The sequence below is a fragment of the Thalassoglobus sp. JC818 genome (assembly GCF_040717535.1).
GTDB lineage: Bacteria > Planctomycetota > Planctomycetia > Planctomycetales > Planctomycetaceae > Thalassoglobus.
On sequence record NZ_JBFEFI010000007.1, the window covers coordinates 230,687 to 346,029 of the forward strand.

The window sequence follows — 115,343 nt, forward strand, 5'->3', positions numbered from 1 at the left end:
TCGCTCACAGACTTCGACAAACTGAGCCACTGAATGCGGAGGACGCGGAATCTGAATGCGCGCAGGCAGTCGCCCGAGAGGATCTGGGCCGAGTCGGCAAGCAACAAGTTTCGGCCAGTCAATCATTGGTGAGAGTTCTTGTGGTGAGGGCGTCGACGCAAGAAGACGAAAGCAGTCGGCAGGCACTTTAGAAAAGCTTACCTCGGCAGGAATCGACTGTCCGGAGTTCCTGACGAGCATCTTTTCGATTCGCAAAGCTTGCTCACAGTTTCAACTTTGAGGAGAGCTTTGACTGGAATCATCAACACGATGGAAAGAGCGACTGAGGCAGTCAGGACACGTTGCTTTCACGCAGCTACGAAGACAACCATTGCTCTTGTTCAATTGGTGTTCGTCGCTTCTCAGGCTCTCGGCGATCAGTCATGCAATTTCAGCGAAAGGCGATTGAAACATTTCTTCGCGGCACACTCTTGAACACTGAGGAGTAGTCCTTCATTTTGTTTGCTGTTGTTTCTTAGAAAGCCCAAAAGCGAAACATTCTCTCACTCGGAGAAAACATGACACGAATCCGAAAATACAGCCCGCCGAATTCCCTGTCTCAGTTAGCGAGTGCGATCACTCTCAGTTTGATCCTGGCAGCGACGCCGTCAGCTTTCGGAGCCGATTCCGCCAAGCTGGATCTTCCTGGAGATGGTCAGGCCGACGTGACCGAACAAATTCAGGAATCGATCAATTCTGGGGGCGGAAATCTTCAACTGCCGCGTGGAGTTCACCGAGTCACAAAAACTCTGACCATCAATCTCGACGAAGTTGGTCCGACGGCAATTTCGGGAAATGGAGCGGCAACGATCCTGATGGAAGGAGAAGGGCCGGCAATTCGATTTGTCGGGACACACGATGGAACCGCAGCTCCGGATTCATTCAAAAGAAATGTCTGGGAGAACCAGCGTGCGCCAATGGTCGATGGCATTGAGATTGTGGGAAAGAACCCAAAAGGCAACGGAATTGAAGCTACCGGCACGATGCAATTGACTGTAACTCGCTGCGTCCTCAGAGAGCTTCATCACGGAATTCATCTGACGAATCGGAATCGCAATATCATCATCTCTGACTGTCACATCTACGATAACTCCGGGATCGGAATCTACTACGACGACGTCAATCTGCATCAGTCGAACATCGTCGGATGTCACATCAGCTATAACGACGGCGGCGGAATTGTCAGCCGGGGAGGGGACGTTCGTAACGTCCATATCGGGACTTGTGATATCGAAGGCAACATGGGAGGCCCCGGAAAGCCTGCGAGTGCGAATGTCGATCTCGACTCAAGAAACGGCTCGATCGCCGAAGTTGCGATCGTGGGATGCACGATTCAACACGACCACGTGTCAGAAAACTCTGCGAACATTCGTTTCAACGGAAACAGCACCGCTCGTCCATTCACTGATGAAACGCGCCATGGAAATCTGACGATCGCCGACAACGTTCTGTCTGATGTGAAAGTGAACATCGAAGTGACCGATGCCCGAGGAGTTTCGATCACCGGCAATACGGTCTGGAAGGGATTCGAAGCAAACCTCGTCGTCGATAGCTCGACAAACGTCGTGGTTGCCAACAATGTTTTCGACCGAAATCCTCGATACCATTACGGAGATGGATCAACGTCAAAGAACGGGCTGCAATTCACCGATTGCTCCGGAGTGGTGTTCAACGGCAACCTCATCGACTCCGTGACTCACAATGATGCAGCCATTCAGCTTCTTCGCTGCAAACACTTCAACTTCACGAGTTGTTTGATACTCAACTGCAAGCCGGTTGCGATCGACATTCGAGAGTGCGAACGAACCCGCATCTTTGGTTGTTTGATCGAACGTCCCGACGATGCAACCGACGATTGGAAAGCCATTCAGATCGTCGACAGTCAGGGGATCTTAACGGATCACAATGAATAGACACACAGTTCTCGACGACCTCAGGTTTTGCGAAATGTGAGGTCGTCGTACACGGCTTGGTCATCGCTGTCGTGAGAGTCCTCAGATTCTCAAACTTTGACAGGGACGCGATGCCAAGCGTTGAAGAGATAACCTTTAAGGTTCCAATCGACGCTGCGCGGTTGGCGATCGCCAGTCGAGTCGATCGCGCGGACGATGATTTCATCGGTTCCAGATTTGACGTCGATTTTCGTCGACCACAGCACCCAGCAGTATTGATTGACCGGGGACGAGACTCTTGCCCGCTTCCATGTTTTTCCGCCGTCTGCTGAAACTTGGACTGCTCGGATGGTGACTCCCGGGTATCCCGGCGGCAGGGCGTAACCTGCAACAGTGACCTGCCCGGCATTTAATGATTCGCTGGGGCTGGGATTACAGATTACGGAATTGATCGGGTAGCGGTAGATGGGGCCTTTCTCGTCCCATTCAAGATCGTTCCCTTCTTCGACGACTTTATATGCTGTCGCGACGTAATGATTCGGCGAAGTGCGGTCGCTCAATGTGATCTTTCCGAGCCACTTCACGCTCCTTGCACCGATATAACCTGGGACAACCGTTCTCAGTGGCCATCCGTGATCCGGGGTCAGTGCTTCTCCGTTCATTTTTGTGCAGAGCAAAGAGCCCGGCATTTCCGCTGTGTCATCCATCGCTTTTCGAAGCGGAATCGAAGCACCGAACGGGATTGTGGAATCGTTGTGTGGCACGACATCGAGTCCGTCGAACCAGACGTGAGATGCTTCCGGGCGAACTCCGGCTTTCTTCAGAATCGACGACAGGATTGCTCCTGACCATTTCGCATTTCCAATGGCTCCTTCTTGCCACGGAACTCCTTTAATTGGAGAGACGCGACTATGTTCATAGCGTCGATTGCCTGCGCAAGTCATCGTGGCGACGACTTCTTGTTGCGGAAGATTGGCGATTTCTTCCAATGACAACTCGAGTGGTTTCTCGACCATTCCCTCGACTTTCAATCGGAACGATTTCGTGTCGATCTCTGGAACCGGGGCATGGCTGCGGATGTAAAACAGGTCGGTAGGCGTCATCCATGATTGAATGAGATCGTTGAGAGCGGGTTCCGCGTTCATCGGAATCGTTGTGTGAGCCTTCAACTTACCGACGACTTTCGGGGCTTCCTGACCGAAGCTCATCGGCGATTTGAACAGTCCAAGTCCGGCTGCTGTTCCAGCTGCCAGTGATGATCCCAGAAAGGAACGGCGTGAATGAGCGGGCAAAGTCATCTCATGTCTCCTCGAAGTCGGATTGTCCGCAGCGACGGTCTTTTTATTGAGTATTCATTCAGGTGATCTTCGCTCGTATGCGCGTTGAAAAGAGCGAATTCGATATCGAACAGTTCCAGCTTGTGCACTCAAGAGTGCGACAGGCTTTCGCCGCTGATGTTAGTGACTCCAGAGAAAATGAAAAAGATGCCTCTGCGGAAATCGAACGCCAGCTGGTCAATTCTGCACGTTCTGTTCGATATCGCACACTTTCAAAACAACTGCGGCCGAATTGGCACTCTCGCATGCCTGACTGCGAAGTTAGGTTGATCTGCAGAGGGGCATTGCGATCTGTTTACTTTGCGAACAGTGCAAACGCGGTGATGACCACAGCCAGCGCTGAAAGCACGGCAGCTGAAATCTTGACCCAGCTGTAGGGACGCTCCCCGCGAACGGTTCCGGAAGCACCGTTGACAAAAACGCGAAAGCTTTTGCCTTTGTAGCGGTAAGCCAGCATGTAGATCGGAAGCAGGCAGTGCTTGTAGGTCACAGCGTCGTAGCGAGTTTTCACCGAATGCACACGCTGTCGATCTCCCCCGATTCGTCCGCGGCACTCGTTATGAATCGCGGAGTCGATGATCTGTTTGGCCATGGGCAGAGCGTCTTCGAGTTCGACGTCATACGTTCGAGCAAAATGCCCGGCGATTACTTCCTGTGTGAAGGGAAGCAGTGAGTCAAGCGGCCACGGTCCAAGTTCCTCGAGGTCAGTCTTGGAGAACTTGCCTGTGGCATTGATGAGGACGTCGTCGAAGAATCGCTGGAACTTACCGGTCGCGGTGTACCAACGGGTTCGAGTCACCGTTCGTTTCTTATCCCCTGTTCCGACAGTTGTGGTGTAGTCCTCTCCTCGCTCTCCGTGGTAAACGGTGAACGTGAGGGTGTCGAAGGTCCAGAAGGGGAGGTAGACGCCGTTGCATTTCCCTTTTGCGCCCATTTTCTTGAAGTCGTTTGGGGCAAACCACAGAGATTGGACCCAGGCGGCGATTTTGCCTTGCGCTTGCCGGAGATCAATCTGAAATGGCATGACTGCGTCGACATTCACACGAAAGCCACCGGTGTGAATTTTCTCGCGTTGAAGAGGAGATCCGCAGTACGGACAGTCGATGCTGGTCAACGTCCCATCAAAAATGACATCGGTGCCGCACGATTCACAGCGGACTTCCTGATGTTCGGGATCTTGATGTTCCTGCTCGGACTTTCGTCGCTTGAGCTCGGCAATCATCTCCTCGAAATTCTGTTCGCGAATCTCGGCGTTTTCAGAGAAAGAGAGTTCTCGTGTGGCTCCGCAGAACGGGCACTTCAGCGATTGCTCGCCGATATGAAATTTCAAGTCGGCGCCACATTGCTCGCACGGAAAAATCCGTCCTTTGCCATCGTTGATCTTTTGCCCTGGAACGGGAGGTGGCTCGCTCATTGTGGTGGGATCAGCCTTGAAAACTTCTTGTTTCGTACGTCTCATTTGCCGTCAGTCCGCGAACAGATGAGTGCAACACTTCCTGTTTGTCATCGTCGCATTGTTGTCTGTAACGCATCCAAACCCTGACCGGTTCAAGATTTTCGGATTATTGCGCAGTCAAAACGGTCGATGCAAGTAGGAGAAATTCCGGTCTCGTGGATTTACTCTCACACGCACTTTCGATCCACTGCGGCGTATTTCAGAATACTCACAGCGAATTCGCGGACTCAGATTCAGGATTTCCCGCGACAAGTGGTTCTGAGAGAGTGCAGGGGAGCCATCAATCGGTTCTGCTGACACGACACTTATTCCCACCCTCAAGTGCGTTTGCGCTGGGTTCGAAGCAATCGGTCAACGATGGAAACACTTAGTCAACAACTTCAAACTCCACTCCCGTACTTCACAAAGGAGGTCGAAGGAATTCAAGGAGTCCTCAAAGCGACGCCAACGGACTTTCGCGTCGAGGAGATTCCACTTTATTTGCCGTGCGGCGAAGGAAGTCACGTCTACTTGAAGATTGAAAAGACTGGAGTTTCATCGGAACAACTCCTCATGCATTTGTCGAAGGTCCTCGAAACCTCGCGACGAGAAATCGGAGTCGCTGGCCTGAAAGATCGTCAGGCAGTTACGAGACAATGGGTTTCGGTCCCGGAAAGCTGTGAATCGAGAATTCCAAATCTCGACACAGACGCCATTCGAGTCCTCGAAGTTTCACGGCACGGAAACAAACTGAAAACCGGCCATCTCATCGGCAATCGATTTGAGATCGTAGTACGAGAGTTGGCGTCGGATGCGTACGCACAAGCGAAGCAGATTCGAGAGACGCTTTTGCAGTCAGGTGTTCCCAATTTCTTTGGAACTCAACGTTTCGGCATCGATGCGGAAACTCTCGAAACGGGTGAGAAGCTGTTGCGGGGAACGATCTCTCCACAGAGTATTCCTCCTCAGCGACGGAAGTTTCTGGTTCGACTGGCTCTCTCTTCCGTTCAGTCAGCTTTGTTCAACCTCGTGCTTGCACATCGCTTGAACAATAACTCTGTTCATCAGATCCGGAAGGGAGATGTGCTGCAAGTCGTTCGGTCGGGCGGACCGTTCGTCTCAGACGATCCGGCGACTGATCAGAAACGATTCGAGAATCGAGAAGTCGTGACGACAGGACCGCTGTTCGGTCCGAAAATGAAGCAGCCGGTCGAATTGCCCGGCCGCGAAGAAGCAGAAGTCCTCGAGCGATCAAACCTGAACGAAGAACACTTTAAGCAGTTCAAAAAACTGACCCCGGGAGCACGTCGACCACTCATCATCTGGTTAGAGGAACTGGAAGTCGATCAAGTTGATGACGGGCTCCGATTTCAGTTTGAACTTCCGTCGGGAGTTTACGCGACCATGGTGTTGCGAGAATTCATGAAGAACGATGAAAGCTGACCGCAACGGACTCTTGGCCATCCAACGTTGGGGATTGTTATCGAAGACGCTCAGGAAGAAGGTCATTGACGGCCATTCCTTCACTCATCATAAACGGTCGACCAATCGGAGACTGAATTTCCTCGTACGGGTCGAGTCCCATCGTTGTGAGGATCGTCGCATAAAGATCGGGAATGCTGACCGGAGACTTTGGTGGCGTTGTCTTGGTGAGTTGTTCTTCGTTGGACCGGGCTGCGTTTGGGTCGGTCTCGCCAATCACTCGACCTGCAGCTAAGCCTCCGCCACCCAGGACGCACGAGAAGCCGATCGGCCAGTGATCGCGTCCTTCGAGTGGATTGATTTTTGGCGTCCGGCCAAATTCTCCCAGGCAAAGCACGATTGTGGAATCGAGAAGATCACGTTCCTTCAGGTCAGCGATGAGTGTGGCGAATGCTGGATCGAGGATTGCAAACTGATTGCGTTGTCCGTCGAGATTGTTGACGTGAGTGTCAAACCCGGACAGAACAACTTGAATGGCTCGCACTCCCTGTTCGACGAGGCGGCGCGCAACCAGGCATCCGCGTCCAAATCGGTTGTCGCCATAGCGGTCGATCGTCGATTGAGCTTCCCCTTCGAGGGTTAAGGCTTCCAGCTGACTGGACGACATCATCGTCAGTGCTTTTTCAATCACGGACTGATGATTTGTCTTGGCGACTGGCTTCTGTCGAAGCGATGCAAACGAGTTCGAAACGACGTCCAGGCCTTCGAGTCGTCGCTGCTGGCGAGCTTCATCGACTCCGGGTCGCATGTTGCGGATGTTTCTTCCGGGATCGAAGATACGAAACGCGTCGTAGTCCGCTCCGAGAAATCCTCCACGCGGGACAACGAAACCATCTCCGCTGGCGAGAGAGATGTGTTGCGGAATCTCAATGTCGTCGCGTTTGAGTTGTTTGGAAATGACCGCGGTGATCGAAGGATGAATGACACTCGGGTCAGGACGATAGCCGGTCTGAGCGTAGTACGTTCCGCGTTCGTGATCGCCTTCTTTCGAAACCATCGAGCGAATCACGGACAGGTGGTGAATCTGCTCAGCCATTTGAGGGAGTGTGTCACCAATTTCCAGCCCCGGGATCGTTGTCGAAATCTTCGAAACTGTCTCACCCACGGAACTTTCAGGATGCGGGTCCCACGACTCCAGTTGGCTCGGACCGCCTCCCATCCACAACACGATGATCGACTTGGGACGTTCTTTCCCTCGTTTTTCGGTCGCGCGCGCTTCTAGAGTTGGGAGCAGGAAGGAAAGCCCGGTCCCTAGACCAATCTGCAAAGCCTGCCGACGAGTCAGTGACGAGAACAGCGACTGAAAACCGGTGTGATGGATCATTGTCAGTTCGGAGCGATTAATGGTTCCAGGAGAACTCAGGAGAATTGAACATGATCCAGAACAGGTCTTCGATCGCTGTTCCGGTTCCGGATTCTTCGAACATTGTCTGAAAATGTTGCAGCTCTTCAGGTGTTGGTTTGCGCGTCAAGCTGCAGAGGTACACAGTCTCGATTTGGGACTCTGGAGTTGGAGCGATGGCAGCGATGCGTCCGGGAGCAAAGAATGGATTCATGGACGTCAGCTCGCGCGAGAGTTCACCATTCATCCGCAGCAATGCCTGTGGAATTGTCCCTGCGCGGTCTTGAAGCTCCTCAGCTCCCGGGTCTCCGAATTCGTCGACAAAGTCATTGGCGCGGAAGAATTTCAGTGCCCGAATGAACAGATGCGAGTTCTGATCGACGGTCCGAATGTTGTTCGCCTGAATCATCGATCCAATCACCTGTTCCGGTCGCAATCGCACTAACGGGAATACGCTCCAGTTGTCCGGAGTTTCTTCGTCTCCGTTAGTTTCGGGCGGGACGGAACTCATGCGAAAGGCATCCGTCGCGACAATCACTCGAATCAGGTGCTTGAGGTCGTAACCGTTCTCGCGGAAGTTCTCACCCAGCAAGTCGAGCATCGCGAGACGACTATCGGTACCTGGATCGGGAAGGTCATCAACTGGTCGATCGGTTGCGTATGGGCGTCCGAACAGGAGTCCCCATACATGGTTGGCGGTGGCTCGCTCGAATCGAACGTTTGAGGGGTGAGTGACCCACGCTGCCAGCCGTTCGCGTCGGGCTTCGCTTTCGGAGAGCCACTCGGGATTGAAGGGGACCGATGGTGCGACCATGCGACCGTCTTCAGTTGTTCCGTCATCGACGATGAACTCCTTCGATTTGTCGTCGGTCAATCCGAAGGGGCTGATTCGAACTTGTGAGAAATGGGCAGCGATGCCTTCGAAGTCGTTTTGTGTCCAATGATCGAACGGATGGTCGTGGCATTGTGCACAATCCATTCGCTGTCCGAGAAATGCGCGGACAGTTCGAGCGGTGATCTTGTTGGGATTGAATTCATCATCGTCGAAAGCGTTGGTCAGAAAGTTCACTTCTCCCTGACCGGTCCAGACACCTGTGCCGGAAATCATCGCGGAAACAATTTCGTTGTACGGACGATTGGCTCTGAGTTGGTGTGTCAGCCAGTTGATGAAGCGGTCTCTGCGGTAAACGAGAAACCGTCCTCCCTCGGTTCCGACATAGCTGCGGGCCAATCGCTCAGCGAAGTAGTCATCGAACCGGTTGTCCTGAAGAAGGCGCACGCACCAGCGGTTGATTCTGTCGGGGGAAGTATCCAGTTCGAAGAGCCGGAGTTCTTCGAGAGACGGAATCGTGCCGTGTAGAGCCAAAGAAAGTCTTCGGAGAATGACAAGATCACTCGCCTCACCCGCCCGTACGGAACCATCTGCTTCCCACAATCGTGCGAGTTCTGCATTCGCCTCCGTAACAATGGGGGCGTTAGCGATGGATGCTTCCGTCGAGTTCGAGGGCAAGTTGCCCGTCTGAGCCAGTGCTGAGGTCTTACTAAAATCGGTGACATTCCGTTCCAGAGCATGCGGGACAGCCGAGGAGCGAACCGCAAGAGTCGTGACACCCACCACAGCGAGTGCAATCAACATTGGTCGAACAAAACTCATTATCGAGACCGCAAGAGATTGTGGCGAATTGTGAGGAATCAGGGACTTGTGTTTCGTCTGAACGCGAGATGTTCTTGAATCTCTACCTAGTAGGATACCTTCGGAACACTTCACGAGTTTCGGAGTTTGACGAAATCATTGAAACAAAGTGGACGGAAGAAAGGTAAATTCCTGTGCTGACTGGGGACTCGTAGTTTTCAGTGAAACTTCCGAATCAAAATTCGGGGGCAGCGAGGCAGTCGTCAGAATAAGTCAAAACCCAACCGACATCCCTGTTTGTTCATGAGTCTATGACTGCATACGAGACAACTCGAAATAGCATTGACGCAGGGTTGCCGGCGGACACGCCGAGTCCTCAAGGTGGTCAACTCGATCTACTCACTCCAAATGGTGAAGCGGAAGGTGAACGAGAACATTCTCTATCCCAACAGTCGGAAGAGGATTCTTCGTCAGTATTAGATGAAGCGAAGCCGCGTCGCGGATGGATAAAGCGGTCTTTCGCTTTCTGCTGGTGGGGAGTCAGTCGTGTTTTCGCGTTGGCGAGTCTCGTTCTCATTCTCGCTATTCTGGCAGCCATTCCGATCGTCAATTTCTTTGTGCTCGGCTACTTTCTGCGAGTCGAAGGCGCAGTGGCGCGTACGGGAAAAATTCGGAACGGTTTTCCGCTTTTGGAGCAAGCTCCTCGGATTGCCACGATCGCTTTGGGAGTCTGGGCATTTTTGCTTCCACTCCGGTTCTTAGGGAGTTTTGCAGCGGACGCGGCCTTGATCGCTCCGGAATCGTCTGCTGCAGCTGGCTGGAAACTTGCTCTGACAATCAGTTGGATTGTCATCACTGGACACTTGATCTTTGCAATCGCGCGGGGCGGTTCACTCGGCTGTTTTTTGCGTCCGTTAAAGAATGTGCTTTGGTTCCGTCGACAGGTCCGGGAAGGCAATTACTTTCAACACGCTGACCACGCTATTCAAGAATTCTTCGCCAGTATTGAGATTGGTAAGACGTTCATGCTCGGAGTCAAAGGCTTCGTCGTTGCATTCATTTGGCTGGTCTTGCCAACTGCACTCTTGGGGATTGCCAAAGAACCGGAAGGAGGACAGATTCTGTTCACAGTTCTCGGTGGAGTAATTCTGGCGGTCGTGTTGTCCTGGGCTCCATTCTTGCAGGCGAGATTTGCCTGTGAACAACGTTTCGCTGCTGGCCTGCAACTGCGAGAAATCCGGTCGCTCTGGCAGCATGCACCTGTTGCCTGGACGCTCGCACTGATCGTGCTGTATCTCCTTTCGCTCCCACTCTATCTATTCAAAGCATTTTTGCTCCCACCAGAGGCGATGTGGCCGGTGACGTTGATCTTTGTCGTGACCATTCTCCCGACAAGGTTTCTGCTGGGATCAGTGTATGCTCGGGCTGTTCGCAAACGTGAAAAGCAACTGCGTTCGCATTTCTCTATCAGGTGGACTTGCGGACTGCTTCTGATCGCATTGCTTTGCATCTACGTTTTCATTCTGTTCTTCACGCAATTCCTCGGTGAACAGGGAAAACTGGTCCTCTTCCATCACCATTCACTGCTGCTTCCCGCACCATTTCAAGGTGCGATCGATCCGTGATTTCGCGAGTGTATTGAGTCGCCGCTCGCAGTGATCCCGCTTCAATGACGCCAACGGATGCACATTCTCGATGTATCAAGCGGTAAGTGATTTTCTCTCTTTCAAACTCTCGTGTCGGTCGAGCACTGTTTCGCGTTCGCTGTTCAGACTCTACGATCATGCTGTTCGTGAGTTTCATCTCTTCCGGGTGAAGGGATGGGTGCCTCGCGTTGCCAGCGATTGGTTGTATTCTGCTCGCATGTGAGCCTCGTTGCGTGTGAAGCATTCGAAACGGATTCAGACAGGAGTGCGGTTGTGAAGGAGCAGAAGTTTCTGATTGCGGCCATGTTGATTGCGGCGGTATTTGGCTTCGTCTGGCAGGGGCAAGTTGGGCTGGCTGAGTCCATTGACCCGGCCACGGACTGGCCTTGGTGGCGAGGTCCGAATTTCAACAGCCACGCGACTTCTGGGCAGAATCCACCAACGACGTTCAATGAACGAAAGAACGTGAAGTGGCTGGTCGAGGTTCCTGGGAGTGGGCATTCTTCTCCGACAATCGTTGGCGATCGAGTTTTTCTTGCGACGGCAGACACTCAGAATCAAATTCAGGGGGCGATTTGCTTTGACCGACGAAATGGTAAGCAGCTTTGGATCACACCAATTCATAGCGGAAACTTTCCTGCCGAAATTCATCCCAAAAACACGCATGCTTCGAGCACGATCGCGAGCAATGGAGAATTGCTGTTCACGACGTTCTTCAATGAACGGCAAGTGAAAGTCAGTTGTCTGAAGGTGACCGGCGACATCGTCTGGACGAAGTCTGCAGGGGCTTTTGATCCGAAGAAATACAAGTTCGGCTATGGGGCTTCGCCTTTGCTGTACAAAGACCTGGTGATCGTGGCGGCTGAGTCCGATCAGGGAAGCTATCTCGTCGCTTTCAATCAGCAGAATGGGGATGAAGTCTGGCGTATCGAGCGGACTCAGGATGTCAGCTTTTCATCACCTGTTGTGGCCAAGGTGGCTGGCCGCGAACAGCTATTGATCAGCGGGCTGTTCGAAGTGTCCAGCTATGACCCAGCGACCGGTGACAAGCTGTGGAGCGTTCCAGGAACCACGCAAGCGACTTGCGGAACGATCGTTTGGAATGAAGACACTGTATTTGCCAGCGGAGGGTATCCAAAAGCTGAAACGATCGCGGTTAAAGCGGACGGATCAAATCAAATCGTGTGGACAAACAAGACTAAGTGTTATGAGCAGTCGATGGTGATTCACGACGGCTACATTTATGCCTTCGCGGATGGAGGCATCCTGTACTGCTGGCGTGCCACCGATGGCGAAGAGATGTGGAAGAAGCGGCTGGGCGGCGATGTCAGTTCTTCGCCTGTGCTTGTGAACGACAACATCTATCTAGCGAATGAAGATGGTGAGGTATTTGTGATTCAGGCGAACCCGGAGCGGTACGAAGAAGTCTCTCGAACACGTCTCGGAACAGACTTGTTTCCAACCCCAGCAGTCGTGGGAAATCGGATCTATTATCGATTCGGAAAAGGAATTGGACCGCGACGTCAGGAGTACCTGATCTGTATCGGGGAGTAAGCCGTTTCGATTCCGGGCATTCGTTCGCAGCTCGTCGCAAATCTTCAGCGCTGGGCATCCAGTCGAGACGTGAAGCGACGATTTCAGGATCACGGGATTAAGAAAGTTGAGTGCTATGAAAACTGAGTTACAACTCATCGTTGAAGATATTAAGAAGATCAGTTCTTACACGAACGATTTACTCGATCACGTCGACGATGGGGACTGGTTTCGGCAGCCTGCTGATGGAATCAATCACATTGCCTGGCAAGTTGGTCACATCGCAATTGCACAATATGGTTTGTGTCTCAAGCGAGTGAGAGGCTTCAAACCCTCCGACGAACAACTCTTTCCCGTTAATGAATACGCCACGCTGTTCGGAAAGGGATCGCAACCGAATCCCGATCCGGAGGTATATCCCGAACCGGCAGCGATCCGAGAGAGTCTGGTGGCGATTCAACAGCAGGTGGTTGAAGAGACATTGCAGCTCACTCAGGAGACGCTGGATGAGCCAATCGATCCCGTGCATCCGATGTTCTCGACAAAAGGTGAAGCTCTTCGATTCGCTCCAAAGCATGAGATGCTGCACGTCGGGCAGATCGCAATGCTCAGACGTTTATTTGGTCAGGCATCGTTGCGATAGATTTGCGTGGCTCTAAACGCCCGGACACTGAGTTCACGCTAGGTTTGGCGAACGAAGTTGGAGCTCGTGACTCTGTTCATCGAACGTTCGCACATTCTTCGCGATCAAGCATGGTCAAGCGAAACTTTCCATGCTGGCGAGTAGACGATGTTTACTCACAGAGTTACGATCATATCTGCTTGCCCGGTCGCAGCTTGTGTGGCTGGCGTTCTATTCCTTCAGTTTTCTCGGGGGCGTGATGAGCACTTCACTGAAATATCTGGACCGGGCGATGGGGCAGCTTCGGGATTTGGGCTTGGTGAGTGATCAGAAATCGGAAGAGGCTCCGATCGTCGCGCTCCTGAATCAGATCTCCGATCTCGATGAAGAGAAGGTCGCAGCGATCGCTCACACGCTGAATCAGGCGTCTCTTTTTAACGAAGTTGTTCGGGAACAGGTTTCCGGAATGGAATTGGGGAATCGCTACGAGGAAATTACGAACGGCTTCAATAGCATTCGCGACGATGCGAAGATGATGGTTGAACAGGTTGAAGATGGAAAACTTGGTGCCATCGAAAGAGTGCAGAATGTCTGGATGAAAATCTCGCGAGGTGATATCGCGACCCGCTTTGACAAGATCAAAGAGGTCTATCTGGATGTGGCTGAAGACTCTCGTGATCAGATCGAACGAGAACAGACCATCGCCAACGCCTACCAGGATTTCCGCGGAGCGCTGAAAGAATCAGAAATTCTTGCCCTCGACGTGCTTCGGAAAGCAGAAGAAAAGCTAGCCATCGCCAAAACTGAACTCGACGAGGCGATGAAGACGGTCACGGAGAACGCCGAAGCGGATCGTGCTGAACTGGCCAAGCTCGAATTATCTCGCGATGAGAAGCTGCGGGAAGTTCAGAATGAAGACAAGCGGTATCAAATCGCTAAGGATCTCGCTGACAATCTGACGGTCAGCTACAACACCTCTGAAGTGGTGATGGCTCGACTGAAGCAGATCACCAGTGCGAAAGAGCGGGTCTATCAGCAAGCCATTAGTTTCTTCAGCACGAATGAGAGTGTGCTGACTGCTCTGACCGCTTCGTTTACCGGGCTCTTTGGGCTTCATGAGAGTACAGAAACTCTGGAAGCGATGAAGGAAGGCGTCAGCAAAAGTCTCGAAGATTTGTCCGAGATCGGCGGCAAGGTTCAGGAAGCGGCTGTTAAAGCCGGGTATGGTCCGACAGTGCGATACGAAGCGGTTCAAAAGCTTGTTGATTCCGTCACGAATTACCAGGAGCGATCGCTGGAGATCATCAACGAGATGCGCACGCTGAGCACGCAAAACGCAAACGAAATTCGCACAGCTGTTGAAGAAGGTAAGCAGCGATTGGCACGTCTCAGCCAGGAAGCTGCCAGTCTCCCACTTGCTGACAGTGAGTAATGAAGACTCTCGTGGACGAACCGGGAAATCAACGACCGCTCGATGATGTGATGTTGGCGATGGATGTCGTCGATACGCTACGCCACCGGTCCAGACTCATTGAGCGCGAACTCAACGAAGAGCAGCGCGATGAGGAACTGATCGAAAAATTGCGGCAGATCTATTCTTCTCAGGGAATTGAAGTTCCGGATGAAATCCTCATCGAGGGCGTCGAAGCACTCAAAGAGGATCGATTCACGTACTCGCCTCCAGAGGAGTCGTTTTCCACTCGATTGGCGAAGCTATATGTCAGCCGAGACCGATGGCTGCGGCCTCTCATAATTTGCTGCTCGTTAGTCTTCATCGGCTGGCTCGCGTTTCGGTTCTTTATTTCAGGACCTCGTGAACGAGAAATTCGAGCGTTTCCAGATCAAATCTTTGCAGCCCAACAGTCCATCGAAGAGATCTCCAGCGGCGAAGTAGGAGCTGCCCAAGCTCAATCGCTCGCAAATGCGGCGAATCAGGCGTATGAGCAGAAGGATTTCGACACGGTTCGAGAAAAGTTGTCGGAACTGGATCAGCTTAAATCCAAATTGCTTCAGTCGTATGATTTGAGAATCGTCAAGGAAGGCAGCACTGGAGTGTGGCGCATTCCGGAGGTCAATGAGTCCGCGCGGAACTACTACATCATCGTTGAAGCTGTCACACCTGACGGGGAAATCTTAAGTTTACCCATTCAGAGTGAAGAGGATGGCCAAACGGAAGTCGTCTCAAAGTGGGGCATTCGAGTCGGTGAGTCGACGTTCTATCGAATTGCAGACGACAAGAAAGATGACGGCATTATTCAAAACGATCGTTTCGGGGTGAAGAAATCGGGATCGCTCGAGCCAGAGTATTTCATACCTGCGATTGGCGGAGCAATTACTAACTGGTGAAAGATGAAGAATGTCAACAGGTCTGGAAACGCTCGCTTCCATCGATCGTGCGATGCATGACGTCCGGAAGGAAATCGAGAACCTCGACAAAGGAATTCAGTTCACCAATGATCAACTCTCTACTCTAAGCGAAGAAGAGTCGACTAGGTTTCGGGAGCTTGCAAAAGCTCGTCTCGACGAAATGACTCAAGGAGCAATTCTTGAGGATTTAGACAGGACGGACCGGCAAGTCCAAGCTCTGCTCAGCGAGAGGCTCGTCACTCTCGACGATCTTCAGAAACAGATCGAAGAGTCCAGTCGTTTGCAGACCGAGTTGGAAGAGACGCGTCGCGCACAGCAAGAACGGGTGCATGCCGTGCTTGCGAAGATCGATTCCGCCCACGCCAAGACGCAGGCACGCCTCGCTAACGATCCGGAACATCGAGACCAGTTGGAAACTGCGAAGAAAGCCGACAATGTTGCCAAACATGCTGAAAAAAAAGCGGAGCAGGCCGATCAGGACCGGATGGAAAAAGGTCAGGCTTACGAAGGCGATCCGCTGTTCATGTATCTCTGGAGGAGGAACTACGGAACCCCAGAGTATTCGGCAGGTACGTTCACTCGATTTCTCGACAACTGGGTTGCTCGGTTAATCAAATTTCCAAGGGCTCGCCCCAATTTCGCAATGCTTCACGAAATCCCGAAGCGACTCAAAGTTCATGCCCGCGAAGTTCGTTCGAAGGCGGACCAAGAATTCGAGAAGCTCCGAGAACTGGAAGAGTTGGCGTCGAAGGAAGATGGAACCCCGGAACTGCAGCAAGAACTCGACAAAGAACAAACTGCGGCCAACGACGCGGATCGGGCGATCGACAAAGCGGAGAAGCACTTCAGCGAGTTACTCAAGAAGAAGTCCGAGTTCGCGGGCGGAGACGATCGTTATTCCCGGCAGTGTCTTGAGTTGTTCGTTCATCACTTCCAAAGAGAACCACTCGAACAACTGATTCGAGAAGCAGAACAAACTCGCAGTGTCGATGATGACTTAATCGTTGAGCAAATCTCCCAGCTGCGAATGCATCAGGAGCGTTTGCAATCCGAGTTGAGCGATCGCAGGAGTTTGCACCTGCGGCATCTGAAACGGCTGGAAGATCTCGAAGAGGTCAGAAGAGAATTCAAACGGCATCGGTACGATGATAACCGAAGTGATTTCCCGAACAGCAATATGATCGGTGCGATGCTCAGAGAGTTCTTGCGAGGGATGGCAAATTCGGGACAGCTTTGGAATACGATTGAGAGAAGTCATCGACGCCGAAGAGTCAATTCCGATCCGACATTTGGGTCGGGTGGGTTTGGCCATCGATCGGGAGGGACCTGGAATATTCCGATTCCACCGCAAGTTGGAGGATCGTCGAGACCCAGTCCCCCCCCACATTCCGGGGGAAGTTTCCGTACGGGCGGAGGATTCTGAGAGGACTAATTTCTGGCGAACGCATGGTTGAACATATCAGTCATCACAAGCGAGTTCTCAAGGAAACCAGCTCTTCATCAGAGACATTGAGGACTTCAAGAACCTGATTTCGAACCTGCTCTCCACTTGTTCTCGATGTAAGGTCGATTGAAAGAAAATTGTTAGGAATTCTCTTGTTCTTGGTGCTCGCACTTTTCGTTTCGCCAATTCCGTGACACAATCCGAAAAGTGGCAGCGGAGATTTCTAACATCCGAGCGGGAATAGTGAATTCGTCGTTGAACGATTCAATGCCATTTTAAGGAGCGGTTTTTGCGAACGGAGTCCTGATAGAAGTTTTCAAGAAGGTCCTTCGATCATGTCTCAAGACTTGCCCATCACTCTCACGGAACTCCGAACTGTTGGCCTTAGCGAACTGCACAAACGCTGGGGTTGGATTCTTGCTTTAGGGATTCTGCTCGTTGCAGTCGGGACCGTCGCGCTCGGAGCTTCTGTTTTCACGAGCCTGGCGACAATGGTTTTCATTGGTTGGCTGATGATCGGGGGCGGAATCGTTCAGGCGCTGCACTCGTTCACCGTTAAGAACTGGGGCGGGTTCTTCATCGATCTGCTGACCGGAATTCTTTACGTCGTCGTTGGTTTTCTGATCGTGGCTCATCCTGCAGAGACAGGCATTGCTCTTACTCTGCTGATTGCGATGTTCCTGATTTTCGGTGGAGTCTTTCGAATTGCCGTTTCGCTCATGCACCAGTTTCCGAACTGGGGTTGGGTGCTGTTGAACGGGGTGATTTCACTCATCCTCGGAATTCTGATCTGGCGCCAATGGCCCGTTTCTGGCCTCTGGGTGATCGGGATGTTCGTGGGAATCGACATGATGTTCAACGGCTGGTCACTGATCATGCTCGGACTTGTTGCGAAAGACATCCCCAAAGCTGGGGAATCGCCTGAAACTCCTGAAGCAGCTTAGTTAAAGAACGAAGAATGCTCGTGGCCATTCACCGCCTTGGTGAGTGGCCACTTTTTTTGCACCTGAAAATTGCTTCTCATTTAAACTGAGCGTCACGGAAGTGCTGATGTTCTTGCTAGAGCCAACCTGATCAGCAATACTTTGCGGACCTGTCAATAAGGATTCGAATTTCTCGAAAGGAGTCGTTTTCATGTCACGCTCTCTGCGGTCATTCTGGGCACTCGCAGCTTTACTTCTGTGTTGCCAATCACTTCAAGCTGTCGATCCCAACGTCTCACCGGAACTGAAGAACTTCGCAGGGAACTGGGAAGTTGTGGAACTCGTTGAAGACGGAAAGGTGATTCCTCAAGAAGCAATCCGCAGCTGGCTGCCATCGGGCGGAAAAGTTGAAATTGCTGAGAATGCCATCATTTTTACCTCTCCGAGTGACGGGAAGAAGCACGTCAAAGTCTTTTCAATCGACGCCACTAAATACCCGCCAGAGCTGACGATCAATACACAAGAAGGAGTCGAAGGCTGGGGCATCTTCCGGTTTGATGAAGGACGTCTTGTGCTCTGTTTGAGTCACCCGACCGAAGCTGCTCGACCGACGGACTTTTCTGCCAGCGAAGGTTCGAAGCGAATGTTGATGGTTCTGAAGCGACCATCCGAGCTGCAACCTGCCTCTTCTGCGACAACAACAGAAACCGCGAAAACGACTCCGCCAGCAGCAACTCCGACTGCTGTCCCAGGAGGGACAACGGGAGTCGTGCTGACTGACGCGCAAGTTCGTGAAGCACTGATCGGAACATGGAGATTCACTGACAGCGTTGGAGCTTTGTTTTCAACGTTCAACCCGAACGGGACTTTCTCAACGGTTCGTGAAGTTCAGGAATTAAGAATCTTTCAGAAGGTTTTCGTGCAGACACCTGTCTCTTCCGGGACGTGGAAGATTGAAAACGGACAGCTGAAGTTTGTCGTTCTCACTTCGACTCACTGGGATCGAGTGAACAAAGAGTTCGACTTCGTCGTCCGATCAATCTCAGCGACAGACTTGATCTTCGTCGACTATCTCGGTCACGTCGGTCGAGCCACACGTGTTGCTCCGTAATAGAAATTTAGCTCCGCATCCAAAGAAACGGCGGAGCAGTCACGATCAAGCTCTTCGAAGCCTCATGCTTCGGGGAGCTTTTTTTGTTGTTGAACACTTGTTGATCAGGACCGACATTCGATCTGCCTAATGGACTCGAGAACTGCTTGCCAATCGTAGTGGGCACTCGCTTCAGTGAAAAAGAGATTGCTATGATGGCTGGCTCAGACCCGCACTCGTTCGACTTTTGGAAGTCATCAATGAATCCAATTCGCGCCGCAGCTGTTCAATTCAATCATGTCCCCGGAAACAAAGAGTCAAATCTGGAGATCATCGAAAAGTTCGTCGAACGCGCAGCCCAACAGAATGTTGACTTGCTGACGTTTCCGGAAATGTGTCTCACTGGCTACTGGCATCTTCGTGACGCCCCCCGAGAAGAATTGGAACGCCTGGCCGAACCGGTTCCCGATGGTCCATCGGTTCAAAGACTCCTGGAACTGTCGCGTGAGACAGGAATGTCTATCGGAGTCGGTCTGATTGAATCAGGTGATGATGGCAAGCTGTACAATTCTTTTGTCGTGGCTCTGCCGGATGGGAATGTTCATACGCATCGCAAGCTTCACTGTTTCATCAATCAACACATGAGCTCCGGCGATGAGTTCACCGTGTTCGACATCCCGCAGGGGGCCCGGGTTGGGGTGCTGATCTGCTACGACAACAACATCGGTGAGAATGTGCGAGCGACAGCTTTGAAAGGGGCTGAGATCTTATTGTCTCCGCACCAAACGGGAGGCTGCAATTCTCCGAGTCCACGATGTATGGGAGTAGTGCCGGTCGAACTTTGGGAGAATCGATCTGAAGATGAGGAAGCACTTCGCAAAGAATTTTTCGGACCCAAAGGACGCGGTTGGTTAATGAAATGGCTCCCCGCCCGTGCTCACGACAATGGTCTCTTTCTGGTGTTCGCGAACGGAGTCGGCCGAGACGACAACGAAGTTCGCACCGGAAACTCAATGATTCTTGACCCTTATGGCGATGTGTTGATTGAGACCAAGAGCGTTGAGGACGACATGATCGTCGCTGATTTGGATCCCGCAGTCCGTAAAATGTGTACGGGTCAACGCTGGCTGAAGACGCGGCGTCCCGAGCTCTTCAAGTCTCTGACGGAAAGAACCGGTTTCGAAGAAGACACCCGCACGGTTCGTTTTCGCCATTCACCAGCGACTGATGCATCGAAATAAGTGCCACTGAACTGGCTCGGCAAGCGGTTCACTAGGAAATTAGCTTGTCAGATGCGTTCCCGTGGATCAGTGGCTGTCTCATTTTACTGCGGGTTTGGATTGTTCATTTGCTCCAGATGTACAGTCAAAATCGCTGTTGAAATCAGGTTGAGTGCAAAGCTTGAGAGGCCGCAAAGCCCCATTCTCAACATTGGAGAAGTTACAAACTTATTCAATCGAAAAGCGTTTATTTGAGCTTATCTCGTACGGAATTTGAGAGTTAGGTACGTGCCAGAAGTGGTGATTCAAGGGGACTGGGTAAACATCGCAATCTTCACAATCGGCAATCTGTTGAACTTTTCGATTCGGGGATTTAGACCATGCCCTCAGTTGAATGCGGGTCTAACCGAAAATGGAGTTGAGAATGACACGACTGAAGCAACGATCGAAGATTTGGAGCTGGATTGCATGTGCAGCTCTTCTGGCTGGTGCAGCATCTGAGTCAGGTGTCACAGCGAAGCCTTTGACCGAGAACGCAATGATTCAAGCGATGCACTCTGCTGCGTCGAATCAGCGAGCTCGATACGGGCTTTTCGAACAGCAACTGGATGAGTCGTTGTGTCAAACCGCCCAGGCCTGGGCGAACAACATGGCCAACCGGAACGTGATGTACCACGGAGGCGGAGAGCAAGTTGTTGCTCATGGATATCCGACTCCCGCTGCATGTATCCAAGGATGGATCAATTCTCCCGGACACCGCGTCTGGGTTTTAGGTCGGAATGGCCGATGTGGTTTTGGTGTTCAACGGTCCTGGAGTGGTCGTTACTACTACGCAGGAGTTTATCGCTAAGGCATTCGCTCTCGCCTGTGCATTTTCTCGAACTGATTGACATGAATTGACAATGTTCGCTGCGGCGAACTTTCGAATTCAATCTCAAGAAGCGCTCTGAGGAATTCATCAGCTGACGAGTAAGAACTCGCTCACGCGATCTCTGAAACTGTGTGGTCAAGTCACACAAGGGAGCCATCCACAACGAGGTAATACTGCTCAAAGTTGCTCCCGGTAATTTGATCTCCTTCGCCGTGTCCATCATCATTTGGGCACGGCGTTTTTTATTGCCATCGTTTCAAGTCATCCAAGTCGTGCTTAAGCAGACACGTCGATGGTGATTTTCATTTGATTATTGAACGTAGCTCATATGCTCACTTCCGATTTCGACGTCGATACTCTTCACAAGCTGCGGCGAACACCAGAACTCCTTGAAGCTGTGATGAACTCACAAGCTTCCGAGCTGAAGCTTCAGACGCAGTTGCGGGAACAGTATTCCGCTGACATCGTTCGGGCAGCGATGACTCTCGTCGAATTGCGTGAGCGCGCGACCCACAAATTTTCTCGTGCGAGCGACATGTGGTTCGACCGCACTGGACTCGAACAGTCAACACCGGAAGCGGTGGCACAGTACAAAGCGACTCGCTTTGAGAAGAGCTCTGGAGAGATCTTTGATCTGTGCTGCGGAATCGGGTCTGACAGCATTGCACTCGCTGTCAGTGGCAAGAAAGTGACTGGCGTTGATCTTTCTGAAGCCGCTTGCCTCAGAACTCAATGGAATGCCGAAGCATACGGTGTGGGAGAACGGATTGAGACCATTTGCGAAGACGTGCAGCAGCTCAAATCGGAATTGCAGTTTGTCCATTGCGATCCTGATCGTCGGTCGAAAGGCAAGAGGACAATTCGTCTTGAAGACAGCTGCCCGCCGCTTGAATTTCTCAGGGAGTTGATCGAGAAATGTCAGGGCGGAGCGATCAAACTTTCTCCGGCCAGCAACTTCGGAGGCAAGTTCGAAGACGCAGAAATTGAGCTGATCAGCCTCAACGGAGAGTGCAAAGAGGCGACGGTTTGGTTCGGAGATCTTGCTGGCAAAGAAAACTGGAGTGCGACGCTACTGCCTTCTGGCTTTTCGCTGAGTGCAGATCCCTTCAACCACTTTCCGCGTGTCGGTCCGCTCAGCGACTACATTTATGACGTCGATCCTGCGATCGTTCGGGCAGGGCTGGTGGACGCACTCGCCGATGAACTCGAACTTGAACGCCTCGACGATGCAGAAGAATATCTGACCGGATCGCACCTTGTGGATTCGCCAGCAGTCACTCCATTTCGTGTGCTGGCGGAGCTTACGAACAACAGGAAGAGCATCCGGAAGTATTTTCGAGATGATCCTTGTCACGAACTCGAAATCAAGTGTCGGCATGTTCCGGTCGATGTCGATTCCCTTCGCAAGTCGATTCCACTCAACGGAACCGGAAAGAAGACACTGCTCATCGTGCGTTTGGCTGGCAAAACCAAAGGGGTCGTTGCCGAACGCATCGTCGGGCAGGAATGATCAGAGATACCTCAGCTGGCAAGATTCCGAACGAAATCTCAACTCGCGATTTTTTTGACTGTCTGCTCAGAGTTGATTTCGTTCAGCAGCTTTTGAACGTTTGCTTCGGCCAAAGCAGTCAGCGAAGAGGTGTCGAGTTGGGCTTGAGATAAGTCGATCGGCTCACCAAAGCGAACGACAGCTCTGCGTTTTCCGCGAGATGTGGGGCACTGCAAATCGAAAATGTCCTCTTCGAACTTATCAATCGTTTCCGCCATGCGTTCGATTGTCGGGTTCTCGACAGTGTAGTTTCCGTGATAACTCGTCAGTTGAGTCACAAAAAACATATCGTCGAGATGCCGCTGGAGCGTGGCGATATGCTCTGCGATCTCCGAGTTCGAAGAGTCATCACTGACGCTGTTTTGCGCCTTCTCAATCTCGCGAATCAAGTAGCTTCGGATACCGCGAATCTGCTCAGTGATATCCTGTGATCGCTGCTTGAGACCGTGCGCCGATCGAACTTTTTCAAGGATGTTCTCAGCCAGGAATCGAAGTCTTGCCGGGAGGTCACCGGTTCCGGACTCTCCGAGGTACTCGATTTCTTTCGACGAAAGAAATCCGTGACCAAAACGATAGATGCGATCCAGCAAGGGGAGGTCAGGCCGCGGTCGCCAGCGAATCCGTTCCTCGAGTTGATTCATCATCCCGACGAGTTCATCCGTCGGATCTTGCGTGTAGAAACACTTCATGCCGCATGGATAAACATGAATCGGACGTCCGGAACGCTTTGCTGCTTTAAGTGCGATCGCCGCCGCGCCTTCCCGAAACGGCATGACTCGGTCGTTCGAGTGGTAGATATCACCCTCGGAAAAGACGGTTAAAGCATGCTGATCTTCGCTGAGAATCGAAATCGCCTGTTTGATTGCTTTAGTGTCCGTCCCTTCACGATTGATGCTGAAGCAACCGTGGCGTTGGAGAAAATGCTTTCCGGGTGTCGTCGACATTCCGAAGACTTGCCACGCCGTCATAAAATGCGTGTGCCAACCCGCCTGCAAGGCTGCCTCAATGAGAACGTACGAGTCGTAATGAAACGAGTGATTCGGGAGAAGCAGAACGCCGGCTCCCGCATCGAGCGAATTCCGGATCGCCTCAGCCCCGAGCACGTCGATCGAACAGATTCCCTTCTGTTTCAAGTCTCGCAGACGAAACGAACGGACTAAGCGAATCAATCGCGGACTCAGCCGGGACGGCCACCACTTCGGAGGAGTTTGAAATGGTTGAGAGTTCATGGGAATTCGCCGTTGGTCCCGGGTTCGTAGATGTGCAATGACTTCCCGAATTTCCGAGGTTCGCGAAAGTTCACTTTCGATAGGGCGTCAACGCGGTGCCGATCTCACGGACGAGAAGTCGATTCTCAGAAAGCTTCTCTTGGAAATGTACCGATCACAATTGAAGTTCCCAAGTTGATTTCGGTGCGGATTTCGCAGTCTTCACCATGGCGAGATGAGTTGTGGTGGCACCACTTTCCATGAGTGAACCTGAAATGCCCATCGCGTTCATCGAATTTTCACACGGGTGATTGGAGTGAAAACTGGAATCTCGGACGGCGACCGCTTGAATGAAGCGACTGACTTGTGGGCCATTTGAGATTTCTGTGTTTCTCAGCTCTTCGACTGGTCGAAATTCTTGGGAGACGTCACTACCGACGCCATGTCTGGAATACTATCATCCATGGGAAGTCCCAGGGAAAGCATTGCGCGCTTTGGAAAGCGTGGGAATGGAAGGGGATTTGACCCTTCTCTGTCATTTCAACGAAGATTGATTCAAGATGAGCATTGAGTGGGAACTGCCGAGTATTGGCGAAGGTGTTGCGGAAGCAGACGTCGCGGAGATCCTGGTCTCCGTCGGAGATACTGTCGCTGCCGAGCAGCCTCTCATGGAATTGGAAACAGAGAAAGCTGTTGTCGAACTTCCAGCGCCTCACGCCGGGAAAATCGAGAAAATCGTTGTCGACTCTGGTGACACGATTCAAGTCGGCCAAGTGTATATGGTGGTCGCTGCAGAAGAGGGTGCAGACAGTTCTCCTGCTGAAAGCGAGCCACCTGCAGCAGAAGAGCAGGCGGCTGAGCCTGAAGCCAAGGCTGCAGAGCCCAAACAGGAAGAAGCCCCGAAAGCTGCTTCCGCTCCCACGGAGATGGTCACAGGCGAAGTCGAATTCGCTCTTCCTCCACTCGGCGAAGGTGTTGATTCGGCAGATGTCGCGGAAGTGCTCGTTTCCGTCGGTGATTCCGTCTCCGTCGGAACGCCACTGATGGAGCTGGAGACCGAGAAAGCCGTTGTGGAACTCCCCAGCGAGCATGCTGGCAAGGTGACGAAAATTCACGTCAGCTCGGGCGATTCAGTGACGGTCGGGCAGACTGTCTTTTCATTCGAAACATCATCAGTGGTCTCGTCTGGATCGGGCGACAAAGCTCCGGCTTCACCACCTGAGAAAAAATCTTCCGGTGCTGCGAGTTCAGAATCTCCGAAAGCTGCCGCAACTCCTTCCAAACCTGAATCGCAGACAGCAGTTCAAGCTCCTCCGAAGCAGAGTGTCGCTGCTGAGACTGAAAAAGCAGCGGAAAAAACCAACGGAATTCCAGTTCCCGCTGCCCCCTCAACACGCCGTCTGGCACGCGAGTTGGGAGTCGATCTCACTCAGGTCAAAGGCACAGGAAGTGGTGGACGGATCAGCGCAGACGATGTGCAGGCATACGTCCGAAAGCGTTTGCAAGACCCTTCCGGCCTGATCGTCGGTCGATCAGGAGGCTCGGGAGAGATGATTGCCTCAGGCTCCATCGCTCCACCACCGCTCCCTGATTTCTCCAAGTTCGGAGAGATCAACCGTGAGAAGATGAACAAGCTCTCGCGGACAGCTGCGGAGAATCTCACCGTCTCGTGGAATGTCATTCCGCACGTGACCCAGCATGATCGTGCAGACATCACCGACCTCGAAGCTGCTCGCAAGCGATTCTCGAAAGGGATCGGTCAGAACGGGCCGAAAGTCACGATGACTGCTATCGTGATCAAAGCCTTGACCACTTGCCTGCAGGGATTTCCAAAATTCAACAGCAGCCTCGATCCCGAGACCAACGAGATTGTCTTCAAGAAGTTCTACAACATCGGCTGTGCAGTCGACACGGATCACGGTCTGCTCGTCCCCGTCATCAAGAATTGTGACAAGAAAAGCATTCTCGACATTGCTGCTGAGTTGACCGAAATGGCTGTCAAAGCTCGCGATCGAAAACTGCCCGTCGATGACATGCAGGGTGCAACCTGCACGGTTACGAATCTCGGAGGAATCGGTGGCGTCGGGTTCACTCCAATTGTGAACTACCCCGAAGTCTGCATTCTGGGCATGTCACGCGGCCAGAAGGAACTTCAACTCATCGACGGAAACGTTCAAGAGCGATTGATGTTGCCGTTGAGCCTCTCTTACGACCATCGCGTCATCAATGGTGCAGACGCAGCACGATTCCTGGTTTCGTTCTGCAATCTTCTTGCAGATCCGTTTCAACTTCTGACAACCGTCTAAAGCGAATGACTGAGTTGTCGTTAAGGTGAGACGTTTGAAAAGTCGCCCCGAATTCACAGATCGCAGGATGGATTTGAAGAGAAACCTTCCATCCTGCGAATTCAAGGCCTTTCGAAACGACAGGCGGGCGTTGAGAAATCACAAAATGAGTCTCATGAAAGATACATTGCATTCACTGGCTTTCAGGAGTACGATCATTGTCAATTGTTTGCTCGATCGACCTGTCATGCCGGGTCACCGGGAGTGAATGCCTCATTACGCCGACTCGCTTAACGCGGCGCATTCTCCATTGGGTATTCACTGAGCTTGTTTCATGAATCAGCAAACTAAAGACTTGTTCGACGATTCCTCGATGACCTTCGGGGAACACCTCGAAGTTCTTCGAGTGCATCTGATCCGTGCGATCATCGGTCTCGTTATCGCGGTAGCTATTTGCCTGCTCAACGGGACAGCACTTGTCGATTTCATTCGTCGACCAATCGACCGGGCATTGGCGAACTACTCCGATGTGTCAGTTGAAGACGACGTGGCCAGCGGATGGAAGGAAGACTGGGGACTCGACACTCTGTCCGAATTGATCTTCGGGAAACCACCGAAAACCGAAATCGATGATGAGACCGGCGAAGTGGTCATCATCGATGAAGAAGAAAAACTGGCGCATCCCGATGTCGTGAAAGTCCGTGTTTCAACGGCAGAGTTATCAAAGGCTCTCAACAGGGTTGTTCCGGACCAGTTTCCTGTAGCGGCGACTCCAGATTCCAATGCTTCATCAGATTCAAGTGATCCCGATGTTAAACCGTCTCCAACAGTGACGCTGACGCTTCAGGCACCAGAGTTTGCTCAATTTCAAGCAACGGTCGAGCAGTCGCGTCGTGCTGTGACGTTGAACGTTCAGGAAGCGTTCTTGACCTATGTCAAAGTGTCTCTGATCGCCGGGCTCGTCCTTTCAAGTCCTTGGATTTTCTATCAACTCTGGTTGTTCATCGCCGCCGGTCTCTATCCTCATGAGCGAAAATTTGTTTATCTCTACGGCACGATGAGTCTCGGGCTGTTTCTGGTTGGTGCAGCATTCTGTTTCTATGCGGTCTTTCCCTTCGTGCTGAACTTCCTGTTGAAATTCAATTCGACACTGGAGATCAGCCCGCAGATCCGCATCTCCGAATGGATCAGCTTCGCCGTGATGCTGCCATTGATGTTTGGAATCAGCTTTCAACTGCCACTGGCGATGCTGTTTCTTGAACGGATATCCATCTTTACGGTCGCCCACTACCGAGAGCAGCGAAGGATGGCCATTCTCGTGATCGCCATTCTGTCGATGCTGCTCACTCCTGCCGATCCGATGAGTATGTTGTTGATGATGATCCCACTGATCGGCCTTTACGAGTTGGGAATCAAACTCTGTGTCTGGGCGCCTTCTAAGTCGCCATTCGATGCTGAACCATCTGTCTGAATCTGAAACGGTGTTATGAACGAATCCGTCGACTTGCCTGTCAATATCTCGGTTCAAGAAGTTCGCGATCTGCTCAACGGACCTCAATCAATCGTGTTCGTTGATTGCCGCGAACCGGATGAGTACGAAACAGCGAAAATCGAGGGAACGGTTCTCATTCCACTCAGCGAATTCGCTGATCGTGCGAACGAACTCGAACCTCACAAAAACGATCACTTGATCATCCATTGCCATCACGGAGGCCGTAGCCTTCGAGTGACAAACTGGTTGAGACAACAAGGTTTTCAACGCGTTCAAAACATGGCTGGCGGCATCGATCAGTGGTCCGTCGAAATCGACGATTCGATTCCACGTTATTGATCGAAGTTCAAACCCTTGAGCGGTACACCTTGCAGCTTGAGATGTCAGGAGGCTCATCAACTCGAGGAAATGCAATCTCCCGACATCACAAGAGGATTCTCGTCGAGGATTTCCTCGATTCAGATCGTCTTTGCGTTTCAGGATGAGAATCAACTCGCTGAACATGGCGAATAAAGGTTGCGAGGAAGCCCCAGACTCAATTAGCATTCGCACGTCGAAACTGATTCACCGCCTGAATCGCTTCGATTGTTTCTTTGGCCGAGTGGCGGAATGGCAGACGCACGGGACTTAAAATCCCGAGGAGGGTAACCTCCGTGGGGGTTCGAGTCCCCCCTCGGCTACTGAATTTGACAGTCTTTCGTGACAGTCAGATGGGCTTGCTTGCTGAGATGTAGTTGTCGTCCTGCCCAGGAATTCTCTCTTGAAATCCGTCTGAGGCGAGGGTTCTCTTTGGCAAAACAGATCACTGCGTGTTTTGGTTTTCACGCTTATCTGAACGAAAAGACTTCGAGTTGTTGTGTTGTTCGAAAGTCGCTTCGAATTTGGCTGATGTGCCTCTGCACTTCGTGGCGTCAGTGGTGGTCACGTCGTCTCAGTTGCTCGACGGGAATTTTTCTCTTGAGGCTTCTCGAAATTGTCTATGAAGTTCTGTGCTCAAGTGCTTAACATTGACATTGAAATTGTAGGCAGATTGCAAAACGGGCGGCATTTTGCGGGGTGGAGAGCAGCTTAGTGCGGCTTTCTTTGAACGAGCACGCTTCAGTAGTCAGAGGGCAAAGCGATGTCGAGCACAATCAATTTTGAGCATGGAGCACTCATTAGCGGGAGGAAAGGTCGGTACAGCGGAGTGCTGGATGCATTCATTGATGAAAGCAAAGCGAGCCATAAGAACTCAGTGCAAATTGAAATCATTATTCGAGTGTTTTTTCGAGATGCCTGGAACAACTCGAAAGTCAATATCGACAACAAGGGGAAGTCGAAGTGGACGGACACCAACGGAGTCACTCACTGGGTTGAACTTGCTCCTTGGCCGAAGGGAAAGCTTCACAACTGGTCGAAGCGGTTCGTGAGTAACACGAAGAAATTCTGGGACGGGAAGCTTTGGCTCAAGACTCCGAAAGCATACAAAAAATTCAATCTGCAGACTAAAGGTTACGTTTATCGTCCGAACGTCTGGTGTCGGTTTACTCTGGAGTCTGTCCAATCCCGTAATCTTGCTCATTACGACATTGATGTTGCATATATCAAAGACAAGGATGATTTCTTTCGCTCTCACTCAGTTTTGTACGACTCAAACGACAAGCAGAAGACTTGGCGGCACGAGGTCGGACATTTGATTGGCTTAGCGCACCCGAGTGCCGGAAACAACTCCGCTCACGCGTACGATGATGTTCCTGGATATCCTGACGACGCGATGGGGCGAGGGACGAAGATCAACACGTTGCACGCAAAGCCTTGGCAGGCAGCATGTGCGTGGCTGACTGGTACGAAGCGATCACAGTGGATACCTGCAAACAGCTTTCAGAAGCCGAAACGGCTGCGAAAAGCTTGACTGTGTGCTCGTCGACGTGATGGAACTCTTGCATCGAATTCTGGGTGGAAAGCTTATTGCAGATCATTGGCAGTCGTCGCTGGATTGCTTTTCCGAATCATCACGATGAGTCCGATGCTGGAGGCTGCCCAGAAGATCATTGATGTTAGGTGAATGTCGGGGGCGGGCCAGAGGAGGGAGAAATGTTCCGAGATTATTCTCCAGAGAACCAGGTGGATTGTGGTCGCGACGAGCAGCAGTCCGGTGAGTGGCCACTTTTGTAACCATCGCCATGCGGAGTCTGAGATCAAAAGTTGGAATAGTCGAAGCAGCAAAGTGATTGCGATGATGTTGCAGACTGCTTGCCACCCCAGAATGGTTCCGATCAAAGCGGCGCCAGCGACGAACTCGCGTTCAAATCCGAGAGATGGCGTTTTCCGGGGAAGGTTTAACAGGACCAAACTTCCAATCGTCGCACCAGCGGCAGCTCCGATGAAAGTAGTCAGGAGTGCCTGAGGAACAGACATTTCCCAATGCGATGGCTGCACTGGTGACCAGGAGACAAGAAGGAGTTCGGGCCATATGGAAAGCGGTCCAATTGCGAGCAGGAAGGTCGTGGCGATGGCTCGGAGTGGCAGCTTCTGGCCATCCATGCGAATGAGGGACCAAGTGAGAAGAGAGACCAGCAGCAAGCAATGGTAAAGGTAATAGCCAACGAGGTCCCATTGCGTGTACAGAAGTGTCCACACGATTCCAGCGTGAACGTTCGGATAACGACACGGCAGATTTTGTCCGCCGGAGATCAATTCGGCAAAATAGAGCAACAGGAAAATGCCGCCAGTCACCGCTTCGACGATTGGATAGCGAGATGAAATTGGGGCAGAGCAGTTGCGACATTTTCCTCTGAGAAGAATCCACGCGAGAACGGGGATATTGTCTTTTCCCGCGATTTGCTGATCGCAGCTGGGGCATGCTGAACGCTTACGGATCAGGGATTCTCCGCGAGGAGTGCGGTAGACGATCACGTTGAGGAAGCTTCCGACCGTCGCTCCGAGCGAGAAGAACCAGCAGACCATGAACAACTCGGTCGTTTTCAGTCGGAGGCTTTCTGAAAAGGTCATGTCGACCAATTCTTGAGACGTTGGGCCAGGAATTCGAAATGGCTCCAACAGTGCATCCACACTCGGGATGAGAATCATGTAGCCGATGAAAATTGAGGCGAGTAGCCAGCCCCAATACTTGCGAAGCAATTCGTTTTCGAGCAGAAGCGTGATCGTTTTTCTGAGTATCCAGCCGCGATCCCAAAGCCACTCAACGCAATCGAGCAGACAAATGATGGTGAGTACAACTGCCAGCACGCCGAGCGAAAACGGCCCTTGTCGTAGCCAGTTGGGGTAGTCCAGAAGTGTTGGGCTAAAGCGTGCGAAGTAAAGTCCGACTGCGAGCGTCGCTGAGATTGCGATGGTTAACGTTTTGCCTCGCATCCAGCCGACTGTGCGCAGTGCATACCAGGCAGACGAGACCGCAACAAACCAACTCAACGGATTCCACCATTGCGTCAGCCATAACACCGTCGAGAACAAAGCTTGCGCACCCATCAACATCGCGATGCACTCGCCGATTGGTGTCAGTCGGAGAATCGTTTCGGGATGCGTCTGGGGTTGTTGTTTTGTAAGGACGACGGAGTGGTCCATGGTTACATCCCAATACAACGTCGATGAATACTTGCGAGGGAATTGGAAGCCTCAGACATGTTGTGCCTCCGCAGGCAGAAATCGATCGGGTTGATTAGCAATGAGCCGCTTGCATCTCTGCCAGGCAGGGGCGACTTCTTCCGTCGGAAGTACATGTCGTTTGCCGTCCTTCCAGGTTTTCAGGACTCGTTGGCGATACTCGAGGCCGTAATCTCGAAGAACCATAAGTTCGTAGTTGCGTATCCAATCGATGAGGTCGACGAGTAGACCAATGCAGTCTGGACGTTGTTCAAATGTTGGCCGGGCTGTATCCGGGATGTCCTGTCGTGACCAGCACGGTCGGGGAAGTCGCGAAAAGTTGGAATACCTCGCTTCAAACCGATCCCGAAGGAGCAGCAGGCCGCCTTTGTCGTCGTCTCCCCAGAACAACCCGAATCCTCGCACCACAATTCGCTGAGATGAATTCACTGCCAGCGAATAGACGCTGGAGCAATCTCCTCGGTCCGGGGGAGGCGGAATACGTTCAAAACCCATTTTGACTAAGACGTTGCCTTGCGGGTGAAGCACGTCCTGTCCCCAGCACCAGACCTGTTGGCTGAAAAGTGCAGCGGCCTGGTTCAATGATGATAAGTGTGAATTCGGAAAGATGGCTTCCGTGCCAGTCATGACGCAACTTCCTTTTGCGTTTCCCATAAAGCGGCAATATTCGAGATCGTCCATGCGGTCGCCGCGGCGAGTTGGAAGACATCGCCAACTGTGCTGATTCCATACGCAAACACACTCAGCACCCAGCAACTGCTCGCAACCATCTGCAACGCCCAGTTAAAGGTTAGGGCTGACTGCGAGAAAGTTGGACGCTTGGTCCTTTCGATCATTTCAATTTTCAACAGACACACTCCTCTCCACAACATGACAGATCATCGAGATACATTCCCCACTTTCGGTATTCCTCGAGACCCTCACCTGAGAGCCCGAGAGATTTCGCGACTTGTTTGGCCACAACTGCGAACCGTTGACGAAACTTGTAGATGAAGCAAAAGACATGGTTGTCGTGCCGCACCATCGGCCCACACAAGAACAGGCCCGGCGTGATCGTTGATTCATCGTGTTCGTTGAGAACTGGGTAGCCGTCCTCGCGTTTCTCAAACAGATCGATGATCAGCTTCTGACTTCCGGCGAATCCAGTTGCCAGAAGTGGTCGAGTGCAAGTCTTCAACGTGCTTTGATCACCCAGCAAGATTTCATATTCATGATCTTTTCGAGTGACAGCTTCAATTTCTGTGTCTGCAATCAGTTCCACTTGCGATTCAAAGAATTCCTCGCGGGTCCGCTCTCGAGTGAAGGTCGACAGTGCCACGCTGGGATCGGAGGACTCATCTTTCCATGGGCAATTCTGATCGATGACTCGAACTGTTTTTCCAAGTTCCGCAATGTGATATGCCGCATCGATTCCTGACTCGTACCCGCCAATGATGACGAAGTTGTCGCCGTCGAGGTCCTCGTAGCTTCGAATTGTCGATGTGTGTCGACAGAGTTCGGCCCCCGGAAAACTTCCCAGGTTCGGGTATTGGAACTCTCCCGCTGCCCAGATCACATTCTTGCAGCGAAGGGTGTCTTGAGGGGTGTCGAGAAGAAAAACATCATCGACCTTGGCCACTCGTTGAACATCGATTCCGGTTTCGATTTGAAGTTCAAAGTGCTCAGCAACAGCCTTAAGGTGAGAGGCGTATTCGCTTCCGGTCGGATGTTCGACTTCCAGGCTGTAAGCGGGAGAGACACCGATCGCGATGGAATTCAAATCGAGCATGCCGATGGAGTTCGTTGGGAACGATGGCGTGATGAAGCGAGTTTCTGCTGGCCATCGCTTTAATGAAGCTCCCACTTCGTGACGATCGACGATGACAAAGTTTTCGACTTCCGCATCTTTGAGTGCGACGCCCACTCCGATGCCGGCCGGTCCAGCTCCGACGACAATGACATCAAAAATATGCTGATCCTGCTGATTCATCTGCAATCCCTTTTGAGATCGGTTTATCTACAAATCAAGATGGGTTGGGGACTGCTTCGGTGACAAATTCCCACTCGGGAAGGGGATCAGAAAACGTCGACCAGACTTCTGGGCCAGCAGCGAATTCTTCGTCAGTCAGCAAGCATTCGTTGAGGACTGATCGGATGTGGTCTTCATCCATCGACTGACCGATAAAGACAAGTTCCTGTCGACGATCTCCGTAATCGCCTTGGAAAAGAGCAATGATCTCCGCGGCGAATTCTGGTTCAGTCGGCCATTCCTCATCGCTTGCTGCCGCCCACCAGTGGCCAGCCGGATCGAGTTGAATCATCAGACCAGCATGCGACCATTCACAGGCCCAGTCATTTCTGGAAGCGATCCACATGAATCCTTTGCTGCGCAACACTCCTCGCAGGAAGCCCGCTTCGATGTCTTTATTCAGTTCTCTCTCGAGACGTTCTGGATGGAATGGTCGACGAGATCGATAGACAAAATGGGAGATGCCGTACTCTTCGGATTCCGATTCAACAGCTTCACGCGGTGTCGACATCCATTGATCGTTTTCCTCGGCCCAGTCGGAAGAGAATCGCTGGGTGTGCATCACTTCTGACAATGGAACGTTGGAATTCGTTGTGGAGATGATCTTTGCTGCGGGATTGAGTTTTTGGAGGAACTTTTCAACTCGCAGCCGTTCATCTTCGCTGACAAGGTCGACCTTGTTGAGCAGAATGACATTGGCGAATTCAATTTGATCGATCAGCAACATCGAAATGTCACGATCGTCGGTCTCGTCTAACCCCAGATTGCGATCACGTAATTCGTCGAGTGAAGTCAGGTCTTTGTGGAAATTTTTCGCGTCGACAACGGTCACGAGAGTATCAAGCTCTGAAACATCCCCAAGCGAAATTCCATTCTCGTCTTCGAAAGTGAATGTCTCAGCGACCGGTAAGGGTTCTGAGATTCCAGTCGATTCAATCAGCAGATAGTCGAAGCGATCGTCGCGGGCCAGTTTGGCAACTTCGATGAGAAGATCCTCACGGAGCGTGCAGCAAATGCAGCCATTGGTCATCTCAACGAGTTGCTCTTCTGTACGGCTCAATGCCGCTTGTCCGCCACGTACCAACGAGGCGTCGATATTGATTTCGCTCATGTCATTCACAATAACGGCAACCCTGCGGCCTTCACGGTTTCGCAGAATATGGTTCATGAGCGTGGTTTTACCGGCACCGAGAAAGCCTGAGAGAATTGTCACCGGAAGTTTGTTCGAGCGATTGGGCATTCGAGTACGTCCATGAATGGCGGGGTCTGACAAGTGTCACTTCGCGTACATTCATAACGCAATTGCACAACGTGTGCAAGAGGTGCGGACGAGCTGATAGGTGATTCGGACTGATGTCCGATTGGGGATTGTGGCGAATCGCAAACCCCCCATCTGGGACTTCGCGCGGCAGCCGAAGAGCGATTAGAGCTTCGAATGATAAGTTCAGTTGAGACAAACGCGCTCAGACGGGCAAGCGGTTGCCGACCCGAAAACTATCGCTGAATGGGAGCATCTTTGGGGAGAAGAAATTTGAGAGCTTTCGGGATGATCCGAAACTCGAAAGACTCCGCTCGAATCGGTTCCCCGTCTAGGTTCATCTGCATCAGCGAATTCGACTCGATTCGAACCGCAGGTAACTGAACCGAATGGACGAACTCATTGGTTTCCGCGTTCATTTCCTTCATCTCGCTGAAAATCTGTCCGAGCCGCGTCACGTCGACATCTTCGATTCCCAGAACGTCGAGCATTCCATCGTTCAGAAACGCATTCGGGGCGACCTGAAATCCTCCGCCTGCGAGTCGTCCATTCCCCACTGCGACGACAAGCAGATTGTCCTGCTGAATTGCTCCGTCGGGATCGACAATTCGAGCATGATCCGGTGAGGCCGCAATTGCGGAGATCAGCCCGACAATCGAATAAGCCGCTCCGCCTAATGCCTTCTTCAAACCGTCCGGAGTGTTTGTTGTGACTTCAGCTCCGAAGCCTCCGCTGGCGACGTTCAGGAAACATCGATCGTTGCAGCAGGCGATATCGATCGCAACGGGGGTGGCTGAGAGCGCCAATTGCAAAGCAGCCATTGGGTCTCCGATGGGGATTCCACAACCATTCGCGAAATCATTGGCTGTACCAAAAGGGACGACGCCCACGGATGTCGCAGAGGCGTCCTTCAATTCCATGAGACCTTGCACGACTTCACTGACCGTTCCGTCTCCCCCGACAGCGATCAGGCGGGAAACTTTCTGCTCTCCCAATTCTTGAGCGAAGCGGGCAGCGTCCCCAGCTTCCCAGGTGACATGTACCGAGATCTCAGCCCCTTCTGAGCGGCACTGTTCAACCGCCAGACGTAAGTCAGGGTTTCCGGCAGCTTTCCCGTTCACTATCAGACTCAACTCTTTAGCAACAGACATTGGAAGATATCCTGACTGATAAAATCTGTGGATCGATTTGAGTCGGTGAAAATCGGGAGTTGTTGGGATTCCGATTCTCAGCGGACAGGCAAAGGGTTGCAAGTCTCTCTGAGTGGCATTTCTCAAACCGCTTTTCAGGGATGACAAACCTTAGACAGCTGAACCTTCGTCTTCGTATTCAACTCAGTACTTGCCATTGAACGACACTCATCGACTGCAATTTCTGCGAAGCTGAATTCCCGATTCGTCACAGGTGCGGAAAGATTTTGATTCGAGTAGGTTACTGTACGTTGGGGGCGATTGTGTTCAGTGCTTTCTGCATACGACCTCAGCAATTTCATATCAAAGACGAAACGGATCACAGTCGAGACTATGCGAGACAAGGAATTCCAGTTTTCTCCGTACGGAAATGCGTTGATCTACAGCGGAAGTTTCGTCTTGACGATCGCCGGGCTGCGCGCGGCATCGTCGATCATTATTCCCTTTCTCCTGGCTGTTTTCTTAAGTGTGTTGTTTGTTCCGATCCTGCAGTATCTGGCAAAACGCATGCCATACCCGCTCGCGATTTCCACGGTCATGGTGTTGCTGATCTCGCTGTTTGGAGGCATTCCGTTTCTGGTGGGTGGTTCGTTGCGTCGAGTGCTTCGCACGCTGCCACGTTTTCAGGAACAGCTTCGTCGGCAGGAACTTGTTCTCATCGAACAGCTTGAGAAGTGGGGAATCGAGATTTCCGAAGATGGTCTCGCAGCTGCTTGGGACCCAGCCACAGCAACGCTCATGTTTCGCAATCTTCTCGACAGCGTGGTCGTGACCTTCAGCAGCGGAATTCTGGTGTTGATCATGGTGGCGTTCATGTTGACAGAGAGCAGCTGGTTGGCGAACAAGCTGGCTCTGATTGATCGGCGATCAGGTAAGGGAGCCGAAAAGATGGGGCAGATCATCGTGAACGTTCGGCGTTACGTCGGGATTAAGACATTGATCAGCCTCGCGACAGGCTTGTCGATCGGGTTTGGCCTGCACCTGATGGAGGTGCAGAATGCTGTCGTGTGGGGCTTCATCGCTTTTCTGTTGAATTACATTCCGAATATCGGCTCGGTCCTGGCCGGAATTCCGGCGGTCGCTCAAGTGCTCGTGGAAAATGGTCTCGGAATGGCGGTCGCGGTCGCGTTTTTGTATCTGGTCGTAAATCAAATTCTTGGAAGCATCATCGAGCCACGTCTTCAAGGACACGGGCTCGGATTGTCTCCACTGATCGTTTTCATTTCACTTCTCTTTTGGGGATGGGTTTTCGGGCCCGTCGGGATGCTGCTTTCGACTCCATTAACGATGGTGGTCAAAATTGCGTTAGAGGAATTTGAAGACACTCGCTGGATCGCCATTCTTCTCGGTGGGAAACCGGACCGGTGGATGGTGGCTGCCGAAACGCCAGCTGAGAAGTCTTCGCAAGCCTGATCGGAAGATTGACATCTCTATCGGCGGATGTAGAGTCAATGTCATCGCTGTAAATACGAACTGTCGAAAATCACAGAGACCTTGAAGTAGGTGACAGATGGACGCGATTGATATTCTTGGCGGGCTGTTGAAGAAGAAGTCTTCAGGATCTGGATCAGGCGCGGACATTCTGAAGGATATGTTTGGACGTGGAAGCCGTTCCCAGCCGCAGGCGAAAACTCCACAGCGACGGACGACTGAGTCGATCGAGGACCAGGCGAAAGACCTCGAAGACATGCTCAACGTCGCCCACGGACGCACCTCCGGAGGTGGAGGGACTTCGTCGAGAGGCCCAACGCCCCAGCCTCAATCGACGTCTCGAACGCAAATCGAACCGGGTGGCCCGCTTTCTCCGGATGTTGGTTCTCCATCGTGGGGTGGCGAAGACCGGATTGATGAGCAGAAGAGGGCGATGGCACTCATTCAAGCCATGGTGAACGCTGCTAAAAGTGATGGTCAGATCAGTCGGGAAGAACAGCAGAGCATTCTGAGTCACCTTGACCGCCCCGATCAGGAGACAATCGACTTCCTTCGATCAGAGTTCAACAAGCCGCTTGATGTCCGCGATTTCGCATGGTCCGTTCCGATCGGTCTCGAACAGGAAGTCTATTCTCTCTCCCTGATCGTCGTTGATCTCGTTTCAGAACAAGAGTCGAATTATCTCCGTGAACTGGCCCACGGACTGAGGCTGTCCGCATCGACTTGTGAGCAAATCCGTCGGCAAATTCACAGTCGTTCAAGATGATTTCGCGAGGCACCTGAATTTCTGTGCGCGTTCGAATGCCGGAGGTTCGAAACCATTTCAAAGAGATTCCCCAAGCGAGTTAGAAGTACGAATCCTCTTCATAGAATTCGTCGGGGTCTGCAGGGACAGTGATGAACTCGATGCTCATCGGATAACGCCAAAGTTCGCCGTTCAGCGCCTTAAGCCCTCCGACAATGGGAAAGACGACCAAAGCCAGAACGAGCGCGAACATGAGCGGGATGCCGATGATCACAAATATCAAAAGCCCGAAGACGACGGAGTAGATCAGGCTTGTGATGACCCAGTTCGTGATGACAGCTCCATGCCGGTCCGCTTCTGCAGACTGCTCTTTACTAAGCACCCACATGCAGATCGGGGCGATCATCCCAGCTCCCGGCGCACAATTGAGAAGCTGTGAAAAGTGCATCAGCATGCACCACGATTTCGTCGACATGCCGAAGATCTGATCGGCGAACTGTGCACTCTCTCCGACATGACCTCCGGACAAGAGCTGTGACTTCGCCTCGTGAAACTCATCATCGGTCAATTGACCTTGGTCGCGAAGCTGAGCAAGTCGTTCGATTTCGTCGCTAATTGACATCTAAAACTCATTTCAGTGGGGAAGAGTGTGCTTCGATTCCGTTCACACTTGTCATAACGCAATTCGCTGTGAATAGCTCAAATTTTCTCGCTCGTTGAGTGCATTCGTCGAATTGATCTTCGAAACCCGATCCAATGCACCCATCTCGTCGCAGGAAGTGAATTCCATCGACATCCCAGAAAACGCTACGTCGACTCAAATTCGGAAAACCCATTGCAGGACTGGGCGATACAGCATCCCGAGTTCGTCATGAATTCCAATGCGTTTCAAGAGTTGTTCGAAGTAGCCGGACCCGAAACAGAAGTGTTCGATCCCCGAAATAATGAGCGGCAGAAAGAGGGCGAACAGAACAAAGAATATGGCGGCGAAGACAGCCCCGCCGCGTCGAACTGGCGACAATGAACTATTGTCGGTATCTCTCATTGGAACGTCTCATCGCGGAACTCCGATCACCACTCTAGGACTTCGATGCTAACATCCTGGTCCGACAATTGCGAAGTTTCATTTCAACACCGCGATCGAAGAAGTGCGTCTCGTGAGCAATCTGTGCCTGTTGGCGAACCGCATTCGGTAAGCGCGATTCAGCAACCATCGTAGTGCGAGTGCATCAAGCCAAGAGTGAGGACTATGTTCTTCCCCGTTTGCGATAAGCTCCGGGAGTCTGTCCGATTTCGCGGCGAAAGACGACGTGCATGTATTCGGGATGTTGGAACCCACACAGGTTCGCGATTTTTTCGAGAGGGAGATCCGTCTCGGTGAGGAGCTGTTGTGCCCGCTTCACCTGCACCTTACGAATCTCTTGTTGCGGTGACCGGTTGAGGTACTTCCGCATCTTCCGTTCGAGTGAGCTTCTCGACATGGGTACGATCTGTAAAACATCTTCGACCGTAATTCCGCTGCAGGCATTTTCGCGGATGAAACGTAGTGCCGAAGCGACCGTTTGGTCTTCAATGGCCACGACGTCGGTCGACTGTCGAGTCGAGATTCCAAGCGGCGGAACAAAGACTTTCGGCTCGTCGACATGCTCGCCGTTCATGAGTTTCGAAAGCGTCTCCGCAGCACGATACCCAACGAGTTCTGCATTCGGGACTACACTCGAAAGAGGAGGGCGGCAAAGCTGGCAGAGGATCTCGTCGTTGTCGACGCCGATCACGGCAACTTCTTCCGGGACGGCCACGTCATCCTGAAAACAGGTGTCGAGAATCTGTTGGCCTCGCACGTCATTGCACGCGAAAATTCCGACCGGTTTCTCCAACTCGTTGATCCATCGCGAGAGGTGTTCTTGCTCTTCCTCCCATGGGCGAGCAGCCGTTCCAAACCAGGTGGAGTTGTAAACTGCGGAGTCCCCGAGTTTTTGTCGCACTGTGTTTTCGTAGGCGTTTTGCCGTCTTTCAGACCAGGCTTCGCCGCTGAAACCGCAAAAGGCAAGGTGGCGAAATCCGCGGTCCAGAAGGTGCTCGGCCGCGAGTTTGCCGATTTTGGCGTCGTCAGACCAGACGTGACAGAAACCGAGGTCTTCGCGTCGGTCGGTCAATTCCACCAGCGGAATACCCTTGGCAGCGACTGCATCGGCGAGTCGTGAGGTCGTTGCTCTCGATAGAATTCCATCTCCGTTCCAGTGATTCAGCCACAGCGGAGGGTCGCTGGAGAGGTCGCGCTGTTCAAGAAAAACGGACCACTCATCATGCTTGCGCATGAATTTAATGATGCCAGTCAGAAGACGACGTCCGTAAATGCTCGACGTTTCAACAACTAACGCTACCCGTCGCTTTGAAGGCATGTTTCGAGTGACCTGGAGGAGATGATGAAGTGCAATGCATGCAGCATCATGTCGGGTAAGAGGGTGTTGATGCAATGTCGGTGCACCAAACATCTCGTCCAGACAAAATGCCCGCTCATGTTGAGATGCGAATTAGAGAGTTGCGAAAACCTCTTTCGCAGCGTTGACTGTGTTTTCTAAATCTTGTTCTGTGTGTTCCGCACCGAGGAAATTTGCTTCGAACTGACTACATGGGAGATAAATCCCACGATCCAGCATCCCATGGAAATAGGTTGCGAACCGTTCGGTTTGATTTCGAGCGGAGACGGTGAAGTTGACGACCTGATCCGGATTGAAGAAGAGCGTAAACATGCTCCCAACATTCGCGACAGTGTGATCGATTCCGTGCTTGCGAGCTGCAGCGGACAGATCTTCCGCCAGACGAGTCGTCTTCGTAGCAAGCTCCGGATAAGGATTGCTGTCTCGAAGTTCTGTCAAAGTGGCCAACCCCGCAGCTGTCGCAAGCGGATTTCCTGAAAGTGTGCCCGCTTGATAGACGGGTCCAACCGGCGAGACGGTCTGCATGATGTCTGCCCGTCCTCCGTAAGCTCCGACCGGTAATCCACCACCGACAATCTTTCCGAGAGTTGTCAGATCTGGAGTAATTCCGAACAGTTCCTGGGCTCCGCCGAGCGAGACCCGAAAGCCGGTCATGACTTCGTCGAAAATCAAAACGGCTCCGGAATTCGTACAACGTGATCGCAGCGTCGACAGAAAATCACTCGTCGGGACGACCACTCCCATGTTTCCCACGACCGGTTCCAGAATTACGCACGCGATCTCATCCCCGAATTGATCGAACGCCGCATTCAATTGCTCGACGTCGTTGTACTCCAGCAAATGAGTGTCGCGCGTGCAGCCTTCGGGGATTCCTGGACTCGAAGGCGTTCCAAGAGTCAGAGCACCACTGCCAGCCTGGACAAGCAAACTGTCGACATGACCGTGATAGCAGCCTGAGAATTTGATGATCTTGTCGCGACCGGTGAATCCTCGAGCCAGTCGGACAGCGCTCATCGTCGCTTCGGTTCCAGAGTTCACCATCCGAACCATCTCGATCGAAGGGATGAGTTCGACAATCAACTCAGCGAGATCAGACTCGCGAACCGTGGGGGCTCCGAAACTTGTCCCGAGTTTGGTGGCAGCTTCAATTGCCTGAGTAACCTTCGGGTGACAGTGTCCCAGAATGTGAGGTCCCCACGAGCCGATGAAGTCGAGGTAGCGATTTCCATCGATGTCGAAGAGGTACTGTCGCTCACCGCGTTCGATGAAGACGGGGGTTCCACCCACTCCTCCGAAGGCTCTCGCAGGACTGTTGACACCTCCGGGGATCACTTTCTTGGCGCGTTCGAACTCCGCAGCACTTCGCGAACGATTCATGATTTGAGCACTTCTTTCCGTAATGTTTTCAAGTTCAGACAGCATCGCCAGCGTTGCTTAGGCCTCTTTGAGAACCATATCGATACACATGACCGACCCGAGGATCAGCATCCGGATGGGATTGTCCATCGGGACTTCCTCGGAGATCTCAAGCATGTAGTTATCAGCGCTGGTGAACATCTCTTTGCCGAGCCCGTTCCATTTCTTCGAAACTTTCGCGAGTTCAATTCCATCATGGAGAAAGCGAAATTCCCAGCCGGTGAAACTTCCTTTCAGGTCGCAGAGGATCTCGTCATTCTCTCCGAGAACGTGAAACGCTCCGCCAATTGAAAAGAGTTTCTGCTTGAACCCTCCGATGCGATCTCCATCGTCGTCATGAACGTCCACTTTCGACAGGAATAAGGAAACGCCACGGTGGACCGAGATGACCGGTTCACCATCTGGGCTGGTGATGTAGATCTCGAAGGGAGTTAATGTCTTATAGTCGGTGAATCTCAACATCTTGGTGATCCACCCCAGACGCGGCTCACGGCAATGCAGAATCATTTCTCCGGACGAAGGATCGTACACGTCGTAGTTGCTGGCCGATTTGAACATTCCAACATGTTCTATGACCAGAAACAGGTTACGTTGCAGTGCTTCATGCATCCTGACGATCCAACGAGTTCGGAGTGAAGGTGATTTGGAGAGCCCAAAGTCTAGAGTTTCAGCTCTGATCTGGCGAATCAGAGGCGAATGATTGGCCCCAGAAATTCCGTTTTGTCGCTGAGAAATGACGATTCGGAAAACTCAGTCGACGGATTTGGTTGCGAAAGCTGTGTTGAGCATTCCCTACAATCCAAGCGACTGTCAATTTCTGATCCCCAGATGAATCTCTTTGAATTGGACACCTCAAATGATAGAAATAATTGAGGCAAAAGTCGCCGACTCCACTGAAGATGGAATATTGATTGCCTGACAAATCTGTCGGCCTTCCACAAACAACAACTCCTCCGGAGAGAAAATCAGATGAAGTGGTCCCTGGTATTCGCCCTCGCATTCGTCACCACATCCGGACTGGTGGCGTCAAGTGCCTCCGCTCAGGGCCTGATCTGGTCACTTCCTGAAGATGGAACGCTTGTTCGCTACAAAGGCGTTTACAAACAGACAAGTCGTCAGCCCAATTCCACTGAAGGTGATCTGGAACTGTCATGGGATCGAATCCTCGAGATCCGGTCAGTTGGCACCGAAATGGGCGTCTATCACGGAGAAGACGTTTCGTGTCGCTGGATCGAGATTAAAGTCGAGACCGGTCACTCTCCGGAAGGTGTTCTCGACGCTGGTCCCGGTGGGATTCGGATGTTCAAGCTGTTGGTTCCGGAGACCGAAATTCGCGGCACTGTGGATGTTCCTGTCTCACAAGGACGCAAGATCTTTGCCGCGTTTCTCCCGATCGTGAAGGGATATCGAAAGATTGGTGATGAGCCGACTCAAGAAATCACTTCCGAAGTCTTTCAGCTCTACCCGGTCATCGCTCTGCTTCGTCATTACCGTGAATTGCAGCCCGGCGAACAGACTCAAACGTCGGTCATCGCTGGGGATTTCCCAACGACTCTCTACACCGGCACACTCGTCATGGAGACGAACACCTACCGATCGTCGAACACTGCAGAAATCTTGCAGTCAAGTGAGTTTCCGTTCGGCGTCGTCGGTTGGACTGCCAAGACCGTGACTGAGGAAAAGGGAACGACCGACCAACGCTCCGATTTCGCTGAAGTCACAATCATCGAAGAAGACATGAAAGCCATCGCGATCGAACAGGATGCTCAGTCAGAATTCCTGGTGAACTAAGGCAAGCAGCTCTTTCCTGTGCACTCACTTGAGGTGTGTCATCAGGCAAACAGCTGGGTTTGGGCGTGCGGGTGAGCGGAAACGAAAACTGCAAATGTTTTAATCGAGTTCGCTCTCGTCGTGAACTTCATTTGCAGGCAATGCACTCGAATTTCTCTCGCTGAAGTGCTCGCTGCCGAGCACCTGAAGGGTCGCTAAAAAGTCGCCGGGGAGAGGAGCAAGATGGCTCATCCATCGCTGTGTAATGGGGTGACTGAAACTCAATTGGTAAGCGTGTAGTGCATGTCGACGGATAGGAAATCCGGTTTCAACTTCGCGTGAGTGGTTCCCGTTAGCCTTGTTGTGAAACGGTTTGACGCGGCCATTCCGCTCGTAAAACTCGTCGCCGACGATCGGGTATCCCAGGTGGGCGAGATGAACGCGAATCTGATGATTGCGTCCGGTGACTGGTTTGCAGAGAACGAGCGTATGGTCGGTGAATCGCTCGAGCACCCGATACGACGTCTTTGCCGGTTTGGCTTGAATGGCGTCGGGTCTGCATGACATTAGCACATGACGGCCGGTCGGAAGCTTACCGATCGGGCGATCAATGACTCCCTGATCTTTCTCGATTTGACCCTCCACGAGCGCAAGGTAGGTCTTGCTCACTCGCGAAGTTTCGAACGCTTCGGAGAGTCCTACATGGGCCACGTGAGTGAGGGCGACAACGATCGCGCCGCTTGTCTGTCGATCGAGCCGGTGAACGATTCCCGGTCGGAGTAAACCTTTGTACTCCGTCCGCTGATCGAGTAGATGCTGAACACCATTACAAAGCGTGCCGCTTTGGACTGTCCCGACGGGATGCACAACGACATCAGGCGGTTTGTTTACAACCATCAGCCAGTGATCTTCGTAGATCACTGGCAGCGAGAGTTGTTCCGGTTCAAGAAGTTTGTCCGGAGGCTCAATCAGTCGAACGCAGACCTGTTGTCCCTCGAAAACACGAGTGACTTCGTCTACAGGAACGGAGTTGATTGTCACACCCCCGGCAGCTGCGATCCGCTGAAGTCTCCAGGTTGTGTAGTTCCGGAGATGTCGCGACAAAAACACGTCGATCCGATGGCCGCTCAGAAAAGCTTCAACAGTCAATTCAAAGACAGGAAGCGATTTGACGTCCAACTCGGGTTCTCATTCGTGTTCAAGATAGCTGCGCGATTTTCATCACAGCTGGGTCGCGTCCGTCTTTCAAGAGATCGAGCAGGTACTGCCCGTAGGTGTTCTTCTTGAGTGGCTCGGCGAGTTCGGCCAACTGTGCGTCGTCAATGTAGCCAAGTTGCCAGACAATTTCCTCTGGGACGCAGACTTTCTGACCCTGACGCATTTCGACCGCTTCCATGAAGCTGGACGCCTGCAGCAACGACGACGGAGTTCCTGTGTCGAGCCACGCATAGCCTCGGCCCATCAGTTCGACATTCAGTTTTCCTGCGTCGAGATAGCTTTGATTGACCGATGTGATCTCAAGCTCACCGCGTCCGGACGGCTTCACGTTCTTGGCAATCTCAACCACATCATTGTCGTAGAAATAGAGCCCCGTCACGGCGAAACGTGACTTCGGTTTAGCTGGTTTCTCTTCGATATCGATGGCTTTGCCGTCTTTGTCGAAAGAGATCACCCCGTAACGCTCAGGGTCTCGAACCCGGTAGGCGAACACGGTTGCGCCGTCTTTTCGGGAGCCGGCGCTCATCAACAGCTTTTGGAAATCGTGACCATAGAAGATGTTGTCACCGAGAACGAGACAGACTCCGTCATTGCCAACGAATGAATCTCCGATGATGAAGGCTTCTGCGAGTCCGCGAGGCTCGGCCTGCTCGGCGTATTGGATATTCACACCCAGTTGTGATCCGTCTCCGAGGAGTCGCTGATACTGCGGCAAATCCTGCGGTGTGCTGATCAGCAGGATGTCACGAATCCCCGACAGCAACAGCACGCTGAGCGGGTAGTAGACCATTGGCTTGTCGTAGACCGGAAGCAGTTGTTTGCTCACAACTGAGGTCATGGGGTGCAATCGGGTGCCTGCACCACCTGCGAGGATGATTCCCTTTTTGGTTCGCTGGGACATTCTGCTGCCTTTGGTCAGTCGGCCAGTATGAAATTGGGGGATTGGAACGGTTCTGACGAGTTGAATCGAAATGAACAAAGTCTTTGAGACTTCTCAAGCGACGATAGGTCGGGGGAGTTTCATCCTCAACTGAAATCGCGAGTGTCGCTTTGAGTGGTTGACAAGTCCTTTTGACTCACAGTTCTATTCGATCATATCCGCACAAACGGCAAAGCTGGTGTGCGGACGCATCAAAACTTACTGCTAAAGATGCAGTCAAGATGACGCAGGAGCACATCGAGTCGATCATGAAGCACCCAAAAAAGAGAGCTCCCAGACATTGTCAAACGTCTGGGAGCTCTTTCGATCTTTGTCGTTTCACCTGATTGGCGAATCTCTGGCAGGATTACTTCTTGATGTCGTAGCAGAGAAGATCGTTGCCTTCACGCAGATACAGCTTGCCATCGAGGATCACGGGATGTGCCCAGCTTGGGCGACCGCCGCTTCCAGGCACTGTGAATTCGCTGATGCGTTCGAACTTCTCGGGAGTTGCCTTCACGAGTGAAACTTCTCCACTCTGATAGCGGAAATAGAGATGGTCATCAGCTGCGACGACAGAAACCGAACCGGAACCGACTCCTCGGCCTTTCCACTTCTGTTCCCCTGTCATCAGGTCAGCACAGAACGGAATCGGATTCGAATCAACGCCACCGTAAACATAGTCGCCGACGAGAACGACTCCACCATGTTTGTTGGAGAGGTGTGTTTGCAGCGGGTAAACGACTTCCATGTTGACTTTTCCGGAACCAGCTGGAACCTGGCGAAGCAGCGCTCCACCGCGGTTGTAGCCAGCACAGAAGAAGACGAGATCGTCACGGACGATTGGTGTTGGAATGACAGCTGTGGTTTTATCAATGTCGAAAGTCCAGAGCAGTTCTCCGTCGCTGGCACGAACGCCCATCGCTCCACTGCCGGTTGAGTTGACGTAGACTTTTTCGCCACCGACATGAGAAATCACAACCGAAGCGTGACCTGCACCGCGATCTCCAGGCCGAGGCGCTGACCATTTTTCCTCGCCAGTGTTCTTGTCGAGCGCCAGCATGGTGTGTTCAGGGCCTCCGGGTGTGCAGACAAGAGTGTCTCCATCGATGAGTACGGATTCGCTGTATCCCCAGCTGTCAGCTTTTTGGCCAGCAAACTCTTCTTTGAGATTGCGTCGCCAGATTTCTTCACCGTCTGTGCTCGCACAGATCAGTTCCCCGAATGCTGTCAGAGCGTAGACGCGATTTCCGTCGACGGTCGGTGTGCTGCGTGTGCTTTGCCAGTCTTCTTTTCCGTTCTCCCAAGCGGGGCCGGTTTTCATCTTCCAGATCAAATCTCCACCATCCTGATCGAGACAGATCAGATATTCATCCGATCCTGAACCGGGAAGGTGATCGCCCATCGTGTAGATGCGTCCGTCGACAATGGAAACGCTCGAATAGCCGATTCCCAAGCCCGATGCCTTCCAGAGCAGCGAAGGTCCATCTGATGGCCATTGCTCAAGAAGATCGGTGTCGGGAGCAACGTTGGTACGTTCCGGACCGCGGAAGGTCGGCCAATCTTCATCGCCGTTGGCGACAGCCGGGATCAGAAGCGAGAGGGACAACAATAACGGCTTACAATTTCTGAAATGAATTGACATGGCGTTCACTTCTCCTGAGTTGTGGTTTCATTCCTTGAAAGTTTGCTGACCTGCATGTCGGGGACCGGCAGGGAAAGAGCGATCCAAGGAGTTTCCGATTCCCATTAGTGTTCGTCAATGCTCTGAGGATTGTCGAACTGACAATGTCGGCGATTTTTAAGGGGACATTCACCACAGGATTTGCTGATCGATGCTGTGTTCCCGCAGGTTTGCTCCTACGAGACTGCCAATGTGTGAACGCAAATTGACGTTATGACGGATTTGCGGTGGAACATTTTGATTCCGGTTGGAAACACTTCAGCCAGACTCAATGAGTGCTGCGTGAGCGGTCGACACACATTAAGGAACCCTGGCATTCTGGAAGCGGTCCCGAAATCTGTTGAACGGAGTGATCCTTCAAGACACTCACTCGTTTGAATCACCTTAGATCGACTTTCAGAATCACAACCATGGATTGGCATTCGCGACTACAGGCAGGAAAGGATTGAGAGGGTTCTGTCGATCGGAACACGTTCGGCAAACTCTGACGGTTGATACGGAACTCGGTTCATGCGGAACTCATTAATTCTCACTCAGGATTGCCAGCTCTTCAGCGCTCTTCAGGAGCGAGTGCAGCCGTTCGACGTTAACGTCAAGTTCTGTGAGGATGCTGCTTCCCTCAGAGACTGGATGCGGCAATTTCAGACCTCGTTGGTGTTTCTCGATCTGCGACCGGGGACTCATTCTCTCGAAACTCTTTCATTCATCCAAGACCTGAGTCGTGAGGAGAATGCTCGCCCGACTATCGTCACCGTGAGTGACGGATCGCTGCCGTCTCAGGCTGCAGGCGAGCTGTCACTCATTGCTTCTGCTCATCTGATCGTTGACGACCGTACCAATGAACTGACTGCATGGGACTCGGACTCTCGCCTCGACTTCGACCGTCTGATGAGACAGAACACGCCGCCTCAGGTTCCAAAGTCTTGTACTCTCGCAGGAAGTTCTCAAAGCCTGACGACTCATCAACCAGAGTTCTTTCAAGTGCTTGAAGATCTGCAGCGAGTCGCCCATCGAGATGTGACCGTGCTGTTGATTGGAGAAACAGGAACAGGCAAGACGACTCTCGCACGCATCATTCATGAACGGTCCAAGCGGTGTGATGATCCGTTCCAGCAACTCGCATGCGGGGCGCTTCCTTCTGAGATCATCGAGAGCGAACTCTTTGGCCATATTCGCGGCGCCTTTACAGGAGCGGAACGCAATAAGATCGGCCGCTTTCAAGCAGCTGGCAAGGGGACATTACTTCTCGATGAAATTGATGTTCTCGACGTCAAGCAGCAGGCGAAACTCCTCAAAGTCATCGAGACCGGCGAGTACGAAATGGTCGGGTCGACTGAGCCAATGCAGTCGGAAGCAAGGCTAATTACTGCCAGCAACATCAACCTCGAAGATCTGACTAGCTCCAACCGGTTTCGATCGGACCTCTATTACCGTTTGAGCGTTTTGGAATTCCGTCTGCTCCCACTGCGAGAGCGGCAGGTTGACATCGTTCCCATGGCGGTCGAGTTTGTCGAAGAATGCTGTCGGGAACATGAAATTCAGATTCGCTCCGTCGATCTCGAATTCCTTCACGCCCTGCAGTCATATTCATGGCCGGGCAACATTCGCGAGCTTAAAAACCACATTCGACGGGCTGTCCTGTTCGCTGAGAATGGGCGGTTGCGGAAGTCTGATCTTTCCGCAAAAGTGACTGACTCACCGACGATCTCGACGTTGAGTGATCCGGAGTTGTGCGAAAATCAGACCCTCGCTGAGCAGGTCGCAGACAACGAACGCGAACTGCTGATGCAGGCGCTCGAAGCCAATCGCCACAACCGAACTCGAACCGCGCAATCGTTGGGTATCAGCCGTGTCGGTCTCTACAAGAAAATGAGAAGGCTCGGGCTGTTGGAAGCTGCAGCAAACGGCGACCTGAAACGTGCGTCTTGATGTCTGTCGACGTTATCGCATCTTCATCCAAAGGCACTTCAGATACTCTGACTCCAGGCAATTGCCAGCGACTGGATGGTCCGCTCCAGCTTGTGTTCGCATGATGATTTGCGGCAAGCGGTTGCCGGTTGCTGCACGAACGTTGTACGTGAAGTCCGTCATTGAGAGCAGACCGGAACAGCTGCACGAGACGAGGAAACCGTCTGGCGAGACAACTTCCGAAGCAAGCTGATTCATGTCGTAGTACTTCTGCTTGCCGTCATCGAATTCATTGCGACTTCGAATCAATTTTGGCGGATCGAGAATCACGACATCAAAGAATTGCTTGTTGCGAATACTGTCGCGGAGATAGCTGAATGTGTCCGCGTGGATGAACTTCACGGCCGCATGGTTCAGCTTGGCATTTCGTCGCGCCTGACGAATTGCGTCTTCATCGAGATCAACTGCGGTCACGGAAGCAGCTCCTGCGAGTGCACAGTTGATCGCAAAGCCACCTGTGTAGCAGCAGAGATCGAGAACGCTTTTCCCTTTGCAGAACTCCCGGATTTTCTGACGGTTGTCTCGCTGATCACAGAAATAACCTGTCTTGTGACCTTCGAACGGATGCACTTCGAATTTCGTTCCGTGCTCGGTGACGACAACCGACTCCGGAACTTTCCCCGACTGAAATCCGTCTGCGATGAACCCTTCTTGTTCGTAGGTCATCGGGCCCGGACGGACGATCCAGTGGGGAATTTTAAGCTGCCGGGACAAGAGGCTCGCAAAGGCTTGAGATCGTTGAAACATCCCCAATGAGAATGCTTCAACGGAGAGAACGTCGCCGTAGACGTCTGCCACGATTCCCGGAAACCCGTCGCCTTCCGCATGAATGACCCGATAGGCATTCGTCGATTGCGTCAGCTTCAGGTCGTCATGCCGCAGCCGAATTGCTCTCGCGACGTTCTGCTGCCAGTCGCGTTTCGTGATAGAAAAGTCGCCCCACTTGAGAATGCGAATGGTCGATTCTGCTCGCGGATTCCAGATCCCCAGCCCGATTTTGTCCCCCGAGTCTGAAACGACCCGCACCAGATCGCCATGTTGAGCTGAGTCATCGACCGATGCGATGCGTTTACGAAAAACGGTTGGGTGGCGAACGAAGGCTTTCAGCTTCGCGAGTGGAAGTTTCTCGTCAGAAGTGACATCCAATTCGCGTTGGAGCGTGTGCGACGGATCAAGAGGAAATGTGCTCTTCTTGCGGCGAGTCGGCTTCTTGGAGGATTTCCCGGAAGACTTACGTTTATCGAATTTGCGTGGCTGACGAGGTGGCATCTTTTTGCGTCGCTACGGCACGTGCGGAGATGTGCCAATTTCCCGGAACCGAGGTCAGGTGATCCCCGCACAAGCAGAGGATTGATGAGACGGACTTCGTTCCGGAAGGTGATCAATCAGTGAAGATGCTGATCGTATGCAACGACTGCCAGACCGGTTACCCACTCAGCCAGTGAAAATCTAAAAATCTCATTTGAGCCGGTCACACCACCTGCTTCGCCCAGCAGTTGAGCGTTCAATGTTCAATCTTGCTCGCTGGCTTTGTCGCTCTCTTTGGGGCGGAAGATCGGGCTTGAGTAGATGTCGAGACGGTGCAAAAAGAACTTCGCCAGGACGCCCAGCGTCGCAATTCCGTACTGTGTGCTGCGACGGAAGTTGATGCTGCTCGCTTCATCGAAGTAGCGGACCGGGACGGGAATGTCACCGATTCGAAAGCCAAATTCGACGGCTTGCGCCAGCAATTCGCTGTCGAATACAAAGTCGTTCGAGTTGCGGTGAAAAGGAACCGTGGTCAGGACTTTTCTTGAGTAAGCTCGAAATCCAGAGTGAAAATCACCGAGATTCTGGCCAAGGGCGATGTTCTCGATCGTCGTGAGAACACGATTTGCCAGGTACTTGTAGACCGGCATGCCTCCCTGAAGTGCCTCTCGGCGGGTTCGAATTCGGGAGCCGAGGACGACATCGCAAATTCCGAGTCGCAGAAATTCGATCGCGGCCCCCATGACGCGGCTGTCATATTGATAATCGGGGTGAATCATCACGACGTAATCAGCACCGTGAGCGAGAGCGTGGTCGTAGCAAGTCTTCTGATTTCCCCCGTAACCCAGATTTTCTTCGTGCTGGATGACGGTGACTCCGAGCGATTTGGCGACTTCGACTGTTCTGTCGGTGCTGCAGTCGTCGACGAGAATCACTTCGTCGATGACTCCTTTGGGGATGTCCTTCAGAGTCCGCTCGATTGTTGCTTCCGCGTTATAGGCGGGCATCACAGCGATGGTGTGTCGTTTGAGTGTGTTGTCAGCCGAAATCGCATGGAGCATGGATTCAATGCGTCCAAGTGCGTGGCTGGTCGAATCGAGGGAGTATGTGGAATCCGGCACGTCGTTGCCTTCCAGGAAACTGGCGGGAGAATGAACTGGGATGAAATCTTCCGCGATAACTCTAGCTCAGCCCTCACGGCTTGCTGTGTGTGATGCCAAGAGACAACAAACTGTCGTGTCGATCATGCCGATTGTCGGCGATTTGCAAATCATGATGATGCGAAGTCCGGTTGCCGATCGGCGTCCACTGCTGTAGTTTGGAAGGCAACGACATGCTTGAGAGACCACTTCGATTGAGCCAACAGTGTCCAGATTTTCCTGAGTTTTCCCTCATCCGGTGGATTCCGTTCCGGAGACTGCTGACGTGACACACGTTGATCGATCCGATTCAGATCAGATACCTGTGAAGAATGAAACGGGGGCGACGTTTAGAGTGCCTCCACTCGTCCAGAAACCGCCTCGTCCGAACCGATTGACCTGGCTAGAACGCAACAGCATCTCTCTGGGTTCCTCAGCTGTTCTGCACATCTGGATCATCGCGGCCCTTGGGTTCCTCATCTTTCCGGTCATGAGACGTCCGGAGCGATTCGCCGTCGATACGACAGTTCGGTTTGATTCTCCACCGATTGCGATCGCCGAAGAAACAGTCGTGACCGTCGATGCGGACGAAGAAGAGGTGTCGACTTTCGATGTCTTCAGTGAGGAGGAAGTGGAAACTTCGATCGACGGAGATCTTGGGAATTCGTCGGGAGAACTCGCCTCAGCAACGCAACCAGTTGAGAGAATCGTTCCCGGTGCTCGTTCGGCCGAGGAAAATTCTTCATCGAAGCAGGGATCAACAGCTGACGCAACCGTCATTGGAAATCGACGGACTCTGGCAGGCGGCAAGCAGGGAGAAGTCACAATCTCTCTGATCTGGGACACGTTCGACGATCTTGATCTGCATGTCTGGAACGCAAACGGTCATCACGTCTGGTTCGGACATCGCGAGAGCAAAGACGGCATGCTTGACGTCGACGCCAATATTATTCCGACGACTGATGAACCGATCGAGAACTACTTTGAAGAGAAAGCTCACTCCGGCTACTACCGATTTTCCGTCGATTTATATCGGTGGAGGTCCAACAAGCCTGTCGAATACACGCTCGGCGTCTGGGTGCGTGGGCGGGAAAGACTCTACCGTGGAAGAGTCATGACGGAAATGAAAACCGTCGGAGGCTTTCAACTGGAAATTCCGGAAGAGGGCTCGGATGATCAACTCACTCTTGTCTGGCTGAATGACAGCGAAGTTCGACAGATGGCCATCTCAGAGGAAAAGAAGAAGCTGTTCCGGGAAGTCCAGGGTTTTCGCAGATTCCGCTCCACAGCGACCCGCAAGCTTCAGGAGTTCATCAGCAAATATCCTGACAGTGTCGAAGCTGTGGAAGCTCAGGAACTTCTCGAATCGTTTCAGCGGCGTGGCCGGTCAGATTGACGTAAGCTGATGTGAATCGCCTTCTGCGTTAGTTGAGCTTATCATCCAGTTTGACAAACGAAACAAGCCTGCAATCGACGACCTCATTACATAGAAGCGAGAACGATCAATGAGACACGGTCAATGTGTAGTGTGGGGAGTCTTCTTTCTCACATGTTTGCTACTCACGCCCCTTCAGGCGGAAACTCCCACGAATTCTTCTCTCGCATCCGACTTGCTTCCGCTATGTCGTGTTCTTTCCGGAGAGACTCAAGCTGCGAATCTGCGCTTGAAACTTCTCCCGGAAATTGACGGCTCACCGCAGCAAGTTACTGTCGAGTTTCAATCCGACGCCGACGGGAACTATCGCTTCTCAGCCGAACATGCTGACTATGCGATTGGAGTTCGACGTCAGGAGTCCGCAACGACAATTCTGCTTCCCAAGCATCAGAAGGTGATCATTGGAAAAGGAGCAGATCTCGGTGACGACACACTTGTCGCAGATGGAATCGTCAGTCGGCTCGTTTCCAGTGACTCGGACTGGAACAAGTACGTCCCGCTGGTCCAGGCTGCCGAGCCGAATGCTGTAGCGTTTCTTCTTAAGACAGTCGCCCAAATTCAACCGGGCGAAACACCCCATTCGTGGAGATTTGGCGGTGAAAATTCTCTTCAGTTTGAGGAGGAAGGCCATCTCATTCGGGGATCGCTGAAGAATGCCAGTTTTGAATTGGAAATTCGGGATTTGGACGAGGCGACTGCACTCGACCTGAAGAGTAACGCTCTCGAGTCTACCGACTTTGAAGTGACCGAAATTTCACGAGAAGAGTTGGAACGGACGTTGTCCCGAGGAATTCGCCGGGCCACTGAAATTCTGGCACCGTCCCATCGGCTCACACACCCTCCGCAAAACTCTTGCGTCGTTGATCACGGAGAATTGAAATGGATCGAGGGCCACCGAGTGGTCATTCTCCATGGGACTCCCGAAGAAATCGGAACTGCGCACGGGCAACTGATGAAAGAGGAGATTCTCAAGACCGTCGATTCAGTGCTGTATACATTTGGAACCGTGAACATGATTCGTTCGGGCAAATGGTTTCGGCAGGAGCTTGATGACGCCTACGAACGCCTTTCCCCGCATATCCCCGACGATCATCTTCGCGAAACGGTCGCGATGGCCAATTCGATTGGCATGGACAGCCAACTCGCACTGGTTGTTAACATCTTCCCCGAACTCTTCCACTGTTCTGGGTTTGCAGTCTTTGGCTCCGCGACAACCGACGGCAAGTTGTATCATGGTCGGGTTCTGGACTACATGACGACGATCGGCCTGCAAGATGCTGCCACAACGTTCATCGTCTCGCCAAACGACAAGATTTCCTTTGCAAATGTCGGTTACGCTGGGTTCATTGGTTCGGTGACGGGGATGAACTCACAGGGGATTTCGCTTGGAGAAATGGGCGGACGCGGAGAAGGGGAGTGGGACGGAGTTCCGATGGCGACTCTCATGCGACGGGGACTCGAAGAATGCTCGTCGCTCGAACAGGTGATGAACCTGTTCGAAACGAGCCCCAGAACGTGTGAATACTATTACGTCTTCGCGGACGGAAATCGCAACGATGCCGTCGGCGTGGCAGCGACTCCCGACTCGATCGAGTTTATCAAGCCTGGGCAATCACATGAGCGCCTCGGTGAAGGGATTGCAGATTGCGTCGTGCTCTCTGCAGGTGACCGCCTGGAGAAACTGCGTGAGCGCGTCATCTCGCAGCATGGAAAGATCGACACTACTGCCGCGATTCATCTCATGGATCGTCCGGTCGCCATGGAATCCAATCTGCACAATGCTCTCTTTGTGCCTGTCGATGGTGTCTTGTATGTGGCGAATGCGGATCACGACTCGCCAGCAGCTGAGCGTCCTTACGTGCGTCTGGACCTTCGGGAACTCCTTTCGAAGTCGCTGGATGCGGACCTGATCTCCGGGAATTGACAAAAAATCAATTCAGATCGGGAAACATCGTGACTTCTCCTGAGGAATCTCGCCTGACGAGGGGCGTGGTTGCTTGACACAAATTTATGGACTGCCATAGGATACGCGGCTCGATGGGTGGCGGGTCGAAGGATCGCCGACCCTCTATAGTTCATGTAACACTTAATAGCTAAAGGGGATATGGCGAGATGGCTGTTCCCAAAAGACGACAATCTAAGGCTCGGTCACGGAAGCGCCGCAGCCATAACGCTCTGAAGCCAATGAAGTTACAGTACTGTCCTCAGTGTGGGACAGCCGTTCCTTCTCATGTGGTTTGCCCAAATTGCGGCCATTACCATGGTCGTACGATGATTGAGACAGAGGATTAGTGGTCGAATCAGGTTTGATTCGCTTCGGAAGACAATCGCCACGCTTTGGGTAGGTTTTCTGGTCGGTCGAAGGGTTATTGGCGGAAGGCTCAAGGACTCTTCTTGTGTGAACTTTTGTCACCACTGACGTTGACTGACTTCTTCAGCCCAATTGAGGTCAGAACAGGATCTTGAAACCAATGCGAATTGCACTGGACGCTATGGGCGGAGACGATGCGCCCCTTGTCAACGTCGCTGGAGCGATCGAAGCTCTCCAGGAACACTCAAGCCTTGAAATCTCGCTTGTTGGCGACCGTCCGGTTGTTGATGAGCTGATTGACAAGCAGGGGTATTCGGGAGATCGCCTGGAGGTTGTCGAAGCGGACGGTTTTGTCGGCATGCATGAAAAGCCGATGGACGCGCTTCGACAGAAGCCCAACTGCTCGATTGCAAACTGCTGGAAGATGATGGCGGCCGGGCAGGTCGATGCCGTCATCAGCGCTGGAAACACTGGCGGAGTTGTCGCGGCGGGGCTGCGCACTCGGTTGTTCCTCAAGGGAGTCAAACGTCCCGGGATTTCCGTCGTTCTTCCCACAGTGACGGGTCGATCAGTTCTCCTCGATGTCGGAGCTAACCCGGGGGCGCGTCCTGAACATCTCGCTCAATACGCGATCATGGGGACAGTTTTCGCCCGGGAGATGCTGCAGATTGAATCTCCTCGCGTCGGCTTGATGAATATCGGCAGCGAAGACGGTAAGGGGACTCCATTCATTAAAGAAGCCCACGATCTGATCGTGCAGGGGCCGGTGGCTTCAAACTATATCGGAAATATTGAAGGACGAGGGCTCTATCAGGGTGAGGCGGACGTCATCATCTGTGAAGGGTTCGTCGGCAATGTCGTTCTCAAGGTTTCCGAGGGAATGGCTTCGATGATGATGCAGCGAGTGGCTCATCAAGTTCTCGGTTCGCTCAACGGTGAAAAATCGACGGCTGAAGAAGCTTTCGGAAGAGTCGGTCGAAGCTTCGAATACAATGAGTATGGCGGAGCGCCGCTTCTCGGAATTGACGGAATTTGCCTCATTTGCCACGGCTCGAGCGACGCACGTTCGATTCGCAATGCGTTGAGCACAGCACTGACCTTTGGCGACCGAAAAGTGAATCAGCAAATCGTAGAGACGCTGTCAGTTCAGGCTGCCACTAACGGCTAGAGATTCTCGCTTGCGAGTCATCGCTCATTGCAATACCCGTCAGGTATTCGGTCTCGTCAAGAACATTTGATCGTCAACGGTTCGAAGTTGATGGGAAGCCGCTCACCAACTCGCTTCAAAAGGCATCCTTGATGGTCGTCGCATCGTCTGGGGTGTTTGAAAAGGTTTTCGACCGGTGTTCTCGTGCTGATACGCGAAGACATGTTCGAATAACGCTCTCAATCAGGAATACGAAACATGAGTCGAATTGGGTTCCTCTTTCCAGGACAAGGTGCACAACACATTGGGATGGGAAAGCAAATCGTCGAGCAGTATCCGGCGGCGGACGCGCTTTTCGATCAAGCAGCCGAAATTCTGGGTTACGACCTGAAGAAGCTCTGCTTTGAAGGACCTTCTTCGGAGTTGGACTCGACCGTTTACAGCCAGCCAGCCATTTTCGTGACGAGCTTGGCCTGTCTCGAGAAACTCCGTGCGGACTCACCCGATATCATCCTCTCCTGTGAAGTCGCTGCCGGACTGAGTCTGGGAGAATATACCGCTCTCGTCTTCTCAGGAGCGATGAGTTTCGAGGATGGGCTGCGAGTGGTTCAGCAACGCGGACAAGCGATGCAGGACGCCGCCGATGCAACTCCCTCGGGGATGGCTAGTGTGCTGATGCTGGATCTCGCTGACGTGGAGAAGATTCGAGACGAAGCTCAATCAGCCGGGATCGTCGAGATCGCGAACTACCTTTGCCCGGGGAATCTGGTCCTCTCCGGTGAAAACGCTGCAATTGAACTCGCAGTTGAACTCGCTGAGAAAGCGGGAGCGAAAGTCGTCCCGCTGGCAGTGGCGGGTGCGTTTCACACGGAAATCATGAAACCGGCTGACGACCGCCTCATGAAGGCGTTGAGCGAGGTACCCATCGCGAGCCCTGAACGTCCCGTGATCTCAAACGTTGATGCTCAGTCACATTCTGATCCAGATGAGATCAAAGAGGTTCTCGTCCGACAGGTGATCAATCCAGTCCGCTGGGAAGACTCTGTTCGAGGCATGCTCGATTCCGGAGTTGATGAGTTCTATGAAATTGGACCGGGACGAGTTTTGACCGGTTTGCTGAAGCGAATTCATCGCAAAACACGATGCACTGCCGTGAATGATTCGTAGCGGGTGGACTGGCGTCAGGGATTCAATTCGCTTTGGCCATCGACCATTCAGATGGCACGCGAAACTGAGGGATTCGGAAGTCACTCGGTGAGGATCGCAGGCAGCAAACTTGTCAGGATTCCTGTTGTTTCCGTTTCCGATTTTGTGCGAGAATCGCTACAAGGAGATAGTGGAGGATTCTGCAACTGATGTGACGAAGTGGAATCGGAATTCCGTGCCAAATTGCATTTGAATGAAGCCAATGCGAGCGTGGAACTTCCGACGCGATCAAGACATTCCGGTTATCACAATATCTCCGGTCCCATTGCCGTTTACACATCATTCAAAAGCCGCTATATCTTCCGTCAACCGCCGTTTTTATGTTTTGTTCACAGATCATGAATCGGTCGGAAGGCCCGCAAGAGATGATGGGCCCCAGGACGGTGTTGAGTAATCCATTAAGGAGTCAGAAGTGGAAGATAAGATCATCTCAATTGTGAGCGAGCAATTGAGCGTATCCAAGGATGAAATCTCTCGAGAGAGTAACTTTATTGATGATCTTCAGGCCGATTCTTTGGATCTGGTCGAGCTGGGAATGAAGTTCGAAGAAGAGTTCGGAGTTTCGATTCCTGATGAAGATTACGAAACGATGAAAACTGTTGGCGATGCCATCGATTACATCAAGCAACGGGAGAATGCTTGAGCCATGCTGAAGCGAGTCGTTGTTACCGGCTTAGGCGTCGTCACCTCTCTTGGCTGTGAAGTCAGCGAGTTTTGGGACAGCATCTGCGCTGCCAAAAGTGGCGTCAGTAAAATTCGTCGTTTCGACTGTTCCAACTTCAAGGTTCAGTTCGGGGGAGAAGTGCAGAACTTCGAACTCACCGAACACATGGACCTTCTTGAGAAGGACGTTCGACGCCTCGATCGTTTTGTGCAGTTTGCCATGGCAGCTGCGCAAAAGGCGATCACCGATTCCGGGATCGACTTCGCAAGTGGTGACCCGTACCTGCACGGAGTTCTCGTCGGGTCTGGAATTGGCGGTCTGAACGAAATTGAGCAACAGCACTCAATTCTGTTCGACCGTGGTCCGACCCGCGTCTCACCGTTGATGATTCCAAAGCTGATGGTGAACGCCGCCAGCGGAAACATCTCGGTTCGATGGAAGCTCAAAGGGCCAAACAGTGCTGTGGCCACAGCGTGTGCCTCAGCGACAAACGCAATTGGCGACGCCTACCGTCTGATTCAGCACGGTCAGGCAAAAGTCATGGTGACCGGCGGAAGCGAAGCGGCCGTCACCCCGATGGGGCTGTCTGGTTTTGCTCGAATGCAGGCTCTGTCGACACGTAACGACGCACCTGAAGCAGCCAGCCGACCGTTCGATGTCGACCGCGACGGTTTTGTGATGGCGGAAGGGGCTGGGATTTGTGTTCTTGAAGAATACGAACATGCCCGTTCACGTGGTGCAAATATCGTCGCCGAAGTTCTCGGTTACGGCATGTCCGCGGACGGAAGTCATATGACTGCTCCAGATCCGGAAGGGCGTGGAGCAGCAAGAGCAATGCAGGGAGCATTGAAGGACGCTGAGATCAGCGCTGATTCAATCAGCTACGTGAATGCTCACGGGACAAGTACACCTCTCGGTGACAAAGCTGAGACAATGGCCATCAAGAGTGTTTACGGAAATCACTCACGATCGATGCCGGTCTCCAGCACAAAGAGTCAACTGGGACACCTGTTGGGAGCATCCGGAGGGGTTGAGTTTGTGATCTCGTCTCTCGCAATTCGTGATCAGATTGCTCCACCGACAATCAACCTTGATCATCCTGACGAAGCTTGTGATTTGGACTATGTGCCGAACGAAGCTCGACGAATGCGGATCGATCGCGTCATGACCAACAGCTTCGGATTCGGCGGACACAACGCCTGTCTGATCTTGGGCAAAGTTTGATCATCTCGAGAACTGCAGCTTGGAAGCCTTTTCTGCTCTGAGGATTTCACGTTGACTGACGAGTTGACTTGAACCACCGCAATCAAATGCGTTGTGATGTCAGCATGGTGTTTCGTTCTTCGTGGCACCGAGGATGAGATCGTCTGAAAACTGATCGTATAACTCGCGGAAACATTCGCGGAAGTTGCCTCGGTTTCGCTGAAACAGCTGTTCGAGTTTCTTTTCCGAACAGGCTTCTTCTCCCGCCAATGACTCAGCGAATCCGATGAGTTGTTGAGGTGTGCTACGACACGTGTGGAGCGTCGGCATCCGTCCAGGTCGATGACACGTTATGATTAAACCTCGAAGCTTTTGACTCTCTGCTTTGACGTGTCTCCAGTCCCACCAAGTCAGCAGTCCGGCACTGTCGAGAAGAAGAATGTGTTTTGAGTGGAGGCTCTGAGTGGCTTCCCGGAACCTCATCAAATTAGCTCGACTACCATCGTCTTGAAATCTCAGCAATGCGACTGAGAACCGACGTTTTTGAAGCTCGTTGAACAGATCTTTGAACAAGGTCGTCTTGCCAGTTCCTTTCGGGCCGACAATGGCTCCGCGAAAGTTCCTCTCTTCGATAACAGCTATCAGCTGTTCAAGCGAACCCGTTTCGAACTGGTAGCTGAGGTTGTCGATTCGCTCTGACCGGAAGGGGTTGGCGCGAGCTCTCATTTTGACAAATCGATGGTCAGGCCATCGTCCGCGATCGTGACGTTTGAGTAAATCTTCTTGAACTCATCGAGTCCAATCGGATCGTCGTCAAGATTCAGGGGATCAACGTGGGTGATCACCAGTCTCCCAACGTTCGCTGACTGAGCGAGTTCGGCGAGTGTCGAAGAGTGTGTGTGCCCGGTCGTCTCTGCCCAGTCCGAACTACTGTCCGGGAAGTAGCATTCATGTATCAAGAGATCGACGCCGCGAATGAAATCGGTGTAAGTTCCGTCGACGGTTGTGTCGGTGACGTAAGCGATTTGCTGACCGTCCAGTTCAAAGCGATACGCGATTGATCCACCCGGATGAGTTGTGAGTGGAAATGACTCGATTTGTGTTCCGTTAGCCAGCTCGATTGAGTCGCCCGGAGTGATCGTGTGAAACTCGAACGGGGGGCCGACAGGAAAAATGGCTTCGGAGAAGAGGGAGTCTCGGACAGCATCTAAGACGTGCTGCGCTCCGAAGAGCCGCATTTTTTCGACGTTGTGAATGATCGGAAGAGTGACGAGGTAGGTGAGCCCGCAAATGTGATCGAGGTGAGCGTGAGACAAAAGCAGGTCGAGTGTTTTGGTTTCGATGTGCTCGGCGATGCGGAAGCCAGCAGTCCCGCAATCGAGGATCAGTCCGATTTCGGGGACCATTAAGCAAGTGGTGTGGCGGCGTTCGTTTGGGTGAAATCCCCCAGTTCCAAGAAATTCGATTCGCATGCGGCGACTCGCCTCCAGGTGCCGAGTTGTGATTGGCTACGCCACTGATTCTGCTTCGTGCTTCAACAGCCCGCGAACAATTGACCTCAAATGGGGTTCTGCTTCGTTAGCAATCGCGATGATTTCCTGCACGTCCGCAGGTTTCAAGGCATCCGGCAGGCACATGTCAGTCACAACAGAGAGGGCGACCGTTCGCAGCCCAGCATGGACAGCCACGAGGACTTCTGGAACCGTTGACATTCCGACGATGTCGGCCCCGATCATTCGCAGGAACCTGTACTCTGCTCGTGTTTCGAGATTGGGACCTGCGATGGCGACGAAGACACCTTTCTGGGCCCGGAAATTCTCTGCTCGAGCGATTTCGAGTGCGTGATCTCCCAACTTTTGGTCGTAGGGAGCGCTCATGTCTGGGAAACGTGGCCCGAGCCGGTCATCGTTGATGCCGATCAGAGGATTGTCGCCCATCAGGTTGATGTGGTCGTCGACAACGACAATATCTCCGGTTTGGAGATAAGGATTCATGCCACCGACTGCGTTCGAGGCAATCAGGAGTTGAGCTCCAAGTGCCTTGAAAACGCGAACTGGAAGAGTGACTTGCTTGAGGGAATAGCCCTCGTACATGTGATGACGCCCCTCCATCGCAATCACAGGGAGGCCGCTCAAAGTTCCGCAAACCAGCCGACCGCGATGACTGGTCGCTGTCGACTTGAGGAAGTGTGGAATCTCCTCGTAGTCAAAGACTGCTTCGGTTTCAATATCGCTCGCCAGATTGCCCAAACCCGTGCCGAGAATGATTCCAGCGTGTGGAGTACGATCCCACTTGGCTTGAATAACAGAACAGGCTTCCTGGATCTGATTATAAAGCTCGAGCATAGTTGATTGCTGGTTCGGGAAAATTCTGGCGAAATCGAGGGGCGAAACTCACATTGTGAGAGGCAGATGTGGAGCTGGTCGACGGGATTCCGTCAGTTCGAAGTGCTGACGGGTCTAATCCGCGAGAAACTCAACGCAAACGCCGATGCGCAGCATCGAACGAGAACTCCACAAACGGTTCGATTCGAATCGTTGCCGCGTGAGTCAAGAGTTACGAGAGTTTCTTCGCACAGGTCTTACAGCGAACCCGTTTGCCTTTCTTACCGATCACGACTCCACACTTGGGGCATCGCTTTTGCTTCCGTTCCTTCTTCAGCTTTGTTCGGGGTCTCAGTACCATCTCAGCAACCTTTAGCTTTCTTTCTCAATATTTCTGGTGCCCCCGATCGATGACGATGGCGAGCAAGCCAGCAAGTTATCGTATGAGGCTACTCGCTTCAATGTCGACAGTGGAATCCTTTGTACAGCAGTCCGTTTCACTGATCACACCGTGAAATCTGGACTTGTCTGACGCGCAACCTTTCCACATTCCGCTCTCTTTGCCATGATAACCGCACGAACAAGACAGAATTGACGGATAATTTTCCATGGCGGAATCTGATTCCAATCTTCCCGATGAACAAACGAACGTCGATGACACCACGTCGATGCCGTCTTCTTTTAGTACTTCGGGAGAAATGGTCCCTCAGACGGACTCAATTCTCGACGACTTCCGCCTGCTACGTCGCCTCGGAAAAGGGGGCATGGCTGAGGTATGGCTGGCCGAGCAGGAATCGCTGAAGAGAAACGTCGCTTTGAAGTTACTGCGTCCTGATCTGACTGAAGACCAGACTTATGTCGCCAGGTTTCAAGCAGAGGCGAAAGCGGCTGCTGGGCTGAATCATCCGAATATTGTTCAGGTGTATACGGTCGGAGAAAATCTCGGCCAGTATTTCATCGCTCAGGAGTACGTCGAGGGGGCGACTCTCAAGAGTTTCATCCAGAAGAAAGGGCCACTCGAAGCCAAGCTCGGCTTAAGGATCATGCGGCAAGTGGCGTCTGCTCTACGTTCCGCAGCTGAGAAGGGAATTGTGCATCGCGATATCAAGCCCGAAAACATCATGCTGAACCGTAAGGGTGAGGCGAAGGTGGCCGACTTCGGACTCGCGCAGCTTCAAGGAGGGGAGCGGCTCAACCTGACACAGGAAGGTGTCACGATGGGAACTCCGCTGTACATGAGTCCGGAACAGGTCAGTGGGAGAAAGCTCGATCAGCGTAGTGACATCTATTCGTTCGGGATCACCTGCTACTACATGTTCGCCGGGCATCCTCCATTTGAAGGGGAGAACGCCGTCAGCGTCGCTGTGAAGCATCTACACGAGACTCCAACTCCGCTTGAGGAGGTGCGTCCGGATCTTCCGAAAGTCATCTGCCAGGTGATCAGCAGAATGACGGAGAAGAGCCCGGATGATCGTTATGCGTCGGCAGAAGATGTGCTCAACGATGTTCGCAAGATCGCAAAAGCGCTTGAGACGGGTGACTCGGTGGATAATTTGTTCGCCGATTCTGCTCGATCATCAAATTCGTTCCCGACGAATCGACCAGTGGCTATGTTGACGCTGCTCTGTGTCGTTTCGGCAATTGCTTCAGCTGGTGTCAGTCTTGCTACTCGTCAAACCATTCCGGAAGCCAATCCGAATCTGATTCACTCTTCGATTCCCAAATTGGACTCAGCGCGCGAGCAGTTCATCGACGCGATGTTTCGTGTGGACAGCGAAGATGCATTCAAGGCGGTGATCCAATACCATCCGACCGACGCTGGCTATGTCAATCGGGCACACGAGCAACTTGCGTTGCAGTACTTGCACGATCCGAATCGAAAGCAGGACGCGGAACGTCAGTTGAACCTGCTGCGGGACATCCAGACCGAAGAATACATCACGAAAGCGCGGATCGGGAAAGCGTACCTGGCGGCAATTGAGGGGAACATTTCTCTTGCCAAGTCCACATTGGCGGCTCTTCCCGCAGACTATGAAGATCGATTGAGCGAAAGCTGGCGACAGCGGGAGGAAGATGCTCGCCGAATCATTCGAGAGTCTGAAGAATCCTCTCAAAGTCGTTCGACCGAAGATTCCGCGACCTGAAATCGACTCGCAGTCCGAAATCTGACTTGGACTCATTCTCCTCAGAGAAATCAAAAGCTATGACCGATGTTGTTGAGGGGAGTCTGTACGACTATCCCAAGTACTACGATTTGCTATTCGGCTTTGATTGGAAAGCAGAGTGCGATTTTCTCGAAAACTGTTTTGATAGATACGCCAAGTGCAGCGTTAAACGCCTCTTCGAACCGGCCTGCGGAACCGGTCGATTGATGATCAAACTTGCCCAACGCGGTTATGAAGTTGCCGGAAACGATCTGAACCCGCATGCGGTCAAGTATTGCAACGATCGTCTCGTGAGGTTCGGTTTCCCCGCGAGCGCTGTCGTCGAAGATATGAGTGACTTCTCGGTTAAAAAGAAGTTCCATGCAGCGTTCAACATGATCAATAGTTTTCGTCATTTGGAGACCGAACGAAAAGCGACTGACCATTTCAAGTGTATGGCGAATGCCCTCACGAAGGGTGGGCTCTATGTCCTCGGAGTACATTTGATTCCGACAGCTGGCAATCGTATGGAACAAGAGTCTTGGGTCGCTCGACGCGGCAATCTGCAGGTCAATTCACACATGTGGTGTAAGGAACTCGACCTGAAGGGGCGGAATGAAAAACTCGGAATGACGCTCGATATCTACACGCCAACTTCGCATCGTCAGATTCGCGATGAGATGAACTATCGAACTTACACTGAAGCTCAAATGCAAAAGTTATTCTCGAGAGTTCCGGAACTCGAGGTGGCTGCTGTCCATGATTTTTCGTACGACGTTTCTGAGACAACGGAACTCAACGAAACGTCGGAAGACATTGTCTATATCCTCCGCAAGAGGTAAGAGTTCGGCGTGCATCATTTGCGGAAACAATTTGTGATACTCTGCCTCTGCCTGCTCGCATCCACGATTCCCTTCCTGCTTCTGGGCGAGTCGTTCGAGAATGAAATCCGCTCGTGGTTCGAACAATCCTGGTCACCTGCAGCACGATTCGGCTTAATTGTCGCACTTCTTGCGCTTGATATCTTTCTTCCGATTCCTTCAAGTGCGGTGAGCACCTACGGTGGGGCTGTGCTCGGATTCGGCTGGGCGACACTGGCGTCGTGGCTGGGGCTGATGCTCGGGAATGTTGTCGGCTTTCAAGCTGCAAAGCTCGTCGGAGCCCGGTTTGTGAACCGAATGACCGACAAAAGAGATCGGAACGTTATTGAGCAGTTTCAAGAACGGCTGGCGATCTGGTCGGTTGCGGTCACTCGTCCGCTGCCAATTCTTGCAGAAGCGACCATTCTCTTATTCGGCGCGATGCGCATTCCGTTTTCGCTCATCCTTTTGCCCTTGATTGTGGCGAATCTTGTAATCGCAGCGAGCTATTCGGCAATTGGAGCATTGGCGATTCAGTACGACGTCACGATATGGGTCATCGCTGGCTCAGTCGTCTTTCCTGTGGCACTGACATGGCTGGTCAGACGACAACTCGCTCCTGCATTTCTGTCTCATTCACAAGCTTTGGAAGATTCTCATGAGAGCCGTTCGGGTCACTGACCAACGAGTCCAATTCGATGCAGACTACTCGGCACAAACGCGAAGTGACTGTGTTGAAGTGGAAGTGATTCAGGCGGGAGTCTGCGAAACTGACCTGCAGCTGATTCGTGGGTACATGGGGTTCGAAGGAGTTCTCGGGCACGAATTCGTCGGCGTGGCGAAAAGTGGTCGATTCGCTGGCGAGCGAGTTGTTGGCGAAATCAATTGCGCGTGCCGCAACTGCCCGACCTGCGACGCTGGACTTCCAACTCATTGCCCCCATCGGTCGGTGATCGGAATTCTCAATCATGACGGGGCATTTGCTGATACGGTCTGGGTTCCTGAGGAGAATCTGCATGCCGTTCCTGATTCGGTCGACAACGACAATGCAGTCTTCACGGAACCGATTGCTGCGGCCTTCCAGATTCCATTTCAACTGAACTTGAGCGGTTATCAGAGCATCGTTGTTCTGGGCGACGGTCGACTCGGAAATCTCTGCGCTCAAGTGATTGCGGCGCATGGAAAGTCCCCGCTGGTTGTCGGAAAGCACGTCGAAAAGCTTAAACGTCTGCAAAAACTGGGAATCTCCACCCGGCTGCTGGATGACGTTGAGGAGAGTCGATTTGCCGATCTGGTCGTTGACTGCACCGGCTCCCCTTCAGGATTGTTGACTGCCTTTCAGATTTGTGTGCCGCGTGGAACGATCGTGATGAAGTCGACCTTCGCCGGGGAAACGGGTCCCAATCTTGCTCCTCTTGTGATTGATGAATTTACGATGGTCGGGTCACGTTGTGGTCCGTTCGATAAAGCGATCGAAGCTCTGGCCCAGAAGCAGATTTCCGTGACGGATCTCATCACAGCTCGTTACAGCTTGGAAGATTCCATCATTGCACTCGAAACCGCACAAAAGAAGGATCAATTGAAGGTCATTCTCAACGTACAGAATTGACTCGGTTTAAAGCCGCTCTGTCTCTGGCTCGCACGAAGCTGGTGACATGTCAGTCGTTTGTAGTGTCGGAGCAATACAAGCGAGTGCACAGGAGAGAGCAACTTGCTCTAGTTGCGCTCCAGTCCGTGAATCTCAAATGGAACGGGGAGAAAAGTCAGCAGCTCAGGCATTCCATAAATTAGGTGAGTCGCTTCGACATCGCTTGGAAAACGGACTTCCAGGGAGTGAATCAATCCACGACGCGAGAGGAGTTCGACGCGCGAAGAAGCTGTGGTTTGTCCATTCGCTAATTGCAGTTTCACGTCTCGATGCAGCAATCCAAGTCGGTGTGAACGGAGTTCATCAGCGTTGTGGGGGAGTTGGATACTTAAGCGGATGATGGTCTCAGCGGGTGTTCGGGAAATTCCTTCTAAGCGAACACGGTTGTCGGGAGACTGTTGTAGAATGTCGAGAGCGATGGCAATTGGCTCTCTTCGGGCTGCACAAAAGAGAGTGATGAAACCCGAAGCACTGATTGGAAACTCGATCGCTTCGCTTTCGGTTTGAAAGTCGATTGTGAAGACCGCTGTGCGTCCTCCGCGAAAGAGAAGCTCATGCCCAGCATCTGGATTGAACGGTGTTGCAGTGAGATTTTCATCTGCAAGTTCAAAGTCTCTGTCGAAGACTTGAGCGAAGAATGGAACGACCTGCGGTTCGACATCGATTCGAAATTCGACGCGGATCAGTTCACCTCTCCGCCGTTGACGAAATCCTTGCCGCTGGCGTTGGACGATCCCGCCGATCCGAACGCATTTGACGTAGTCCGCCACGTCATAACGTGTTCGTTCACTGGTCGAGAGTACAACTGCATTCGATGACGTTCGCCAACCCAGGTCGTGGTGCAGGCAGACTTCATCGATCACTTGCCAGAACGGGACGTCTTTCCCTTCAAAACGAACTCGCCTCGACAAGTTCGGCGGATCGGTGAGCACAAGGTTGCCTGTCGAACCGGTGAGTTTCTGGATGAACTCCTGAATGTTCACTTCATTGGGGGCATCGAAGCTGAACCGAGTTCCTTCAAGTGTTCTCGTCGCTGCGAGTTTGCGGATTTCGTTGCGAATCCGATCCAGTTGAATATCGATGATCGGATTGTCGACCGAAAGCTTTTCCAAGTCGGGAATGGCGGATTCCCCCAGTTGGATCAGCCTTCGCTCCGCCTCGACTCGTTCTGCTCGCTTCGGGCTGTCGAGGAGGGCGACGAGTTGCTCGACACTCTTGCTGTTAATTGCGTTGACGGAAACGTCGTCTGCATCTGATCGTGAGACGATGCAATCCGCGCCAAAAGCCATGAGCGCGATGAGAACGAGCATTGAGGTCCAACGGGATTTGGGCATTCGGTCAGAATAATTCATCCAACCCGAAAAATCATTCCATTTGGTGGAGCCGAACTTGAGGTCATCTCGGCGCGGTTGAGCAGAGCGTTCTACGTTTGTTGGACTCGCTTTCTGTCCGGGGACCTCGATGCGAATTCCAAAACCGATTCTCTGTCTGCTAGCACTGTCGTGCTTGTCAGTCTCCATTGCTCACGGAGCGGGACAGGTTGAACTGACGACTGCTGAGAGAACGTACGTCGGGAAGCCGTTGGTTCATGATCAGGGTTTGAGCTGGCTGGCACATTCTGACGGGAGTTATTCTCGCATCGATTTGCAATCGGTGACCTCAGCACGAAAGTCGCCCGATCCGTTTCGAGCGGAGTCATCAATCGCGATGAGGACACGGCTTCAGCAGGAATTGGGGCACGATTACGAAGTGACCACTCGCGGGCCATTTGTTGTGGCGGGACCAAAAGGTCGAGCGAGAAAGTATGCCGAGTTGCTCGACCGGACAGCCCGTGCATTTTCGCTGTATGCTTCGCGTCGCAAACTCCCGACGATTCGTTCTGAATTTCCGCTGCTTGTGCAAATCTTCAGTCAGCGTTCTGAGTTTGACGCCTATTGTGCCAGCGACGATGTTCCCCCGAATGGACTGATCCGGGGCTACTATCATCCAGCGACAAATCGCATCGCTCTATACGAACGACCATCGTCAGGGCCCAACTATCGAACGGTTTCGAACAGACCAAGCGTTCGCGCTTCCGACAGTGATCTCGATCCTGCGACCGTTCAAACTCTTCTGCACGAAGGGATTCATCAACTCGCATTCAATGCTGGCCTGCACTCACGAATCGGAGCCAACCCTCGTTGGGTGGTTGAGGGATTTGCTGAGATGATGGAGGGTGACGGGACCTTCGATGAGAAACAGTTTCGCGGTGCCTCCGCATTGAACCCGGAACGATTGCGTCACTTTCGAGCATATTTGAGTCAGGTAAGAGAGGAGACGATCGCCCAGTTCATTGCGAACGATGAACTCTACTTTCGACAGAATGTTCTAAACGCATACAGTCAGGCTTGGGCGCTCAGCTATTTTCTCGCAGAGACGCGACCGTCGAAGTACGCGGCTTACCTGAAGATTATTTCGACCCGAGATTCTCTCGATCAGGAGTACTCCGCGACCGAACGGCTGGCGGACTTTCAAAAAGTATTCGGGAGCGATCTCGACTGGCTTGAAGTTCAATTTGTGCGGTTCATTGAGGGGCTCTGACTCATTTCAAGTTGTTGAGGAATTCGACGAGGTCCTGAAATTCTCCCACCGTCATGGTTTGTATGAGTCCATCCGGCATGAGAGATTTCGGCGAAGCAGCGTAGTCTTCGATTTGATTCGCCTTGAAGTGCAGGTTGTCACCGGTTTCGGAGATCATTTCGATCGCTCCACCGGCTTTGTGGTCCAGTTGAAGTCCTCGATAAATCTTCCCCTCCGTAGTGGCGACCATCCACGCTTGGTACTGCGGCGGAAACTCTGCGGAAGGTTCGAGAATGGAATGAATGATCTGTGAGCGTGATTTGGAAAGTGCGACCCGACTGAGATCGGGACCGAGGACTCCACCGCGACCGTCCACTGTATGACACTTGAAGCATCCCACTCGGTCGGTGAAGAAGACTCTCCGTCCGCGTTGCTCGATTCCTCCTTTCATCGCAAGCTTTGTCCATTCGTCATGACTGTCTGGCCGAGTAGCGGACTCGGACTCTGAAAGTCCATTGTCGGGACGAGGACCGGAGATTCTATCTCGGACGATTGGAGACAACTTGAGCGAATCAATGTGTTCACGGCATTCTCGGGCTTCCGATCTTTCAAACCAGGACCGAAATGTTCGGGCTGTCTCTGTCGCGATCGATTCATTCTCATCGGACAAAAGAGGAATCAGTCGCTGCGGGTCTTCGAGTTTTACCGTGCTGATGGCGAGCAGAGCTTCGCAGCGCAGTTCAGCCGGTGCGGAGTCATCGAGGCAAGTGTCCACGAAGTTCTCGACAAGCTCAGGATGCTCATTGAGTGGAAGTTCGCCGAGTTTACGAATTGCAGCTAATGCGAGCTCTTCTTGTTCGCTCTGAATCTGCCTGGTGAGCCAATCGCGTTCCGACTTCGCGGTTGAAAGATCCAGAAATCGAACAGCGTGTGCCTGAACCGATTCGGAAAACTTCGGGCTCTTGGCGACTTCGATGAGAAGCTTGGAGGTCGATGGTCGTGGTAGCTGATTTGATTTGGCTGCGGCACGAGTTTGGTATGCCTCGATGAATGTCGAATCGAGATTCTGGACTGCAGCCAAATACGTCGCGAACAATTGAGTGCTGACGTTTTCCTGAGTAATGGCAGCTTGCAGGTCACCACGCAAATCGATGTTCATCGATTCCCCAGCCCACACCAGAGCAGCGAGGCGAATCTCTTCGGATGGGTCCTGCAGCCAGCGGCGAATCGACTCAATACGATTCGGGAATCGAATCCGATCGGCCAGCAATGCTCCTAAGCGAACGCGTTCGTGTGAATTCTGAGAGAGTTGCTCGTGAAGGCTGTCGTCGTCGATTTGCGCAAGTCGTTGGACTGCGACGTGGCGAAGCATCGCCGAATCGGATTGAAGAGCTTCGACGAGTTTGTCTTCATCGTCGGTCTCACGAATTTCCTTTGCGTGAAGTTCCCATGAGTTTGAAAGCGGGGGAGCGAACTTCTTGCGGGGCGAGATGGTCGGTTCCGTATCGATGTTCGAGATACGCCAGATTCGACCGCGTCCATGGTTGGGATAATTCACGAGGACCCAATCCGTCACATACAGATTCCCCTGCGAGTCGCAGTCGAGGGCAACCGGGCGAAAGTCTTTGCCTCCCGACATGAAATTCGACTTGTCGGTAACAGCGAGGCCGTCAAATTCCGTTTTGACGTCGAACCGCTCGATCGAGTTCTCGTTCCAGATGGAGACGAGAACGCTGTCCGAATACTCGATTGGAAAATTGGACCGCTGACAATCAATGACCGAACATGGAGCTTCCCCGGTTCCTGCGAGGAAGGGCAAAGTCCCGGGCAACGATCCGTCCCAGCCTTGAAACGGATGGTTGCCACTTCCTCCGTAAAGTGATCGATAACCGTAGTCGCCAGCTTTAACGACATGAACAAGACGATTGGGACCACGTGCGTCGGGATCGTTGTCGACGAGCAGCAGGTTCCCATGTTGGTCGAATTTCAGATCGAACGGATTCCAGAAACCTGTCGCGAATTCTTCGAGGCGAGTTCCATCGGGGCGGCACCGGATGACGCTGCCCCCATCACCGTAGCCTGAGACTTTGGATTGATCCGTTCCAACGAAATGATAGCCTTTTGACCCGGTGTTTCCTCGAGCAACATACATCCAGCCATCGCGATCGAACGTGATTCCGAGGAGGCTGTTGTGAGCGTAGCGTTCTTCGGTTTCGAGAGTCAAAACTGTCTCGACGTTTTCGGCTCGGCCATCGCGGTCCTCGTCGTGAACCTTCAGGACTTCTCGCGCACAGACAACAAACAACTCGCCGTCAGGTGAGAAGGCAAGATTCATCGCTTGGTTGATTCCATCAGCGCACACATACGTTTCGTCGACTTTTCCATCGTAGTCACGATCGATGAAGACTTTAATGTGATCGCTCTTCGGTCCTGAATAGTCCGCCGGGGGATGATGGGTGTGCGACTCGATGACGAACAGTCGGTCTTGCGAGTCGATCGCCATGCCGATCGGCGTCACGATTTCCGGGTCTTCAGCAAGAAGCGTCACCTGCAACCGATCATCGTGAACGACGGGAGCGTCCTGTGCTAGAATGCTTAGACATATCGAGTTTGTCAGAAGGACGATGGCTACAATCTTCATCCGCATCGTGCAGGTGCTCCCATGAATCAGCGCATCTACGATTCGCCATGGAATGCCGTCTGTCAGCTGAAGAAATCATCTCAAGACGACGCTAAGTGAGTTCTGAGATACGGACAGAAGGTTTCAGGCGAGTTCTAATGAAGCAGAATAGCCTTGTTGATTCCGGCGATTCAATCCTGCGCAGCTTCTGGCTGAGTTGAATCTGCTGCGCCGGGATCTCGGATCGCTTTAATGAGAGTCAGACCATCGATTGCGCGACCGAAGTCGGGATCGATCTTCAGGCATTCTGCATATGCCCTTTGTGCGTCTTCAAGCTCGCCTGTTTCATAGAAGAGATTTCCCAGATAGAAAAACGGCGCATCTGCCTCATCAGGGTTTGCTTCGGCGCTTTCAATGAACAGGTTAATGGCTTTCGAAGGATCTTCCGATTGATAGATCTTTCGCCCATAGTGAAACTGCGACTTGCCCCAGTTGGCTCGGGCTTTCTCTTCGTCACCTTGTTCGGCAGCTAGGTTCGCAAGTTGCTGATAGAGGTCGGCAACGACTTCGCGTTCATCGTTGGATTCAAGAGCCGCTCCAACGCTCATGACTTCTCGAGCTTCTTCCTTCTGGTCATTGCCAATCAGTGCGAAGCCGAGCCTCGCGGCGCGATAGGAATCTAATCCATCGCGATTGACAACTTCTTTGAGGAGTGCAATCTGCTCATCAAGGTTGCCGAGCCCACGAGCGACATCTGATTTCGCATCCCAAATGACGGGATTGAATGTGCTGCCAGCGTCATGCTTCAACAGATCCTCCGCGTCCTGAGCTTTTCCTGCATCGAGCAGTTCGGTGACACGTGTCTGGACAAATTTCACGTTTCCCAGCGTTCGAATTTGTTGAATGCTTTCGAAAATTTCCTGACGCGGCGAGGTCAGCCCGACGAATCGACGATCTGAGCTGAGATAGAGCATCGATGCCAGATGATGCTCCCCTTGTTCATCGAAGACTTCCGCAAGCAGACGCTGCGGTTCCGTTGCGTTTGGGAATTCGTTGACGAGTTCCTTGAGCAGGTGTTCTGCCTGGTTGAGTTCTCCCGCCCGCCAGGCAATTTTCGCCAATTCATAGCGGGCTGCCGGAAGCGAAGTTGCTTTCAGGAAATACTCTTTCGCGGATTCGGGATCGTTTTGACGAAGTGAGTTTCGACCGAGAAAATACCAGCACTGGCTGGGGTAATAATGCCCGAGTTCCATTGCTCGTTCGAATTCTCGCGACGAATCATCGATCCGGCCAGCGAGGATCAGGGCGAATCCCAGTTCGTAGGCGATGGACGAGTCTTCAGGTTGGATCTCTTTTGCTCGAGTAAAACAAGCGACTGATTCGTCGTAGTATCCGAAGGCCTGATAGACGATACCCAAGCCGCTCCATTGTTCCGCGAACTTAGGGTTCATGGCGACTTCGGACGACATGATCATATTGCGAGTGAAGACCGGCATGCCTTCGGTGTTCACTGTCGGTGCAACTGGTTGCTGTTGAACGTTCCGGTACGACCAGAAGCCGACAAGAAGTTCAATGCCGATCACTGCCAGTAAGAGGGCGTTGATCACTTTCATTCCTGCTCCTCGCCTTCTTGAGTCCAGATCGTCACACGTCCGGGTCGAATGATTGGTTCGTGGTTGAAGAGAGAACCAGCGACGATTTCGATTCGGCCGTCCCCCGTGATGTCGCCGCAAGCGACCGTTGCGAGTCGGGCAGGGGAGGTGGCGACTTTCCAGGATTGAAAGTTTTGTTGCCCGTCGTTTTCGAACCAGACCAGACTTGCCGTTCCCTCAACATTCCAGTTGTTAAACCGGCTGGCCGCGATGATGTCCAGATCCCCGTCGTCATCAATGTTTGCGACTGCAACTGAGCTGCATCCAGGCAGAGAACCAACCGAATGCAATTCGAATTCAAAATCACCTTGGTTTTCGAGCCAGTAAACGCCGTGCGATGATTGCTGGGAAGGAACTGGAAATTCCGAGTCTTCTCCAGCAGCGATGAGAAAATCGAGGTCATCGTCTCCATCAAGGTCGACAGCTTGCATCTCAGATCCGCCGAAGTCGAAGTTCGCCGTTCCCCAGATCTTTCGTCGTTCTGGTTGGAAGGGGACTTCCCCCGTATTTTCGAAGATCCACACTTCCTCCTGGTCACCTGCGATGAATGCAGCGATGTCGGGATCTCCATCACCGTCGAAATCGCCGACTGAAACGGAGACCGTTCCTGCTGCTCGCATGAGTTCCCGATCGACGAAATTGAGGTCGCCGAGATTCTCCATCCAGAAGATTCGGCCGAATTCATGTCCGTATTCTGCGACGGCGAGGTCAAGGTCGCCATCACCATCGAAGTCACCTGAGCGGACATCCGAGACGCGACGAATTTGATCAATCAGAACTCGCGGGGTGAACTCGTTGTCGCCGGCGTTCTCCAAAAGAACGACTTGCCCGATCGGTTCTGATGTCGGATTCAAGCTTCGAAATACTGCGACCAGAATGTCGAGATCGCCATCTCCGTCGAGATCGACGACTTCCGTCCGGGCTGGCACGGCGATGCTGTTTTCTGGAACGAGAGCTGTTTCGTCCCATGCTCCGTCCGACTGTCTCTCATACTGAAAGATCGTATTTCGCACCGCATCGCACACGAGGATTTCAAGCTTGTCATCTTGATTGAGATCGACGAGTTTCACGTTCGTGACTCTAGGACTCCAGTCCTCATGGTCGGACAACTCGGCTGCCCGGAATTGAATTGGCGAAACTTCGAGATCCGTCTGGGTGCGGGCGATTTCCAACGGAGGACCCTGGGGAGCGGTCCGGCCGATGACCTGTAACCATCCGATGGGAATGACGATGGCAATCAGAACGAGCGCGATCGTGAGTCCGTAACGAACGCGAGTGCCAATTTCTTCTACCGGGACATTCGGTTCCGGTACGAGCGAACTGCCCCGAAATTTGAATTCACGAAACATTCATTTCCCGCGAGTTGAGTCTTCAGTTGAACGACGAGACTTCGGCTTTGCAAACTGGCTGGAGGATAACAGCCAACATCCGATGATGCTGGTGTCCGAATCACAACGTTTTCGGGATGAGAACACAACTCCCGCCCCCGAGAATTTGCAATTCATGGCACGTTTTTCCATCACTGATCACATCTCGACTCTTTAAGACGCATCAGTTGTCGGCGATGCATTTGTTCGAGCAATACGGTAGTGTGTTTGAAACCGCCGTGCTTCACATCAATCAAAAGGGGATTGCATGTCACTTTCAAGACTGAGTCGACGAACCGCTCTGCAAACGATGGCAGCGTCGTCATTGGCGTTGCTCCCGCAGACACGCAAAGCGTTTGCTGCATCTCCAAACGGACGATTGAATCTGGCGTTCATCGGAGTGGGCGGCCGTGGCGGACGAAATCTCAAGACGATGACCGAACAATCGCTCGTCGATGTGCAGGTCGTCGCGCTGTGTGATGTGAATCGTCAGAACCTGGGAATCGCCTCGAAGCTGTTTCCTGAAGCGAGAACATACGAGGACTTTCGGGAACTCTACGCAGACCGGACAGACGACATTGATGCGGTCGTTGTCAGCACGACCGAACACACGCATGCATACGCCACAATGCCCGCGCTGAAAATGGGCAAACATGTGTACTGTGAAAAACCACTCACGCTGAATGTAGACGAAGCCCGGAGGATTACACAAGCTGCTGAATCGGCAGGCGTGAAGACTCAGATGGGAACGCAGATTCACGGACTCCCCAACTATCGGCGGGTCGTCGAGTTGATTCAGTCGGGAGCGATCGGAGCTGTGCGGGAGGCTCACGTGTGGGTTTCACGTGCCTGGGGACTTCAGAGCAAAGAAGATTCGGATCGGAATCAAGATCGCGTGTTTGTCTCAGAGCGCCCCTCCGAAACGATGACGCCTCCGAGCTATCTCAATTGGGATCTGTGGATCGGACCAGCACCCATGCGTCCGTATCACGAAGTTTATTTCCCCGGTCCCAAATGGTATCGCTGGTGGGATTTTGGAAATGGGACGATGTCGGATCTCGGAAGCCACCGCGTCGATCTTCCTTGGTGGGCATTGAAACTTGATGCTCCCCAAACGATCGAAGCATTCGGCCCGGAACCACATCCGGAGATTGCCCCCGCGTCGATGCACGTCACCTATGAGTACGACGCACGCGGGGAGATGCCTCCGTGTAAACTGACGTGGTATCAGGGAGATCACAAACCGGAGATCTGGAACGAGGGAGGAATTCCCCAATGGGCTAACGGAGCGTTGTTCATCGGCGAAGATGGAAAGATGCTTCTCTCCGACTATTCCAAGTACGTTCTCTTGCCGGAAGCTGAGTTCGCCAATTTCAACCCACCAGAGCAGTTCATTCCGGACTCTCCGGGACAGCATGAAGAGTGGCTCGTTGCTTGTCGCGATGGATCCGAAACCGCGAGTCCCTTTAGCTATTCCGGACCACTCACAGAAGCCAATCATCTCGGAAACGTGGCTTTCCGGGCGGGCGAAAAGATCAAATGGGATTCGAAAGCCTTGAGAGTGACGAATTCTGATATCGCAAACACATTCCTTGGAAGAGAACCTCGCTCCGGCTGGTCGCTCGACTGAATCTGTCCGATCGGGAAATCAAAATGTATGACGCCCCAACGAAAGTTCCATCCTCTCGTGGGGCGTCGTTAATTACCAAGTGCACGTGTCACGCGGGGGCCTCTACTCTCCAATGCAGTAGAGGTTTTCTTTTCCTCGCAAATAGATCGCGTCTTCCACGAGTACGGCGGAAGAGTCAAAATGGTCGTCGAGCTGATTTGTGGCCAGCACTTCAAACTCGGAATCTGCCTTAATCACAACAGTTTCGCCGTCTCGACCGGTCAGGTAGATACGCCCCTGGGCTGCCACTGGCGATCCGTAAAAAGCACGTACATCTGGAACGCGAGTTCGCTCCAGCAAGACGTCGCCCGATTTGGGATCAACGCACGTTAAGATCGCGTTGTTGGACTGCGTAAAGTAAAGCAATCCATCGTAGAGAATCGGCGAAGGAACATATGGGGTTCCTTGTGAAAGTTGCCAGGCGATTTGATCAGTGCCGGTGACATCTCCCTTCGAATCGAGCGAGATCGCCATTGCTGAGGAACCGCGATAGCCGCTCATGCAGTAGACGAATTCTCCGTCTGTCACGGGACTCGGAGTGACATTGCTGACCTGGCCGCCGCATTCCCAGACGATGCTTCCGTCGTCTAAGTTGTAGCTTCGAACGCGATTGGCAGCGTTCACGATCACCTGCACAATTCCGTCTTTCTCAACAATCAACGGTGTCGCCCAGCTGCTTAGCTCATCGCGATCTCGAGTCCAGATTTCCTCTCCGGTCGCTGCATCGAGAACAATGATCGACGATTGCCCTTCGTGATCACGATTAATGATGAGGCGGCCATCATGAGCGACAGGTGAAGTTCCTTCTCCAAAGCTTCGTCGGGTTTCGACCGGGCCGAGATCTTTCTCCCAGAGCAGGTTTCCGTCGAGATCCAGACAATACAAACCTTGAGACCCAAACCAGCAGTAAATGTGTTCGCCATCAATGAAGGGAGAGCAGGAAGCGAAGCTGTTGTCCCCGTGGTGACCTTCGTTCGGAACACGCTCTGCGACGACTTTCTCCCAGATTTCCTCGCCCGTCGACCGATCCAGACAGAGCACGACGAACTGGTAATACGTGTTCGGAAACACAATCCCAAAAGACCGTTCTGGCTGATCGGCTGGGGCCGGTTTGGAAGGATCAACACGGCGTGTGTCGACGGCAGTGAGAACAAACAGCTTGTCGCCCCAGACGATTGGTGTCGCATTGCCCAATCCTTCAATCGGTTTCTTCCAGCGGATGTTTTTGTTCTCGCTCCAAGACAGAGGAGGCGTAGCTGTCTCGGACACGCCGTTGGCATTGGGCCCTCGCCATTGGTGCCAGGAAGTTGACCGCTCGACGTTATCTGCTGCCTGAGATTGCTGGTTTCCCGCAAGAAAGATCCCGCCGACAATGGCAATCCAACTCAACAATCGAAGTTTCGATGCACTCATTCCAAGATCCTTTTGTGAGAAGGGGAGTATCGGAACGAGAGCTTAAAGGATCGACCTCTCAACTGTGAAGTCGCGCGGGCACTTCATTGACTTCCGCACTCTTGGAGAGGACGTCGAAGTCGCTTCTGTTCTTTCTACTGTTGATAGTAGTCGCGATACCACTTCACGAACTGCTCAATGCCGGAGTCGAGTGATGTGCGAGGGGAAAAACCGGTGACTTGTTGAATGGACTCAATGTCTGCAAACGTTGCCGGAACATCTCCGAGCTGCATCGGCAGCAAATTCATTTGAGCTTTTTTGCCCAGACATCTTTCCAGCGAGTGGATCATGTCCAGCAACTCAACGGGCTGATGGTTTCCGATGTTGAAGATTCGGTACGGGGCTTTCGATGTTGACGGATCAGGAGCATCGCCGGACCAATTTGGATTCGGCTCAGTGGGGCGGTCAAGAACACGAACGATCCCGTCCACGATGTCGTCAATGTACGTGAAGTCACGTCGCATTTTTCCTTCGTTGAAGACATCGATCGGTTTGTCCGCGAGAATCGCCTTCGTGAAGAGGAACAGCGCCATGTCCGGACGTCCCCACGGTCCGTACACAGTGAAAAATCGCAGGCCAGTTGTCGGCATCTGGTACAAATGGCTGTAAGAGTGAGCAAATAACTCGTTCGCTTTCTTCGAAGCGGCGTACAGGCTGACAGGATGGTCGACGTTATCCGTCACCGCAAAAGGCATTGTTGTATTGGCCCCATAAACGGAACTGCTCGAAGCGTATACAAGATGCTTAACTTTCGAGTGTCGGCAACCTTCCAGGATATTTAAGAAGCCATCGATATTGCTCGACGTATAAGCGTGCGGATTTGTCAGCGAGTACCGAACGCCTGCCTGTGCGGCGAGATGGATCACGCCGTCGAACTGCTGGCTTTGAAAGAAGTCCGCCGTCTTCTCTCTGTCAGACAAGTCAAAGCGGTGGAATTGAAAACGCTCATCCGAGTTTAACATCTCGAGCCGCGCTTCTTTGAGTTCCACGCTGTAATAGTCATTGACACAGTCGACTCCAACGACTTCGTCTCCTCGGTCCATTAATGCACGAGCAGTGTGAAAGCCAATAAATCCAGCTGTCCCTGTGACGAGAATTTTCATGCGTGCCTCAGATTCCTCTTCTGAAACTTGTCTCCAAGCAGACTGGTGATGTCGTGGCCATTTCCGAAGTGTTCGAGTGAGTTCGATCAACTCACATGCTTCTTTCGCTCCAATTAAGCCCGACGAATCTTGTCACGACCGGACTTAACATCTCGCGTCGCATTGCGCGTGTCGATCACGAGCGGAGCATGCTCGACGATGAACTCGTAATCGAACGCACTGTGGTCCGTCGCAATCAGGATACAATCCTGCTCCGCAAGAAACTCTTGTGTTAATTCCTGGCTGGAAAGTTGTGTCAATTGATGTTTTCGCATCTTTGGAAGCGTGGGGATGTGTGGGTCGCTGTAGCTGACGTGAGCGCCTTTGGATGTTAATTGGTCAATCAGCACAAACGAGGGGCTTTCCCGTGGGTCTCCGGTGTTGGGTTTGTAAGCAACACCAAGCACACAAACGCGACTCCCTTTGATCGGCTTCTCGACTTCGTTTAAACAGTCGGAAACTCGAGACACCACATATTCCGGCATTCGGACATTCAATTCGCCAGCGAGTTCGACGAACTTCGTCGAGGCACCAAACTTTCTTCCCAGCCACGACAAGTGAAACGGATCAACGGGAATTGTGTGTCCGCCCACGCCGGGGCCCGGATAGAATGGCTGAAACCCGAACGGTTTCGTTTTTGCAGCTTCAATGACTTCCCAAATGTCAATTCCCATTCGGTCAAAGAGAATTTTCAGTTCGTTGACCAACGCAATATTGACCGCACGATAAGTGTTCTCGAGGATCTTGCATGCCTCAGCGACTTCCGGGCTTGAGACCTTAACGACGTCGACTCCGGTCTCTTTATAGAACGCTTCCGCGAGACGGGCGCTTCGATCGTCGATACTGCCAACGACTTTGGGAACGCGCGAATGCGAAGGCTCCGGGTTTCCGGGATCATCTCTCTCCGGGCTGTAAGCGAGGAAGAATTCTTCGCCAGCGACGCAGCCACTCACTTCCAGAATCGGCAGAACGAGTTCGCGGAGAGTTGAGGGGTAAGTCGTTGTTTCGAGAAGAATCATTTGCCCAGGTCGCAGTTCGCTGGCGATTGAGCGAACGGTTGTGCGAACGAACTGCAGGTCGGGATCGCGACTGGGGGTGAGCGGAGTCGGGACACAGATGATCAAAATATCTGCTTCCTTGATACGACTCATGTCGTCCGTCGCATCAAATCGTCCGCTTGTTTTCCATTCCTGAACGCGATCGTCCGGGACGTGTTTGATGTAGCTTTTGCCGTAAAGCAGCGATTCGATTTTCGCACGGTCGACGTCAAAACCGAGAACGCGATACCCGGAACTGAAGCTGCGATCGACAAGTGGAAGTCCGACGTACCCGAGTCCAAGAATCCCGACGACGGCGGACTTGTCGCGGATTTTCTTGCCGAGATACTCAGCCAGTCCATCGGGCTCCAATAGTTCCGGTGTCACTCCCATGTGACCGTCGTTGTGCAACATACCTGACATCAGCTTCTCGAATTCCGGGATTGGGAAAGTTTGGTCGCCGTCATTGATTCTGCAAGTGTGAAGGCGTCCAAGTATTCACAGGTCAAACTACCTGACAGGGGAAGGTGAGTCGAGCCTCGTTTGGGGGCTGGAGGATTCCCTTTGCTTAGCAGGCAGGAAGTTTCCTGAACTCCTTGAAGAACGTACGTCCGGATTCCGCCTCCGAGAATTGTACGGAGAGTCGACGTACGCGAATTCAACGACGGCTCACGAACCAAGACTCTACTACCGAAGTGATCCATCGGACGGAAAATCATCGAGCTTTGAAGCTGACACCTTCGTTTCGTAGGAGAGAGTCGGGGGGCACCTGAAATTCTTCGGCCAAACTCACCCTTCGATCGCATTGATTCTCTCCGATCAATTGGTCATGCTCAGTGATTCCTCATCCTGCAAAGGCCCGCCATGCAAGTTTTCATGCACATCCGAAGTCTTACTCTCTCTTCGTTCTCTGGAGTCATCACAGCTTGTCTTAGCGTGTTCCTCATGGCAGGAACGACCATGGCAGCTGCGACGAACTTACTGATCATCACCGTCGACGACATGAGTTGCGACTCGATGGGCGTTTACGACTGCCCGGTGCCCGACACCACTCCGCGTATGGATCAACTCGCGGCTGAGTCGCTGAGGTTTAACCATGCTCACGTTGTTGTCGGAAACTGCATGCCTTCGCGAAACGTGATGTGGTCCGGTCGATATCCGCACTCGAACGGTGTCGAAGGGTTTTATCAGGTTCCTGATGCGACACATCCACATCTTGTCGATCTGATGAAGCAGGCGGGCTATTTCACTGCGATCCGAGGAAAAGTTTCACATTCGACTCCGTATCATCCGTACCACTGGGACCAAATTCTCGATGCCGACTCGAACGGGAAGCAGTTTGCACTCAAAGATGCGAAATCCTACGGGAAGTCCGCTGCGATGGGGATTGCGGCCGCTCAGGAGGCAGGGCAGCCATTCTGTGTGATGATCAATGTTTCCGATCCTCATAAGCCCTTCTATGCACAAGGGAGGAACGGGACTGTCGTTGACGATCCGCATGTTCCGAGTCGAGTCTTCACAGCTGAAGATGTCAGCGTCCCGGGATTCTTGTTCGAAGATCCGGACGTCCGCCAGGAACTCGCCCACTATTACTCTTCCGTTCGCCGTGCAGATGACTGTGTCGGTGAAGTTCTCGACGCCCTCGATGCTTCCGGGCTCGGTGATGAGACACTTGTCGTGTTTCTCTCCGACCATGGTATGCCGCTGCCGTTCGCGAAGACTCAGGTTTATCATCACAGCTCTCGAACTCCGCTGATGTTCCGCTGGCCCGGAAAAGTCGCTGAGAACACCGTCGACACCAAACATATGGTTTCTGCAGTGGACCTGTTGCCGACAATCCTCGATGCACTCAAATTGTCTGTTCCGGATGGAGTTCAGGGGAAATCCTTCCTCCCGATTCTCGAAGGTGAAGAGCAGGCCCAGCGTGATTTTGTGATCAAGGAATACAATGAGAACTCGGGCAAGTCTCGTGACCCGATGCGTGCGATCCAAACGCAAAACCTGCTGTACATCTTCAATCCATGGTCAAACGGAGAACGAGTTTTCGCGACGGCAACCTCCGGCACGCAGACATACAAGAAGATGAAACAACTTGCCGAAACTGACCCGCAGATCCGTGAGCGACATGAAGTCTATCTGCACCGCAAGCCTGAAGAACTGTACGACATCGTGTCCGATCCCGACTGTCTTCACAATCTGATTGACAGCCCCGCTCACACAGCCGATCTTGATTTTCTACGGACGACTCTCGATCAGTGGATGGTGGAGACCGATGATCATTGCCTGATCGCGTTTCGAAATCGGGACGATCCAGAAGCGATGGAGAACTACGTCATCCAGAAAGAAGCAGAAGCTGCCCAAAGAGGACGAAAGAAGAAAGACCAAAACGGTTCGTCCAAGACGAATCAGAAATACAAAAACCTGATTTCGATGCAGATCGTTCGAAGCGACACTCCGGAACTTCAAGCAACTGTCCAGATCAAGCATAAAATTCCGAAACAGCTCGGCGAACAGAAGCTGCATGTCACTCTGAAAGGAGGACGTGATCAGAAACGCGTCGAAAGAAAAGTCGTCTCGGTGGCCGGGACCGGGACTGAAACAGTGGAATTCGCGATTCCGGAATCACTGAAAGACGACGTCATTAGCTGTGCGGTCTTCGTTGGAGAAGACTTCCAGCACAACCTGCAACACATTCAGTCGTCCCAAGTTTCTCCAGAGTAAGCCCTCGAGACTTGAGATCGTTGCGTGAGTCTGGCTTGGTTTTGAGGCCAGACTCATGCATGTCGTTTCTTGAAGATGGCGTGACCAACTCACTCTCACGCCATGATGTCGTGGACCACATTGCCGTACACGTCGGTCAATCGGAAGTTTCTTCCTGCGTGAGTGTACGTCAACTTCTCGTGATCGAGTCCGAGGAGATGCAGAAGTGTTGCGTGCAGGTCATGCATGTGAACGGGATTTTCGACGGGAGCGTATCCAAAGTCGTCCGTCGAACCGTACGTCATTCCCCCACGAACACCACCTCCAGCCATCCACATTGTGAACCCCTGCGGATGGTGATTCCGGCCGTCTTTGTTTTCAGCCATTGGCGTTCGGCCGAATTCTGCCCCCCAGACGACAAGCGTGTCGTCAAGGAGCCCCCGTTGATCGAGGTCAGCCAGGAGCCCGGAAATCGGACGATCGACTTTCGCGCATTCGCCGACCAATCCTTCCTGAACCTTCTGATGATGGTCCCAGGTGTAGTCGGTCGACACCTGAATGTATCGCACTCCATTCTCGGCAAACTTGCGAGCGAGCAGGCATTGGCGTCCAAAGTTGTCCGTTGGCTCCTCTCCGATTCCGTACATCTCGTGCGTCGCTGGTGTTTCGTCGTCCAATCCCATGACTTGCGGCATGGTCGATTGCATTCGGAACGCCAGTTCGTAATTCGAGATGAGCCCTTCGATCGTCGGATCAGTTACCGATTGTCGCAAGTGGGATTGGTTGAGCGACTGGATCAAATCGACCTGCCGACGTTGTTGGTCTGTGTTCAATCGGGGATTGCGAAGGTTGGAAACGACCGCTTGAGAAACAGGTGTTTCGGCGGATCCAATGGCAGTTCCCTGATGAGCAGCGGGAAGGAATGCACTGCCGTAGTTCTGCACGCCGCCATGTCCGCGAGGCGGTGAAATCGTGATAAAGGCGGGAAGATTTGCACTTTCGCTTCCGAGCCCGTAGCTGACCCACGCGCCAACGCTTGGGCGGACCAGATTGGCCTGGCCTGTGTGCAGTCGGAGCAATGCCTCACCGTGAGCGCTGCCTTCTGTGTGAAGCGATCGAAGCACGCAGAGCCGGTCTGCGTGCTGGCTCAGTTCCGGGAACAACTCGCTGATCCAGACTCCACCCTCGCCGTGTTGCTGAAACTGAAACGGCGATCCCAGCAACTCACCCATGTTCTCTCGATTGACCCCGACAGAACTTCCGGAAAGCTGCTGACCAGCCCGCGCGTTCAATTCCGGTTTGGGATCGAACAAGTCAACATGACTCGGCCCGCCCCACATGAAGAGAAAGATGATCCGCTTCGCTCTCGGCGCGAAGTGCGGCGTTCCATCGGTCGGATGTGCTCCGCTGAAAGCAGACGCGGATTCGGAGAGCATGGAAGCGAGAGCGATTTGTCCCAGACCGCATGCACTCGTCCGCAGCATCTCTCTTCGATTCCAGACTGGCTCGAATTCATTGCACTTCATGGCTACTCCAGAACTTGAAATCGACTTGATGCAAAGAGTGCCTGACAAACCATCGACCAGGCTTGTTGCTCGGGTGAACGGGGCTGCTCTGGCGACGTCGGTGCGGCGTGCTCTTTGAAGTCGTTTAAGAATGTCAGCAGGTGGTCTCGGTCTGCATCGGCAGGCGTTTGATTGAGTATCAACTCGTAGAGATAGTCAAGACGCTGTCGATCATCGGATAGGGTCTCATTCGCAAGCAGAGCCGTCGCAGTTTTCTCAGCAATGTTGATCACTGACTCTTCGTTCAACATGAACAACCCTTGTTTCGCAACGAGCGTTTTGGGACGCATGCCTGTTGCAGCATGAGGATCAGTGAAGTCGAAGGCTTCGAAAATCTCGGGAAGGTCATTGCGAATCACTGGCAGGTAAACACTCCGACATGGAAAGTCTGTGCGGCGACGATTTGTATTGGCGCCGACAGCTGTAGCCTGATCGCCCAGGTACCAGACTGTTGAGTCCATGGGGTTGAGATCGAGTTGTTCACCGGAAAGGAGCATTGCATCCCGGAGTGACTCAGGATCAAGCCGTCGACGATGTGCTCGCCAGAGAAGTTCGTTTTCCGGATCGATCGCGTGCGCAGAATTGTCGTGAGAACTGCTCAGCACGAACGTGTGGCTCATCACAATCTTCTTGATCAGCGATTTCGTCGACCATCCTGAATCAATCAGCAAGTTCGCGAGATGATCGAGAAGTTCAGGATGGGTGGGCGTTTCTCCAGTTCGACCGAAGTTGTCCACGGTGCGAACGAGGCCTCTTCCCATCAGGTGATACCAGATACGGTTGGCGAGAACTCGTGCTGCCAGATTCCCCGCTCCTGACTCTGTATTCGTCAGCCAGTTTGCGAGTTCGAGTCGACCACTTTGCTCAGCGGGAATTGAGACTTCTGAGTTCGTCAGAACTTGCAGAAATCCTCGAGGGACTTGATCGCCCAGCTTGTCGAACTGTCCGGCAATGCGGATGTGTTCATCAGCGGGTTCACTCCGCTCCGTCGGCGACATGGCTCGAGGCGGGATCGATGGCGGCGAATTCCAAAGTCGATCAAATTCGGTCACCATTTCCTGCTGGGCTGTGATTCTCTGCTCGATCGCGGCTTCCGTGTCCTTCGCCACTTCGGCAATGACGAGGTCATCTCGATCAACACGAGCTGCGAATTCTTCGAGCTTGCCAGCTTTCAGGAGTTCGAGGATTTCCGTCGCGCGTTGGCGTCGATCTTTAAGCGCTTCCCGTTCTCGCCAGTAGGCTTCGTATTCGTCATCGAGTTGAGCCCCCTCGTCTCCGAGCCCAATGAGTTGCTCCATCACTCGCTGTTGACCGAGCATGTATCGTTGCTCCATCACCTCAGTTGATGAGAGAATTCCAGCGAGTGCGTAATAGTCGCGGGTTGGAACCGGATCAAACTTGTGATCATGGCATCGAGCGCACCCCAATGTTTGTCCAAGTACGGCTCGTCCAATTGTGTCGATCTGTTCGTCAGCCACTTCCATGCGTTGATTCGCCGGATTATTCCCCAGCAAAACTTTCGGCCCCATCACGAGAAAACCAGCTGCGATACGCTGTTCGTCCCGTTGTTCGATGGACTCGTACGGCAATAAGTCGCCAGCGATCTGCAATCTCAGAAATCTGTCATACGAGAGGTCATCGTTGATCGCCGAAATGACCCAGTTGCGGTAGCGCCACGCTTCACGGAAGAGAAAGTTTTCATCGAGGCCGTTGGAGTCTGCGTATCTTGCGAGGTCGAGCCAATGGCGTCCCCAACGTTCGCCAAAATGAAATGATGAGAGAAACCGATCGACTTGCCTCTCGTAAGCATCGGATCGATCATCCGACAGAAACGATTCCATCTCCTCAAGCGTTGGGGGAAGTCCTGTCAACAAAATTGAAACGCGCCGGAGAAGAGTTCGACGATCGGCATCATCAACTGGGTGCAGTTCGCGATCTTCCAGTTCTTTCAGAGTGAAGTGATCGATCGTCGTCAGCGGCCACTGAGTGTCAGTGACAGCTGGAAGAGGCTGATCAGAAAGCGGGAGGAATGCCCAATGTTCACGTCCGCGAACCGGATCAGACGGAACATCTGCGTTGACTAGCCGAACGGCTTCGGTCCGTGGATCAGGGGCACCGAGACGCACCCAGTGTTCAAAGTCTGCGATTTCCCGCTCACTCAACGCCTGATCGGGTGGCATCTGCAAGTTTTCGTCGTCGTAGCGGATCGCGGTAATTAACAGGCTGCCATCAATGTCGCCCGGGACAATCGCCGTGCCTGAATCGCCCCCATCTTGCCAGCCGCTTCGAGCGTCGAGTGTGAGGCCGCCTTCTGAGCTTTGCGATGCCTCCGAATGGCAGGAGTAGCAGCGTTTGATAAGAACAGGTCGAATCTTCTCTTCGAAGAAGTCTTCTCCGCTATCAGCGACAGCTGATGCTGCTGTCACAGCGATGATGCTGAGTGCAACACAACATGTTTTCAACTCGCTGAAGCGATTGGTGATCAACATGGTTGAATTTTCAAGGCAGGAGTCAGTGGCGGGAAGCGAGGTGTGACATGAGATGGAATCGAATGTCACATATTCACTTTGTCTGATCTGATTCTATTTCACAACATCCTCACTTCGCAAACTCAACTCGCAAAGTTTCGCGTCAGCGGTTGGTCAATTTGAGGGCAGCGAGGAGAAACGTCACATTTGGATTGAATGCACAGGAATATCAAAATGACACTATGCACTCCGAAGCGGAGCGACGACGAGAGTGATTGGGACATGCTTCGCAGAGTTCTCATCGAAACACTACCCAAGCAATTCGAACGATTGCGATTGCATCCGTATCCTGAAGAAAGAGCCGATAAGACAGGATGTTTATTGCATTGCGAAGAAAGTGCGTCGGTCGCAATAGGAGCAGAATGAAGAGTCGCCTGTCTGGCTTTGAGAAGGGCAATGAGGTTGAAGAGTGTCAACCGAAGAAGACAGCGAACCTCCCCGTGGCGGGCAACCTGGGGAGGCTCTAAGCTGGCGAAGCCGGCCAGGTCATTGCCAGCTTACGGTTAACATTGCTCACACAATCGGCTTTGCAAGAAAATTCCTCAGAATCAAATGGGGGAAACATTCCGCATCTGGTCCATGTGGTTTCACGGCAACATGACGATTCCGATTCCCTCTGCCTTCGGTGATGTAGACTCTCCACACTGAAGTCGTCGACTCATAAAACAAGCGAGCCTCACGTCGGGCGGGCGTTCCGAGTGAGGCTCTTTCTGTCAATCACGGGCCGGTGAATGACAGAGTCTACAGAGCATCGCATCTACTTAAGCGTTCGCAAGCAGGAAGGGCTAAGTTGAGGGACATCCCTAAGACGATTCTCACGGTCTCCCAGCATTCACCAGGTCTCGATGCTCTCTGTCAGGTGACCATGATTGCGGAACGCTCTCAGAATGTTTCTTGCGAGACATGTGTCTTGAAGACTTTGGTCACCAACGGGCTGTCTGGACTGCGCATCGCGCACTCTTTAGGTTTAATGAACGAGCTGACCAAGAATGTGACTCGATGCCATCTTGTTGTCACTGGTCTTTGCTTGAGTTTCATCACTAGTTCAGAATGAAGAGAAACGATGATTCGAAACATCAGAAACTGTTGGGCAATTCTGCTCCTGTGCTGTTCTGTCAGCTTTGCGTCTGATGACCGTCCCAACATTCTCTTCATCGTTTCAGAGGACAACGGACCGGAACTGGGATGTTACGGAGATCCATATGCCAAGACGCCGCATCTTGATCAACTGGCCGCCAGTGGAGTTCTGTTCCAGCGAGCCTTTGTTCCTCAAGCGGGATGCAGCCAATCTCGCGCCAGCTTTCTGACAGGGCTTTATCCGCATCAGCATGGTCAAATCGGACTAGCAACGTGGGGCTTTCGATTAACTTCCGAGGAGACGCCAAACCTTCCGCGAAGCTTGAAACAGGCGGGCTACCGCACCGGTCTGATTGGAAAGCTGCACATCAATCCAAAGTCAGCGTTTCCTTTCGATCTGCATGAAATTCCGTCTTCAAACTTCGCTCGCAAGAATCTGTCGGAATACGCGCAGCATGCGGAGTCATTCATGAGTGAGGATGACAAGCCCTTTTTTCTCAGCGTGAATTACCCAGATGCCCATGCTCCATGGATTCGTCAGATTGAAGGATCGCCGGAACAACCACAATCCGCAAACGACGTGCAAGTCATCGAGTACATGGGGATCAATCCACCCGGGCTAAGAGAGTTGGTTGCCAACCATTACAACTGCATGAGCCGACTTGATTCCCTTATTGGAGACTTGTTAGCAGCCTTGGAGCGATCCGGGAAATCCGAAAATACGATCGTCATCTACTTTGGCGATCATGGTGCGGATTTTTTGAGAGGGAAGCGAACGAGCTATGAGGGAGGATTGAGAGTCCCATTACTGATGCGCTGGCCGGGAAAGATTGCTCCACAGGTACGCGACGAACTTGTATCGACGATCGATTTAATGCCGACACTGCTGGAAGCATCGCAAGCAGATCCAGTCAAAAACCTTCCGGGAGAGTCTCTGTTGCCTCTGCTGTCAGAGGAGGACGCGCAGTGGAGAGAATATTTCTGTGCGGAATATCACACGCATGCTGCAGCCCCGAACTACTTTCCGCAGCGATCGATCCGGAACGCGCGTTACAAACTCATTGAAAGCCTGTTGCCGAACACGATTCACCCCGACTATTCCGTCACCATTCAGAAACTAAATCAGGTTCTGCCTGCAGGGTCTCAAACCATTGAAGAGTCCATCGAGCAATCTCCGACCGATGTTCATGAAGCATACAAGCTGATGGAACAGCCTCCTCGGTACCAACTCTATGATCTTCAATCAGACCCACATGAGTTTCACAATCTTGCTGGCGATCCAAAGCATGCAGAGACGCTCAATGATCTCAAAGAACACCTCGAACAGTGGAGAGCCGCGACGAACGATCCACTGCTCGATCAGCAAATCTTGAATGAACTGACAAACGAGGTTCAATCGGTGAAGTCCAAGTCCAAAGCAAAAAACTACGATTGGAAATATCCCGATCACTTCGCGCGGCATGCTGCGTCGAAATGAATGAGGTGCCAAAGCTTATGTTAGGGGAAGTTTAATGAAAGTTGTGTGAATTCGCTGTTCGAGCAAATTCCTGATTCGCAGTTCCTGGTGAGCTTGAGCATACGATTGAAGAAGTCCGTTCACCAAATTTGAAAACGCTGTCGTTTCGGTTTGAAGCTTGTCGGTCATTCGATATCGTAAGTCATGCTCCAGTGATGAAAGGTGGCGGAGGATGACTGAATCGGTGCAGCAGCTTGTTCGGTACACGCGCATTCTGGAAATTGTTGGCGACGTGATCCGACTGCGGGCGTCGGGAGTTGCCCTTGGTGACATCGCTGAGGTCCAGAACACCGACGGGGAAGCCTCGATGGCGCGAGTCATCGGGCTCGATAGAAACATCGTCAGCCTTCAGGTCTTTGCGGGGGGGAAGGGGCTTTCGACCGACGCCGTCGTGCGATTTCTGGGAAAACCGCTCGACGTTGTTTACTCCCCGAACATCCTTGGGCGAATCTTCTGCGGATCGGGCGAACCAATCGACGGTGGTCCTTCGCTGACGACGGATCGTCATGTTCCCGTCGGCGGTCCAACAGTCAACCCCGTGATGCGAGTGATGCCGTCGCGCATGATTGAAACTCGCGTTCCGATGATTGACTTGTTCAATTCACTGGTTGAAAGCCAGAAAATTCCCATCTTTTCCATTGCTGGAGAGCCACACAACGAATTGCTTGCGAGAATCGGATTCCAAGCGGACGCCGATGTGCTCGTCTTCGGCGGGATGGGATTGATCTTCGACGACTACCACTTCTTTCGCAGGTCGTTTGAAGAACACGGTGTCTTCGGTCGGACGATTATGTTTGTCAACCAAGCGTCCGATCCACTTGTCGAGCGTTTATTGATCCCCGATATGGCACTCGCGGTGGCAGAGCGATTCGCTGTTGAAGAGAACAAGAGAGTTCTCGTGCTGATGACAGACATGACAGCTTACGCCGATGCCATGAAAGAGATTGGAGTCGCACAGGAGCGGATTCCGGCCGTCCGGGGTTATATGGGGGACTTGTATACTCAGCTCGCACAACGCTACGAAAAGGCGTGCGACTTCAAAGGAGCGGGTTCCGTCACAATTTTAACCGTCACGACGATGCCGGGGGACGATGTCACTCATCCTGTTCCAGATAACACCGGTTACATCACAGAAGGGCAATTCTATTTGCATGGCGGCGTGATTGATCCTTTTGGGTCGCTATCGCGATTGAAGCAGCATGTCATCGGCAAAGAGACTCGAGAAGACCATTCGCAGATTATGAATACGATGATTCGGTTCTATTCAGAAGCAGTCGAGTCGGAGAAAAAACAGGCGATGGCGTTCGAATTGTCTCAGTTTGACAAGAAACTCCTCAAGTACTCGAAGTTATTCCGGGAGCGATTCATGAACATTCATGTCTCACTGGGAGTGAATGACGCACTCGACTTGTGCTGGCAAACACTCGCGGAGTGTTTTGAGCCCAGAGAATTGCTGATGAAACAACATCTGGTCGACATGTATTTCCCTAGGGCGGAGGACAAGGAGAAGCAATAGCTGCAATGAGCACATTCAAGTCTCGGTCAGCCACAACGCTGCACTGAGTTGAATACAATCTCACGTGTATTGAATTTCTGTGCTGTCTTTTGGTTACTTCGTGGAAAGTTGCAGTTGATCGATGGCGAAATTAAAACTCAGCAAAAACTCGCTTCAGCAACAACAGCAACAGTTAAAGCTGTACAAGAAACTTCTGCCGTCACTCGATCTAAAACGTCGTCAGCTCTCCGTTGAAGCCAAGAAAGCCCGGGTCGACCATGAGAAGACGATTGATGCATTGGAGCAACTCGAGGTCGAAACGAGCCGCGATCTCCCGATGATCGCTGATGACTCTTTTGATTACACACGTCTTGTTCATCTCAAAGGTCATGTTGTGGGTGAAGACAACGTCGTCGGTACTCGGCTTCCGGTTCTTCAGAGTGTCGACCTCGAGATTGCAGGGTATTCGAAAATGGCGACACCTGCCTGGTTTGACGTGCTCGTGGATCGGTTGAAACAGGCTGTGGAACTAAAGCTTCGAGCACGTGTCGAGGAAAAACGTCTCGAGATTCTCAACCACGCTGTTCGCCGGATCACGCAGCGTGTGAATCTCTTTGAGAAAATCCTCATCCCCACGGCTGAGAAGAACATCCAGCGGATTCGGATCTATCTCAACGATGCCGAGCGAGCATCTGTTGTCACCTCGAAACTGGCGAAAGCAAAGCAACAGGCAACTGGAGCGGGATACAGCTTTGAGGAGGATCAAAGATGAGCATCGTTCCATTGTCACATGTCACGATCTTTGGTTTTCAGAAAGACAAAGAACGTCTGCTCGATCGTCTGCAGGAATTTGGCAAGTTAGAAATCATCCCGTTTAGAAGCCAGGATGGCCTCGAATTCAAAGGGCCGACGAACAATTCTCGCAAAGCGTTAAAGTTTCTACTTACAACGCCGCAGCATCGTCGGCAGATCAGCGACCCGAAACTATTCGATCCAGCAGGCATCGAGAAACAGGCACTTGAGCTAGAGTCGCAGCTGTACGATCTTCGCTACGAACGCGATGAAGTAAAGCAGCGAATCGAGGAGCTTCGTCCGTTTGGAGAATTTGCATTTGCATCGCCAGACGAGATGGCGGGTCTCAAGCTGTGGTTTTATGTCGTCCCGAGTCGCGAAGCATCGGAGTTGAAAGAGACCGGTTTTCTGAACAGGGCAGGGGAGAAGCTCCCTTGGAGAATCGTTTCGACGAGTCGGCAAATGAGTTACGTCGTGGTGGTCGCTGATCAGAAACCCGTTGAGTTTGTGGGGGAACGAATTGAAACCGACTCGCGCTCGCCGCAACAGTTGCGGAATCGTCTTGGCGAAGTCGAAGTCGAAATCGAAAACTGCATGGTGGAACGAACTCGCCTCACCATGTGGTGCCGATTGTTTGCACGGAGCCTTAATGACCTGGAAGACTCCGCCGCTCGTCAACGTGCCGCAGCACTGACTTGCGACAGTGATCCGATCTTCGCAGTCGAAGCCTGGGTACCAGAGGAACATGTTGCAGAACTCACTTCTGATTCACAAAAGAATGGATTCGTCTGTGAAAGTCGAGCTCCACGGCGAGATGAAAATCCGCCGACCTTAATGCGAAACACGCCGAGAACCGAAGTCGGTGAAGATCTGGTTTCATTCTACATGACTCCCGGATATTGGACGTGGGACCCGTCTGCGTTGGTGCTTGTTTCGTTTGCGATTTTCTTCGCGATGATTCTGGCAGACGCTGCCTATTCGCTGATTATCTTACTGGCCCTCGCTTTCTTCTGGAAACGCCTCGGAAAGTCCCCCACTGGATGCCGGTTCCGTCCGATGCTAGTCCTGATCTCCGTGGCTTCGCTCATCTATGGAGTGTTCGTCGGAAGCTATTTTGGAGTCACACCGGCTGAAGGCTCTTTGTTGAGTCACCTTCATTTCTTGGATATGAATAACTCTACGATGATGATGGGCCTGTCGATTTTAGTCGGAGCAGTGCATGTCATCCTCGCCAACATTATGGATGCACGACGTCATTCAAATTGGACGGACCGCTTGTGTTCTCTGGGCTGGGCAGTGGCAATCTCAGGCGGATTGATTTTTGCGGCAAGCAAAATCGATGAGAAGTTTAGTGCTTTGGGAACAGTCGGGACCGCAGCTATGGTTCTTGGGCTGTTGTTCGTCGTGCTTTATACCGCTCCATACGAAAAGCCTCACCGTCGACTTCTTTATGGAACTCTGGGGCTTGCGAAAGTCTCCGCCGCGTTTGGGGACATTTTGAGTTATTTGCGACTCTTTGCCTTGGGGCTGGCCTCCGCTTCGTTGGCGACCGCTTTCAATGATATGGCTTCGGGTGTTCGTGAAGCGGTTCCGAGTCTGGGGCTTTTTCTTGCGTTGCTGATTTTGTTGTTCGGCCATTCATTGAACATGCTGCTGGGGGTCTCCAGCGGTGTGATTCACGGGCTGCGACTCAATGTGATTGAGTTTTTTAACTGGGGACTGAAGGAAGAGGGGCAAACCTTCGCTCCGTTTCGACGAAAGGACGGATCATTATGGAAATGACGATGCTGGTTCTCGGTTGGATCGGCTTGTACTCGCCACTGGCGCTCGGGGCGATCGGCAGCATGATCGGCTGTCTTCGGGGCGGGATGGCCGCCTGCGGAGCCATGCTCGAAGTCGAGAGAGGTTATGGACGGTTCGTTGGCGTGGCAGCGATGCCGTCGTCGCAAACCATTTACGGAATCGTGGTGACGATGACGTTGCCTGCCGCGATCACCCCCGAGAATTCTCCCGGAATTTTCGTGTTGGGAGTCATGTGCGGAGCGGCCTTGACGTGCAGTGCGATGGCACAGGGGGCAGCATGTGCATCAGCCATCAATGCCTCCAAGAGCAAACCGGAAGTGTTTGGTGTCTCTCTTGCTCCTGCAGCGCTCATCGAGGGTTTCGCAGTGTTCGCGTTTGTGTTCGCACTCGTTCTGGCTGGACGACTGCCTCAGTAATCGCATGCGAGTCATGGTCAGATCGGAGTCGGAAAACTCCACTGTTTGAAAAGGAAGCAACGATGGAAGATCGCGAAGAATCATCTTCCGGTATTCAGGAACTCATTGACAGTATTCGGGATCAGGGCGTCAATGCTGCTCAATCTGAGGCCGATCAACTTCTCCGAGACGCTCGTCAGCGGGCGAACGAAATTGTTTCGAAGGCCAAAACCGAAGCCGAAGAGACTCGGTCGAAAGCGTTTGCAGAGATTGAAGCCCATCGGCAGGCATCGTTGGACGCACTCCAACTTGCAGCGCGAGACACAACGCTGGAACTCAAAGCTCGCGTGACGAAACGCTTCGAAGAGTTCGTCGAACGTCTGGTTGTCTCGGCGACACACGACAAGGACCTGATCCGAAACATTGTGCTCGTTCTGGCTGGTCGCGCCGTTGATGAAGTCATTCAGGACAAAGACATGATCGTGAAAGTTTCGAAAGCGTTGGATGGCGAGAACACTCTCGAAGAAGATGGCCACCGGACGGCGCTCGCTTTGACGAGCGACATGTTACGGGAAGGAATAGAAATCGTTTCGGACTCAGAAGTCGAAGGTGGCGTTCGTGTTCATTTGGTAGACGATAATCTCGAGATCGACCTGTCCGATCGGGCGGTTTCACGATTGATTGCCGACCGACTCATTCCACGTTTTCATTCGATCATGCCAGACGAAGATTACCCGTAGATGTAACTCATCACTGCTCATGAGAAGACTGATGTCTTACAAACCTTACAACTTGGATGGCAAACGCTACGTGCTCGGAGGAACAGAGCATGTACTATGATCTCGTATGCAGCTTACCGCACCTCGTCCATTTCGAACGAGTGCGTCGATTGCCAATCACTCCGCAGCGATTGAAAGAGCGGTTGCGTGGTTTGCGTCCGGAACATGCTTCCAAATTGAATGAAGCGTTAATGTTATTACGCTGGCGTCCTTTGAGTTTAAACTCAGCGAACGATGCATCCTGGGCTGAGTCATGTGAGAAGTTCTTGAACTCATGTCGAATCGAATCGCTGACAAGCTATGTCCAGTATCGCATCACACAGCAAGTTCTCGTCGCTGCGCTGCGATTAAAACGTGATGGCTTGGAGTGGCATGAAACCCCCGTTTTCGAAGGGGAATTGGGCCTAGAGCAGCATCTACGGAGACGCTGGAATGCTTCGTACTTCGGGCTTGAGTACGTCTATCCGTGGATTCCGGAGGTCCAGGCGAATCTAGCGGAAGTGAAACCACTCAACCTCGAAAAAACTCTGATGAATCTGAACTGGAAGTGGCTTTCCGAATACGCCGGTGCCCCGACGTTTCAATTCGATGATGTGATGGCGTACGTCTTCAAGTGGGACATTCTCAGGTCCTGGCTGGCGCACGATACGGAGCGAGCCCAAACTAAATTCGCAGAAATTGTAAATCAGGTGGCAGATGTCCATTCCACAGAGCAAGAGTAAAGCTCCGACCGTCGCAACCGTTGTTCAAGTTCGCGAGAGTTTGGTCCTCATCGAGATCGGTGAAGATCAGGCAGTCCGCAAGAACGAAGTTGGATACATTTGCGTCGGAGATGAGCGACTCAAGTCCGAGGTACTGCGAATTCGTGGAAGAACTGCCGACATGCAGGTTTTCGAAGACACGACAGGCGTTCGCGTCGGTGATCGCGTCGAAATGACCGGGGAAATGCTCTCCGCCACACTGGGACCCGGGCTGTTGGGAAAGGTCTTTGACGGGCTGCAAAATCCTCTTCATCAACTCGCAGACCAACACGGCTTCTTTCTCCCGCGCGGAGCGATTGCGGAACCTTTGGATTCTGAGAAGAAGTGGGAATTCACTCCGACGGCCGAAGTCGGATCACTCGTTCCACCCGGAGGCGTTTTGGGCACCGTTCCGGAAGGACCGTTCACACACAAAATTCTCGTTCCATTCGGACTGCAGGAACCCGCAAAAATTCTTGAGATCTCAAGTGGGGAATTTACGATCCAGGAACCGATCGCACGCATTGAGTCTGCCGGTATTCAAAGAGAAGTGACGATGACGCAGCAGTGGCCCGTCCGTCGCCCGGTGCCTGCTTCGATGTTACGGAGGAAGTACGCCGAGCGACTCTATTCTGAGACGCCGCTGACAACGGGAACGCGAATCATCGACACCTTCTTCCCGATCGCTATCGGCGGGACAGCATGCATTCCGGGCCCTTTCGGAGCAGGAAAAACCGTCCTGCAAAGCACGATCGCGAGATATTCCAGCGTCGACATCGTAGTCGTTGTCGCATGCGGGGAACGAGCGGGGGAGGTTGTGGAAACTATTTCACTCTACCCGGAAACCAAAGACCCTCGCACCGGCGGGACTCTGATGGATCGGACAATTATCATCTGTAATACATCGTCCATGCCGGTGGCAGCACGCGAAGCTTCGATTTATATGGGCGTCACGCTCGCTGAATATTATCGGCAAATGGGGCTGAACGTGTTGCTGATCGCTGACTCCACTTCTCGATGGGCACAAGCGATGCGAGAGACATCGGGACGAATGGAAGAAATCCCTGGCGAGGAGGCTTTCCCGGCTTACCTCGATTCTTCGATCAAAAGCGTCTACGAACGAGCGGGGGTGATGCGTTGTGCGGATGGCTCGCGAGGAAGTTTGACGATGATCGGAACCGTTTCCCCAGCAGGGGGGAACTTCGAAGAACCGGTCACGCAATCAACTCTCGGGACGGTCAAAACTTTTCTCGGACTCTCGTACGATCGGGCATATCGCCGATTCTATCCTGCGATCGATCCGTTGCAGTCCTGGTCGCGCTACCTGGATCAATTGGCTCCCACGTTGAACAGTGAACTTGGGGCTAACTGGGTGCGTGATGTCAAAAAGATGCACGAACTACTGCGAGAAGGGGATTCGATCAACCAGATGATGCAGGTGACCGGCGAAGAAGGGATCACATTGGAAGACTTCGTGATCTGGCAGAAGTCCGTCCTGCTCGACATGGCGTTTCTCCAACAGGACGCATTCGATGAAGTCGATTCCTGTATGCCTCGCCCGCGCCAGAAGCAGAGTCTCGAACTTCTGAAGATGATCATTGAACACGAGAATCAGTTCGACGACCGAAATGAAATTCGCGACTTTTACACGACACTTACTGGTCTGTTTAAGAACTGGAATTACAGCCCGCCAGATTCTGCCGACTTCAACAAGTACTTCGAAGAAATATCAAACACCTTTCAGCAGACGGAATCGGTAGCCCAGGACTGAAGAAGCGAATGCAATTCGGGAACTGATTTTATCTGAAATTGACATTCCACGACCGCTCGCAATTTATAGTGCAGCACTTACCTCGCATGACCAAAACGGAGAAGTGAAATGAGTCAGGCAATCGAAAAGAGTCAGGCAGGTCCTCTCAGTGCTGATGAACTGCGACGGATGAACGCGTACTGGCGAGCGCTGAACTATCTGTCTGTCGGTCAGATTTACCTTCTCGACAATCCTCTTCTCAAGGAACCGCTGAAACGTGAGCACACGAAACCGAGGCTTCTGGGACACTGGGGGACATCGCCGGGGTTAAATATGTTGTGCGTTCATCTCAACCGTGTGATTAAGCGAGATGACCTCAACATGATCTACGTCATCGGTCCGGGGCACGGTGGGCCATCGCTTGTTGCTCATGCATATCTGGAGGGAACCTACAGCGAGCGATATCCAAACATCACACAAGATGCTGCCGGAATGCAGAAGCTGTTCAAACAGTTCAGCTTTCCGGGCGGAATTCCGAGTCACGTCGCGCCCGAGACGCCGGGCAGCATTCACGAAGGGGGCGAACTGGGATACGCACTCAGCCATGCCTACGGCGCAGCTTTCGACAATCCCGATCTCATTGTCGCTTGCGTCGTCGGGGACGGGGAAGCAGAAACTGGCCCACTTGCAACTGGATGGCATGGCAACAAATTCCTCAATCCTGCTCGTGACGGCTGCGTTCTGCCAATCTTGCATCTGAACGGGTACAAGATTGCCAACCCATGCTTCCTTGCGAGAATTCCAAAGGATGAGTTGCAGAAATACTTTGAAGGCATGGGATACGAACCGCACTTCGTCGAGGGTCACGATCCTGCTTCTGTGCATCAGCAACTTGCTGAAACGCTCGATGCAGTCACAGAGAAGATCCAAAACATCTGGAGCGATGCTCGCTCGACGGGAAACGTCACTCGCCCCAAATGGCCGATGATTGTGTTCCGCACTCCTAAAGGCTGGACGTGCCCGCCCGAAATTGATGGAAAGAAGTGCGAAGACTATTGGCGCAGCCATCAGGTCCCAATGGGGGATCTAAACAATGAGAATCACATCCAGATTCTCGAAACGTGGATGAAGAGTTACGGCCCTGAGGAACTCTTCGACGAAAACGGAAGACTCATTCCAGAATTAGCCTCGCTCGCCCCGGGAGGGCACCGACGAATGAGTGACAATCCTCATTCAAACGGCGGGCTTCTCATGCGAGATCTCAGACTGCCGGATTTCCGAGACTACGAAGTTGAGGTCAAAAGCCCAGGCGAAACGATTGCAGAGTCAGCCCGTTGCATGGGGGGATATCTACGCGACGTCATGAAGCTCAACCTCGACAGCAAGAATTTTCGAATCTTCAGCCCTGACGAAAACAATTCTAATCGCTGGCAGGATGTACTGGACGTTACCGATCGCTGCTACATGGCCCAGATCTATCCGGAAGACGATCACCTTTCGCCGGATGGGCGTGTGATGGAGGTTCTCAGCGAGCATCAGTGCCAGGGGTGGTTGGAAGGCTATCTTCTCACCGGTCGGCACGGATTCTTCTCGTGCTATGAAGCGTTCATCCACATTATTGACTCGATGTTCAATCAACATGCGAAGTGGTTAAAGACATGCAATCACATTCCATGGAGACGACCGATCGCTTCGCTCAATTACTTTCTGAGCTCCCATGTCTGGCGACAGGATCACAACGGCTTAAGTCATCAGGATCCGGGATTTATTGACCACGTTGTCAATAAGAAAGCAGAAATCATTCGCGTTTATCTGCCCCCAGACGCGAACTGTCTTCTGTCTGTGACAGAGCATTGCCTGCGCAGCCGCAACTACGTCAATGTTGTCATCGCTGGGAAACAGCCAGCTCCGCAGTGGTTGACGATGGATCAGGCAATCAAGCACTGTACTGCCGGGCTGGGGATTTGGGAGTGGGCGAGCAATGATATGGGGTGCGAACCGGATGTCGTGATGGCGTGTTGCGGCGATGTTCCGACGCTCGAAACACTCGCAGCGGTTGAACTTCTTCGAACGCATCTTCCCGAGTTAAAAGTCCGTGTCATCAACGTCGTCAACCTGATGAAACTTCAACCTCAAAGTGAACATCCCCACGGGTTGTCTGACCACGACTTCGATGCTTTGTTTACCAAAGACAAGCCGATCATTTTTGCGTTCCACGGTTATCCATCGCTGATTCATCGCCTGACGTACAGACGGTCGAACCACAAAAACCTTCACGTGCGAGGGTATAAGGAAGAGGGAACGACGACTACGCCATTCGATATGGTCGTCATGAATGATCTCGATCGGTTCCATCTCTGTGAGGATGTCATTGATCGACTTCCGCAACTCGGTTCGCGTGCTGCGTACTTCAAACAAAAACTCCACGAAAAACTGATTGACCACAAAGAGTATATCGCCAAGCACGGTGACGACATGCCCGAAGTCGCCGGATGGGGATGGGGCCGCAATCACAAACCAGCGGACGCGACAACCTCCACAGAAGGAGATAATGTCTAGCTGATACCGATGAATTCAGAACAGAACTCGAGGTGAAGAATGGCTCAGGACGAAACGTCTTCTCAACCCAATCGACAGGCCGCTGTAAGCCTGGCGAACGAAGGGCAAGTTCGAGATGTACTTGCTGAATCGATTCTTGGATTATGGGATGTTGTCAACAACCTCACTCGGCTGAAGCCGTCACGGCGAGAACGGTTCCGCGTTACCCTTTTCGGATCGGCTCGAATTGCTCCCGGAACGTTTGCCTACGAGGAGACGAAACGCTGTGCTGAGCAGCTTGCGAAACTCGGGTGCGACATTATCACAGGCGGCGGGCCCGGGCTGATGCAGGCAGCCAATGAAGGAGCAGCGATTGATCCGGATCGAAGTCAATCGATCGGAATCCGCGTCGACTTGCCATTCGAGCAGGAAGTCAACTCGTTTGTCGGACAGGCATTTGAGCACCGCACGTTTTTCACTCGTCTGCAACAGTTCGTGATCCAGTCAGATGCTTTCGTCGTGGCTCCCGGCGGGATCGGCACTGTTCTCGAAACTCTCATGGTGTGGCAACTGCTTCAGGTTCAGCATCTCGTCGGCACACCTCTCATTCTGGTTGGGGAAATGTGGCCGGGACTCGTGGACTGGGCTCGGTCATCAATGACCACAGCTGATCCGCCGCTTGCGAGTGAAGAGGATATGAGTATCCCTCGCTGTGTGAAAAACGCAGATGAAGCGATTGAAATTCTCAAGGAATACCATTCTCAATGGGCAAACGAATTTGGCTCGGAATCAAATTCTGAGACAGATGTTAGTAGGTCTTCATCAGGAACCGAGATGTGAACCAAGACACCAAGACTGGCAATGCTTCTCCGCTCGGTGCTCACGTCCGTGACGGCGGTGTGAATTTCAGTCTCTATTCACGTCATGCGACGCGGGTCGAGTTGTTGTTTTTCGAACACGATGATGATTCAGCTCCTTCTCGTGTCGTTGAACTGCACCCGGTCGACAATCGCACTTACCACTACTGGCATGTGTTCGTCGCCGGTGTTCATGCCGGTCAAATGTATGGCTATCGCATTCACGGACCATATGAACCGGAGATTGGACTTCGCTTTGACCCAACCAAGCTGCTTCTCGATCCGTACGGGAAGTGTGTCGCCTTTCCTAAGAACTATTCGCGGCACCTGGCCGAATCGCATGGAGAGAATTTGGAGTCGGCACTCAAGAGCGTAGTGGTCGATCCCGACTTGTACGATTGGGAAGGAGATCAACCGCTCCGACACTCAGCGACTCAGACAATCATCTACGAATTACATGTGAAGGGCTTCACGAGCAACCCAAACTCGGAAGTCGATGAATCTCGCCGCGGGACGTATCTCGGCCTCATCGAAAAGATCCCCTATCTGCAAGCTTTAGGAATCACAGCGGTCGAACTGTTGCCAGTCTTCCAGTTTGACCCGCAGGATGCTCCTCCCGGAAAGTCCAACTACTGGGGATATGCCCCCATTTCATTCTTTGCTCCGCATCACTCGTACAGGTCCCGCCAGTCGCCTCTCGCTGCGGTTGATGAATTCCGAGATATGGTGAAGGCGTTTCATCAAGCCGGTATCGAGGTCGTTCTTGATGTCGTCTTTAACCATACAGCGGAAGGGAATGAGCACGGGCCCACACTCTGCTTTCGCGGGATCGACAATCCCGTCTATTACATGCTCGATGCGGGGGAGCATTACGCAAATTACACCGGGTGCGGGAATACTTTAAACGCCAATAATTCTGTTGTCAGGCGAATGATCGTCGACAGCTTGAAGTATTGGGTGAAAGAAATGCACGTCGACGGATTTCGTTTCGATCTGGCATCGATTTTATCGAGAGACTCAGACGGAACCTTAATGCCCAGCCCGCCAGTGCTCTGGGACATCGAATCCGATCCAGATTTGGCGGGGACAAAGTTGCTCGCCGAAGCGTGGGATGCAGCAGGGCTGTATCAAGTCGGAAGCTTTGTTGGTGACTACTGGTGTGAATGGAACGGAAAGTTTCGCGATGACGTTCGCGATTTCTTTCGAGGACAACCGGGTGCTGTTCGCAGAATCTCTGATCGCATTGTTGGAAGCCCGCAGATTTACGCTTACAAGGGTAGGGAAGTCGAACAGAGTGTGAACTTTGTCACTTGCCACGACGGATTTACGCTGAACGATCTCGTTTCTTACAACAATAAACACAACGAGTTAAACGGAGAGAATAACCAAGACGGATCAAATGATAACCGCAGTTGGAATTGTGGAGTCGAAGGACCCACCGACGATCCGGATATCGAGTCGCTAAGAAACCGTCAGGTGAAGAACTTTCATGTGATCACGCTGTTAGCATTGGGGATGCCGATGCTGACGATGGGAGACGAAGTCCGTCGCACTCAACATGGCAACAATAACGCCTACTGCCAGGACAACGAGCTCAGCTGGTTCGACTGGGATGATGTCCATCGGCACGAGGACATTTATCGGTTCGTGAGTCTGTTGTGTCGTCGCCGAGTTCAGCGAATGACTCAACACAAAGGAAATCGCGTCAGCTTGATTCAATTGCTTTCAGATGTTCATTGGGCCTGGCACGGCGTAAAAGTCGATCAGCCCGATTGGGGTTTTGACTCCCACTGTATCGCACTTCAGGGACACCTTCTCCCGGACGGACTTTCATTTCATTTAATATTAAATGGATTCTGGGAGCCGAGGACGTTTGAGCTGCCTCCGCTGAAAGGGGATCGCTGGAACCGGTGGATCGACACAGCTCTCGAGACGCCCAACGACATCGTCCCGTGGGAGTCGGCCGTACCTGTCATGGACGATCACTATCGTCTCGAATCACGTTCGGTCGTCCTGCTCACTTCAGAGGGAATCCCAGCATGAATGTCTTGCTGTTGAATGCTGGCTCAAGCAGTTTAAAGGCGAGCATTCTCGACTCCGACGACGAAACAATTCTCGCAAACTCCCATTGTGATCGAGTAGAAGGTGGTGCTCGCTACGAGTTCCACGACGATCAAGGTCAAACGACGCTCCATAAAAGCGACCAGTTCAGCTTCTCCGCAGCTGTCAAGCAGTTTCTGAATGACTGGCAGAGCTCTCTCGCTGGTCGTGGCGTAGCGGAAAACTCAATCTCTGCGGTCGGACACAGGTTTGTCCACGGGGGAGAATTCACAACTTCAACAATCATCACTGAAGAAGTCCAAACCCGGCTTGATGAACTTTCTGCTCTCGCTCCACTTCACAATCCCGCCAGCCTCGAAACGTTTATCGAAGCGAAAGAACTGCTCCCGAACGTCCCACATATCGCAGTATTCGATACAGCTTTTCACGCGACACTCCCCCCCGAGGCTTACACTTATCCTGTTCCCGATGAGTGGACGAATCAGTGGGGCGTGCGTCGCTATGGGTTTCACGGATTGAGCCACGCTTATTGTGCTCACCGAGCCGCGGAGATGCTTAAACGCCCAATCGAAAACTTGCGAATTGTGATTTGTCATCTCGGCCACGGGTGCTCAGCCACCGCCATCCGGCACGGAAGATCGATCGACACCACCATGGGCTTCACGCCGCTGGAAGGTTTGATGATGGCCACACGCAGCGGAACCGTCGATCCCGGATTGCTGCTGCATCTTCAAAGGCAATTCCAATTGTCGCCAGCCACGCTCGAAGAAATCCTCAACCGTCAGTCGGGGTTGCTTGGAGTTTCCGGTGTCTCCAGCGACATGCGGAAAGTCCTCGAAGCTTCCCAATCAGGACACGAGAAGTCCCAACTGGCTGTGAAGATTTTCGTCCAGCGAGTCTGTAAAGCGGTCGGCCAACTTTACGTCGCGTTGAACGGGTTGGACATTCTCGTCTTCACAGCCGGAATTGGAGAACACTCCGCAGAAATTCGATCCCAAATCGCCAGCGGTCTCGACTGTCTCGGCGTGAAAATCGACGAGACCACAAACGCTGCATGTACTCCCGATTCCGATATCTCAGAATCCTCAACAATCAAGACGCTAGTCATCCAAACACGAGAAGACCTCTCCCTGCTCCGCGAAGTCGCAATGACTCTCGCTGAAGCTTGAGAGTGTTTGTGATTTTGCTTTTGGGGATTCGAAACTGTAAAGAATGTGGCCACTCTAAGCACTGCGAAACGCGTCGCACCTCAATACGATATCAACCGAAAGGGCAAGTTATGCCTTCGATGTACTACTCGGAAGCACATTACGACAGCGGAAACAACCGACTATTCATTGGCGTTCGAAAGTCACAACCGCCAGGAATCGGCGGAATCCTTGAACTTACGCTCCTCGAAACCATGGAGACGGGCAGTGACGAAGTTAGAATTTCGCAAAGTTTCTTTGGAAGTAATCGATACGATCTTGAAGGGATGAAGGCGGAAGCGCTGAGGTGGGTGAAAGAAGACAACAGTCTTCCATCTACATTCCGAAGCGAACTCACTCGGTTGATAGAAACGGTAGTTCGAGAAACGCCTTACGATGAACTTTGGAGAGACCGCGACGAAGATTGAGAATTACTCACATATTGAAGTATCAAATTGCCGAAGTCATGAGGTCGCTTGAATGACTGATCGAATTGCAAAACGTTTCGCAGAGCTTGAAGAGATGGCGAACAGAGTTGCAGAAACGAAGACTAAACAGAATGTAGTTCATCCTTCGAGGGTTCAAAACATGTTTGAACCTACTCGTTACTCACAGACAACTTGTGATGTCGTCAGATTCGACTTACTTACGACTTGGATTACGTCTGTACAAGCACTTCTTGAGAGGGTGTTTGGTAGGGAGTCAACAACTTTTGAACGATTCAAACTTGAATCCGAACAGGATTACGCAAGCCAACATGACTGGTTTGATGTGTTATTTTCTATCTTTCTATCCGCAAAGGATCAGTACACTGGTGGTCATCTCTTTAACATTCGAAGTCTCGTTCATGCGGACGTGTTCGGTGACGAACTAGAACAAGCTGACCATTTCCTGGATTCTGGATACAAGGTACCAGCAGCCGTAATTGCGGGCACGGTTTTGGAGTCAACTTTGCGCGAACTCTGCTCCCAGCACAATCAGATGGAACCGGTGCCGAAAAAGCTGGATGCGATGAATTCCGAACTTGCCAAACTGGGCGTCTATAACAAGATGCGAGCTGATCAGGTCCGAGCTTGGGCAAAAGTTCGCAATTCGGCGGCTCACGGACTTCCAGATGATTTCGAGGAGAATGACGTGAAGAGAATGATTGAAGGAATTCGTGACTTTATCGCAAGCGTAATGTGACAACTGAAAACGCAACTTAGGCTGTCTCTTGGCACTTTCATGATGACTTAGGTGATTGCCCCAACTGAAATGCAATCACCACCCTCGGGCAGCAAATCGCCGCATGGGGTTTTATTTTGCGCGGGGTTTCGTCAGAGGCTTGAAGGTTCTTCTCCTTGCGTGAAGCATTGAGCAACCTCTGCGCACAAAAAATCCCGGAAACAGAGAGTTAGCCGATATCGTAGCGCAATGGGTTTGACGAAGTTTGATCAAGTGCGACATTTATGCCGATTCGGTGCTTTATCCCGAAAACTGTGTTTGCTATAATTCCCCCAAATTTGACGCATTTTGACGCCAAGTGTAGCGCAAACGTAGCGCGGAGGAGGGAATCGGAAGGGAATGGGAAAGCGGGTTCACTTAACCAACGCAACGGTTTCTAAGCTTCCGTTGCCGGATGAACGGGCCGAATTCATCCACGATTCAAAGCTGACTGGTTTTGCTGTTTCAGTCTCGAAAACTGGTCGCAAGGTCTTCTACTACTACGGGCGGGTCAATGGTCAGCCGAAGCGGTTGAAGATTGGTACGTTCCCGGACATCAACGCAACCGACGCGAGGGCGTGTTGTCGGTCGATCGTCGGCGACATCGCCAAAGGCAAGGACGTTTCCGGAAACCGCCGAGCCGGGCGGCGGACGCTGGGCGAATTGTTCGACCTGTATTTGACGGTTCACGCGAAACCGAATAAGCGAACTTGGGAAAGCGACGTTCGTGACTTCAACCGATTCTGCAAACACTGGAAGAACAAACCACTTATTGAAATTCGGCGGGGGCTGATTTCTGATCTGATTGCGGACATCCAAGGCCGGAAAGGGGCTTCCCCAGCTCATAAGGTCCGGGCATTGTTGAGCAAGATGTTCAACATCGCACTCAAGCATGAATGGTGCGAATACAACCCCGTGACGGGAACCGATCGGCCAAAGATTGCGAGCCGAGACCGCTACTTGCGACCGGAAGAAATGAAAGCGTTCTTCGATGCGGTCGATGGGCTGCAACGGGAAACAACGCGAGACTTCATCAAGCTGGCAGTCTTCACAGGGGCCAGACGCTCCAATCTCTGCACAATGTGCTGGGAGGAACTCGACTTGAACCGTGGGGTTTGGACGATCCCGCGAGAGAAGTTCAAGGGAAAGCGAGTGCATGTTGTCCCGTTGATCCCGCAAGCACTTGAGATTCTTCGCAGAAGGCAACAGGAAGCGACTGCGGGCGTTCCGTGGGTGTTTCCAGGCGGCGGCAAGACTGGACACATCATCGATCCAAAAGAGGCAATGAAGCGAGTGAAAGAGCAGGCAGGAATCGAGAACCTACGGTTTCACGATCTACGGCGAACGCTGGGTGCTTGGCAGAACAACGCTGGCACTCCGACACGAATCATTCAAAACACGCTGGGCCACGCCGACATCGGCACGACAGCGAAAGCCTACACACCAACGGAAATCGATCCAGTCCGAAACTCGATGCAAGCGGCGGTTGAAATGATGCTCAACAGTGGGGAAGGGGGTGCGGAATGAAGCGGGAAGTTCTCGATACGGGGATTGTGAAAGAGGCACAGTACCAGTGGCACTTGCTTGAGAGTTTTAAGCTATCGAATAAACAAGATCTCAGAAAGGAGATTGAAGCGAGAACGGACACAGTGTGTGGTGACATTCAAAGCAGTTTGTGTGAATTGTTGATCAATGAATTTCAATCGATTGTTCCAACAATCAGAGATCGATTGAATAGAGTGCTGAAGCCGAAAAATCTCGATCCATCATCAGAGGTTACTTCGGAATCTATGGAGTTTTTGGAATCTCGTGTTGCATTGATGATTCTAGCAACGATTGAGGCGAGTTTAGATGATGCCTTCAAAGATCCCAGTGTGAGCGAGGACGCCCAACGCTTAGCAATGAACTGCTACGTACTTGGACGATTTATTGAGCGAATCGTGAGTATTCGGCCAATTGAACCACAGGTTAAGAAGCACAGGGACGGTAGCAACAAAGGCAAAGTCAAACGCACCGGGGGAGGTGACCTTTCAATGGCCGAAACGGTGCGAGCCTATCAAGAGGCGGTTTCAAAGAATCCGAAAGCGAAATTCGCGAAGATCGTTCAGATAGTTGTTGAGTGCCGGCAAAAACTGGATCATGAAAAAACTCGGCCAGTCGAAAGATCGATTCGGCGGCATTTGAGGGAAGCGAAAGACCCTATCACTGGCGAGAAAACCCCTATCACTCCAGAATCGCATGATTCCGCGCTAGAGTGAATTGGACAGACCGGGGGTTTGTCAGACAGACCGGGGGTTTGTCTGGGATTAGGAAAGCAAAATTCCTCCAACGGGCCACTGACTACAACATCAAATTATAAGAATCCTCATAATACCAGAAGCAGTTAACGCTTCCCGTATTCAACATGAGGATTCACGATGCAAAGCACAATCAACTCTCCTGCGAAGCTCACTCGCGCAGCAGCAGCCGACTACCTGGGCGTCACGAAATCGACGCTCGCCACCTGGGCCAGTCTCGGCAAGGGGCCAGTCTTTCGCAAGATCGGAGGCAAGGTGATTTACCTCGTCAGTGATCTTGATTCTTACATGGACGCACGCGCTACGAATTGCTCGTCCGCGCTCTCTTAGTCCACCACCCAAACAAAAACCCGCTCGACGGCAGCAACCATCGAACGGGCTTGTCTTGTGCTCTTGCGAGGGGCACACAACTTGAAAGCAGCAATCTGATGATACGTGATCACGTCAAGGAACTCAAGAAAACATCCCACAGGATCGAATATCTTGGTGGGTCTCTTCACGGCGAAAAACTCGATGTTCGCGAACCGTTCCATCAAGGGCATGGGGTGTTGGTTGATACCTCTGTACCTGGGCTCGTGCTTGTTGAAGAGTATTCTCGGTGCGTTATTCCCGGCGTTCTGATGCTCAAACACTCCTCGTTCTGGGGTTGGGGTGATGGCTCTGTTGATAGCTGGGAGGCCTTGAACTAATGGAATTTCCTGTACTTGATCCGAATACAGAATTTGTCGAATCATCTCCTGAACAAAGTTGTCCCATTTGCTCGTCAATCAGCGGTTGCAAATTTCAAACGACAGCCAGCGAAGTCACAGTTTTTTGCAAAAACAAAACGGCACATGATGTTCATGGAGCGGCCACGCAAGTCGAGGATGTAAACGGAACCGTCTGGTTCAGATATGTCATTACCCGGTCGACCAAGATCAACAACCCGTTCGAAGGGAAAATTGATCTACACGACTACCTCGACTTGCGTCGATCCGGCCTATCAGACGAGACAATTGAGAGTTGCCAGTTCTACACCGAAGAACACTACGAGCGACTGGCGAGCATCATCAATTGGAAGTCATACTCGAAGAAGATGGGCAGTGCTCTCGTTATTCCATTCTTTGGCATGGATGGTGAGTTGAACGGCTTCAAACGAATCAAGCCGCTCTACCCCAAGAAGGACCGAAACGGGAGGAAACAGAAATACCTCAGCCCGAAAGGGGTTGATACTCAACCCTATTTCCCCCCAAAAATCATCCCACATCTGCTTGAAACTACTGTTTCTCTGATCATCACTGAGGGAGAAAAGAAAGCAGCCAAAGCCACGCAAGAAGGTTTTCCATGTATTGGACTACCGGGAGTTGACTGTTTTCGGCAGAAAGGGAAAGACAAGCTCAGTCCAGAACTGCAACGAGTGAAGTGGCAGGGGCGCGAGGTCTTCATTTGCTACGACTCAGACCTAAGTGAGAAAGAGCAGGTTGCTCAGGCAGAAGCGAAGCTTGCATCATTTCTCTCGAAGGTTGGGGCTAAAGTCAAAGTTATACGGCTTCCAGACGGGCCGGACGGTTCGAAACAGGGGCTTGATGACTACCTCATAAATCATGGTCGTGTTGAGTTCTCGAAATTGCGGGACAAGGCTGAAGATCCCCTGGAAGTTGACGCGGGTGAACTTTCAGATGGATTCGACGCAGCCGTAACAGCAGAAGAATTCCTAGCAACTCTCTGTCTCCATAATGGCGTGTCCTACAATCTCCGATTCTGGCGAGATGAATTCTGGACATGGGCACATGGTCGCTACACACCAATCCCCGACAGTGACCTTCGATGTGCTGTTCGAAAGTTCATTGACGACCAATTCGAGAAGCCACTACTGAGTATGGCGACAAACGTCATTGACTCCCTGAAGTCGAAAGTGCACATCCCACATCGAAAAGAACAGCCATCTTGGCTCATAAGCGGGAAAGGACAGGGAAAAGGCTGGATATCTTTCGCGAACGGAATCGGAAACATCTATCAGATGGAAGCCAAGCAAGGTGAATCCGAATTTAAGCAGAGCGATCTTATCCCGCACACTCCAGAATTCTTCTCACCGATCGTAATGCCATACCCATACGATCCAGAGGCGGAGTGTCCTGCATGGTTTGAATTCTTGGCTCACAACCTCGATGGGGATGCGAGACGCATCGAGCTGTTGCAAGAGTGGTTCGGCTATTGCCTGATTCCCGGAAACGAACGACAGAAGTTTCTGATCCTGTATGGCGAAGGCGGAACCGGGAAATCAACAGCACTCGCGGCGCTACGGGGTTTGCTTGGTGAAGAGAATGTTTCGTCTGTCCCTCTTGAGCAGTTTGGAAGTCGGTTCTCACTGATTCAAACCGTGGGGAAGCTCGCGAACATTGCGGCCGATACTGGTGAGATCGACAAGACTGCTGAAGGCTATCTGAAGTCGTTCACGTCCGGCGACAAGATGCAATTTGAGCAGAAGATGAAGCCAGTCTTCTCAGCAGTGCCGACTGCGAAAATGATTCTCGCGACAAACAACCTGCCAAGATTCACAGATCGAACGGCGGGCATCTGGCGACGCATTGGCTTGATCCCATTCGATACGAAGGTTGATCCGTCAAGGCGAGTGGTCGGAATGGATACGCCGAAGTGGTGGCTTGAGAACGGCGAACTTTCCGGAATCTTCAATTGGGCGATGCAAGGCCGCATGCGACTCGAAGAACGGGGTGAATTCACAACCTCAGAGAAGTGTGAAGACATCATTGAAGAGTATCGGATTCAGTCAAACCCAGCGATGAACTTCCTCATGGAACACTACGCTGAGAGTCAAAATGGGTACGTCGTGACCTCGGATGTTTACGCCGGCTACAAACAATGGTGCGACGACAACGGGTATCGGAAGCTGTCTGCCGGGCAATTTGGAAAAGAAGTCAACCGAACGTTCCCGACAGCAGTTAAGACTAGAAAGAACATAAATGGCGAACGTCACAACACTTACGAAGGAATCTACAAAGTCAAGGACCATGCCGGGATTAAATCTTGGTCATAGTAGTCACAGTAGTCACAGTAATCCTATTTGGCACGCGTGGGGATTTGTAACCAACGGCCAAGAGAGTCAATACATCCATGATATGAATCAAATGAGATAACTATGACCACTATGACCACTGTGACCAAAGGCCAATTACAGCGAGAGGAAATCTGATGAACTCACAAGCTGAAAAGACTTGTCCGTGTTGCAAGCTCACAAGCCGACATCATGTGTGGCTTGTCGCACTGGGCTGTTTTGAATGTGTTTCGTGTTTCTGGCGATGGGGTGATGAATGATCAACACAGCCGAGAACACGACAACCAACAGTCAACGGGTTGCCGATCCTACACCGGCGGAGATTCGCGAGCGATGCAAGGAAATCCAAGCGGGATGGACAGCCGAAGAACGGGAACGGCGATGGGTCGGCGGCGCTCGAGAAGATTGGACCGTTCCACAAGTTCGGGCGGTTGGGTTTGGGAAGACGTCGGGGGAGGACGTTTGACCGCATAATTGATGCGGAAGTCGAAGGTACTTCCCAGCGGCACGTTATGTGGCGTGTTCGGGATTTTCTCGCATTTTCTGTGCCATATAACTTTCAAAAACGGCATGTCGTCGTCTTGATTCACTCACTAGGTCAAATGGACAACAGGTTATGAGCGGGATTCAGTGTTCGAATTGCGGGTCGGATGACTCAATCGTACGTGATACGAAACCGGAAGATGGTGCGCGTGTTCGTCTGCGTGAATGCAAAGAGTGCGGGTATAAGTTCTGGACTCATGAGACACTAGGGCGGTTTCCGTCCGGCAAGATCCCATATATGCGGCCGGAAGTCATATATGCTATCAAAATGCTCGACAGGCTGTATGAAGTTCTTCCGGATGAGTCGAAACCTGCGATAATACATCCAGATTCAACGTCTCACTAGGAATTACACAATGACTGACTTCGAAGGCGTGTTAATTACGCCAGGACAGCGGGTTGAGTGGGTGCCAGGCGAGCGACTCGAACGCTACCAGGAACACTTAAGAAAAGCGGCGTCGGGCGATTTGGACGCCCAACTTGAATGTGAACGACTCAATCCGGGTGGTCCCAGCGCAGTCGATCGGGATATCTTGGAATTCCAACATCTGGAAACACAGATTGCACTCTGTGCGGGTGATCTTGCGAAGATTCAAAAGCAATCTGACCGGGCTGAGCGAGCACTTGAGAAGGCGCAGGACGAATACTACGAGGCTGAGAAGCGACTTCAGGAAGCACAGACAGCAGCACGTAAGCTCCACACGGAACAGAACCGAATCAAACAAGAGCGCGACGCTTTCCGAAGCATGAAAACCTCGTCTCAACTGCACGTTTCTGAGATGTTTCCAACACAATTCGAAGAGGATGAATAATGGTACTCCCAAAAATTCGAGTTCCACTTGATCAATTGAAACAACGTTACAACGAGGTCGTCTATCGGCAAGAACCGAAGATGATCCCACTCAGAGAAGACTGGACGGTTTTTTCGCGAGTTGACAACTTGCGGGATGTGGTCCATCAGTGCTGCATCCATGATGGTCAGCCACTCAGCGAAAGAGAGCCGGATAACATCCGAACCGCGATCACTGGCGCTGCGCTTGGCAATCTGTTTTCCGAGACGATCGGAACTGAGATCAATGCCGGTTTCGATCAGCTGAACGACACAACGGATTGGGTCCGATCTGGCGAACTCGCGTCAAGCAAGATTCAAGAACGCTTGCGATTGTCTCACAACGCAGCGGGCCGAATGCAGGAAGTTCCACGCGGCAAAGTCGCTTCGGGATTCATCGTCGACATTGAAGGTGTTGAAGAGATTCGCGGGGTGCGGTTCGCCAAGGTGCTTACCGTCGATGAGCAGGACATTATTGACCAGAACGTCGATATGTTGACGCGGGCGCCTCGGTTGCTCGGTCAAGCTGCAAGGCGCGTGCGTCCGGATTTGGTCTATGCGACACTTCTGCAGAATCCGGAATTGTCGGATGATACGCCGATCTTCGACGCGAGCCGTGGAAACGCTGGCGAGGCTGAATTGAGTACTTCCAGTTTCGCCGATGCGGTTCAGTGGATTCGCACACGGACCGAGGAAGGCATCAATCTAGATCAGCAACCAAAGTTCCTGATTGTCACACCAAAGCTTGAGAACGCAGCGAGAACGATTCTCAGGGACCGCGAGTTGAACGGCGAACAGAACAAGATTCAATTGCGAGTTGAATCACGTCTTGAGACCGGGGTGATTGATCCCATCAGCGATGAGATGGTCAGCGGTTCAGAGTCGCGGTGGTATCTGATCGGCAGCGGTGCAAGCTTCGAATTCGCAACTGTTGAAGGTCGTCCGCAAATTGGCCGTTTCGTTCAAACTCGGGGAACGTGGGGGCTAGCTCATGATGTGAAGTGGACAGTTGGACTTGTCGCGCTCGATTGGCGAAGCATGTACCGGGGCAACGTTTAGAAAATCCTGTTGCGGCCGGGCGTGTTGCGTCTATCCCGATAACAGGCGCAGCACGCTCGGTTTGGGTTGAGAAGGGCAATGAAATGACATCCACGGACTATCTAAAGCAATGTCAGCATTGCGGCGAAACCAAACGATACAAGGCGACTCCAGAGGGTTCCGACGTGGTTTCCGTTCTCCGCAAGATGGCGATTCGCAGAACAGAGCCGACCGTCTGGCAATGCAAGTGCGATGCGTGCGGGAAAAGCAGTTGCCACAGCCGTAGGACGTTCACACAGAGCGAAGTTCGCCAATACCTGGGAGGCGCTGAGTAGTGTCCATTCGATCGTTTACAAAGTGGCTCACAGAGAAACCCGATTCCCCGAACTGGATACCCAGCGAGGGGAAAGACTATTGCCGTCGATGCTTGAATGATGATCTGCACACTTTCCATGTCCGGGCAATCGGCAAAGATGCAGAACCGGGAACGGCTGAGGCATGGTTTCACGCTCCAAAGTGGGCGGTAGCCTGCCGGGCATGCGGGACATACTACGAACTTCACAGGGACGTCACAGAACAATGAAACTTCAGATCGCTCGCACTCTTCGCGTTGTCGGTGTGCCCTTACCGGGTGAACGTGAGGAGTGCGAGTATCTTCTCTGTCGAGTCTGCAATTCTTCGGACTGGTGCGAACTGGTGATTGACAACCGTGATTCCTCGATCTGGAGAAGCTGTCAGCAGTGCGGGTTGAGATTCAGGATATGGGAGCGAACATGCGAGCATTGAAAACCCTAGCGGCGTTTCTATTGCTTGCGGGTTCAGTCCAAGCACAAACGACGCTTTACAGTGACAACTTCACAACCGAAGCCACGATAGATATCGACGCTTGGGATTCTGTTGAGAACGGCGGTGTCTGGTGGAACGATGCGACCGACGCAACACCGTGGACAGCCGTTTCAGGCACGAAACCCACGGTCAACGCATTCAGCGATCGGGTCAATGGCGGAAATACCATTGGTCACAGTCTCATTGACCTGGGAACCGCGAACGTCGATTGGACACTGACGCATTTCTTCAACGGGACATCCGACGACACTTACGATTCAGTCTTCTGGATTCGTTCCAATAGCGATCGGACGCAAGCTCTCGGAATCTTCCACGATAGCAGCGAGGGGGAATTCTCACTCGTTGATCAAGATATGACGGAGATTGAACCGGGCGAAGCGACGGGCATGAGCGTATCGACCGATCACACAATTCGCATCGTGCTTGATGGTAGCTCAATCACGGTCTACATCGATGGCGGGGAAACTCCCGTTGCTGACTGGACCAACGCAACCGGGCAGACGAACACCTATCTCGGACTGCGAACCAATCGCTCAACAGTCCGTTTCGATGACTTCTCAATCGTGTCGATCCCAGAACCGGAAGAAGACGACGACCGACGGCGCTACAACATTCAAACGCGTTTCGCGCCGTGAATCGTACAATTGTACCAGTCGTCAACGATCGTTGACAAAATCGCCACAATGGCAGACACAGGATTGAGTCTGATGCGTTTCGATGGACTCGGACGACTCAGAACACGTCCGGCATTGACAGCACATTAGGCAATTCGGCAAGATGGAACCGTCAAAAGCTTACTGCATCAAGAATGTCAAAATTATTCAAGAAACTGAGAATCCCGGCGTGGATTCCGTGCGTCCGCATGTACGAAAGGCATGCGGCGGTTGTTCTTGACAGCCGTGACAACGCTTCCGGGTTCCGCGTCGGGATTCCCTTTTGCGCACACTCGCAAGGGGCATCCCGTCGGCTGGGATTCGTTGAACACGAAAGGTGTTCGACAATGGCTACTTCCATTCAAGCTACGGAAACGGTTCAAGGCGATCACACAGAGCATTGCGATTCTGTTCTGACGATCGTCAATCTTCACTCAAGCGAAACGGGCGAAAAGTTCGTTCCCAACTCTCACTACGGCGTACCAGCTCACCAGTCGTTTCGGACTCGCAGACACTTCGCGGAACAGCTCTGTTTGGAGCTCAATCGCGATCTGATCAAGCAAGCCAAACGCGGCATCTGGTTTCTTGTGATCTATGCAAGAGGTGGCTTTCGTGTCGTCAGAATTCCGACCTGCTCAACATTCATTCCGCGAGACGAATACGACCTACCATTCGATGCGTCTAAGCGGGTCGGCAACACAGAAGCACGACGACGCATCAAAGAGTTCAACAACTCGATGATTCAACGCAGCAAGTCGACGGGAGAACTGATCGACTCTTGGATGCTTCACGTCAAACCGCTACGCCGACCAGAAGAGACACACGCGGAACGGTTCACAGACGATCAGAGAACCGCACTCAAGGCGATCCGTCAATACATCGATCTGAGTGTTGAACCGGCGCCAATGGGCGACGATATCATTTTCTGGTTCAAGGCGGGGGTTCATTCCAGCGGGAAAGAATGGGGGACTCGCCAGACTGCCCAAGGGTTGCGAAACATCGCGTCACAATTCCTGAAAGCGGCGTCTCAACTGGACGGGGCCGAAGAAATCACACTCGATCGAATCAATCCATGCGGCCACGAATTCGGCATCCGTGGACACGATGAAGATGTTTGCTTGCGAGTTTACAACACCGACGATCCAGAGCAGGCGAAACAGCAAGCTCTCAAAGTGCTCGGATTGATCCAGAACCGATAGAACCGATGACTT

Annotated in this window: 96 protein-coding genes and 1 tRNA gene (1 of these 97 cut by a window edge); 62 read left to right on the top strand and 35 right to left on the bottom strand. The window is 52.4% G+C overall.

Annotated elements, in window-relative coordinates; translation table 11 throughout:
- Positions 1–126, bottom strand: partial view of an HDOD domain-containing protein gene (locus AB1L42_RS18850; protein ID WP_367059673.1) — the 5' end (the start) only. It extends 1,839 nt beyond the left edge of the window; 126 of the gene's 1,965 nt are visible here — the first part of the coding sequence; its start codon is at positions 124–126; the stop codon falls past the left edge of the window.
- 431 nt (positions 127–557) lie between these two features.
- On the opposite strand from AB1L42_RS18850, the gene AB1L42_RS18855 reads away from it, so the two are divergent.
- Entirely contained in the window at positions 558–1,952 is a 1,395-nt protein-coding gene (locus AB1L42_RS18855) for a right-handed parallel beta-helix repeat-containing protein (RefSeq protein ID WP_367059676.1), read from the top strand.
- 89 nt (positions 1,953–2,041) lie between these two features.
- Here AB1L42_RS18855 and AB1L42_RS18860 read toward each other — a convergent pair whose 3' ends face one another.
- Together AB1L42_RS18860 and AB1L42_RS18865 are read right to left on the bottom strand one after the other, a co-directional pair.
- The gene (locus AB1L42_RS18860; protein WP_367059679.1) at positions 2,042–3,229 is read right to left on the bottom strand and encodes a molybdopterin-dependent oxidoreductase; all 1,188 of its coding nucleotides are present in this window, start codon (positions 3,227–3,229) and stop codon (positions 2,042–2,044) included.
- A gap of 334 nt (positions 3,230–3,563) precedes the next feature.
- The gene (locus AB1L42_RS18865; protein ID WP_367059682.1) at positions 3,564–4,727 is read right to left on the bottom strand and encodes a hypothetical protein; all 1,164 of its coding nucleotides are present in this window, start codon (positions 4,725–4,727) and stop codon (positions 3,564–3,566) included.
- Between the two features lie 354 nt (positions 4,728–5,081).
- Here AB1L42_RS18865 and AB1L42_RS18870 point away from each other — a divergent pair, with 354 nt between their 5' ends.
- Positions 5,082–6,146, top strand: coding sequence for a tRNA pseudouridine(13) synthase TruD (locus AB1L42_RS18870; protein WP_367059685.1), 1,065 nt, complete (start codon positions 5,082–5,084; stop codon positions 6,144–6,146).
- A gap of 37 nt (positions 6,147–6,183) precedes the next feature.
- On the opposite strand, the gene AB1L42_RS18875 is transcribed toward AB1L42_RS18870, so the two are convergent.
- Positions 6,184–7,509, bottom strand: coding sequence for a DUF1501 domain-containing protein (locus tag AB1L42_RS18875; RefSeq protein WP_367059688.1), 1,326 nt, complete (start codon positions 7,507–7,509; stop codon positions 6,184–6,186).
- 16 nt (positions 7,510–7,525) lie between these two features.
- A complete protein-coding gene (locus AB1L42_RS18880; protein ID WP_367059691.1) occupies positions 7,526–9,163 on the bottom strand; it encodes a DUF1549 domain-containing protein in 1,638 nt (545 codons plus the stop codon).
- A 308-nt stretch (positions 9,164–9,471) separates the two neighbouring features.
- On the opposite strand from AB1L42_RS18880, the gene AB1L42_RS18885 reads away from it, so the two are divergent.
- From AB1L42_RS18885 to AB1L42_RS18915, 7 genes are all read left to right on the top strand, one after another.
- On the top strand, positions 9,472–10,785 hold the full coding sequence (locus AB1L42_RS18885; RefSeq protein WP_367059694.1) for a DUF4013 domain-containing protein: 1,314 nt from the start codon (positions 9,472–9,474) through the stop codon (positions 10,783–10,785).
- Between the two features lie 294 nt (positions 10,786–11,079).
- Complete coding sequence (locus tag AB1L42_RS18890; protein WP_367059697.1) at positions 11,080–12,360, top strand: PQQ-binding-like beta-propeller repeat protein; 1,281 nt, start codon at positions 11,080–11,082, stop codon at positions 12,358–12,360.
- 115 nt (positions 12,361–12,475) lie between these two features.
- A complete protein-coding gene (locus AB1L42_RS18895; RefSeq protein WP_367059700.1) occupies positions 12,476–12,982 on the top strand; it encodes a DinB family protein in 507 nt (168 codons plus the stop codon).
- A 238-nt stretch (positions 12,983–13,220) separates the two neighbouring features.
- On the top strand, positions 13,221–14,393 hold the full coding sequence (locus tag AB1L42_RS18900) for a cell surface protein (protein ID WP_367059703.1): 1,173 nt from the start codon (positions 13,221–13,223) through the stop codon (positions 14,391–14,393).
- Positions 14,393–15,307, top strand: a complete 915-nt coding sequence (locus AB1L42_RS18905) for a DUF6384 family protein (protein WP_367059706.1) — start codon at positions 14,393–14,395, stop codon at positions 15,305–15,307. Before AB1L42_RS18900 ends, AB1L42_RS18905 begins: the two co-directional genes overlap by 1 nt.
- Positions 15,308–15,317: 10 nt before the next feature.
- Positions 15,318–16,751: a hypothetical protein gene (locus AB1L42_RS18910; RefSeq protein WP_367059709.1), complete on the top strand. Its 1,434-nt coding sequence runs from the start codon at positions 15,318–15,320 to the stop codon at positions 16,749–16,751.
- A 356-nt stretch (positions 16,752–17,107) separates the two neighbouring features.
- On the top strand, positions 17,108–17,716 hold the full coding sequence (locus AB1L42_RS18915; protein ID WP_367059712.1) for an HdeD family acid-resistance protein: 609 nt from the start codon (positions 17,108–17,110) through the stop codon (positions 17,714–17,716).
- Here AB1L42_RS18915 and AB1L42_RS18920 read toward each other — a convergent pair whose 3' ends face one another.
- The gene (locus tag AB1L42_RS18920; RefSeq protein ID WP_367059715.1) at positions 17,717–17,908 is read right to left on the bottom strand and encodes a hypothetical protein; all 192 of its coding nucleotides are present in this window, start codon (positions 17,906–17,908) and stop codon (positions 17,717–17,719) included. It lies immediately after the preceding gene.
- On the opposite strand from AB1L42_RS18920, the gene AB1L42_RS18925 reads away from it, so the two are divergent.
- The 4 genes from AB1L42_RS18925 (at position 17,907) to AB1L42_RS18940 (ending at position 22,386) form a co-directional block, all read left to right on the top strand.
- Entirely contained in the window at positions 17,907–18,806 is a 900-nt protein-coding gene (locus AB1L42_RS18925; protein WP_367059718.1) for a TIGR03067 domain-containing protein, read from the top strand. The genes AB1L42_RS18920 and AB1L42_RS18925 overlap by 2 nt on opposite strands.
- A gap of 239 nt (positions 18,807–19,045) precedes the next feature.
- Positions 19,046–20,026: a nitrilase family protein gene (locus AB1L42_RS18930; RefSeq protein WP_367059721.1), complete on the top strand. Its 981-nt coding sequence runs from the start codon at positions 19,046–19,048 to the stop codon at positions 20,024–20,026.
- Positions 20,027–20,429: 403 nt separating this feature from the next.
- The gene (locus tag AB1L42_RS18935) at positions 20,430–20,855 is read left to right on the top strand and encodes a CAP domain-containing protein (protein ID WP_367059724.1); all 426 of its coding nucleotides are present in this window, start codon (positions 20,430–20,432) and stop codon (positions 20,853–20,855) included.
- 349 nt (positions 20,856–21,204) lie between these two features.
- Entirely contained in the window at positions 21,205–22,386 is a 1,182-nt protein-coding gene (locus AB1L42_RS18940) for a class I SAM-dependent methyltransferase (protein WP_367059727.1), read from the top strand.
- Positions 22,387–22,424: 38 nt separating this feature from the next.
- Here the strand turns inward: AB1L42_RS18940 and AB1L42_RS18945 are convergent, their stop codons facing one another.
- Positions 22,425–23,654 (bottom strand): 1-acyl-sn-glycerol-3-phosphate acyltransferase, encoded by a 1,230-nt coding sequence (locus tag AB1L42_RS18945; RefSeq protein ID WP_367059730.1) that lies wholly within the window; start codon positions 23,652–23,654, stop codon positions 22,425–22,427.
- 539 nt (positions 23,655–24,193) lie between these two features.
- Here AB1L42_RS18945 and AB1L42_RS18950 point away from each other — a divergent pair.
- From AB1L42_RS18950 to AB1L42_RS18970, 5 genes are all read left to right on the top strand, one after another.
- Positions 24,194–25,939: a 2-oxo acid dehydrogenase subunit E2 gene (locus tag AB1L42_RS18950; RefSeq protein ID WP_367059734.1), complete on the top strand. Its 1,746-nt coding sequence runs from the start codon at positions 24,194–24,196 to the stop codon at positions 25,937–25,939.
- A 313-nt stretch (positions 25,940–26,252) separates the two neighbouring features.
- Positions 26,253–27,389, top strand: a complete 1,137-nt coding sequence (tatC, locus tag AB1L42_RS18955) for a twin-arginine translocase subunit TatC (protein ID WP_367059737.1) — start codon at positions 26,253–26,255, stop codon at positions 27,387–27,389.
- A gap of 15 nt (positions 27,390–27,404) precedes the next feature.
- Complete coding sequence (locus AB1L42_RS18960; RefSeq protein WP_367059740.1) at positions 27,405–27,749, top strand: rhodanese-like domain-containing protein; 345 nt, start codon at positions 27,405–27,407, stop codon at positions 27,747–27,749.
- A gap of 256 nt (positions 27,750–28,005) precedes the next feature.
- Positions 28,006–28,090: transfer RNA gene (locus AB1L42_RS18965), tRNA-Leu, on the top strand.
- A 440-nt stretch (positions 28,091–28,530) separates the two neighbouring features.
- Entirely contained in the window at positions 28,531–29,301 is a 771-nt protein-coding gene (locus tag AB1L42_RS18970; protein WP_367059744.1) for a hypothetical protein, read from the top strand.
- 53 nt (positions 29,302–29,354) lie between these two features.
- Here AB1L42_RS18970 and AB1L42_RS18975 read toward each other — a convergent pair whose 3' ends face one another.
- The 6 genes from AB1L42_RS18975 to yegS form a co-directional block, all read right to left on the bottom strand.
- Positions 29,355–30,974: a prepilin peptidase gene (locus AB1L42_RS18975; protein WP_367059747.1), complete on the bottom strand. Its 1,620-nt coding sequence runs from the start codon at positions 30,972–30,974 to the stop codon at positions 29,355–29,357.
- A 51-nt stretch (positions 30,975–31,025) separates the two neighbouring features.
- Complete coding sequence (locus tag AB1L42_RS18980) at positions 31,026–31,640, bottom strand: hypothetical protein (protein ID WP_367059750.1); 615 nt, start codon at positions 31,638–31,640, stop codon at positions 31,026–31,028.
- Positions 31,637–31,870: a hypothetical protein gene (locus AB1L42_RS18985; protein WP_367059753.1), complete on the bottom strand. Its 234-nt coding sequence runs from the start codon at positions 31,868–31,870 to the stop codon at positions 31,637–31,639. Before AB1L42_RS18985 ends, AB1L42_RS18980 begins: the two co-directional genes overlap by 4 nt.
- Positions 31,858–32,982, bottom strand: a complete 1,125-nt coding sequence (locus AB1L42_RS18990; RefSeq protein WP_367059756.1) for an NAD(P)/FAD-dependent oxidoreductase — start codon at positions 32,980–32,982, stop codon at positions 31,858–31,860. Before AB1L42_RS18990 ends, AB1L42_RS18985 begins: the two co-directional genes overlap by 13 nt.
- A gap of 34 nt (positions 32,983–33,016) precedes the next feature.
- Positions 33,017–34,261, bottom strand: coding sequence for a GTP-binding protein (locus tag AB1L42_RS18995; RefSeq protein WP_367059759.1), 1,245 nt, complete (start codon positions 34,259–34,261; stop codon positions 33,017–33,019).
- Positions 34,262–34,515: 254 nt separating this feature from the next.
- Complete coding sequence (yegS, locus tag AB1L42_RS19000) at positions 34,516–35,430, bottom strand: lipid kinase YegS (RefSeq protein ID WP_367059763.1); 915 nt, start codon at positions 35,428–35,430, stop codon at positions 34,516–34,518.
- Positions 35,431–35,802: 372 nt separating this feature from the next.
- On the opposite strand from yegS, the gene AB1L42_RS19005 reads away from it, so the two are divergent.
- Both AB1L42_RS19005 and AB1L42_RS19010 read left to right on the top strand, forming a co-directional pair.
- Entirely contained in the window at positions 35,803–36,882 is a 1,080-nt protein-coding gene (locus tag AB1L42_RS19005; RefSeq protein ID WP_367059766.1) for an AI-2E family transporter, read from the top strand.
- Positions 36,883–36,979: 97 nt separating this feature from the next.
- A complete protein-coding gene (locus AB1L42_RS19010; protein ID WP_367059769.1) occupies positions 36,980–37,666 on the top strand; it encodes a DUF533 domain-containing protein in 687 nt (228 codons plus the stop codon).
- Between the two features lie 79 nt (positions 37,667–37,745).
- On the opposite strand, the gene AB1L42_RS19015 is transcribed toward AB1L42_RS19010, so the two are convergent.
- The 5 genes from AB1L42_RS19015 to AB1L42_RS19035 all read right to left on the bottom strand — a co-directional run bounded on the left by AB1L42_RS19015 (position 37,746) and on the right by AB1L42_RS19035 (position 42,111).
- Complete coding sequence (locus AB1L42_RS19015; RefSeq protein WP_367059772.1) at positions 37,746–38,267, bottom strand: DUF4870 domain-containing protein; 522 nt, start codon at positions 38,265–38,267, stop codon at positions 37,746–37,748.
- A 195-nt stretch (positions 38,268–38,462) separates the two neighbouring features.
- Positions 38,463–38,690 carry a hypothetical protein gene (locus tag AB1L42_RS19020; protein WP_367059775.1) on the bottom strand — a complete coding sequence of 76 codons (228 nt, stop codon included), beginning with the start codon at positions 38,688–38,690 and terminating at the stop codon, positions 38,463–38,465.
- Between the two features lie 202 nt (positions 38,691–38,892).
- Entirely contained in the window at positions 38,893–39,963 is a 1,071-nt protein-coding gene (locus AB1L42_RS19025) for a DNA-binding transcriptional regulator (protein WP_367059778.1), read from the bottom strand.
- Between the two features lie 216 nt (positions 39,964–40,179).
- Positions 40,180–41,463, bottom strand: a complete 1,284-nt coding sequence (hemL, locus tag AB1L42_RS19030; protein WP_367059781.1) for a glutamate-1-semialdehyde 2,1-aminomutase — start codon at positions 41,461–41,463, stop codon at positions 40,180–40,182.
- A gap of 57 nt (positions 41,464–41,520) precedes the next feature.
- Positions 41,521–42,111: a phospholipid scramblase-related protein gene (locus tag AB1L42_RS19035; RefSeq protein WP_367059784.1), complete on the bottom strand. Its 591-nt coding sequence runs from the start codon at positions 42,109–42,111 to the stop codon at positions 41,521–41,523.
- A gap of 360 nt (positions 42,112–42,471) precedes the next feature.
- Here AB1L42_RS19035 and AB1L42_RS19040 point away from each other — a divergent pair, with 360 nt between their 5' ends.
- Positions 42,472–43,293 (top strand): hypothetical protein, encoded by an 822-nt coding sequence (locus tag AB1L42_RS19040; RefSeq protein WP_367059787.1) that lies wholly within the window; start codon positions 42,472–42,474, stop codon positions 43,291–43,293.
- A 99-nt stretch (positions 43,294–43,392) separates the two neighbouring features.
- Here the strand turns inward: AB1L42_RS19040 and AB1L42_RS19045 are convergent, their stop codons facing one another.
- The 3 genes from AB1L42_RS19045 to AB1L42_RS19055 form a co-directional block, all read right to left on the bottom strand.
- Positions 43,393–44,451: an RluA family pseudouridine synthase gene (locus AB1L42_RS19045; RefSeq protein WP_367059790.1), complete on the bottom strand. Its 1,059-nt coding sequence runs from the start codon at positions 44,449–44,451 to the stop codon at positions 43,393–43,395.
- 19 nt (positions 44,452–44,470) lie between these two features.
- Entirely contained in the window at positions 44,471–45,391 is a 921-nt protein-coding gene (gene rfbA, locus AB1L42_RS19050) for a glucose-1-phosphate thymidylyltransferase RfbA (protein ID WP_367059793.1), read from the bottom strand.
- Between the two features lie 385 nt (positions 45,392–45,776).
- Positions 45,777–47,054 carry a PQQ-binding-like beta-propeller repeat protein gene (locus tag AB1L42_RS19055; protein WP_367059796.1) on the bottom strand — a complete coding sequence of 426 codons (1,278 nt, stop codon included), beginning with the start codon at positions 47,052–47,054 and terminating at the stop codon, positions 45,777–45,779.
- 549 nt (positions 47,055–47,603) lie between these two features.
- On the opposite strand from AB1L42_RS19055, the gene AB1L42_RS19060 reads away from it, so the two are divergent.
- Positions 47,604–49,022, top strand: coding sequence for a sigma-54 dependent transcriptional regulator (locus tag AB1L42_RS19060; RefSeq protein WP_367059799.1), 1,419 nt, complete (start codon positions 47,604–47,606; stop codon positions 49,020–49,022).
- 12 nt (positions 49,023–49,034) lie between these two features.
- Here AB1L42_RS19060 and AB1L42_RS19065 read toward each other — a convergent pair whose 3' ends face one another.
- Complete coding sequence (locus tag AB1L42_RS19065; protein ID WP_367059802.1) at positions 49,035–50,330, bottom strand: class I SAM-dependent rRNA methyltransferase; 1,296 nt, start codon at positions 50,328–50,330, stop codon at positions 49,035–49,037.
- A gap of 242 nt (positions 50,331–50,572) precedes the next feature.
- The gene (locus AB1L42_RS19070) at positions 50,573–51,370 is read right to left on the bottom strand and encodes a glycosyltransferase family 2 protein (protein WP_367060067.1); all 798 of its coding nucleotides are present in this window, start codon (positions 51,368–51,370) and stop codon (positions 50,573–50,575) included.
- 403 nt (positions 51,371–51,773) lie between these two features.
- On the opposite strand from AB1L42_RS19070, the gene AB1L42_RS19075 reads away from it, so the two are divergent.
- From AB1L42_RS19075 to fabF, 7 genes are all read left to right on the top strand, one after another.
- Entirely contained in the window at positions 51,774–52,844 is a 1,071-nt protein-coding gene (locus AB1L42_RS19075) for a hypothetical protein (RefSeq protein ID WP_367059805.1), read from the top strand.
- A 109-nt stretch (positions 52,845–52,953) separates the two neighbouring features.
- Positions 52,954–54,807, top strand: coding sequence for a C45 family peptidase (locus tag AB1L42_RS19080; protein ID WP_367059808.1), 1,854 nt, complete (start codon positions 52,954–52,956; stop codon positions 54,805–54,807).
- A 188-nt stretch (positions 54,808–54,995) separates the two neighbouring features.
- Positions 54,996–55,175 carry a 50S ribosomal protein L32 gene (rpmF, locus tag AB1L42_RS19085; protein ID WP_146508406.1) on the top strand — a complete coding sequence of 60 codons (180 nt, stop codon included), beginning with the start codon at positions 54,996–54,998 and terminating at the stop codon, positions 55,173–55,175.
- 179 nt (positions 55,176–55,354) lie between these two features.
- Positions 55,355–56,362, top strand: coding sequence for a phosphate acyltransferase PlsX (gene plsX / locus AB1L42_RS19090; protein WP_367059813.1), 1,008 nt, complete (start codon positions 55,355–55,357; stop codon positions 56,360–56,362).
- Positions 56,363–56,599: 237 nt separating this feature from the next.
- Entirely contained in the window at positions 56,600–57,508 is a 909-nt protein-coding gene (fabD, locus tag AB1L42_RS19095; RefSeq protein WP_367059816.1) for an ACP S-malonyltransferase, read from the top strand.
- Between the two features lie 451 nt (positions 57,509–57,959).
- The gene (acpP, locus tag AB1L42_RS19100; protein ID WP_261342041.1) at positions 57,960–58,190 is read left to right on the top strand and encodes an acyl carrier protein; all 231 of its coding nucleotides are present in this window, start codon (positions 57,960–57,962) and stop codon (positions 58,188–58,190) included.
- 3 nt (positions 58,191–58,193) lie between these two features.
- Positions 58,194–59,435 carry a beta-ketoacyl-ACP synthase II gene (gene fabF, locus AB1L42_RS19105; RefSeq protein WP_367059821.1) on the top strand — a complete coding sequence of 414 codons (1,242 nt, stop codon included), beginning with the start codon at positions 58,194–58,196 and terminating at the stop codon, positions 59,433–59,435.
- A 99-nt stretch (positions 59,436–59,534) separates the two neighbouring features.
- Here fabF and AB1L42_RS19110 read toward each other — a convergent pair whose 3' ends face one another.
- The 3 genes from AB1L42_RS19110 to AB1L42_RS19120 are packed head-to-tail and all read right to left on the bottom strand — an operon-like array spanning position 59,535 to position 61,759.
- Entirely contained in the window at positions 59,535–60,140 is a 606-nt protein-coding gene (locus AB1L42_RS19110) for an AAA family ATPase (RefSeq protein WP_367059824.1), read from the bottom strand.
- Positions 60,137–60,886: an MBL fold metallo-hydrolase gene (locus AB1L42_RS19115; protein ID WP_367059827.1), complete on the bottom strand. Its 750-nt coding sequence runs from the start codon at positions 60,884–60,886 to the stop codon at positions 60,137–60,139. The genes AB1L42_RS19110 and AB1L42_RS19115 overlap by 4 nt, the downstream gene beginning before the upstream one ends.
- Before the next feature lie 36 nt (positions 60,887–60,922).
- Positions 60,923–61,759 carry a purine-nucleoside phosphorylase gene (locus tag AB1L42_RS19120; protein WP_367059830.1) on the bottom strand — a complete coding sequence of 279 codons (837 nt, stop codon included), beginning with the start codon at positions 61,757–61,759 and terminating at the stop codon, positions 60,923–60,925.
- A 587-nt stretch (positions 61,760–62,346) separates the two neighbouring features.
- On the opposite strand from AB1L42_RS19120, the gene AB1L42_RS19125 reads away from it, so the two are divergent.
- Genes AB1L42_RS19125 through AB1L42_RS19140 form a run of 4 tightly spaced genes read left to right on the top strand, consistent with a single transcriptional unit; the run spans position 62,347 to position 66,351 of the window.
- Positions 62,347–63,882, top strand: a complete 1,536-nt coding sequence (locus AB1L42_RS19125; RefSeq protein WP_367059833.1) for a serine/threonine-protein kinase — start codon at positions 62,347–62,349, stop codon at positions 63,880–63,882.
- A 59-nt stretch (positions 63,883–63,941) separates the two neighbouring features.
- Positions 63,942–64,724, top strand: coding sequence for a class I SAM-dependent methyltransferase (locus AB1L42_RS19130; RefSeq protein ID WP_367059836.1), 783 nt, complete (start codon positions 63,942–63,944; stop codon positions 64,722–64,724).
- 33 nt (positions 64,725–64,757) lie between these two features.
- On the top strand, positions 64,758–65,423 hold the full coding sequence (locus tag AB1L42_RS19135) for a VTT domain-containing protein (protein ID WP_367059840.1): 666 nt from the start codon (positions 64,758–64,760) through the stop codon (positions 65,421–65,423).
- Positions 65,401–66,351: an alcohol dehydrogenase catalytic domain-containing protein gene (locus AB1L42_RS19140; protein ID WP_367059843.1), complete on the top strand. Its 951-nt coding sequence runs from the start codon at positions 65,401–65,403 to the stop codon at positions 66,349–66,351. Before AB1L42_RS19135 ends, AB1L42_RS19140 begins: the two co-directional genes overlap by 23 nt.
- A 107-nt stretch (positions 66,352–66,458) precedes the next feature.
- Here AB1L42_RS19140 and AB1L42_RS19145 read toward each other — a convergent pair whose 3' ends face one another.
- Complete coding sequence (locus AB1L42_RS19145; protein WP_367059846.1) at positions 66,459–67,724, bottom strand: hypothetical protein; 1,266 nt, start codon at positions 67,722–67,724, stop codon at positions 66,459–66,461.
- 127 nt (positions 67,725–67,851) lie between these two features.
- Here AB1L42_RS19145 and AB1L42_RS19150 point away from each other — a divergent pair, with 127 nt between their 5' ends.
- Complete coding sequence (locus tag AB1L42_RS19150; protein WP_367059849.1) at positions 67,852–68,970, top strand: DUF1570 domain-containing protein; 1,119 nt, start codon at positions 67,852–67,854, stop codon at positions 68,968–68,970.
- Position 68,971: 1 nt separating this feature from the next.
- Here AB1L42_RS19150 and AB1L42_RS19155 read toward each other — a convergent pair whose 3' ends face one another.
- The 3 genes from AB1L42_RS19155 to AB1L42_RS19165 all read right to left on the bottom strand — a co-directional run bounded on the left by AB1L42_RS19155 (position 68,972) and on the right by AB1L42_RS19165 (position 74,570).
- Positions 68,972–71,590 (bottom strand): PVC-type heme-binding CxxCH protein, encoded by a 2,619-nt coding sequence (locus AB1L42_RS19155; protein ID WP_367059852.1) that lies wholly within the window; start codon positions 71,588–71,590, stop codon positions 68,972–68,974.
- Positions 71,591–71,760: 170 nt separating this feature from the next.
- Positions 71,761–73,182 (bottom strand): tetratricopeptide repeat protein, encoded by a 1,422-nt coding sequence (locus AB1L42_RS19160; protein ID WP_367059856.1) that lies wholly within the window; start codon positions 73,180–73,182, stop codon positions 71,761–71,763.
- The gene (locus AB1L42_RS19165; protein ID WP_367059859.1) at positions 73,179–74,570 is read right to left on the bottom strand and encodes a VCBS repeat-containing protein; all 1,392 of its coding nucleotides are present in this window, start codon (positions 74,568–74,570) and stop codon (positions 73,179–73,181) included. The genes AB1L42_RS19160 and AB1L42_RS19165 overlap by 4 nt, the downstream gene beginning before the upstream one ends.
- 328 nt (positions 74,571–74,898) lie before the next feature.
- On the opposite strand from AB1L42_RS19165, the gene AB1L42_RS19170 reads away from it, so the two are divergent.
- Entirely contained in the window at positions 74,899–76,218 is a 1,320-nt protein-coding gene (locus tag AB1L42_RS19170; protein WP_367060071.1) for a Gfo/Idh/MocA family oxidoreductase, read from the top strand.
- Positions 76,219–76,320: 102 nt separating this feature from the next.
- On the opposite strand, the gene AB1L42_RS19175 is transcribed toward AB1L42_RS19170, so the two are convergent.
- The 3 genes from AB1L42_RS19175 to AB1L42_RS19185 all read right to left on the bottom strand — a co-directional run bounded on the left by AB1L42_RS19175 (position 76,321) and on the right by AB1L42_RS19185 (position 80,302).
- Positions 76,321–77,670, bottom strand: a complete 1,350-nt coding sequence (locus AB1L42_RS19175) for a PQQ-binding-like beta-propeller repeat protein (RefSeq protein WP_367059862.1) — start codon at positions 77,668–77,670, stop codon at positions 76,321–76,323.
- Between the two features lie 134 nt (positions 77,671–77,804).
- Positions 77,805–78,812, bottom strand: coding sequence for an NAD-dependent epimerase (locus tag AB1L42_RS19180; protein ID WP_367059865.1), 1,008 nt, complete (start codon positions 78,810–78,812; stop codon positions 77,805–77,807).
- Between the two features lie 113 nt (positions 78,813–78,925).
- Positions 78,926–80,302: a nucleotide sugar dehydrogenase gene (locus AB1L42_RS19185; RefSeq protein ID WP_367060076.1), complete on the bottom strand. Its 1,377-nt coding sequence runs from the start codon at positions 80,300–80,302 to the stop codon at positions 78,926–78,928.
- A gap of 450 nt (positions 80,303–80,752) precedes the next feature.
- On the opposite strand from AB1L42_RS19185, the gene AB1L42_RS19190 reads away from it, so the two are divergent.
- Positions 80,753–82,609, top strand: coding sequence for a sulfatase (locus AB1L42_RS19190; RefSeq protein WP_367059868.1), 1,857 nt, complete (start codon positions 80,753–80,755; stop codon positions 82,607–82,609).
- A gap of 95 nt (positions 82,610–82,704) precedes the next feature.
- Here the strand turns inward: AB1L42_RS19190 and AB1L42_RS19195 are convergent, their stop codons facing one another.
- Together AB1L42_RS19195 and AB1L42_RS19200 are read right to left on the bottom strand one after the other, a co-directional pair.
- The gene (locus tag AB1L42_RS19195) at positions 82,705–84,114 is read right to left on the bottom strand and encodes a DUF1501 domain-containing protein (protein ID WP_367059871.1); all 1,410 of its coding nucleotides are present in this window, start codon (positions 84,112–84,114) and stop codon (positions 82,705–82,707) included.
- Positions 84,115–84,116: 2 nt separating this feature from the next.
- Positions 84,117–86,642 carry a PSD1 and planctomycete cytochrome C domain-containing protein gene (locus tag AB1L42_RS19200; protein ID WP_367059874.1) on the bottom strand — a complete coding sequence of 842 codons (2,526 nt, stop codon included), beginning with the start codon at positions 86,640–86,642 and terminating at the stop codon, positions 84,117–84,119.
- A 1,102-nt stretch (positions 86,643–87,744) separates the two neighbouring features.
- Here AB1L42_RS19200 and AB1L42_RS19205 point away from each other — a divergent pair.
- From AB1L42_RS19205 to AB1L42_RS19330, 26 genes are all read left to right on the top strand, one after another.
- On the top strand, positions 87,745–89,235 hold the full coding sequence (locus tag AB1L42_RS19205) for a sulfatase (protein ID WP_367059877.1): 1,491 nt from the start codon (positions 87,745–87,747) through the stop codon (positions 89,233–89,235).
- Between the two features lie 211 nt (positions 89,236–89,446).
- The gene (locus tag AB1L42_RS19210; protein WP_367059880.1) at positions 89,447–90,790 is read left to right on the top strand and encodes a V-type ATP synthase subunit B; all 1,344 of its coding nucleotides are present in this window, start codon (positions 89,447–89,449) and stop codon (positions 90,788–90,790) included.
- Between the two features lie 121 nt (positions 90,791–90,911).
- The gene (locus AB1L42_RS19215; RefSeq protein WP_367059883.1) at positions 90,912–91,541 is read left to right on the top strand and encodes a V-type ATP synthase subunit D; all 630 of its coding nucleotides are present in this window, start codon (positions 90,912–90,914) and stop codon (positions 91,539–91,541) included.
- Positions 91,538–93,343, top strand: coding sequence for an ATPase V (locus tag AB1L42_RS19220; protein ID WP_367059886.1), 1,806 nt, complete (start codon positions 91,538–91,540; stop codon positions 93,341–93,343). The genes AB1L42_RS19215 and AB1L42_RS19220 overlap by 4 nt, the downstream gene beginning before the upstream one ends.
- Positions 93,334–93,780: an ATP synthase subunit C gene (locus AB1L42_RS19225; RefSeq protein ID WP_367059889.1), complete on the top strand. Its 447-nt coding sequence runs from the start codon at positions 93,334–93,336 to the stop codon at positions 93,778–93,780. The genes AB1L42_RS19220 and AB1L42_RS19225 overlap by 10 nt, the downstream gene beginning before the upstream one ends.
- A 62-nt stretch (positions 93,781–93,842) precedes the next feature.
- The gene (locus AB1L42_RS19230; RefSeq protein WP_367059892.1) at positions 93,843–94,499 is read left to right on the top strand and encodes a hypothetical protein; all 657 of its coding nucleotides are present in this window, start codon (positions 93,843–93,845) and stop codon (positions 94,497–94,499) included.
- An 89-nt stretch (positions 94,500–94,588) separates the two neighbouring features.
- Entirely contained in the window at positions 94,589–95,260 is a 672-nt protein-coding gene (locus tag AB1L42_RS19235) for a DUF2764 family protein (protein ID WP_367059895.1), read from the top strand.
- The gene (locus tag AB1L42_RS19240; protein WP_367059898.1) at positions 95,235–97,049 is read left to right on the top strand and encodes a V-type ATP synthase subunit A; all 1,815 of its coding nucleotides are present in this window, start codon (positions 95,235–95,237) and stop codon (positions 97,047–97,049) included. The genes AB1L42_RS19235 and AB1L42_RS19240 overlap by 26 nt, the downstream gene beginning before the upstream one ends.
- 108 nt (positions 97,050–97,157) lie before the next feature.
- Positions 97,158–99,587, top strand: a complete 2,430-nt coding sequence (locus AB1L42_RS19245; protein WP_367059901.1) for a phosphoketolase family protein — start codon at positions 97,158–97,160, stop codon at positions 99,585–99,587.
- Positions 99,588–99,626: 39 nt separating this feature from the next.
- Positions 99,627–100,406: an LOG family protein gene (locus AB1L42_RS19250; protein ID WP_367059904.1), complete on the top strand. Its 780-nt coding sequence runs from the start codon at positions 99,627–99,629 to the stop codon at positions 100,404–100,406.
- Positions 100,403–102,466 carry a glycogen debranching protein GlgX gene (gene glgX / locus AB1L42_RS19255; protein ID WP_367059907.1) on the top strand — a complete coding sequence of 688 codons (2,064 nt, stop codon included), beginning with the start codon at positions 100,403–100,405 and terminating at the stop codon, positions 102,464–102,466. Before AB1L42_RS19250 ends, glgX begins: the two co-directional genes overlap by 4 nt.
- Positions 102,463–103,653, top strand: a complete 1,191-nt coding sequence (locus AB1L42_RS19260; protein WP_367059910.1) for an acetate kinase — start codon at positions 102,463–102,465, stop codon at positions 103,651–103,653. Before glgX ends, AB1L42_RS19260 begins: the two co-directional genes overlap by 4 nt.
- Positions 103,654–103,763: 110 nt before the next feature.
- Positions 103,764–104,099: a hypothetical protein gene (locus AB1L42_RS19265; protein WP_367059913.1), complete on the top strand. Its 336-nt coding sequence runs from the start codon at positions 103,764–103,766 to the stop codon at positions 104,097–104,099.
- A 52-nt stretch (positions 104,100–104,151) separates the two neighbouring features.
- On the top strand, positions 104,152–104,856 hold the full coding sequence (locus AB1L42_RS19270; protein ID WP_367059916.1) for a DUF4145 domain-containing protein: 705 nt from the start codon (positions 104,152–104,154) through the stop codon (positions 104,854–104,856).
- Between the two features lie 378 nt (positions 104,857–105,234).
- Positions 105,235–106,401 carry a tyrosine-type recombinase/integrase gene (locus AB1L42_RS19275; RefSeq protein WP_367059919.1) on the top strand — a complete coding sequence of 389 codons (1,167 nt, stop codon included), beginning with the start codon at positions 105,235–105,237 and terminating at the stop codon, positions 106,399–106,401.
- Entirely contained in the window at positions 106,398–107,132 is a 735-nt protein-coding gene (locus tag AB1L42_RS19280; protein WP_367059922.1) for a hypothetical protein, read from the top strand. Before AB1L42_RS19275 ends, AB1L42_RS19280 begins: the two co-directional genes overlap by 4 nt.
- A gap of 159 nt (positions 107,133–107,291) precedes the next feature.
- Positions 107,292–107,501 carry a helix-turn-helix domain-containing protein gene (locus tag AB1L42_RS19285; RefSeq protein ID WP_367059925.1) on the top strand — a complete coding sequence of 70 codons (210 nt, stop codon included), beginning with the start codon at positions 107,292–107,294 and terminating at the stop codon, positions 107,499–107,501.
- Between the two features lie 98 nt (positions 107,502–107,599).
- The gene (locus AB1L42_RS19290) at positions 107,600–107,860 is read left to right on the top strand and encodes a hypothetical protein (RefSeq protein ID WP_367059928.1); all 261 of its coding nucleotides are present in this window, start codon (positions 107,600–107,602) and stop codon (positions 107,858–107,860) included.
- On the top strand, positions 107,860–110,205 hold the full coding sequence (locus AB1L42_RS19295) for a phage/plasmid primase, P4 family (protein ID WP_367059931.1): 2,346 nt from the start codon (positions 107,860–107,862) through the stop codon (positions 110,203–110,205). Before AB1L42_RS19290 ends, AB1L42_RS19295 begins: the two co-directional genes overlap by 1 nt.
- A gap of 274 nt (positions 110,206–110,479) precedes the next feature.
- On the top strand, positions 110,480–110,689 hold the full coding sequence (locus tag AB1L42_RS19300) for a hypothetical protein (protein ID WP_367059934.1): 210 nt from the start codon (positions 110,480–110,482) through the stop codon (positions 110,687–110,689).
- 433 nt (positions 110,690–111,122) lie between these two features.
- Positions 111,123–111,578, top strand: coding sequence for a hypothetical protein (locus AB1L42_RS19305; protein WP_367059937.1), 456 nt, complete (start codon positions 111,123–111,125; stop codon positions 111,576–111,578).
- Positions 111,578–112,654, top strand: a complete 1,077-nt coding sequence (locus AB1L42_RS19310; RefSeq protein ID WP_367059940.1) for a Mu-like prophage major head subunit gpT family protein — start codon at positions 111,578–111,580, stop codon at positions 112,652–112,654. Before AB1L42_RS19305 ends, AB1L42_RS19310 begins: the two co-directional genes overlap by 1 nt.
- Positions 112,655–112,737: 83 nt before the next feature.
- Complete coding sequence (locus AB1L42_RS19315; protein WP_367059943.1) at positions 112,738–112,968, top strand: hypothetical protein; 231 nt, start codon at positions 112,738–112,740, stop codon at positions 112,966–112,968.
- Positions 112,968–113,216 (top strand): hypothetical protein, encoded by a 249-nt coding sequence (locus AB1L42_RS19320; protein ID WP_367059946.1) that lies wholly within the window; start codon positions 112,968–112,970, stop codon positions 113,214–113,216. Before AB1L42_RS19315 ends, AB1L42_RS19320 begins: the two co-directional genes overlap by 1 nt.
- Positions 113,217–113,406: 190 nt before the next feature.
- Entirely contained in the window at positions 113,407–114,114 is a 708-nt protein-coding gene (locus AB1L42_RS19325; protein WP_367059949.1) for a hypothetical protein, read from the top strand.
- 365 nt (positions 114,115–114,479) lie between these two features.
- Positions 114,480–115,331: a hypothetical protein gene (locus AB1L42_RS19330; RefSeq protein ID WP_367059952.1), complete on the top strand. Its 852-nt coding sequence runs from the start codon at positions 114,480–114,482 to the stop codon at positions 115,329–115,331.
- Positions 115,332–115,343: the final 12 nt, after the last annotated feature.

Bases quoted from the DNA above. Each gene is read 5' to 3' on its own strand.
- AB1L42_RS18905 (WP_367059706.1), top strand. From the start codon at position 14,393: ATGAAGACTCTCGTGGACGAACCGGGAAATCAACGACCGCTCGATGAT.
- AB1L42_RS18935 (WP_367059724.1), top strand. From the start codon at position 20,430: ATGACACGACTGAAGCAACGATCGAAGATTTGGAGCTGGATTGCATGT.
- AB1L42_RS19245 (WP_367059901.1), top strand. From the start codon at position 97,158: ATGAGTCAGGCAATCGAAAAGAGTCAGGCAGGTCCTCTCAGTGCTGAT.
- AB1L42_RS19165 (WP_367059859.1), bottom strand. From the start codon at position 74,570: ATGTTTCGTGAATTCAAATTTCGGGGCAGTTCGCTCGTACCGGAACCG.
- AB1L42_RS19160 (WP_367059856.1), bottom strand. From the start codon at position 73,182: ATGAAAGTGATCAACGCCCTCTTACTGGCAGTGATCGGCATTGAACTT.
- AB1L42_RS19020 (WP_367059775.1), bottom strand. From the start codon at position 38,690: ATGAGAGATACCGACAATAGTTCATTGTCGCCAGTTCGACGCGGCGGG.
- AB1L42_RS18860 (WP_367059679.1), bottom strand. From the start codon at position 3,229: ATGACTTTGCCCGCTCATTCACGCCGTTCCTTTCTGGGATCATCACTG.
- AB1L42_RS18980 (WP_367059750.1), bottom strand. From the start codon at position 31,640: ATGACTGGCACGGAAGCCATCTTTCCGAATTCACACTTATCATCATTG.
- AB1L42_RS19190 (WP_367059868.1), top strand. From the start codon at position 80,753: ATGCAAGTTTTCATGCACATCCGAAGTCTTACTCTCTCTTCGTTCTCT.
- AB1L42_RS19260 (WP_367059910.1), top strand. From the start codon at position 102,463: ATGAATGTCTTGCTGTTGAATGCTGGCTCAAGCAGTTTAAAGGCGAGC.
- AB1L42_RS19195 (WP_367059871.1), bottom strand. From the start codon at position 84,114: ATGAAGTGCAATGAATTCGAGCCAGTCTGGAATCGAAGAGAGATGCTG.
- AB1L42_RS19295 (WP_367059931.1), top strand. From the start codon at position 107,860: ATGGAATTTCCTGTACTTGATCCGAATACAGAATTTGTCGAATCATCT.
- AB1L42_RS19140 (WP_367059843.1), top strand. From the start codon at position 65,401: ATGAGAGCCGTTCGGGTCACTGACCAACGAGTCCAATTCGATGCAGAC.
- AB1L42_RS18895 (WP_367059700.1), top strand. From the start codon at position 12,476: ATGAAAACTGAGTTACAACTCATCGTTGAAGATATTAAGAAGATCAGT.
- AB1L42_RS19215 (WP_367059883.1), top strand. From the start codon at position 90,912: ATGGCGAAATTAAAACTCAGCAAAAACTCGCTTCAGCAACAACAGCAA.
- AB1L42_RS19060 (WP_367059799.1), top strand. From the start codon at position 47,604: ATGCGGAACTCATTAATTCTCACTCAGGATTGCCAGCTCTTCAGCGCT.
- AB1L42_RS19200 (WP_367059874.1), bottom strand. From the start codon at position 86,642: ATGTTGATCACCAATCGCTTCAGCGAGTTGAAAACATGTTGTGTTGCA.
- AB1L42_RS19175 (WP_367059862.1), bottom strand. From the start codon at position 77,670: ATGAGTGCATCGAAACTTCGATTGTTGAGTTGGATTGCCATTGTCGGC.
- AB1L42_RS18910 (WP_367059709.1), top strand. From the start codon at position 15,318: ATGTCAACAGGTCTGGAAACGCTCGCTTCCATCGATCGTGCGATGCAT.
- AB1L42_RS19270 (WP_367059916.1), top strand. From the start codon at position 104,152: ATGACTGATCGAATTGCAAAACGTTTCGCAGAGCTTGAAGAGATGGCG.
- fabD (WP_367059816.1), top strand. From the start codon at position 56,600: ATGAGTCGAATTGGGTTCCTCTTTCCAGGACAAGGTGCACAACACATT.
- AB1L42_RS19185 (WP_367060076.1), bottom strand. From the start codon at position 80,302: ATGTTGCACAACGACGGTCACATGGGAGTGACACCGGAACTATTGGAG.
- AB1L42_RS18940 (WP_367059727.1), top strand. From the start codon at position 21,205: ATGCTCACTTCCGATTTCGACGTCGATACTCTTCACAAGCTGCGGCGA.
- AB1L42_RS19080 (WP_367059808.1), top strand. From the start codon at position 52,954: ATGAGACACGGTCAATGTGTAGTGTGGGGAGTCTTCTTTCTCACATGT.
- fabF (WP_367059821.1), top strand. From the start codon at position 58,194: ATGCTGAAGCGAGTCGTTGTTACCGGCTTAGGCGTCGTCACCTCTCTT.
- AB1L42_RS19125 (WP_367059833.1), top strand. From the start codon at position 62,347: ATGGCGGAATCTGATTCCAATCTTCCCGATGAACAAACGAACGTCGAT.
- AB1L42_RS19300 (WP_367059934.1), top strand. From the start codon at position 110,480: ATGATCAACACAGCCGAGAACACGACAACCAACAGTCAACGGGTTGCC.
- AB1L42_RS19290 (WP_367059928.1), top strand. From the start codon at position 107,600: ATGATACGTGATCACGTCAAGGAACTCAAGAAAACATCCCACAGGATC.
- AB1L42_RS19110 (WP_367059824.1), bottom strand. From the start codon at position 60,140: ATGAGAGCTCGCGCCAACCCCTTCCGGTCAGAGCGAATCGACAACCTC.
- AB1L42_RS18870 (WP_367059685.1), top strand. From the start codon at position 5,082: ATGGAAACACTTAGTCAACAACTTCAAACTCCACTCCCGTACTTCACA.
- AB1L42_RS19120 (WP_367059830.1), bottom strand. From the start codon at position 61,759: ATGCTCGAGCTTTATAATCAGATCCAGGAAGCCTGTTCTGTTATTCAA.
- hemL (WP_367059781.1), bottom strand. From the start codon at position 41,463: ATGAATCGTTCGCGAAGTGCTGCGGAGTTCGAACGCGCCAAGAAAGTG.
- AB1L42_RS19250 (WP_367059904.1), top strand. From the start codon at position 99,627: ATGGCTCAGGACGAAACGTCTTCTCAACCCAATCGACAGGCCGCTGTA.
- AB1L42_RS18945 (WP_367059730.1), bottom strand. From the start codon at position 23,654: ATGAACTCTCAACCATTTCAAACTCCTCCGAAGTGGTGGCCGTCCCGG.
- tatC (WP_367059737.1), top strand. From the start codon at position 26,253: ATGAATCAGCAAACTAAAGACTTGTTCGACGATTCCTCGATGACCTTC.
- AB1L42_RS19180 (WP_367059865.1), bottom strand. From the start codon at position 78,812: ATGAAAATTCTCGTCACAGGGACAGCTGGATTTATTGGCTTTCACACT.
- AB1L42_RS19285 (WP_367059925.1), top strand. From the start codon at position 107,292: ATGCAAAGCACAATCAACTCTCCTGCGAAGCTCACTCGCGCAGCAGCA.
- AB1L42_RS19330 (WP_367059952.1), top strand. From the start codon at position 114,480: ATGGCTACTTCCATTCAAGCTACGGAAACGGTTCAAGGCGATCACACA.
- AB1L42_RS19235 (WP_367059895.1), top strand. From the start codon at position 94,589: ATGTACTATGATCTCGTATGCAGCTTACCGCACCTCGTCCATTTCGAA.
- AB1L42_RS18880 (WP_367059691.1), bottom strand. From the start codon at position 9,163: ATGTTGATTGCACTCGCTGTGGTGGGTGTCACGACTCTTGCGGTTCGC.
- rpmF (WP_146508406.1), top strand. From the start codon at position 54,996: ATGGCTGTTCCCAAAAGACGACAATCTAAGGCTCGGTCACGGAAGCGC.
- AB1L42_RS19230 (WP_367059892.1), top strand. From the start codon at position 93,843: ATGGAAGATCGCGAAGAATCATCTTCCGGTATTCAGGAACTCATTGAC.
- AB1L42_RS18930 (WP_367059721.1), top strand. From the start codon at position 19,046: ATGAATCCAATTCGCGCCGCAGCTGTTCAATTCAATCATGTCCCCGGA.
- AB1L42_RS19280 (WP_367059922.1), top strand. From the start codon at position 106,398: ATGAAGCGGGAAGTTCTCGATACGGGGATTGTGAAAGAGGCACAGTAC.
- AB1L42_RS19265 (WP_367059913.1), top strand. From the start codon at position 103,764: ATGCCTTCGATGTACTACTCGGAAGCACATTACGACAGCGGAAACAAC.
- AB1L42_RS19065 (WP_367059802.1), bottom strand. From the start codon at position 50,330: ATGCCACCTCGTCAGCCACGCAAATTCGATAAACGTAAGTCTTCCGGG.
- AB1L42_RS18865 (WP_367059682.1), bottom strand. From the start codon at position 4,727: ATGAGACGTACGAAACAAGAAGTTTTCAAGGCTGATCCCACCACAATG.
- AB1L42_RS19040 (WP_367059787.1), top strand. From the start codon at position 42,472: ATGAAGTGGTCCCTGGTATTCGCCCTCGCATTCGTCACCACATCCGGA.
- AB1L42_RS19275 (WP_367059919.1), top strand. From the start codon at position 105,235: ATGGGAAAGCGGGTTCACTTAACCAACGCAACGGTTTCTAAGCTTCCG.
- AB1L42_RS18915 (WP_367059712.1), top strand. From the start codon at position 17,108: ATGTCTCAAGACTTGCCCATCACTCTCACGGAACTCCGAACTGTTGGC.
- AB1L42_RS18950 (WP_367059734.1), top strand. From the start codon at position 24,194: ATGAGCATTGAGTGGGAACTGCCGAGTATTGGCGAAGGTGTTGCGGAA.
- AB1L42_RS19025 (WP_367059778.1), bottom strand. From the start codon at position 39,963: ATGCGCAAGCATGATGAGTGGTCCGTTTTTCTTGAACAGCGCGACCTC.
- AB1L42_RS19325 (WP_367059949.1), top strand. From the start codon at position 113,407: ATGCGAGCATTGAAAACCCTAGCGGCGTTTCTATTGCTTGCGGGTTCA.
- AB1L42_RS19070 (WP_367060067.1), bottom strand. From the start codon at position 51,370: ATGCTCCATGCGATTTCGGCTGACAACACACTCAAACGACACACCATC.
- AB1L42_RS19240 (WP_367059898.1), top strand. From the start codon at position 95,235: ATGTCCATTCCACAGAGCAAGAGTAAAGCTCCGACCGTCGCAACCGTT.
- AB1L42_RS18995 (WP_367059759.1), bottom strand. From the start codon at position 34,261: ATGCCCAATCGCTCGAACAAACTTCCGGTGACAATTCTCTCAGGCTTT.
- AB1L42_RS19115 (WP_367059827.1), bottom strand. From the start codon at position 60,886: ATGCGAATCGAATTTCTTGGAACTGGGGGATTTCACCCAAACGAACGC.
- AB1L42_RS18970 (WP_367059744.1), top strand. From the start codon at position 28,531: ATGTCGAGCACAATCAATTTTGAGCATGGAGCACTCATTAGCGGGAGG.
- AB1L42_RS19170 (WP_367060071.1), top strand. From the start codon at position 74,899: ATGGCAGCGTCGTCATTGGCGTTGCTCCCGCAGACACGCAAAGCGTTT.
- AB1L42_RS19145 (WP_367059846.1), bottom strand. From the start codon at position 67,724: ATGCCCAAATCCCGTTGGACCTCAATGCTCGTTCTCATCGCGCTCATG.
- AB1L42_RS19315 (WP_367059943.1), top strand. From the start codon at position 112,738: ATGACATCCACGGACTATCTAAAGCAATGTCAGCATTGCGGCGAAACC.
- AB1L42_RS19210 (WP_367059880.1), top strand. From the start codon at position 89,447: ATGACTGAATCGGTGCAGCAGCTTGTTCGGTACACGCGCATTCTGGAA.
- AB1L42_RS19225 (WP_367059889.1), top strand. From the start codon at position 93,334: ATGGAAATGACGATGCTGGTTCTCGGTTGGATCGGCTTGTACTCGCCA.
- yegS (WP_367059763.1), bottom strand. From the start codon at position 35,430: ATGTCTGTTGCTAAAGAGTTGAGTCTGATAGTGAACGGGAAAGCTGCC.
- AB1L42_RS18920 (WP_367059715.1), bottom strand. From the start codon at position 17,908: ATGAAAACGACTCCTTTCGAGAAATTCGAATCCTTATTGACAGGTCCG.
- AB1L42_RS18875 (WP_367059688.1), bottom strand. From the start codon at position 7,509: ATGATCCATCACACCGGTTTTCAGTCGCTGTTCTCGTCACTGACTCGT.
- AB1L42_RS18975 (WP_367059747.1), bottom strand. From the start codon at position 30,974: ATGGACCACTCCGTCGTCCTTACAAAACAACAACCCCAGACGCATCCC.
- AB1L42_RS19015 (WP_367059772.1), bottom strand. From the start codon at position 38,267: ATGTCAATTAGCGACGAAATCGAACGACTTGCTCAGCTTCGCGACCAA.
- AB1L42_RS19035 (WP_367059784.1), bottom strand. From the start codon at position 42,111: ATGCATGAAGCACTGCAACGTAACCTGTTTCTGGTCATAGAACATGTT.
- AB1L42_RS19155 (WP_367059852.1), bottom strand. From the start codon at position 71,590: ATGAAGATTGTAGCCATCGTCCTTCTGACAAACTCGATATGTCTAAGC.
- AB1L42_RS19150 (WP_367059849.1), top strand. From the start codon at position 67,852: ATGCGAATTCCAAAACCGATTCTCTGTCTGCTAGCACTGTCGTGCTTG.
- plsX (WP_367059813.1), top strand. From the start codon at position 55,355: ATGCGAATTGCACTGGACGCTATGGGCGGAGACGATGCGCCCCTTGTC.
- AB1L42_RS19010 (WP_367059769.1), top strand. From the start codon at position 36,980: ATGGACGCGATTGATATTCTTGGCGGGCTGTTGAAGAAGAAGTCTTCA.
- rfbA (WP_367059793.1), bottom strand. From the start codon at position 45,391: ATGTCCCAGCGAACCAAAAAGGGAATCATCCTCGCAGGTGGTGCAGGC.
- AB1L42_RS19130 (WP_367059836.1), top strand. From the start codon at position 63,942: ATGACCGATGTTGTTGAGGGGAGTCTGTACGACTATCCCAAGTACTAC.
- AB1L42_RS18855 (WP_367059676.1), top strand. From the start codon at position 558: ATGACACGAATCCGAAAATACAGCCCGCCGAATTCCCTGTCTCAGTTA.
- AB1L42_RS18960 (WP_367059740.1), top strand. From the start codon at position 27,405: ATGAACGAATCCGTCGACTTGCCTGTCAATATCTCGGTTCAAGAAGTT.
- AB1L42_RS18900 (WP_367059703.1), top strand. From the start codon at position 13,221: ATGAGCACTTCACTGAAATATCTGGACCGGGCGATGGGGCAGCTTCGG.
- AB1L42_RS19005 (WP_367059766.1), top strand. From the start codon at position 35,803: ATGCGAGACAAGGAATTCCAGTTTTCTCCGTACGGAAATGCGTTGATC.
- AB1L42_RS19205 (WP_367059877.1), top strand. From the start codon at position 87,745: ATGATTCGAAACATCAGAAACTGTTGGGCAATTCTGCTCCTGTGCTGT.
- AB1L42_RS19310 (WP_367059940.1), top strand. From the start codon at position 111,578: ATGGTACTCCCAAAAATTCGAGTTCCACTTGATCAATTGAAACAACGT.
- AB1L42_RS18925 (WP_367059718.1), top strand. From the start codon at position 17,907: ATGTCACGCTCTCTGCGGTCATTCTGGGCACTCGCAGCTTTACTTCTG.
- AB1L42_RS18885 (WP_367059694.1), top strand. From the start codon at position 9,472: ATGACTGCATACGAGACAACTCGAAATAGCATTGACGCAGGGTTGCCG.
- AB1L42_RS19055 (WP_367059796.1), bottom strand. From the start codon at position 47,054: ATGTCAATTCATTTCAGAAATTGTAAGCCGTTATTGTTGTCCCTCTCG.
- AB1L42_RS18990 (WP_367059756.1), bottom strand. From the start codon at position 32,982: ATGAATCAGCAGGATCAGCATATTTTTGATGTCATTGTCGTCGGAGCT.
- AB1L42_RS19305 (WP_367059937.1), top strand. From the start codon at position 111,123: ATGACTGACTTCGAAGGCGTGTTAATTACGCCAGGACAGCGGGTTGAG.
- AB1L42_RS19220 (WP_367059886.1), top strand. From the start codon at position 91,538: ATGAGCATCGTTCCATTGTCACATGTCACGATCTTTGGTTTTCAGAAA.